The organism is Deefgea piscis, from assembly GCF_013284055.1.
Classification (GTDB): domain Bacteria; phylum Pseudomonadota; class Gammaproteobacteria; order Burkholderiales; family Chitinibacteraceae; genus Deefgea; species Deefgea piscis.
The window spans coordinates 2,702,677-2,818,019 of the sequence record NZ_CP054143.1 but is presented as its reverse complement, the minus strand read 5'-3'; the positions used below and the strand labels follow the sequence as shown (position 1 = coordinate 2,818,019).

The 115,343-nt window shown below is 50.4% G+C and carries 102 protein-coding genes, 3 tRNA genes and 2 riboswitches (2 of these 107 only partly in view); of the genes, 36 read left to right on the top strand and 69 right to left on the bottom strand.

The window, feature by feature from the left end; translation table 11 throughout:
* The 16 genes from cysM to HQN60_RS13120 form a co-directional block, all read right to left on the bottom strand.
* Positions 1–31, bottom strand: the start of a protein-coding gene (gene cysM / locus HQN60_RS13195) for a cysteine synthase CysM (protein WP_173534090.1). 848 nt of this gene lie to the left of the window's left edge; 31 of the gene's 879 nt are visible here — the first part of the coding sequence; it begins with the start codon at positions 29–31; its stop codon lies off the left edge, out of view.
* Between the two features lie 49 nt (positions 32–80).
* Entirely contained in the window at positions 81–347 is a 267-nt protein-coding gene (locus HQN60_RS13190) for a hypothetical protein (protein ID WP_173534089.1), read from the bottom strand.
* A complete protein-coding gene (locus HQN60_RS13185) occupies positions 347–730 on the bottom strand; it encodes a phage holin family protein (RefSeq protein WP_173534088.1) in 384 nt (127 codons plus the stop codon). Before HQN60_RS13185 ends, HQN60_RS13190 begins: the two co-directional genes overlap by 1 nt.
* Positions 731–1,033 carry an ElaB/YgaM/YqjD family protein gene (locus tag HQN60_RS13180; protein WP_173534087.1) on the bottom strand — a complete coding sequence of 101 codons (303 nt, stop codon included), beginning with the start codon at positions 1,031–1,033 and terminating at the stop codon, positions 731–733. It lies immediately after the preceding gene.
* Between the two features lie 222 nt (positions 1,034–1,255).
* Positions 1,256–2,140 carry a succinate--CoA ligase subunit alpha gene (gene sucD / locus HQN60_RS13175; RefSeq protein WP_173534086.1) on the bottom strand — a complete coding sequence of 295 codons (885 nt, stop codon included), beginning with the start codon at positions 2,138–2,140 and terminating at the stop codon, positions 1,256–1,258.
* 129 nt (positions 2,141–2,269) lie between these two features.
* Entirely contained in the window at positions 2,270–3,439 is a 1,170-nt protein-coding gene (gene sucC, locus HQN60_RS13170; protein ID WP_173534085.1) for an ADP-forming succinate--CoA ligase subunit beta, read from the bottom strand.
* 92 nt (positions 3,440–3,531) lie between these two features.
* Positions 3,532–4,965 carry a dihydrolipoyl dehydrogenase gene (gene lpdA, locus HQN60_RS13165; protein WP_173534084.1) on the bottom strand — a complete coding sequence of 478 codons (1,434 nt, stop codon included), beginning with the start codon at positions 4,963–4,965 and terminating at the stop codon, positions 3,532–3,534.
* An 82-nt stretch (positions 4,966–5,047) separates the two neighbouring features.
* Positions 5,048–6,217, bottom strand: coding sequence for a 2-oxoglutarate dehydrogenase complex dihydrolipoyllysine-residue succinyltransferase (gene odhB / locus HQN60_RS13160; protein WP_173534083.1), 1,170 nt, complete (start codon positions 6,215–6,217; stop codon positions 5,048–5,050).
* A gap of 61 nt (positions 6,218–6,278) precedes the next feature.
* Positions 6,279–9,086 (bottom strand): 2-oxoglutarate dehydrogenase E1 component, encoded by a 2,808-nt coding sequence (locus tag HQN60_RS13155; RefSeq protein ID WP_173534082.1) that lies wholly within the window; start codon positions 9,084–9,086, stop codon positions 6,279–6,281.
* 106 nt (positions 9,087–9,192) lie between these two features.
* Complete coding sequence (gene gltA, locus HQN60_RS13150; RefSeq protein ID WP_173534081.1) at positions 9,193–10,479, bottom strand: citrate synthase; 1,287 nt, start codon at positions 10,477–10,479, stop codon at positions 9,193–9,195.
* Between the two features lie 34 nt (positions 10,480–10,513).
* Positions 10,514–10,759: an FAD assembly factor SdhE gene (locus HQN60_RS13145; protein WP_173534080.1), complete on the bottom strand. Its 246-nt coding sequence runs from the start codon at positions 10,757–10,759 to the stop codon at positions 10,514–10,516.
* Between the two features lie 70 nt (positions 10,760–10,829).
* Positions 10,830–11,543, bottom strand: coding sequence for a succinate dehydrogenase iron-sulfur subunit (locus HQN60_RS13140; RefSeq protein WP_027467334.1), 714 nt, complete (start codon positions 11,541–11,543; stop codon positions 10,830–10,832).
* 9 nt (positions 11,544–11,552) lie between these two features.
* Entirely contained in the window at positions 11,553–13,346 is a 1,794-nt protein-coding gene (sdhA, locus tag HQN60_RS13135; RefSeq protein WP_173534079.1) for a succinate dehydrogenase flavoprotein subunit, read from the bottom strand.
* The gene (sdhD, locus tag HQN60_RS13130; protein WP_173534078.1) at positions 13,343–13,693 is read right to left on the bottom strand and encodes a succinate dehydrogenase, hydrophobic membrane anchor protein; all 351 of its coding nucleotides are present in this window, start codon (positions 13,691–13,693) and stop codon (positions 13,343–13,345) included. The genes sdhA and sdhD overlap by 4 nt, the downstream gene beginning before the upstream one ends.
* Complete coding sequence (gene sdhC / locus HQN60_RS13125) at positions 13,687–14,061, bottom strand: succinate dehydrogenase, cytochrome b556 subunit (RefSeq protein WP_173534077.1); 375 nt, start codon at positions 14,059–14,061, stop codon at positions 13,687–13,689. Before sdhC ends, sdhD begins: the two co-directional genes overlap by 7 nt.
* 93 nt (positions 14,062–14,154) lie before the next feature.
* On the bottom strand, positions 14,155–14,874 hold the full coding sequence (locus tag HQN60_RS13120; RefSeq protein WP_173534076.1) for a GntR family transcriptional regulator: 720 nt from the start codon (positions 14,872–14,874) through the stop codon (positions 14,155–14,157).
* Positions 14,875–15,105: 231 nt separating this feature from the next.
* Between HQN60_RS13120 and HQN60_RS13115 the strand changes: the two genes are divergently transcribed.
* A complete protein-coding gene (locus tag HQN60_RS13115) occupies positions 15,106–16,086 on the top strand; it encodes a malate dehydrogenase (RefSeq protein ID WP_173534075.1) in 981 nt (326 codons plus the stop codon).
* An 84-nt stretch (positions 16,087–16,170) separates the two neighbouring features.
* Here the strand turns inward: HQN60_RS13115 and HQN60_RS13110 are convergent, their stop codons facing one another.
* From HQN60_RS13110 to HQN60_RS13045, 14 genes are all read right to left on the bottom strand, one after another.
* A complete protein-coding gene (locus tag HQN60_RS13110) occupies positions 16,171–16,596 on the bottom strand; it encodes a ProQ/FINO family protein (protein WP_173534074.1) in 426 nt (141 codons plus the stop codon).
* 177 nt (positions 16,597–16,773) lie between these two features.
* Positions 16,774–16,849: transfer RNA gene (locus HQN60_RS13105), tRNA-Thr, on the bottom strand.
* A 114-nt stretch (positions 16,850–16,963) separates the two neighbouring features.
* The gene (locus HQN60_RS13100; protein ID WP_173534073.1) at positions 16,964–18,574 is read right to left on the bottom strand and encodes a methyl-accepting chemotaxis protein; all 1,611 of its coding nucleotides are present in this window, start codon (positions 18,572–18,574) and stop codon (positions 16,964–16,966) included.
* A 138-nt stretch (positions 18,575–18,712) separates the two neighbouring features.
* Positions 18,713–20,185: a cobyric acid synthase gene (locus tag HQN60_RS13095; RefSeq protein ID WP_173534072.1), complete on the bottom strand. Its 1,473-nt coding sequence runs from the start codon at positions 20,183–20,185 to the stop codon at positions 18,713–18,715.
* Between the two features lie 137 nt (positions 20,186–20,322).
* Positions 20,323–21,108: an ABC transporter ATP-binding protein gene (locus HQN60_RS13090; protein ID WP_173534071.1), complete on the bottom strand. Its 786-nt coding sequence runs from the start codon at positions 21,106–21,108 to the stop codon at positions 20,323–20,325.
* Positions 21,105–22,091, bottom strand: a complete 987-nt coding sequence (locus tag HQN60_RS13085) for a FecCD family ABC transporter permease (RefSeq protein WP_173534070.1) — start codon at positions 22,089–22,091, stop codon at positions 21,105–21,107. The genes HQN60_RS13090 and HQN60_RS13085 overlap by 4 nt, the downstream gene beginning before the upstream one ends.
* A 34-nt stretch (positions 22,092–22,125) precedes the next feature.
* The gene (locus tag HQN60_RS13080) at positions 22,126–23,013 is read right to left on the bottom strand and encodes a cobalamin-binding protein (protein ID WP_173534069.1); all 888 of its coding nucleotides are present in this window, start codon (positions 23,011–23,013) and stop codon (positions 22,126–22,128) included.
* A gap of 136 nt (positions 23,014–23,149) precedes the next feature.
* Positions 23,150–24,436: a cobyrinic acid a,c-diamide synthase CobB gene (locus HQN60_RS13075; protein ID WP_173534068.1), complete on the bottom strand. Its 1,287-nt coding sequence runs from the start codon at positions 24,434–24,436 to the stop codon at positions 23,150–23,152.
* Positions 24,437–24,449: 13 nt separating this feature from the next.
* Positions 24,450–24,896 carry a YiiD C-terminal domain-containing protein gene (locus tag HQN60_RS13070; protein ID WP_173534067.1) on the bottom strand — a complete coding sequence of 149 codons (447 nt, stop codon included), beginning with the start codon at positions 24,894–24,896 and terminating at the stop codon, positions 24,450–24,452.
* Between the two features lie 210 nt (positions 24,897–25,106).
* A complete protein-coding gene (gene cobO / locus HQN60_RS13065) occupies positions 25,107–25,709 on the bottom strand; it encodes a cob(I)yrinic acid a,c-diamide adenosyltransferase (RefSeq protein WP_173534066.1) in 603 nt (200 codons plus the stop codon).
* 41 nt (positions 25,710–25,750) lie between these two features.
* Positions 25,751–26,539 (bottom strand): ABC transporter substrate-binding protein, encoded by a 789-nt coding sequence (locus HQN60_RS13060; protein WP_173534065.1) that lies wholly within the window; start codon positions 26,537–26,539, stop codon positions 25,751–25,753.
* Positions 26,540–26,547: 8 nt separating this feature from the next.
* The gene (cobD, locus tag HQN60_RS13055; RefSeq protein ID WP_173534064.1) at positions 26,548–27,600 is read right to left on the bottom strand and encodes a threonine-phosphate decarboxylase CobD; all 1,053 of its coding nucleotides are present in this window, start codon (positions 27,598–27,600) and stop codon (positions 26,548–26,550) included.
* Positions 27,587–28,546 (bottom strand): adenosylcobinamide-phosphate synthase CbiB, encoded by a 960-nt coding sequence (gene cbiB / locus HQN60_RS13050; protein ID WP_173534063.1) that lies wholly within the window; start codon positions 28,544–28,546, stop codon positions 27,587–27,589. Before cbiB ends, cobD begins: the two co-directional genes overlap by 14 nt.
* 2 nt (positions 28,547–28,548) lie before the next feature.
* Positions 28,549–30,423, bottom strand: a complete 1,875-nt coding sequence (locus tag HQN60_RS13045) for a TonB-dependent receptor domain-containing protein (protein WP_173534062.1) — start codon at positions 30,421–30,423, stop codon at positions 28,549–28,551.
* A 129-nt stretch (positions 30,424–30,552) separates the two neighbouring features.
* Positions 30,553–30,768: riboswitch (cobalamin riboswitch) on the bottom strand.
* Positions 30,769–30,966: 198 nt separating this feature from the next.
* On the opposite strand from HQN60_RS13045, the gene HQN60_RS13040 reads away from it, so the two are divergent.
* From HQN60_RS13040 to HQN60_RS13025, 4 genes are all read left to right on the top strand, one after another.
* Positions 30,967–31,527, top strand: coding sequence for a GbsR/MarR family transcriptional regulator (locus tag HQN60_RS13040; protein ID WP_173534061.1), 561 nt, complete (start codon positions 30,967–30,969; stop codon positions 31,525–31,527).
* A gap of 9 nt (positions 31,528–31,536) precedes the next feature.
* Entirely contained in the window at positions 31,537–32,868 is a 1,332-nt protein-coding gene (locus HQN60_RS13035; RefSeq protein WP_173534060.1) for a cytochrome ubiquinol oxidase subunit I, read from the top strand.
* A 2-nt stretch (positions 32,869–32,870) separates the two neighbouring features.
* A complete protein-coding gene (locus HQN60_RS13030; RefSeq protein ID WP_173534059.1) occupies positions 32,871–33,896 on the top strand; it encodes a cytochrome d ubiquinol oxidase subunit II in 1,026 nt (341 codons plus the stop codon).
* 858 nt (positions 33,897–34,754) lie between these two features.
* On the top strand, positions 34,755–35,207 hold the full coding sequence (locus HQN60_RS13025; protein ID WP_173534058.1) for a GNAT family N-acetyltransferase: 453 nt from the start codon (positions 34,755–34,757) through the stop codon (positions 35,205–35,207).
* A 569-nt stretch (positions 35,208–35,776) separates the two neighbouring features.
* Here HQN60_RS13025 and HQN60_RS13020 read toward each other — a convergent pair.
* The 9 genes from HQN60_RS13020 to HQN60_RS12980 form a co-directional block, all read right to left on the bottom strand.
* On the bottom strand, positions 35,777–36,661 hold the full coding sequence (locus tag HQN60_RS13020) for a DUF6268 family outer membrane beta-barrel protein (protein ID WP_173534057.1): 885 nt from the start codon (positions 36,659–36,661) through the stop codon (positions 35,777–35,779).
* Between the two features lie 228 nt (positions 36,662–36,889).
* Positions 36,890–39,757, bottom strand: a complete 2,868-nt coding sequence (gcvP, locus tag HQN60_RS13015) for an aminomethyl-transferring glycine dehydrogenase (protein ID WP_173534056.1) — start codon at positions 39,755–39,757, stop codon at positions 36,890–36,892.
* 99 nt (positions 39,758–39,856) lie between these two features.
* Positions 39,857–40,243 (bottom strand): glycine cleavage system protein GcvH, encoded by a 387-nt coding sequence (gcvH, locus tag HQN60_RS13010; protein WP_373281529.1) that lies wholly within the window; start codon positions 40,241–40,243, stop codon positions 39,857–39,859.
* A 105-nt stretch (positions 40,244–40,348) separates the two neighbouring features.
* Complete coding sequence (gene gcvT, locus HQN60_RS13005) at positions 40,349–41,455, bottom strand: glycine cleavage system aminomethyltransferase GcvT (RefSeq protein WP_173534055.1); 1,107 nt, start codon at positions 41,453–41,455, stop codon at positions 40,349–40,351.
* Between the two features lie 234 nt (positions 41,456–41,689).
* A riboswitch (glycine riboswitch) is annotated at positions 41,690–41,798 on the bottom strand.
* Between the two features lie 191 nt (positions 41,799–41,989).
* Positions 41,990–43,282: a DUF445 domain-containing protein gene (locus HQN60_RS13000; protein ID WP_173534054.1), complete on the bottom strand. Its 1,293-nt coding sequence runs from the start codon at positions 43,280–43,282 to the stop codon at positions 41,990–41,992.
* Between the two features lie 54 nt (positions 43,283–43,336).
* On the bottom strand, positions 43,337–43,519 hold the full coding sequence (locus HQN60_RS12995; RefSeq protein WP_173534053.1) for a hypothetical protein: 183 nt from the start codon (positions 43,517–43,519) through the stop codon (positions 43,337–43,339).
* Positions 43,520–43,596: 77 nt separating this feature from the next.
* Positions 43,597–44,988, bottom strand: coding sequence for an ATP-dependent RNA helicase DbpA (gene dbpA / locus HQN60_RS12990; protein ID WP_173534052.1), 1,392 nt, complete (start codon positions 44,986–44,988; stop codon positions 43,597–43,599).
* A gap of 205 nt (positions 44,989–45,193) precedes the next feature.
* Positions 45,194–45,270: transfer RNA gene (locus HQN60_RS12985), tRNA-Pro, on the bottom strand.
* 183 nt (positions 45,271–45,453) lie between these two features.
* Complete coding sequence (locus tag HQN60_RS12980) at positions 45,454–45,609, bottom strand: cbb3-type cytochrome oxidase subunit 3 (protein WP_173534051.1); 156 nt, start codon at positions 45,607–45,609, stop codon at positions 45,454–45,456.
* Positions 45,610–45,793: 184 nt separating this feature from the next.
* Here HQN60_RS12980 and HQN60_RS12975 point away from each other — a divergent pair, with 184 nt between their 5' ends.
* Positions 45,794–47,539 carry a SulP family inorganic anion transporter gene (locus HQN60_RS12975; protein WP_173534050.1) on the top strand — a complete coding sequence of 582 codons (1,746 nt, stop codon included), beginning with the start codon at positions 45,794–45,796 and terminating at the stop codon, positions 47,537–47,539.
* A 78-nt stretch (positions 47,540–47,617) separates the two neighbouring features.
* Here HQN60_RS12975 and HQN60_RS12970 read toward each other — a convergent pair whose 3' ends face one another.
* Positions 47,618–49,216 (bottom strand): ABC transporter ATP-binding protein, encoded by a 1,599-nt coding sequence (locus HQN60_RS12970; RefSeq protein WP_173534049.1) that lies wholly within the window; start codon positions 49,214–49,216, stop codon positions 47,618–47,620.
* Positions 49,217–49,650: 434 nt separating this feature from the next.
* Between HQN60_RS12970 and HQN60_RS12965 the strand changes: the two genes are divergently transcribed.
* From HQN60_RS12965 to HQN60_RS12915, 11 genes are all read left to right on the top strand, one after another.
* The gene (locus HQN60_RS12965; protein WP_173534048.1) at positions 49,651–50,697 is read left to right on the top strand and encodes a serine/threonine protein kinase; all 1,047 of its coding nucleotides are present in this window, start codon (positions 49,651–49,653) and stop codon (positions 50,695–50,697) included.
* Positions 50,698–50,987: 290 nt separating this feature from the next.
* On the top strand, positions 50,988–52,229 hold the full coding sequence (gene argJ, locus HQN60_RS12960; RefSeq protein ID WP_173534047.1) for a bifunctional glutamate N-acetyltransferase/amino-acid acetyltransferase ArgJ: 1,242 nt from the start codon (positions 50,988–50,990) through the stop codon (positions 52,227–52,229).
* 74 nt (positions 52,230–52,303) lie between these two features.
* Positions 52,304–53,284, top strand: a complete 981-nt coding sequence (locus HQN60_RS12955) for a Nudix family hydrolase (protein ID WP_173534046.1) — start codon at positions 52,304–52,306, stop codon at positions 53,282–53,284.
* On the top strand, positions 53,281–53,745 hold the full coding sequence (locus HQN60_RS12950; protein ID WP_173534045.1) for a hypothetical protein: 465 nt from the start codon (positions 53,281–53,283) through the stop codon (positions 53,743–53,745). Before HQN60_RS12955 ends, HQN60_RS12950 begins: the two co-directional genes overlap by 4 nt.
* Before the next feature lie 128 nt (positions 53,746–53,873).
* Positions 53,874–54,326 (top strand): DUF4124 domain-containing protein, encoded by a 453-nt coding sequence (locus tag HQN60_RS12945; RefSeq protein ID WP_173534044.1) that lies wholly within the window; start codon positions 53,874–53,876, stop codon positions 54,324–54,326.
* Positions 54,327–54,433: 107 nt separating this feature from the next.
* On the top strand, positions 54,434–55,756 hold the full coding sequence (locus tag HQN60_RS12940) for a sodium-dependent transporter (protein WP_173534043.1): 1,323 nt from the start codon (positions 54,434–54,436) through the stop codon (positions 55,754–55,756).
* Positions 55,757–55,863: 107 nt separating this feature from the next.
* Positions 55,864–56,580 carry a tRNA (N6-threonylcarbamoyladenosine(37)-N6)-methyltransferase TrmO gene (gene tsaA / locus HQN60_RS12935; RefSeq protein WP_254456629.1) on the top strand — a complete coding sequence of 239 codons (717 nt, stop codon included), beginning with the start codon at positions 55,864–55,866 and terminating at the stop codon, positions 56,578–56,580.
* A complete protein-coding gene (locus tag HQN60_RS12930) occupies positions 56,577–57,494 on the top strand; it encodes a patatin-like phospholipase family protein (RefSeq protein WP_173534042.1) in 918 nt (305 codons plus the stop codon). Before tsaA ends, HQN60_RS12930 begins: the two co-directional genes overlap by 4 nt.
* 300 nt (positions 57,495–57,794) lie before the next feature.
* The gene (locus HQN60_RS12925) at positions 57,795–58,286 is read left to right on the top strand and encodes a YaiI/YqxD family protein (RefSeq protein WP_173534041.1); all 492 of its coding nucleotides are present in this window, start codon (positions 57,795–57,797) and stop codon (positions 58,284–58,286) included.
* Between the two features lie 371 nt (positions 58,287–58,657).
* The gene (gene recG, locus HQN60_RS12920; protein WP_173534040.1) at positions 58,658–60,673 is read left to right on the top strand and encodes an ATP-dependent DNA helicase RecG; all 2,016 of its coding nucleotides are present in this window, start codon (positions 58,658–58,660) and stop codon (positions 60,671–60,673) included.
* 99 nt (positions 60,674–60,772) lie between these two features.
* On the top strand, positions 60,773–62,908 hold the full coding sequence (locus HQN60_RS12915; RefSeq protein WP_173534039.1) for a hybrid sensor histidine kinase/response regulator: 2,136 nt from the start codon (positions 60,773–60,775) through the stop codon (positions 62,906–62,908).
* A 9-nt stretch (positions 62,909–62,917) separates the two neighbouring features.
* Here the strand turns inward: HQN60_RS12915 and msrQ are convergent, their stop codons facing one another.
* The 3 genes from msrQ to HQN60_RS12900 all read right to left on the bottom strand — a co-directional run bounded on the left by msrQ (position 62,918) and on the right by HQN60_RS12900 (position 65,055).
* Entirely contained in the window at positions 62,918–63,547 is a 630-nt protein-coding gene (msrQ, locus tag HQN60_RS12910) for a protein-methionine-sulfoxide reductase heme-binding subunit MsrQ (RefSeq protein ID WP_217390140.1), read from the bottom strand.
* A gap of 77 nt (positions 63,548–63,624) precedes the next feature.
* Positions 63,625–64,539: a protein-methionine-sulfoxide reductase catalytic subunit MsrP gene (msrP, locus tag HQN60_RS12905; RefSeq protein WP_173534038.1), complete on the bottom strand. Its 915-nt coding sequence runs from the start codon at positions 64,537–64,539 to the stop codon at positions 63,625–63,627.
* Between the two features lie 207 nt (positions 64,540–64,746).
* Positions 64,747–65,055 carry a c-type cytochrome gene (locus HQN60_RS12900; protein ID WP_173534037.1) on the bottom strand — a complete coding sequence of 103 codons (309 nt, stop codon included), beginning with the start codon at positions 65,053–65,055 and terminating at the stop codon, positions 64,747–64,749.
* Positions 65,056–65,300: 245 nt separating this feature from the next.
* Between HQN60_RS12900 and cysG the strand changes: the two genes are divergently transcribed.
* A complete protein-coding gene (cysG, locus tag HQN60_RS12895) occupies positions 65,301–66,674 on the top strand; it encodes a siroheme synthase CysG (RefSeq protein WP_173534036.1) in 1,374 nt (457 codons plus the stop codon).
* Between the two features lie 145 nt (positions 66,675–66,819).
* Here the strand turns inward: cysG and HQN60_RS12890 are convergent, their stop codons facing one another.
* From HQN60_RS12890 to HQN60_RS12880, 3 genes are all read right to left on the bottom strand, one after another.
* A complete protein-coding gene (locus tag HQN60_RS12890) occupies positions 66,820–68,091 on the bottom strand; it encodes a voltage-gated chloride channel family protein (protein ID WP_173534035.1) in 1,272 nt (423 codons plus the stop codon).
* A 73-nt stretch (positions 68,092–68,164) separates the two neighbouring features.
* Positions 68,165–68,872 (bottom strand): LrgB family protein, encoded by a 708-nt coding sequence (locus HQN60_RS12885; RefSeq protein ID WP_173534034.1) that lies wholly within the window; start codon positions 68,870–68,872, stop codon positions 68,165–68,167.
* The gene (locus HQN60_RS12880; protein ID WP_173534033.1) at positions 68,869–69,237 is read right to left on the bottom strand and encodes a CidA/LrgA family protein; all 369 of its coding nucleotides are present in this window, start codon (positions 69,235–69,237) and stop codon (positions 68,869–68,871) included. The genes HQN60_RS12885 and HQN60_RS12880 overlap by 4 nt, the downstream gene beginning before the upstream one ends.
* Before the next feature lie 311 nt (positions 69,238–69,548).
* Between HQN60_RS12880 and HQN60_RS12875 the strand changes: the two genes are divergently transcribed.
* The 17 genes from HQN60_RS12875 (at position 69,549) to HQN60_RS12795 (ending at position 90,584) form a co-directional block, all read left to right on the top strand.
* Complete coding sequence (locus tag HQN60_RS12875; protein WP_173534032.1) at positions 69,549–71,987, top strand: heavy metal translocating P-type ATPase; 2,439 nt, start codon at positions 69,549–69,551, stop codon at positions 71,985–71,987.
* Between the two features lies 1 nt (position 71,988).
* On the top strand, positions 71,989–72,183 hold the full coding sequence (gene ccoS / locus HQN60_RS12870; RefSeq protein ID WP_173534031.1) for a cbb3-type cytochrome oxidase assembly protein CcoS: 195 nt from the start codon (positions 71,989–71,991) through the stop codon (positions 72,181–72,183).
* A 239-nt stretch (positions 72,184–72,422) separates the two neighbouring features.
* Positions 72,423–73,847, top strand: a complete 1,425-nt coding sequence (ccoN, locus tag HQN60_RS12865; protein WP_173534030.1) for a cytochrome-c oxidase, cbb3-type subunit I — start codon at positions 72,423–72,425, stop codon at positions 73,845–73,847.
* A gap of 21 nt (positions 73,848–73,868) precedes the next feature.
* Positions 73,869–74,483, top strand: coding sequence for a cytochrome-c oxidase, cbb3-type subunit II (ccoO, locus tag HQN60_RS12860; RefSeq protein ID WP_173534029.1), 615 nt, complete (start codon positions 73,869–73,871; stop codon positions 74,481–74,483).
* A gap of 5 nt (positions 74,484–74,488) precedes the next feature.
* Positions 74,489–74,656 (top strand): cbb3-type cytochrome oxidase subunit 3, encoded by a 168-nt coding sequence (locus HQN60_RS12855; RefSeq protein ID WP_173534028.1) that lies wholly within the window; start codon positions 74,489–74,491, stop codon positions 74,654–74,656.
* Positions 74,657–74,675: 19 nt separating this feature from the next.
* Positions 74,676–75,587, top strand: a complete 912-nt coding sequence (gene ccoP, locus HQN60_RS12850; protein ID WP_173534027.1) for a cytochrome-c oxidase, cbb3-type subunit III — start codon at positions 74,676–74,678, stop codon at positions 75,585–75,587.
* Positions 75,588–75,738: 151 nt separating this feature from the next.
* Positions 75,739–77,175 (top strand): cytochrome c oxidase accessory protein CcoG, encoded by a 1,437-nt coding sequence (gene ccoG / locus HQN60_RS12845; RefSeq protein WP_173534026.1) that lies wholly within the window; start codon positions 75,739–75,741, stop codon positions 77,173–77,175.
* A 1-nt stretch (position 77,176) separates the two neighbouring features.
* Positions 77,177–77,662, top strand: coding sequence for a FixH family protein (locus HQN60_RS12840; RefSeq protein WP_173534025.1), 486 nt, complete (start codon positions 77,177–77,179; stop codon positions 77,660–77,662).
* A gap of 78 nt (positions 77,663–77,740) precedes the next feature.
* Positions 77,741–81,139, top strand: coding sequence for a transcription-repair coupling factor (mfd, locus tag HQN60_RS12835; protein ID WP_173534024.1), 3,399 nt, complete (start codon positions 77,741–77,743; stop codon positions 81,137–81,139).
* Positions 81,140–81,210: 71 nt separating this feature from the next.
* Entirely contained in the window at positions 81,211–85,299 is a 4,089-nt protein-coding gene (locus tag HQN60_RS12830; protein ID WP_173534023.1) for a DEAD/DEAH box helicase, read from the top strand.
* A 2-nt stretch (positions 85,300–85,301) separates the two neighbouring features.
* Positions 85,302–85,760 carry a GNAT family N-acetyltransferase gene (locus HQN60_RS12825; RefSeq protein WP_173534022.1) on the top strand — a complete coding sequence of 153 codons (459 nt, stop codon included), beginning with the start codon at positions 85,302–85,304 and terminating at the stop codon, positions 85,758–85,760.
* A 16-nt stretch (positions 85,761–85,776) separates the two neighbouring features.
* Positions 85,777–86,508, top strand: a complete 732-nt coding sequence (locus HQN60_RS12820) for a UPF0149 family protein (protein ID WP_173534021.1) — start codon at positions 85,777–85,779, stop codon at positions 86,506–86,508.
* 3 nt (positions 86,509–86,511) lie between these two features.
* On the top strand, positions 86,512–87,534 hold the full coding sequence (locus HQN60_RS12815) for an FUSC family protein (RefSeq protein WP_173534020.1): 1,023 nt from the start codon (positions 86,512–86,514) through the stop codon (positions 87,532–87,534).
* A gap of 4 nt (positions 87,535–87,538) precedes the next feature.
* The gene (gene serB, locus HQN60_RS12810; RefSeq protein ID WP_173534019.1) at positions 87,539–88,378 is read left to right on the top strand and encodes a phosphoserine phosphatase SerB; all 840 of its coding nucleotides are present in this window, start codon (positions 87,539–87,541) and stop codon (positions 88,376–88,378) included.
* A 291-nt stretch (positions 88,379–88,669) separates the two neighbouring features.
* Positions 88,670–88,918 carry a BufA1 family periplasmic bufferin-type metallophore gene (locus tag HQN60_RS12805; protein WP_173534018.1) on the top strand — a complete coding sequence of 83 codons (249 nt, stop codon included), beginning with the start codon at positions 88,670–88,672 and terminating at the stop codon, positions 88,916–88,918.
* A 74-nt stretch (positions 88,919–88,992) separates the two neighbouring features.
* Positions 88,993–89,826 carry an MNIO family bufferin maturase gene (gene bufB / locus HQN60_RS12800; protein WP_173534017.1) on the top strand — a complete coding sequence of 278 codons (834 nt, stop codon included), beginning with the start codon at positions 88,993–88,995 and terminating at the stop codon, positions 89,824–89,826.
* A complete protein-coding gene (locus HQN60_RS12795; RefSeq protein WP_173534016.1) occupies positions 89,823–90,584 on the top strand; it encodes an HvfC/BufC N-terminal domain-containing protein in 762 nt (253 codons plus the stop codon). Before bufB ends, HQN60_RS12795 begins: the two co-directional genes overlap by 4 nt.
* Positions 90,585–90,593: 9 nt before the next feature.
* Here HQN60_RS12795 and HQN60_RS12790 read toward each other — a convergent pair whose 3' ends face one another.
* From HQN60_RS12790 to HQN60_RS12725, 14 genes are all read right to left on the bottom strand, one after another.
* Entirely contained in the window at positions 90,594–91,892 is a 1,299-nt protein-coding gene (locus HQN60_RS12790) for a chitinase N-terminal domain-containing protein (protein ID WP_173534015.1), read from the bottom strand.
* Positions 91,889–93,604: a single-stranded-DNA-specific exonuclease RecJ gene (recJ, locus tag HQN60_RS12785; RefSeq protein ID WP_173534014.1), complete on the bottom strand. Its 1,716-nt coding sequence runs from the start codon at positions 93,602–93,604 to the stop codon at positions 91,889–91,891. Before recJ ends, HQN60_RS12790 begins: the two co-directional genes overlap by 4 nt.
* Before the next feature lie 55 nt (positions 93,605–93,659).
* Positions 93,660–94,649, bottom strand: a complete 990-nt coding sequence (locus tag HQN60_RS12780) for a hypothetical protein (RefSeq protein WP_173534013.1) — start codon at positions 94,647–94,649, stop codon at positions 93,660–93,662.
* A gap of 66 nt (positions 94,650–94,715) precedes the next feature.
* The gene (locus HQN60_RS12775; protein ID WP_444542348.1) at positions 94,716–95,051 is read right to left on the bottom strand and encodes a YnfA family protein; all 336 of its coding nucleotides are present in this window, start codon (positions 95,049–95,051) and stop codon (positions 94,716–94,718) included.
* 197 nt (positions 95,052–95,248) lie between these two features.
* On the bottom strand, positions 95,249–96,502 hold the full coding sequence (locus tag HQN60_RS12770) for an MgtC/SapB family protein (RefSeq protein WP_173534011.1): 1,254 nt from the start codon (positions 96,500–96,502) through the stop codon (positions 95,249–95,251).
* Between the two features lie 367 nt (positions 96,503–96,869).
* The gene (locus HQN60_RS12765) at positions 96,870–98,018 is read right to left on the bottom strand and encodes a TPM domain-containing protein (protein WP_173534010.1); all 1,149 of its coding nucleotides are present in this window, start codon (positions 98,016–98,018) and stop codon (positions 96,870–96,872) included.
* Positions 98,018–98,638, bottom strand: a complete 621-nt coding sequence (locus tag HQN60_RS12760; RefSeq protein WP_173534009.1) for a tetratricopeptide repeat protein — start codon at positions 98,636–98,638, stop codon at positions 98,018–98,020. Before HQN60_RS12760 ends, HQN60_RS12765 begins: the two co-directional genes overlap by 1 nt.
* 665 nt (positions 98,639–99,303) lie before the next feature.
* Complete coding sequence (locus tag HQN60_RS12755) at positions 99,304–99,567, bottom strand: hypothetical protein (protein WP_173534008.1); 264 nt, start codon at positions 99,565–99,567, stop codon at positions 99,304–99,306.
* Between the two features lie 34 nt (positions 99,568–99,601).
* Complete coding sequence (locus HQN60_RS12750; protein ID WP_173534007.1) at positions 99,602–100,018, bottom strand: acyl carrier protein; 417 nt, start codon at positions 100,016–100,018, stop codon at positions 99,602–99,604.
* 200 nt (positions 100,019–100,218) lie between these two features.
* A complete protein-coding gene (locus HQN60_RS12745) occupies positions 100,219–100,515 on the bottom strand; it encodes a hypothetical protein (protein ID WP_173534006.1) in 297 nt (98 codons plus the stop codon).
* Between the two features lie 247 nt (positions 100,516–100,762).
* Positions 100,763–100,954, bottom strand: coding sequence for a hypothetical protein (locus tag HQN60_RS12740; RefSeq protein ID WP_173534005.1), 192 nt, complete (start codon positions 100,952–100,954; stop codon positions 100,763–100,765).
* A gap of 386 nt (positions 100,955–101,340) precedes the next feature.
* Entirely contained in the window at positions 101,341–101,700 is a 360-nt protein-coding gene (locus HQN60_RS12735; RefSeq protein ID WP_173534004.1) for a DUF6404 family protein, read from the bottom strand.
* Between the two features lie 781 nt (positions 101,701–102,481).
* A tRNA-Ser gene (locus HQN60_RS12730) sits at positions 102,482–102,571 on the bottom strand.
* A 92-nt stretch (positions 102,572–102,663) separates the two neighbouring features.
* Complete coding sequence (locus tag HQN60_RS12725) at positions 102,664–104,184, bottom strand: fumarate hydratase (protein ID WP_173534003.1); 1,521 nt, start codon at positions 104,182–104,184, stop codon at positions 102,664–102,666.
* Between the two features lie 118 nt (positions 104,185–104,302).
* Between HQN60_RS12725 and HQN60_RS12720 the strand changes: the two genes are divergently transcribed.
* A complete protein-coding gene (locus tag HQN60_RS12720; RefSeq protein ID WP_173534002.1) occupies positions 104,303–105,085 on the top strand; it encodes an NUDIX hydrolase in 783 nt (260 codons plus the stop codon).
* Here HQN60_RS12720 and HQN60_RS12715 read toward each other — a convergent pair.
* From HQN60_RS12715 to HQN60_RS12675, 9 genes are all read right to left on the bottom strand, one after another.
* Complete coding sequence (locus HQN60_RS12715; protein ID WP_173534001.1) at positions 105,082–107,154, bottom strand: putative bifunctional diguanylate cyclase/phosphodiesterase; 2,073 nt, start codon at positions 107,152–107,154, stop codon at positions 105,082–105,084. The genes HQN60_RS12720 and HQN60_RS12715 overlap by 4 nt on opposite strands.
* A gap of 154 nt (positions 107,155–107,308) precedes the next feature.
* Complete coding sequence (locus HQN60_RS12710; protein WP_173534000.1) at positions 107,309–109,126, bottom strand: M61 family metallopeptidase; 1,818 nt, start codon at positions 109,124–109,126, stop codon at positions 107,309–107,311.
* Between the two features lie 217 nt (positions 109,127–109,343).
* Positions 109,344–110,735: a cysteine--tRNA ligase gene (gene cysS / locus HQN60_RS12705; RefSeq protein WP_173533999.1), complete on the bottom strand. Its 1,392-nt coding sequence runs from the start codon at positions 110,733–110,735 to the stop codon at positions 109,344–109,346.
* 190 nt (positions 110,736–110,925) lie between these two features.
* Entirely contained in the window at positions 110,926–112,086 is a 1,161-nt protein-coding gene (gene clsB / locus HQN60_RS12700) for a cardiolipin synthase ClsB (protein WP_173533998.1), read from the bottom strand.
* Complete coding sequence (locus HQN60_RS12695) at positions 112,083–112,856, bottom strand: endonuclease/exonuclease/phosphatase family protein (protein ID WP_254456628.1); 774 nt, start codon at positions 112,854–112,856, stop codon at positions 112,083–112,085. The genes clsB and HQN60_RS12695 overlap by 4 nt, the downstream gene beginning before the upstream one ends.
* A gap of 126 nt (positions 112,857–112,982) precedes the next feature.
* Positions 112,983–113,138, bottom strand: a complete 156-nt coding sequence (locus HQN60_RS12690; RefSeq protein ID WP_173533996.1) for a hypothetical protein — start codon at positions 113,136–113,138, stop codon at positions 112,983–112,985.
* Between the two features lie 2 nt (positions 113,139–113,140).
* Positions 113,141–114,439, bottom strand: coding sequence for a hypothetical protein (locus HQN60_RS12685; protein ID WP_254456627.1), 1,299 nt, complete (start codon positions 114,437–114,439; stop codon positions 113,141–113,143).
* Positions 114,440–114,516: 77 nt separating this feature from the next.
* Positions 114,517–115,050, bottom strand: coding sequence for a hypothetical protein (locus HQN60_RS12680; protein ID WP_173533995.1), 534 nt, complete (start codon positions 115,048–115,050; stop codon positions 114,517–114,519).
* A 93-nt stretch (positions 115,051–115,143) separates the two neighbouring features.
* Positions 115,144–115,343 carry the 3' end of a M15 family metallopeptidase gene (locus tag HQN60_RS12675; RefSeq protein WP_173533994.1) on the bottom strand. The gene runs 235 nt beyond the window's last position, so 200 of the gene's 435 nt are visible here — the last part of the coding sequence; its start codon lies off the right edge, out of view; the stop codon is at positions 115,144–115,146.

Genomic DNA, 115,343 nt, shown 5'->3' with positions numbered 1-115,343 from the left:
TGCCGACAAAATCTTCTAGATACTTGAACATATATCACTCCATGGGTCGCATGATTATACGCAAGCCCATGAAGTCTGGTTCATTTGTTACGTAATAGCTTAAGCACCGCCATCAGTACGCCAAATATCTTCACGCCATGAGTGAGTCGCGACATCGATGGATGGGCCTTCGCTAAGATTTGCGCCAATTTACTGAGCATGCTTAATGACTGCGTATTCCCCAAAAGCGCATTGGCTAGCGCCATTGGGCGACGAGATTCAAGTAGCCGAGTTTCGAGCTGCAGCCGACACAATTGCGAGCGAAAGACCAGTTGCTGCTTTTTGAGCTCACGTTGCTGATTGGCCATCACGCGCCCTCCTTCGTCGAAGTTGCGGCATGAAAAGCGGCATCAATGAGTTTTTTGTCTTGTGCAAATTCTTCACTGGTTAATGGAAAAGGGGTAATTAAATCGTGCATTAATTGGCGCAATTGCTTGTATGCAAACAATCCACACAATAAAAACACCGCACCAAAAACGGCACAAATAATAACTCGATATTCCCAAAAGCCAAATAGCAAGCCTAAACCGGCAAAAGTCAGCGCCATAATCAACAAAAATGCGGCTGCAATGGCAAAACCAATCATTTGCGCCAGTCGATCAAACTCATCACGCAGCTCAAGGCCAAACAATGAAAAACGGGCAGCTACTAAGCCGCCCACCGTATCACGCCAAGTTGCGCGCCGACTCATTTAGCGCCGAGCTGCCAAAAAGCCAATCAACAAGCCCACTGCGGCACCAACACCAACCGCTTGCCACGGATGCGCATGCACATATTGATCCGTTTGCTGAGCAGCCACTTTGGCCTTATTCACCGCTACCGATTCAATTTCAACCAATCGTTGTTTTGCATCGCACAAATTAGCGGCGATTTTTGCATAGATCTTTTTTGATTCTTCAGGACTGGCATTGGCCGCTTCATTCATCAAATCAGCAGTTTCTTGCAGTACATCTTTAGTTTCATCAATTAGTACAGATTCACTTGCTTCAGACATAAATCGCCCCTTTAAGTTAAAAACCAAAATAGAGTTACAAGAATAGCAGGCTGACCCTTGCTTGCACAGGTAATATAAACAGTCAGCATCGAGTCATCTTCGGTAATTTAAGCACCAATCTTAAACACACGAAATGGCTTTATTGCCGATAATAAGTGCTTAAAATGCAAAAAAGCCATCTTTTACAAGATGGCTTTTGAAATCAATACGGCAAATTAAAACTTAAATCATGCCTTTTGATTTTAGCAATTCAAACATCGTTTTACCGATTTCAGCTGGGCTGCGGGTGTACGCGATGCCAGCTTGTTCAAACGCTTTGAATTTCTCTTCAGCAGTACCTTTGCCGCCAGAGATGATCGCGCCAGCGTGGCCCATACGTTTGCCTTTAGGCGCAGTTACACCAGCGATGTAACCAACCACTGGCTTAGTTACGTAAGACTTAGCAAATTCAGCCGCTTCTTCTTCAGCAGAACCACCGATCTCACCGATCATCACGATCGCGTCAGTATCAGGATCATCTTGGAACAATTTCAATGCGTCGATATGGCTCAAACCTGGGATTGGGTCGCCACCGATACCGATACAAGTTGATTGACCCAAACCCAGCGCCGTTGTTTGTGCAACCGCTTCGTAAGTCAAAGTACCAGAACGAGAAACGATACCGATACGACCTGGATTGTGGATGTGCCACGGCATAATACCGATCTTGCACTCGCCCGGAGTGATAATACCTGGGCAGTTAGGGCCGATCAGACGGATACCCGCTTCATCAACCGCTTTTTTCACGTACAGCATGTCAATCGTTGGCACGCCTTCAGTGATACATACGATCAATTTAACGCCTGCATTCACTGCTTCAAGAATCGAATCTTTAGCAAAAGCTGCAGGTACGTAGATAACTGAAGTATCAGCTTGAGTTTGCGCCACAGCGTCGCGCATGGTGTTGAATACTGGCAAGCCAAGGTGCTCAGAGCCGCCTTTACCTGGTGTAACACCACCAACCACTTTTGTACCTACTTTCAACGCTTGTTCTGCGTGGAAAGTACCGTTTTTACCGGTGAAACCTTGCACCAGCACTTTTGTATCTTTATTAACCAAAACGCTCATGGTCTTTTTCCTTTGTAGTAAGTCAAAAGTTCTCTAGCGGCGTTACCTCATCTTGCCGTACTTAATGTACTGTCCGCGATTCGGTGTCTAGCTAGACAACTTTTGTTACGTCACATATTCGTGCGGTGATTACAAGGCTGCAACAGCAGCAACGATTTTCTCAGCTGCGTCGTTCAAGCCTTGGGCAGAAACGAGTTTCAAGCCAGATTCATCCAAGATTTTCGCGCCCAATTCAGCGTTATTACCTTCCAGACGAACCACAACAGGCACAGTCACGTTCACTTCTTTTACCGCAGCGATAATCGCTTCAGCGATCATGTCGCAACGCACGATACCACCGAAGATATTGATCAAAACGCCTTTTACTGACGAATCAGCCAAGATCAATTTGAAAGCTTCGATCACGCGCTCTTTGGTTGCGCCGCCACCAACGTCCAAGAAGTTAGCTGGCTGGCCACCTTTGAGTTTGATGATGTCCATGGTGGCCATCGCCAAACCAGCGCCGTTGACCATACAACCGATATTGCCTTCAAGTGCCACGTAGTTCAGCTCGAACTCAGACGCTTTCACTTCGCGCTCGTTTTCTTGTGACTTGTCACGTTGAGCTAGCAATTCTGGGTGACGATACAATGCATTTGAATCGAGGCCGATTTTGGCGTCAACGCAGCACAATTCGCCGTTTTCACGCAGTGCCAATGGGTTGATTTCGAACAAAGCAAAATCATTAGCGATAAACGCTTCAGCCGCGCCCAACATCATTTTGGTGAAGTGAGTCACTTGCTTGCCTTCAAGGCCCAAAGCAAATGCACATTCACGCGCTTGATATGGCTGCATGCCAACCAATGGATCAACGGTTACTTTAATGATTTTTTCTGGCGTTTCTTCTGCCACTTTCTCGATCTCAACACCACCTTCGGTTGAAACCATAAATACAATGCGTTGTGAGCCACGATCTACCACAGCGCCAAGATAAAGTTCGCGCGTTACTGGGTACATGTCTTCACACACCAGCACGCTATGCACGGGTTGGCCTTCAGCGTCAGTTTGATACGTGATCAAATTCGTACCGATCAAACGGGTCGCTTCAGCTGCCGCTTCTTCGCGGCTTTTAACCACTTTCACGCCACCCGCTTTACCACGGCCACCAGCGTGAACTTGTGCTTTAACTACCGCAAATTTGCCGCCGAGCGCATCGTACGCCGCAGCAGCTTCTTCGCCGGTTGTCGCCAAAATGCCGCGTTGTACTGGCAAGCCGTACTTAGCCAATAATTCCTTGGCTTGGTATTCGTGCAGATTCATCTCTATTAATCCTTTTCAAGGAGAGTGTTATTGTGAGGGTCAACACAACCCTCCAGAGGTACCACAGACGGGTGTTATCACCCGTCAACAAATTACGAATGCAAACCGCGTTTATCTACACCCAGCGCCGCTTCATGCAAAGCTTCTGACAAAGACGGATGTGCATGAACAATACGAGCGATATCTTCACTTGATGCGTTAAATTCCATCGCCACCACGGCTTCAGTAATCAACTCAGAAGCGAATGGGCCAATGATATGCACGCCCAAAATACGATCTGTTTTGGCGCAAGCGAGCATTTTGACAAAACCAGCGGTTTCACCCAAACCGAGTGCACGACCATTCGGGCCAAATGGGAACTGGCCTTTCTTGTACTCAATACCTTCGGCTTTTAATGTTTGCTCGGTTTTACCCACCCAAGCCATTTCTGGACTGGTGTAAATCACCCAAGGCACATTGTTAAAATCAATATGTGGGTGCTGGCCAGCGATACGCTCAGCCACAGCAACGCCTTCTTCTGATGCTTTGTGCGCCAACATTGGCCCACGAACCACATCACCTACCGCCCAAATGTTTGGCAGGCTCGTGCGGCAATCACCATCCACAATCACATAACCGCGCTCGTCGAGCGGCAAACCAACCGCATCACTAGCGAGATTCCAAGTGTTGGGCAGACGACCAATTGAAACGATTAATTTATCGAATTCTTCGCTATGCGCTGCGCCATCGGCATCAACATAATTGACGGTAACCGAGTCAGCACCTTTGTTGATTTCGCCGATTTTGACGCTGGTATTGATTTTCAAGCCCAAATCTTTGGTGAAAATCTTATGCGCTTCTTTAGCAATCGCTTCGTCAGCAGCCAACAAAAAACCTGGCGCGCCTTCTAAAATCGTTACGTCAGAACCCAAGCGCTTCCACACCGAGCCCATTTCTAAACCGATAACACCGGCGCCAATCACACCCAAGCGTTTTGGCACAGCAGGAATCGACAAAGCGCCGTCGTTATCCAAGATCAACACGTTATCAACCGGCGCTTGTGGCAATTGACGTGGGGTTGAACCGGTCGCAATGATGATGTGCGTGGTTTCAACCACTTCAGTTTGACCGGCATCGCTAACTTCTAGCTGCCATTTATCGCCAACGCGGCCCAAAATCTTGCCATGACCATGCAAGCTATCGACTTTATTCTTTTTGAACAAATAGCCGATACCTTGCGTGAGCTTGCTCACGATGCCATTTTTACGTGCCAGCATGGTGCCAACATCAAATTTCATGCCTTCAACCGTAATGCCGTGCGCAGCAAATTTGTGCTCGATGCGCTCAACATTTTCTGAAGACTCAAGCAATGCTTTCGATGGGATGCAGCCGACGTTTAAGCACGTACCGCCCAATGACGCTTTGCCTTCTTTGTTTTTAAATTCATCCACGCAAGCGGTATTAAAGCCCAGCTGCGCGGCACGAATCGCGGCAATATATCCGCCAGGACCTGCACCAATCACCACAACGTCAAAAGATTTCGACATTTTGAATTCCATCCATAACCCGCATGGGTATATTAATGCAAACATTTAGGTATGCCGCAAGTAGCGGCATACCCTTAGATAATTACAAATCGAGCAATAAGCGTGCTGGATCTTCAATCGCGTCTTTAATCGCCACCAAAGCCAATACCGCTTCACGACCATCAATAATGCGGTGATCGTAAGATTGCGCCAGATACATCATTGGCAAAGCAACGATTTGACCATTGACCACCATGGCGCGCTCTTTGGTGGCGTGCATGCCCAAGATCGCTGATTGTGGTGGGTTAATGATCGGCGTTGACATCATCGAACCAAAAGTACCGCCATTTGAAATGGTGTACGTGCCGCCAGTGAGCTCTTCAACACCAAGCTTGCCTTCTTGCGCGCGCTTACCAAAGTCAGCGATGGTTTTTTCGATGTCAGCCAAAGACAATTGATCGGCATTACGAATGATCGGCACTACCAAACCACGTGGGCTACCAACGGCAACACCAATATCAAAGTAACCGTGATACACAATGTCATTACCATCCACCGAGGCATTAACGATTGGGTATTTTTTCAGTGCGGCAACAACGGCTTTCACAAAAAAGCCCATAAAGCCGAGTTTAACGCCGTGTTCTTTCTCGAATTTATCTTTGTATTTGTTGCGTAAATCCATCACTGGCTTCATGTTCACTTCGTTGAACGTGGTCAGGATGGCGTTGGTTTGTTGCGATTGCAGCAAACGTTCAGCAACGCGAGCGCGCAAGCGGCTCATTGGTACCCGTTGTTCAGCACGGCCATCCGTTGAAGTGGCCACCACTGGCGCTGGTGCCGCGGCAGCTGTTGGCTTGCTAAGATGGTTTTGCACGTCTTCTTTTAATACACGGCCATCACGGCCGGTACCGGCAACATCCGCTAGATTCACACCGGCATCAGCGGCCAGTTTTTTCGCGGCTGGCATGCCCACTACAGTTGCGTCTGCCACTGCGGCCACAGGTGCGGCAGCAGCAGGCGCGGCTTGAGCAACGGCAGTGGTGTCGATACGCGCGATCAGTTGCAAGCTACCTACCGTTGCGCCATCCACTTCAAGTAATTCAACCAATACACCGGCTTGTTGTGCTGGAATTTCTAGCACGACTTTGTCGGTTTCAAGGTCAATCAAATTTTCATCGCGAGCAACCGCTTCGCCGACTTTTTTCTTCCAAGAAACTAAAGTCGCTTCCGATACTGATTCAGGCAATTGTGGCACTAAGACATCAACAATCATTTTTCATCTCCAGAGTTTTGGCCAGTTCAGCCATTACGCCACGCGCTGCGTGGCGTTGGATTTACAGTTTCATTGCATCATCAACAAGGGTTTTGAGCTGCGCATTGTGCTTACTCATATAACCCACTGCAGGCGATGCCGACGATGGACGACCCGCGTATTGCAACACTTGTTTTGGTTCCAGCACGTCTTCTAAGCGATGACGTAGTTGATGCCATGCGCCTTGATTGCGTGGCTCTTCTTGCGCCCACATAATTTCTTTAGCGTTTGGATACTTGCTCAATTCTGCTTTGAGCTCATCAGCTGGGAATGGGTACAGTTGCTCAATTCGCACGATGGCGATGTCTTTAATCTCACGCTCACTGCGACCGGCCAGCAGATCGAAATACACTTGACCTGAGCAGCACACCACGCGTTTGACTTTTTTACCATCGAGCTCTTGCGCTTCACCGATCACCGAGCGGAATTCACCATTGGTAAAATGCTCAATTGGGCTGGCGGCATTTTTTGCCTTCAAGAGTTTTTTACTCATGATGACAATCAATGGCTTGCGATATGGACGCAACATTTGACGGCGCAGCACGTGATACATTTGCGCCGCTTCAGACAACATCACCACTTGGATGTTGTGCTCAGCACACAATTGTAAATAACGCTCAACCCGCGCTGAAGAATGCTCTGGACCTTGACCATCGTAACCGTGCGGCAAGACCATAGTCAGGCCACACAAACGGCCCCACTTGGTTTCACCCGAAGTAATAAATTGGTCGATGACCACCTGCGCGCCGTTGGCAAAGTCACCAAACTGCGCTTCCCAAATCACTAATTCGTTCGGCTCTGAGCAGGCATAGCCATATTCAAATGCCAAAACGGCTTCTTCGTTCAAGATCGAATCAATTACGCGGAATGGTGCTTGGTTTTCCGATAGATTTTGTAGCGGCACATGCACGCCGTGATCCCATTTCTCACGATTTTGATCGTGCAAAACAGCATGGCGGTGATTGAACGTACCACGGCCCGAATCTTCACCTGACAAACGCACGCCATGACCTTCAGTCAACAAGGTGGCGTAAGCCAAATGCTCGGCCATACCAAAGTCAACTGGCGTATCGCCTGCAGCCATTGCTTTACGTTCGTTGATGATTTTTTCAACGTTAGCGCGCAGCTTAAAGCCTTCTGGCACTGCGGTGAATTTTTCGGTCAAGCGAATCAAATCGGCTTGTGGAACGGCCGTTACGACCGGCTGACGCCAGTGCGTACCGAGGTATTTTGACCAGTCAATGGCGTGTGAGCGTTTGTAATCAGTCAGCGTGGTTTTTTCAACGTGTTCACCGCGATCCAATGCATCGCGATACGCTTGAATCATGCCATCGGCTTCTGCTGCAGTGACTACGCCTTCGGCGATCAAACGATCGGCGTATTTACGGCGTGCGCCCGGATGCTTAGCCACTTGGCGATACATCATCGGTTGCGTTACAAACGGATCATCGGCTTCGTTGTGACCGTGTTTACGGTAGCAAACCAGATCAATCACCACGTCTTTATGGAATTTCTGACGGTATTTCAATGCCGCATCCGTCACCAAGCAAACGGCTTCTGGATCATCACCATTGACGTGGAAAATCGGCGCTTCAACCATCTTGGCGATATCAGTGCTGTAAATCGTCGAACGATTGTCACGAATGTCCGAGGTCGTGAAGCCCACTTGGTTATTGATGACCAAATGTACCGTACCACCAGTGCCATAACCGCGCGTTTGCGACAGATTGAACGTACCTTGATTGGTACCTAGACCAATAAAGGCCGAGTCACCATGAATCAATAACGGTAATACTTGGTCACCAATCACATCGCGGCGGCGATGTTGACGTGCACGCACCGAACCCTCAACCACGGGGTTAACGATTTCTAAATGCGATGGATTAAACGCCAAGGTTAAATGCAATGGACCACCGGACGTTGGGATGTCCGAGCTAAAGCCCATGTGGTACTTCACATCGCCCGATGCCAGCGAAGTGTCGTAACGGCCTTCAAATTCGCCGAACAAATCACGCGGTTGCTTGCCCAAGATATTGACTAGCATATTCAAGCGGCCACGATGCGCCATGCCGATGACCATTTCTTGCACACCAGCCGCACCGGCTGCTTGTGCTAAATAATCAACTGCCGGAATCATTGAATCGCCGCCTTCCAGCGAGAAACGTTTTTGACCCACATATTTTTTATGCAAATACTGCTCAAGCGTTTCCGCGGCAGTCACTTGCTTGAGAATGCGTTTTTTTTGCTCGACATTAAAGCTCGGTTGCGAACGACTTGACTCAAAGAATTCTTGCACCCAGCTGCGCTCTTCCGCATCGGTAATGTGCATGTATTCCAAGCCAATATTGCCGCAATAAGTTTGCTTTAAAAATCCCAGCACTTCAGTTGGCGTTGCGCGCTCTAAGCCAGCGATATTGGTACCCAACTTCACCGCCATATCACTATCAGATAGGTTGTAAGTTTTAGGATCCAATTGTGGCATCGCCACTTTATCCATTCTTTCCAATGGATCTAAGCTCGCGCCGCGGCTACCCATAATGCGGTAAGCTGAAATTAAACGCAGTAAGTTGACTTGGCGTTCAATTGCGCCTTCATCGGCAACGCCAGCGGCACGGATTGGCTGCTTGGCTAACTGCCGAAATGACTCTTCAATCGGCGCACGTGCAATATCACGCGCGGTATTGCCGCTACTGAGTTGCAGTTTGTCAAAATAGGCCCGCCATTCAGCGTCTACCGAAGTTGGGTCAAATAAATACTGTTCGTAAAGATCTTCTACGAAAGGTGCGTTGCCGCCAAAAAGCTGAGAATTTGTTTCGAGTTCTTTCATCATTGCCGTGTATCCAGTTTTATCCGCCTAAGCTTTGCAAGTTGATGCACCTAGGCCGGTCAATGCTGCTACGCCCTCATGGGGTACATAAGGGCGCAGGAACGGGGTCTTAGCCGCGTTGATCAATAGGTACAAAATCGCGTTTTTGCGCGCCAGTGTATTGCTGACGTGGACGACCGATTTTCATGCCTGGATCAGAAATCATTTCATTCCAGTGGCTAATCCAACCTACAGTGCGTGCCAAGGCAAAAATCACCGTAAACATCGGTACAGGAATGCCCAAGGCCGATTGAACGATGCCTGAGTAGAAATCAACGTTTGGATAAAGTTTACGCTCGATGAAGTACGGATCTTCCAGCGCGATTTTTTCCAATTCCATTGCCAATTTGAATTTCGGATCGTCTTGCAAGCCCATTTCAGCCAATACTTCGTGGCAGATACGGCGCATCACATTGGCACGTGGGTCGGTGTTTTTGTAAACACGGTGACCAAAGCCCATCAGTTTATGTGTTTTAGCTTTCACGCCATCCATAAAGGCCGGTACGTTATCGACTGAACCGATTTCGTCCAACATCACCAAGACCGCTTCGTTGGCGCCACCATGTGATGGGCCCCACAAGCAAGCGATACCAGCAGCGATACAGGCAAATGGATTAGCACCCGACGAGCCGGCCAAACGCACGGTCGAAGTTGATGCATTTTGTTCGTGATCGGCATGCAAAGTGAAAATCACATCCAACGCCCGCACCAACACTGGGTTGGGTACATACGGCTCGCATGGTGTTGAGAACATCATGTGCATGAAGTTGGCGGTGTAGCTCAAATCGTTACGTGGGTAAACGAATGGCAAACCTTGGTTGTAGCGGTAGCACATGGCTGCAATGGTTGGGATTTTAGAAATCAAACGGAACATCGCCACTTTGCGGTGCTCTTCGTTATTGATGTCCAAGCTGTCTTGGTAGAACGCAGACAAAGCACCAACTACGCCAACCATCATTGCCATTGGATGCGCGTCACGGCGAAAGCCGTTAAAAAAGCGCGTCAATTGGTCGTGAATCATGGTGTGACTCATGACGGTTTTTTGGAAGCCCGCTTTTTCAGCCACGGTTGGCAACTCACCGTTGATCAACAAATAGCAGACTTCGAGGTAATCAGAGTCTTCTGCCAACTGTTCGATGGGATAGCCACGGTAGTACAACTGCCCTAAATCACCGTCGATGAAAGTGATTTTGGATTCGCAACTTGAAGTTGCTAAAAAACCCGGGTCGAAGGTAAACATCCCCGTTTGCGAAAATTTACGGATATCTACAACATCAGGACCCAGCGTGCTCGGCAACACTGGGAAATCGAGTGTGCTTTGTCCGTCGTTATACGTTAGCGTGACTTTCTTATCCATCTATAGACTCCTGTTAAACAGCCTAAGCTGTACGTTACTGTTGTGCGGCGCTAATGCGCGCTATCATCACGGCCAGCTGTGCATCAGGACACACTGACTTGCCATTGACGTACTCTAAAAAGTCCCAATCGGGCAGCATTAAAACTTGTTCGTACACAGCCAATTCAGACTCAGATAACGTGGGTAAAACATCGGAAACGAAGCGCTCTAATTGCAAATCCAACTCCAACAATCCACGACGAGAGCGCCACACGATTCTTTTAAATTCAACTTCATTCATCTAGACCCCCTATGGGTATAACCATGCAGGCTTTATCACAAAAAGTCTAGAAGGAAATACCCACCTATTATTAAGAAATACGCTTCACCATTAGATCTTTAATCTTGCCGATGGCCTTGGTTGGATTGAGCTCTTTCGGGCAAACATCAACGCAATTCATAATGCTATGGCAACGGAATAAACGATAAGGGTCTTCTAGATTATCCAAACGCGCGCTAGTGGCTTCGTCACGGGTATCGGCAATAAAGCGATACGCCGCTAACAAACCCGCTGGACCGACAAATTTGTCCGGATTCCACCAGAACGACGGGCATGATGTTGAGCAGCAGGCGCACAAAATGCATTCATACAAACCATCAAGCTCTTTACGATCTTCTTGGCTTTGCAGACGTTCACGATCCGGCGCTGGGCTGTCGTTAATGACATACGGTTTGATCGAATGATATTGCTTAAAAAACTGCGTCATATCGACGATCAAATCACGAATCACTGGCAAGCCTGGTAATGGACGCACTTCGATTGGCTGTTTGAGCGTATCGATATCGGTAATACAGGCCAGACCATTTTTGCCGTTGATGTTCATTGCATCCGAGCCACACACGCCTTCACGGCATGAGCGACGGAATGACAACGATTCATCAACCACTTTGAGTTTCACCAAGGCATCGAGCAATTTGCGCTCAGTGGTGGTGTCGACATCAACACTGATGTCTTGCATATACGGCTTAGCGTCTTTATCTGGATCGTAACGATAAACGCGAAATTTTACGGATTGGGTAGTCATAGCAACCTCTTAGTATGAGCGAGTCTTCAACGCGACAGAATCAACAGTCAGCGGCGTTAAATTGACGGGTTTATATTCAAGGCGATTGTCTGAGCTAAACCACAGGCTGTGTTTCAGCCAGTTTTTATCGTCACGACCATTCGGTTGTTCTGGGCTATCAATCGCGTCGTCACGCACGTGCGCGCCGCGTGATTCAGTGCGCGCATTGGCAGAAATCATCGTCGCTTTCGCCACTTCGATCAGATTTTCTAATTCCAGCGCTTCAAGGCGCGCGGTATTAAAGGTTTTCGATTTGTCGGCAATCACGGTGTTTTTAACCATTTTTTCGACTTCGAGAATCTTCGAAACGCCTTCAGCCAGCATGTCTTTAAAGCGGAATACGCCAGCATGCGCTTGCATAGTGCGCTGCATTGCCAAGCGCGCTTCGTTCACATTCGTGCCGCTGGTTTGATTATCCAAACGGGCAACACGTGCCACTGAACGCTCAACGTCTTTCATTGAGATTTCTGGGAACGATTCATGGTGCGACTTAATGTAGTCGATCATTGAATTGCCAGAAGATTTACCGAATACCAGCAAATCGAGTAATGAGTTGGTACCCAAGCGGTTTGCGCCATGCACCGAAGCACAAGCGCACTCACCGGCAGCGTAAAAGCCTTTGACCGTTGAGTCGCCAGTGACCACTTCACCTTTGTAATTGGTCGGAATACCGCCCATTTGGTAGTGGCAAGTTGGCACAACAGGGATTGGCGCTTTGATTGGATCAACACCGGCAAATTTGATCGAAATTTCGCGAATACCCGGCAATTTCGACATAATCACTTCTGGGTCTAAATGCGTAATATCCAGCAAAACGTGATCTTTATTTGGGCCACAACCACGGCCTTCGTTAATCTCGGTCACCATCGCACGCGAAACCACGTCACGCGAAGCCAAATCTTTAGCATTCGGTGCGTAACGCTCCATAAAGCGCTCGCCGTTAGAGTTGCGTAAAATACCGCCCTCACCGCGCACACCTTCAGTAATCAATACCCCCGCACCGGCAACGCCAGTTGGGTGAAATTGCCAGAATTCCATGTCTTCTAATGGCACACCCGCACGCGCGGCCATACCCAAACCGTCGCCAGTATTAATAAAGGCATTGGTAGAAGAAGAATAAATACGACCCGCGCCGCCAGTAGCAAACAAAGTGGCTTTCGCTTGGAAAATAACGACTTCTGAAGTCTCCATTTCCATCGCTACCACGCCTTGCACTGTACCGTTTTCATCGCGAATCAAGTCCAGCGCCATCCACTCAACGAAAAATTGCGTATTAGCGCGAACGTTACGTTGATATAAAGCGTGCAACATGGCGTGACCGGTACGGTCAGCCGCAGCACAGGCGCGGCGAACTGGTTTTTCGCCGAAATTGCTCATGTGGCCGCCGAATGGGCGCTGATAAATCGTGCCGTCAGCATTGCGATCGAACGGCATACCAAAGTGCTCAAGCTCAATCACCACTTTTGGTGCTTCACGGCACATAAATTCAATTGCGTCTTGGTCACCCAGCCAGTCCGAACCTTTTACGGTGTCGTACATATGCCAAGTCCAGTGATCTGGCTCAGAATTACCCAATGAAGCTGAAACGCCACCTTGCGCTGCTACAGTGTGCGAGCGCGTTGGGAATACTTTAGATAGAACGGCGGTTTTAACCCCCGCTTCAGACAATTGCAACGCAGCACGTAATCCCGCACCACCCGCGCCGACGATCAGCGCGTCAAATTTGCGAACTGGAATCGGACGTTTTGTAGATTCTTGGCTCATAAAACACCCCATACAACTTTAACCATGTAAATCAAGCTAGCGAGCAACCACAGCAGTGTCAGCACGTGCATTGTGAGCTTGACGCCAATATGCTGAATGTAATCCATCCAGATGTCGCGAACGCCAACCCAGGCATGCCATAACAATGCAATGATCGTAATCGTGGTGACAATTTTCACCCAAGTGCTGGCAAACAATGCTTGCCAAGCTTCAAACGACGCGCCGTTAGCAAAAAGAATAAAGGCCACTACACCCAAGGTGTAAGCCAACATAATGACGGCAGTCACGCGCTGCACTAACCAATCGCGCAATCCATAATGCGCACCGACAACATGACGATTTACCATGTGATCGCTCCAATAATGACGGTCAATGACAAGCTCACTGCCAAGACAAGATAAGAAGTGAAGCGCGCAGTTTTTAAATCCAAGCCTTTATGGATATCTAAAAACAAAAAGCGCGTACCCGCACAGGCGTGATGCAAATAGGCCCACAACACCGCCAACAAGAACAGCTTCACCAGCGGATTGCCGATGCAGTCTTTAAATGCCGCAAAACGCTCAGCCGAAGACAAAGAGCCTTCTAGCGCATACAACATGAATGGAATGGCTGCGAACATCAACAAACCGCTAATGCGGTGCAAGATGGACACAATCCCCGGCAGTGGCAAACGGATTTGCCATAGCGCGAGGTGTTTTGGGCGTGTTTTTTGCATACGCTCTTTCCTCTCTATAGTTACAAATAAAGCTCTAAGAGCTTAGGTAGTCTGATTTAGTCCTTAAAGGAGCTGTTATCAGTATTAAAAAATCTATGCAAATGGTGCGGGTTCAAAAGCAAGTGTCTCGGTTTTGAGCCATGCCACACTCCAAACCTGTGGCTTACCTTCAAAATCTCTCGCTAAACGAACCAATTGCAATAGCGGCTCGTTTAAATCCACCATCAGTAAGCGTGCCTCGCTCTGTCCTGCAGCTACCGCGCGATAGCGCACTTCACCATCACGCAAACGCACACCAAAATCGCGCCAGCACAACTCACGTAAGTTACCTTTTAACTCACGAATGCGTCGGATATCTAGATTGGGAAACCCTACCTCAGGCAGCAACATTTCTTCCAACCCAATGACAACACCCGAAACCCTAAGTAAGCGACGCACCTGCCATAAGGCAGCACCTCGTCGCAAACCCAATATATCTGCCAGCTGTTCGCCTGCATGAATCCGTACGCAACCAAGTAGTTCAATTTTTGGCGCTACACCATCGGCACCGGCCAATGGCAAAAACTGTCCTCGGGCCAGAAAGTCATTCATTCCTGCCACGAAAGTACCTACACCCTGACGCCGATACAAAACGCCTTCGGTCACCAAGGAATCAAGCGCCTTACGGACTGTACCTTGACTTACACCAAAGCGCACGCCCAGCTCAACTTCGCTCGGTAAACTTTCGTCATCCTGCCATTCACCTGCCTCAACCGCAGTCATAACTTCGCGTATAACTTGCTTATATAGAGGCTGCGCCGCTAGTTTTTTCATGCAACTTTATCTTTTTATCATGTTGTCGATGCCGAGTCTACTACAGTCTTATATAAGACAAAAGATATAACACCAAATTTTTGTTTTTATTAAACTTACTACGCACCCAATCGTCATCGTGATAAGATTACTTGCTAAGTATCAAAGTTCTCGCTTTGCAGTCATAATCAAGGCGGCCAAATTCTTATTTGCTTGATGGCGATCAACCGCCACTTACTTGGAGTATGCTCGATGAAACAACCTATTCGCGTTGCTGTTACTGGTGCTGCAGGTCAAATTGGTTACAGCCTTTTGTTCCGTATCGCCTCTGGTGCCATGCTTGGTGCAGACCAGCCTGTAATTTTACAATTACTCGACATTACACCTTCGCTGCCAGCACTTAATGGCGTCGTCATGGAATTGGATGATTGTGCTTTTCCTTTACTACAAGGAATCGTACAAAGCGACGATCCAAAAGTAGCCTTTAAAGATGCTGATATCGCCTTACTCGTTGGCGCACGCCCACGCGGCCCAGGCATGGAACGCAAAGACTTACTAGAAGCCAACGGCGCAATCTTTACAGCCCAAGGCCGTGCGCTGAATGAAGTTGCAAGCCGTGACGTTAAAGTTTTGGTAGTCGGCAACCCAGCCAACACCAACGCCTACATCGCAATGAAAAACGCACCAGATCTAAACCCAGCCAATTTCACTGCCATGATGCGCCTTGATCACAACCGCGCCACGACACAAGTAGCGCAAAAAACCGGTACTACAATTAGCGACGTGAAGAAGATGATCATCTGGGGCAATCACTCTGCCACCCAGTACCCGGACATTTTCCACGCAGAAGTGAAAGGCGCGAATGCGGCCACTTTGATCAATGATCAAAAATGGTTAGAGAGCGAATTCATCCCGACCGTACAACAACGTGGCGCAGCTATTATCAAGGCGCGCGGCCTATCGTCTGCTGCATCAGCTGCTAATGCAGCCATTGATCACATTCGCAATTGGGTTTTAGGTACACCAGAGGGTGACTGGGTAACGATGGGCGTACCCGCCAATGGCGAATACGGCTATAGCGATTTAATCTACGGCTACCCTGTTACTTGCAAAGATGGTAAATACGAAATCATTACCGGACTTGAAATCAGTGAATTTAGCCGCGCACGCATGGACGCGACTGCTAAAGAGCTATCTGAAGAACGCGACGCAGTTAAACACCTGCTCGCTTAATTATCAGCGCCAAAAAAGCGCCACCCAAACAAAAAGCCCGCTGCAGTGCAGCGGGCTTTTTTACAACACAACAAACTCAATCAATTAATCGCGTGAAAACTTCGCCGCCAACTGGTTGAGCTTTTCTAATTTTTGCGCCTCAGCAACTTTTGCTGCTTCAGCGGCTTCTTTTTCTTTACGCTGAGTCGCGGCTTTTTTGAAGTACTCGTGAAGACTGTTTGCGGCAAATACGCGTTGCTCTTCAGTCACTTCATCCGCCTGACTGCCATCCAAGTTAAAGCGAACTTTTGCCACCTGCATCGCCTTAAGGTAGCGCAATGAGCGAGTATGCATCGCCAATGCTTGGCGCAACACGCGATGACTCAACTCTGGCCGAGCGGCAAATAGTTGTTTGTCGACGCCAATGGCCAGCGGCAAGCAATCCCGAAATACAGGGCTATTTTTTTGTAATTCTCTCAACAATGCCGGAGCACTAATCGGTGAAGCAGGCTGCGAATCAGCGGTAGTCATCAAACTTCCTTAAAACGATAGAAACACTCTTAGTGGCAGATTTTATCAGACCCAGACCTGATCTTGCTGATATAAGTATAAAAATCACACTACTTAACAAAAAAACAGACGAAATACTTCGCCGTAGTAACGAAAAAAGGGTTGTAGCTCAAAAAAGCTACAACCCTTAGATTTCTTTGGTGCCGACGGCAGGAATCGAACTCGCGACCCCCTGATTACAAGTCAGGTGCTCTACCAACTGAGCTACATCGGCAACAGGCGTGCATAATATCTAACGATCGCCAGTAGCGCAAGCCTTTTTTGAAAATATTTTAAAATTATTTTCTCCACACCCACAATCCGACACTAATTCAGCATAAACCTCGTATCAATACTGAAAATGCCCCACGTCTTGGCGCAAACGCACCGTCAATGCTTCCAATAGATTGGCCGACTGACTCATTCCCGCCACCGCGGCAGAATTTTCATCGGTCATTTGCGCCACGCGCTCAACCTGCATCGCAATTTGCTGCATCCCAGCGCGCTGCTCATTGAGCGCCTCGGCAATTTGCGACACGGATTCATCTTCATCGATCACGCTGGCGTTAATCCCATCGATTGACTCGCCTGCACCACCGGCGATTTCGGCGCAGTCATGCGCTCGATTGGCCGTTTGACTAATACTGGCTACGGCATCTTTGCTGGTTTGATCAATACGGCCGACCATTTGTTGAATATCAACCGTGGCCGCGGCAGTGCGCTCAGCGAGCTTTCTCACTTCATCGGCAACAACCGCAAAGCCCCGCCCTTGCTCCCCAGCTCGAGCCGCTTCAATCGCCGCATTGAGTGCCAATAAATTGGTTTGCTCGGCGACGTCTTTAATTACCCCTACAATCATGCTGATTTTTTCGGAGTCGTTGCCGAGCATCGCCACCCTTTCCGCTGCGGCCGACACTTCTCGATCAATACCTTGGATTTCAGAAACCGCTTTTTGTATTTTTTGCGCCCCAACCACGGCGCGCTGGCACGTTTGTTGGCCTAAAGACTTGGCTTGTGCTGCGCTATCGGCCACATGCGAAATCCCTACAGTCACTTGCTCCACGGCAGCGGCCATTTGGCTGGTCGATTCAGCGCCAATCATCGTCGCCTGCGAAACTTGCTCACTACAAGCGGCGAGGCTATTGGCCTCACTGCTCACGGTATTAATTGCGGTGGCGATGCTCGTAACCAAGGTCTGTAATTTTTGTGCCAACTCGTTATACGCCATGGCAATGCTATCAACTTCATCATGCCCATCCACAGCGGCACGAATCGTTAAATCTTGCCGCTGTTGCGCTAACAACATACTGTTTTTAAGTGCATTGATTTTGCGGCTCATCCCGACAATCACCCACGCCGAAAAACCAACCCCAAACACCAACGCCAAACCCATCAAAGTCCAAGCCCAAACTTTTGCCTGAGTATATTCATGCTGTGCATCTTCAAAATTAACTTTAATCGCCGCCATTTGCAGATCGACTAATTGCGCAATTTGGCCAGAAACTGGATCGACCGACTGATATAGCTGGTCACGTACCAAACCATCCAAGGCAGCAGCATTGCCAGCCGCTAAAACTTGCTCAAGATCTGTAACCACCTTGTCTGCCGCGAGTTTTTTTTGCTTTACCTCTTCAATCACCGATTTTTCGCTTGCCGCCGGCTCATCCGCTAAAAATGCGTCCCAATTGCGATTAATTTCAGTGCGCGCCTGACGAACTAATTCCAATGCTTTTGCATAAGGGACTTGCTGATGATTGGCCTTGTGCGCGGTATCGACAATATTGACCGCATACATATCTGCAACAATGCGCAAATGACTGATGGGCTCCACGCGGTCTTTATACGTCACCTCAAAATCATCAAACGTATGCGATAAACCGCGCAAAGATGCTCCACCCATAAGGGCAATCATCAACAGCAAAACGGCACTCAAAACCACTAACTTGGCACGAATACTCATTGCAAACCTCCACAATTTAAGCCGGAGCAATCACAGCGCAAACCCTTGCGCCACTCATAGATTACTATCGCTTAAACTATAGACAGCAAATACTTAATACAAAGTTTATTAATACAAATCATCAGCTTACACGTAACACTACAAACCTAACAACGCGGCCTTCTGCCAATCCATCGCCAAATCGAGCGCGTCGGCCAATCGGTCTATTTCCCGATCAAGCTGCGCATCAGCATCAGGCAATTGATCGATAGCCCCCTGCCAGCCGGCCCAAGCCAATAACGCCGTCAACGCGGGAAATTGATCAAATACACCATGCAAATACGTACCGATGATTTGCCCATCGGTAGAAATCACCCCTTCGGTACGGCCATCATCCAATTGCAACAAATCCTGCCAGCCATCCCCACGCAAAGTACTTTGCCCAACATGAATTTCATAACCCTGCACCGCCAGCGCGCCCGCTCCCACAAAGCCATCCGCAATAAATTGCCCTTGCACCAAGCGCAATTGTTTCTCAGCCTCTAGTTTTGTCACCATGGGTATATACCCCAGCCCCGCACTAGACAATTGCTGCGATTCAATACCTACCTCATCAATAATAAGCTCACCCAACATTTGATAGCCACCACAGATGCCGATCAATTTACCGCCGTAGCGTAAATGCCTGGCAATCTGTTGATCCCAGCCTTGCTGGCGCAACCAAGCCAAATCGCCCTGCGTATTTTTACTCCCAGGCAAAATCAATAAATCGCACGCCGGCAAAGGCTGATTCGGGTTAGCAAATTGGCAGTTAATCCCAGCGATTCGGCGCAGCGGATCAAAATCGGTGTGATTAGATATATGCGGCAAGGTCGCAATGACGATTTTAAAGTCACCAGCAACACCGCTCGCGGTGCGTGGCACAGCGTCTTCAGCGGCAATGTCCAAACCATGTAAATACGGCACCACCGCCAACACTGGCTTGCCGGTTTTGGCCTCTAACCAATCACAACCGGGCTGCAATAGCGCAATATCGCCGCGAAAGCGATTAATAATAAAACCTTGAATTCGCGCCTGCTCTGACTCTGACAGACACGCCAAAGTCCCCACAAAATGCGCAAACACCCCGCCGCGATCAATATCGGCCACCAGCCACACTGGGCAATCGGCTTCTTCGGCAAAGCCCATATTGGCAATGTCACCAGCGCGCAAATTCACTTCCGCCGGGCTGCCTGCGCCTTCAACCAACACCCAATCGTACTGCGCCGCCAGCCGCTGCCAAGACTCAAACACCGCGGCGCGCGCGGTGGTTTTATACGCGTGATAATCCACCGCATCGAGGTTACCAATCGATTTGCCTTGAATAATCACCTGCGCGCGGCAATCGCTCGAGGGCTTGAGTAGCACCGGATTCATATCAGTATGCGGCGCCAAGCCACAGGCAAACGCTTGCACCGCTTGCGCGCGGCCGATTTCACCGCCATCGGGCGTCACTGCTGAATTGAGCGCCATATTTTGTGGCTTAAACGGGGCCACCGAAATACCTTGGCGCAGCAATAAGCGGCACAGCGCGGCGGTGAGCGTTGATTTACCGGCGTCGGAGGTGCAGCCTTGTATCATTAAAGTCGGCATAAAATCCAATCATAAACAGCAAAAACCGTGGTGCACCCTGCGTTGTTAGCCTATTGGCTAGCGCAAAGCCACGCCAAACAAGCAAGCCCCAACGTAGTGAGCAGCACGGTTGATTCAAAAGAGAAACTCAAAAAATCTTAACGCGGGATAAACCACGCCCGATCTGGCGTCGTGATTTCAACAATCGGGTGATGGTATAGCGCAGTCAGATGATCCGCGGTTAACACTTCCGCGCGCGGCCCCGCCAACCAGCGACCATCACCAAACAGCAGCAAGACGCGGCAATGCTCAGCGGCAAAAAAATGCGCGTGGTTCGGCTCATGCGTCACCATCACAATGGCGCGCCCCTTCGCCTGCTCTTCGCTCAGCACCTGCAGCGCTTGCTGTTGATGGCGTAAATCAAGTTGCGATAACGGCTCATCGAGTAATAACAACGGCGCATCTTGCGTTAAGGCGGTGGCCAACGCCACGCGGCGGCGCTCACCGCCGGATAAAGTCGCCAAATCACGCGCAGCCAGCAAGGACAAATCCAACCGCGCCAATTGCGCTTGCGCCAAAGCCACATCGGCAGCGCTTTCCCAAGCAAAACGGGATAAATGCGGATGACGGCCAGTCAGGGTTTTTTCCAGCACGGTGAGTGGGAACGGGCATTCATCTTGCTGCGTTTGCCACGCCAGCATTTTAGCGCGCTCACCATGCGGCCAATCGACCCAAGGCCGCCCTTGCAGCGCAATCTCGCCCGCGGCCAGCGCGTGCCAGCCGGCCATTGCCGATAATAAAGTACTTTTACCGCAGCCATTCTCACCCAACACCAGCCACACTTCCCCCGGCTGAATGTGTAACGACAAATCGCTAATTAAGCGGCGATCCGCTTGGGCAATGCTCACATGCTGCAACAGCATCGATGTCGGTTGAACGCTCATCGCACCGCCCGCCGACTTAATAAATACAAAAACGCCGGCACACCCAATAGCGCCATCACTACACCCACTGGCAACTGCTGCGGTGCAATCAAAGTGCGGGCGATGATATCGGCCCACAGCAAAACAATGCCGCCGGCCAACGTCGCCGCTGGCAATAACAAGCGCAAATCTTGGCCAATGATTAAACGCAGCGCATGCGGCACAATCAAGCCGACAAAGCCAATCATCCCAGCAGTAGTAACCGCCAAAGCGCTGGCTAAAGCGGCGGCAAAATACAGCACCCAGCGCAGCCGTTGGTGATTTAAACCCAAGGCATGCGCCGATTCGGCCGCCATGCCCATAATATTAAGCTCACGTGCCAAGGGCCAAACCAGCAACAATAAAACACACAACACCGCCGCCCCCGATTGCCAATGCGCGCCCGCTAAATCACCCATCAACCAAAATATCATGCCGCGCAATAAACCATCGGGCGCCATGCTCAGCAATAAAGACGACAAAGCGCCGCAAAATGCCGCCAACGCCACCCCAGTCAACAATAATCGGGTTTGCGTACTCGAGCGATCACGCCCAGCCAGCAAAAAAACAATCAAAATACTCAATAGTGCCCCCGTACCGGCGGCAGCATTCACCCCCAAAGTACCCACCCCGAGTAATAGCGCCAACAGCGCGCCGACACTGGCCCCGCCAGAAGTACCCAGTATATAAGGGTCGGCCAAAGGGTTACGCAGCAGTACTTGTTGCAAAGTCCCCGCCAAAGCCAACAAGCCGCCCACCACCAACGCCGACAGCGTGCGCGGCAATCGCAGCTCAAGCACCACGTCACGCGCCAACGCTGATTCGGCGTTGTCATACCAAAACTGCCATGGCCGCAGCGATGTACTGCCCACTGACACACTGATGGCCACGCTCAGCAATAGCACAAGCAATAACACGCTCAGCGTCAGCAACATTTTTTGTGGCGTTAACCGCGCCAAATTCATTTTTTTCCCCCAGCAACGTCTGTATGACCGCGCATTATTTAACTTGTCGAACTTGCTCTACCGCTTCACACATCGCTTGCGCGCCATCGACTAAGCGTGGCCCCATACGGCTAATGATGTCTTTGGGTAGCACATAAAACTGCTTATTTTGCGCCGCTTTTAGGTTTTTCCAGCGCTGCCAACTGGCTAACACGTCGCCCTTCACTCCCGGCTCGCCGCTGGTCATAATCGCATCTGGATTGGCCACCAACACCGCCTCGACATCCACTTTGGGGGTTAATTCTGGCAAATGGCCAAACACATTCACCGCACCACACAAGCGCATCACATCCGAAATAATCTGGGTGTTATTGATCGTCATTAAAGGCCGATCCCAAATCTGATAAAACACCCGCACTGGCGCTCGGCCAGAGTAAGTTTTTTCTAACCGCGCCAATTGCTCGCGATAGTGTTTCGCCGCCTTGGCCGCACCCGCTGTTTGCTGGGTTAATACCCCTAAGCGCTCCAGCACCGTTGGGATATCGGCCATTTTTTTAGAAAACGTCGTAAAAACCGGAATCCCTAGTTGCTTAATTTGATCAAGCTGGCGCTGTGGATTGCCGCTACCCCAAGCAATAATTAAATCCGGTTTCAGCGCCCGAATGCGCTCTAAATCAAAACCGTTATACCCACCAATGCGCTCAATTTCTTTGGCTTTGGCCGGATAATCACTGTAATTAACCGCGCCGACAATCAAGTCGCCCGCGCCAATGGCAAACAAATCTTCAGTCGCATGCGGCGCTAAACTAATAATGCGCGCAGCGGGTTTGGCTAGCGTCACCGTCACACCCAAATCATCTTGCACACTCACTGCCGCGCTCACTGCCCCAGTCACCAGCGAAGCACTCACGACCATCACGGCCAATTTAAATTTAAAGCTCATATTTAATTCCAACATTCCAATCATGATGCCAATTTGTAATACCGCGGCGCGACGTCATGCTGACGTCAAAGCACCAACGATCAACGCCAGTTGACCCACGCTGACCATCACCCAAACCTTCGATCAAACCAGTCCATCAAACCGCGCCAAATAACGCCGCCGTCGCGATTGGACTACTCATAAACCACGCATGCAAATACGAAGCCTGCAAACTACCTTGTCGGTATATGGCCTCAGCACTTGACCCTAAGCGGCATGGCGAACCATACCCTATAGGCTCAAGCTGCGTCTGCAATGTTGAATAATGAAACGTATGCCCACGCAGCGCCCCCGACCCCACGTCAAAACTTTGCGGCCCAAGCGCGGCTAAGCGGGTTTGCATACTCACCTGTGCAGGCAACACGCCCCACATCGCCTGCATCGTGCCATCGAGTAAAGTCAGCGATTCGCATATTGCAATCATGCCGCCGCATTCGGCCCAGATGGGTTTGTCCTCGGCCACATGCTGCGCCAGCGCAGCGCGTATCGTCGGGTGCGCGGCCAGTTGTGCCGCGTGCAACTCGGGGTAACCACCGGGCAACCACACGGCGTCGCAAGCGGGTAAAGCCTCGTGCGCCAGCGGGGAGAAAAACTGTAGTTCCGCCCCCAAAGCCGTCAAACACGCTAAATTAGCTGGATAAATAAAACAAAACGCCGCATCGCGGGCAATCGCAATCCGTTGCCCCGCCAGCAATGGCGCGATTTCGCTGGCAATCGGCGCGGCAAATTCAATTGTTGGCAAGTTTGGCGCGTTACCAATCGGCTGCGCCGCTAGCACATCGGCCAGTGCATCGAGCTTCTCGGCTAAATCGGGAATTTCTGCTGGCAGCGCCAAACCCAAATGCCGCTCAGGTAGCGGCGCAACGCGCCCAATCCAGCCTTGCCAGTGCGCAGACGGCACTGATTCTTGCAACATCTGCGCGTGGCGCTCACCCGCCACTTTATTGGCCAATACACCAAAAAACGGTAAATCCGCGCGGTAATGCGCTAAACCAAACGCCAGCGCACCAAAGGTCTGCGCCATTGCGCCCGCGTCGATCACCGCCAACACCGGCAAGCCAAACTGCACCGCCAAATCGGCGGCACTTGGCTCACCGTCAAACAAGCCCATCACCGACTCGATCAAAATCACATCAAAATCGCGCGCCGCTTGTGCCAGCATTTGCCGGCACAAATCTTCACCCACCAGCCATAAATCGAGATTATCCACCGGCGCACCGCTGGCAAAACCCAGCAGCAAGGGATCGAGAAAATCCGGCCCGCATTTAAAAACCTTTACGCGCAAACCTTGCCGCCGATACAGCCAAGCCAAGCCAGCGGTGATGGTAGTTTTGCCAGAGCCTGAGGATGGGGCGGCGATCAATAAAACAGCAGATGAACTCATAAAAAGTGAATACCTAGGTGTGAATCACATAGTTGCCAATAAACCGCACTGCTATGCCCTGCGCGGTAATGATTTGCACGGGTAGTTCTATCCGCCCTCGCCCTTTACGGGCCAGTAATTTCAAGCAATGCGCAAAATCAGTCTCGCCATTCACGCGGCATTCAGCGTTAATTGTTTCAACCACGGGCAATAAATAATCAATCTTGGCGTCTTGAATCACGATATGCGCGTGAATGCCTGCAGCATGCAATTGTGCAAACACCATACTCCAGCCTGCCAACACCGCAACGGCATACAAGCTACCGCCAAATGCGGTGCATTTATGATTGATGTTCGGCGAGAGTGGCGCACTAAGTTGCACTCGCTGAGTCGTAGCATGAACAACCTGTATACCAATTTCACGCGTTAACGGGATTTCTTCGTGTAGCGTTTTTTCTAGTAGCGGAGCTAACTCACTCATGACAAATTCCAATGCAGATAACGCGTAAATAGCAATCATCGTAGGGTGTCAATGAGCGTAGCGAATTGCGCCGCGAAGCAATTGCTCGTTGGGCGCAGCCTCATACGGTGCAACGGTGCAATTCGCGTTGCTCATTGACACCCTACCTTGTTTTTTTTGACATCAAGAAAACATGAGCAGCCTAGCCTTAAACACCCATCGCAGGGGCGATTACCACTCCAACCCCTTTTGCGCTCTGATACCAGACTTATACGCATGCTTTTCATCCGCCAACACCGTGACGGTATCGGCGATTTCATGCAATTCAGTAATCGCGGCGCGGCCGGTGACGACGACGTGTTGCATCTCGGGGCGTGATTCTAGGTCGCGCAATACGATATCTTTATCGAGGTATTTGTAAGATAAGCAGTACGTCAGCTCGTCAAGCACCACCACGTCGTAGCTTGGATCGTTCAGCATTTTGGCCGCCATTGCCCAAGCGGTTTCTGAGCGGGCTTTGTCGGCATCAAAATTTTGCGTTTCCCACGTAAATCCATCGCCCATCACATGCCATTCGCAGTGCTGGCCCAAAAAGGCTTCTTCGCCAGTGTCGGTGCGGTTTTTAATAAATTGCACTACGCCCACTTTAAGCCCATGGCCAATGGCGCGCGCGACCATACCAAACGCCGACGATGATTTACCTTTGCCGTTGCCGGTGAGCAAAATCATGATGCCGGTGTCGATATTGGCTTCGGCGATATGCGCGTCGATAATGGCTTTTTTGCGCGCCATGCGCGCAGCGTGGCGCTCGTTTCTAGCTTGGTCTTGACTCATACTGACAACTCCTAAACTCAAATAAATACAACACCGAAGATTTACTTTTCGCACAGCTGGCGAATATGCGCTTGAATCTGCGGCAAACCACGGGTGATGGCCGTGATGCCGGGAACGAGTAAATCTTCACTTTTGATTTCAAATACTTGCTGATTTTTTACTGCAGCAATGTCATCCCAGCCCGCCCTCGCGGTTACGGTTTCCGGCGCAAACGCTTGCCCACACCAACTACCCAGAATTAAATCTGGTGCGCCCGCAATCACTTGCTCAGGGGTCACGGTGCGATCTTTAGCACGCACTTTAGGCGCAATCTCGGCAAAAATATCGTCGCCACCGGCAATCGAGATCAGCTCCGACACCCAGCAAATACCGGTATACAGCGGTGTATGCCATTCCTCGAAATACACTTTGGGACGCCACGCAAAGCGCGTCGCCGCCAATTTGGCAGCAGCAATCTGCGCGCTTAACTCGGCGACTAAGGCATTGGCGCGTTCAGTACAGTCAAGCAATAAGCCCAAGGTGCGAATCATGTTAAATATGCCAGCAATCGAGCGCTGATTAAAAAACAGCACTTCATAGCCCGCTAAAACGCACTCTTTGACCATCTCACCTTGTAAGCTTGAATACGCCAAAATCAAATCGGGTTCAACGGCCAAGATTTTTTCGACTTTGGCACTCGAAAACCCGCAAATAATCGGGTGATTTTTAGTCACGCCAGCGGGGTGGCGCGAAAAGGCCGAGATGCCGACAATACGATGCTGTTGCCCCAAGGCATACAGCACTTCAACGGTTTCGCTACTTAAACAAGCAATTCTTTGCGGGCCGTGCATGGTTGATCCTAAGTCGATTGTATTTGCGCTGCGGCGCGCGCCAAACGCTGCGCAAACTGCGCCTGTTGCTGCTGCGTTAACGCACCAAAACGCAGCGCATCCACACCAACATCTTTGGTATTAAACACCCGAGCATATATGCCATTGGCTGCCAGCGCATACCCCCATTGATCAATCTGATCGACCAGGCAAAACTGCATCAGCGGATGCTCGCTGCTTGGGATTAAACCGTGCGTTATTAATTGCGCGCGCATCGCTTGGCCCACTTGCTGCAAACGCGTTTTTTGCAGTTGCTGCCACGCCACATCCGCTAAGGCCAATTGCCCAGCCCATAATGCGGGGCCGCTCACCGACCATGGGCCGATAATTTGCGCCAAAGCCGCCAATATGGCTTGATCAGCAAAAACCAGCCCCAAACGCAGCCCTGCCAAACCAAAAAACTTGCCAATACCACGCAAAACAATCAAGCCAGAGCGATGAGGCTGACTCGCGGCTTGGCACACACTCTCGGCGGCATCAACATCAATAAACGCCTCATCAACAATTAACCAAGCACCACGCGCGGCCAATCTGGCGTGCATGGCCAATAATTGCTGCGCCGTCCAACAGTGCCCATCAGGATTATTGGGATTGACTAAAATCAGCACGTCCAGCGTATCGAGCGCGGCATCGATCTCGTCTCGCGCCAGTAAACACACCGTATGCCCTGCCAACTGCCAACGCCAAGCATGCTCGGCATACGACAAACGCAAAACGCCGACGCGGCAAGGCGCGCGCAACTGCGGCAAAGCCACAATTGCCGCTTGCGATCCCGCCACCGGCAAACACTGGGCACTGCCGTAATAGCCTTTAACCACCGCCCCAAACTCAGGGCTGATTTGCGGCAAACGCTGCGCGACCGATTCGGGCATCGCGGGCAAAGGGTAGCTATAAGGCGAAATCCCCGTTGAGCAATCGAGCCAATCGGCGTCACCGCCACCAAAACGCGCTTGTACTGCCAATAAATTACCACCATGCCGTGGCGCCGCATGACATGGCTTGCCCTGTTTAAAATCTGCCACTATGAATCACCATCGCAAAGAATAAAACCAAAACCATCCCGCCCAGCCAACATGCCAGCGTGGTTTGAATGAGCTGAATGCTACGCGTGATATCTGGCGCACTAGCCAACGGGCCAAAGCCTAATTCAGGCCGCAGCTCAATTTGGCCATGATAAGGCGCAGCACCGCCTAAGCGAATCCCCAGCGCGCCCGCGCCCGCGGCCATCACCGGACCGGCATTAGGGCTGTCCCACAGCGGCGCTTGCTGTCGCCATGCCATGAACGCCAATCGAGTTTGCCCGAGCAAAGCGTAAGATAGCGCACACAATCGCGCCGGAATCCAATTGAGCGCATCATCCATGCGCGCCGCACAACAGCCAAAGCGCTGCCATTGGGGTGTTTTATATCCCCACATCGCATCCAAGGTATTGGCCAAGCGATGTACGAGTGCGCCCGCGCCACCCAACAGCATGAAATAAAACAAACTGGCAAAAATCGCATCCGCGCCGTTTTCTAAACACGACTCCACCGCACCCGCGGCGACTTGGGATGCATCCAGCGCTTGGCAATCACGGCTAACAATTTTTTGCAGTTGCGCGCGCGCCAAGGGTAAATCGCCAGCCAATAATGGCGCACCAATCGCCGCCACATGTGCCAATAAACTGTTTGCGCCCAGCGAAAACCACAACGCCCAAGCATCGAGCGCATACGCCAATAGCGGCGAAAATTGCATGACTTGCCAGCGCAGGGCAATAAACAAACCCAGCGCGCCGCCGACTAACACCAGCCAAGCCAAACCACCGCGCAATAGCAAGCCAGCACCGCGATTGAGTCGCAGCGCTAGCATGTTGGCGAGTCGGCCAAAGCCGACCAAAGGATGGTAGCGACGTGGCTCTCCCCAGCAGCATTCGAGCAGCAGCGCGACGCACAGCGCCACCAACAGACCAGCGGGGTTAAGCCACACCATACTTACTTAGGCTGCCAGCGCACACTGACAATGCCATTGATGCCCAAATTGCCATAATCGGTGGCCATTTGGTAGTCACGGTTAAATAGATTGTTGACGCGAGCGTGCAATGACCAATCTTTATCAATCTGATAGCTTGCTGCCAAATTAGTCAGCGCGTAACCGGCCAAGACTTTTTTATTGGCGGCATCATCAAAACGCTGGCCTTGCGCCTGCATTTCAACACGGGCCATCCAAACCGGCGTTTCCAAGCCAACATACACTACGCCAGCGTGCTTAGCGCGGCGCGCCAATTGCCGGCCTTTATTAGCGCCTGCAGAGGTATCTTTCGCATCAAGATAGTCGTAGCTTGCGCCAGCGATATACCCCGCGTATTGCCAATCAGCAGTCAGCGTTGCGCCACCTAATTGAGCAGTACCAATATTGCTTGGCTGCCACAGACCCGACGGCGTTGGCGCCCATTCAATCAAATTGGTAACTTTATTTTCATATACCGTGAGCGAGCTTTGGAAGCGGTTATTGGCAAAGCGAACAAACACTTCTTTGCTATTGGATTCTTCCGGCTTAACGTTTGGATTACCTGAACCTGGCCAATACAAATCATTAAAGCTTGGCGCTTTAAATGCGGTACCCATGGTGGTACCAAGCGACCAATCATCGTTCATTTGCCAAGCCAAGCCCAGCGTGCCGGTGTTATTACGCCCGTATTGCGAATTGTCGTCGCTACGACCATTCAATTGCAGCGTTACGTCCGACACTGTCACCAAATATGCCGCCAAAACGCTATTAATGCGGCGATGATTAACACTGTAATCGGTGTCGCTAGTGACTTTTTGCCCTAGCGTTTCTGCGCCCACTTGCACTGTGCCACCCAAAATCGACACATCATTCACCCACGACAGCAAGGTTTGCTGGGTTTTGATTTTGCTGACTTTGTCTTGATAATTTGTTGCCGAAAACGGCGTATAGTTGCGGCCTTCGTCGATACTGGTACCGGCTTTAAAATGGCTAGTCCAGATGTCGTTCCATTGGTTTTTTGACCACACATTGGCGCTACCATTAAACGATTTGTCGCGATAATCGTAGCTTTGCGCCACTGGCTTATACGCTGAATTGCTAATTGAACCGTCGTAATGATTTTCGCCCCACGCCCCCAAAGCGCTTACGCCAAAAGCATGCTGGGTGTTGATTTTATGCTGGGCCGCCAGCGACAGACTGTTATTTTCATAACCGTCTTGATCAGGATTGTAATTGCTATTTTTTGGATTCACGATGGCGTTCACGCCGTCGGTTTTAAAATGCGCGGCAGTGATTGAATAGCGCGTCGCGTCATCACCACCGGCTAAAGTGGCTTTGGCATCGATGGTATTGTGATTGCCGTAACCGATTTCGGCGCTTGATTTAGCATCGCCTTGGCGCGTAAAAATCTGGATCACGCCGCCAATGGCACCGCTGCCATATAAGCTGGCGGCTGGGCCGCGTAAAATCTCAACCCGCTCGATTTGATCTAATGGAATATTTTGTAGCGATGCGCCGCCCAGCGTGGCCGAGCCAAAATTCACGCCGTCGATCAACACTAGCGTTTGCGAATTATTGGCGCCGCGTAAGTAAACCGAAGTCGATTTACCCGGGCCACCTAAATTACTAATTTGAATGCCGGGCTGGCGCGATAGTACTTCTTGTAAGCTGGAATTGCCTTGTGCGGCGATGGCTTCACGATCAAGTACGGTGACATCACCAACGACTTCGCGCAGGGGCTGCGCAATGCGCGTGGCGGTCACAACCACGTCATTCAGCTGGGTCACTTCGGCCATTGCAGGAATGCTGGCCAAAGCGGATAAAATCAATAGGTAGGTCTTGCTAATACTGGTGTTCATTTAGGTCTCCGGCAATACGCCCGTTGCATATTGCATTTTAAAAACAGGAAACCGCGCAGAACACATCACCGTCGCATGAACGACAAGACCATTCCGCCACGGCGTCCCTGCCAGTGCGTCAATATCGCGATGAGCGCGATCAACAAGGCCGGTCTCCGGGCTCTCCAGAAAATACATCGCCTTCCCACCCTTCGGGCAGTGGCTCAAGCCAAGCGCATCAATTGCGCGGTGCTTGGTGATGTATCCATACTGAATTACCGTTGCAGGGGCAGCACAGGTTTTAAACCTGTTTCCCGTTTAAATTAATCGCTTACACGATCAATCACCTTGAATGGCGGGCATTGTAACGTAAACGCCACGCAGTCACCTTTCTGGAATATGACTAATGCTTAATCTGAAAATAGTCCCAAACAAGTTACAACATTAAAACAAGGACTTAGCCGCCATCAGTCTGCTGCAATTGATTTTCTAGATTGCAATATTTTTCTGCGCAGAATATGATTTACATCAAATTTCACAAATTACTGAAAATTCAAAACATACATGAACCTCACTCCTTTGATTCAATCCTTTGTGTTGCACTTTGGCGAAATGGGTAGCCGCTGGGGCATTAATCGCACTGTTGGGCAAATGTATGCCTTGCTGTTTGTTAGCGAAAAGCCACTGAATGCCGATGAAATGGCCGAAGCGCTGGGGTTTTCCCGCTCGAATGTCAGCATGGGACTCAAAGAGTTGGAGTCTTGGCGATTGGTGAAATTGCAGCACTTTCCGGGGGATCGCCGCGAATACTATTCAACGCCCGAGGATGTGTGGGCGATTTTTAAAACACTGGCAGACGAAAGAAAAAAACGTGAAGTAGAACCGACTTTGTCGATGCTGCGCGAAGCACTAATGGAAACGCCCGCCAACGAAGCCGAGCGCCATGCACAAGCCCGAATGGGCCAAATGCACGATTTGATTGACCTGACGACCAGTTGGTTTAGTGACATTCAAAAATTAGACGTGGAAACACTGAAAAAACTCATGACACTGGGCGCGCAAGTACAAAAGTTTTTAGAGTTTAAACAAAAATTATCATTCCCTCGCTCAAGCGAGAAAGAGTAAGGAATCACCATGCTGCCCGAAGCCACCGGTCTACTCGACCCGATTGTATTAGCGCGAATTCAATTTGCCGCCAATATCACTTTTCATATTTTATTCCCAACGATTAGCATTGCCATGGGCTGGGCTTTGCTGTTTTTTAAACTGCGCTTTAACGCCACTGGCGAGCAAAAATGGCTGGATGCGTATGGCTTTTGGGTCAAGATCTTTGCGCTGACTTTTGCGCTGGGCGTTGTCACCGGCATTACCATGAGTTTTCAATTTGGCACCAATTGGCCGGGCTTTATGAAAACCGTCGGCAATATCGCCGGGCCATTGCTGGCATACGAAGTGCTCACGGCGTTTTTCCTTGAGGCGACGTTCTTGGGCATCATGTTGTTTGGCCAGAAAAAAGTCAGCAACCGGATTCATACGCTGGCAACGGTGTTAGTGGCAGGCGGCACCACGCTGTCGGCCTTCTGGATTATCGTGCTCAATTCTTGGATGCAAACGCCGGCCGGCTTTGAAATGATTAACGGCCAAGCGCATGCCACGGATTGGTTGGCGATTATTTTCAACCCATCAATGCCGTATCACTTAAGCCATATGCTGCTGGCTTCTGGCTTAACGGTGGCGTTTTTACTGGCGGGGGTATCCGCTTTTCGCTGGATAAAAGGCCAACGCGACGCCAGCATTATGGCTGCACTCAAAACCGGTGTTTTTCTAGCTGCCGCCTTAATTCCACTGCAAATTTTGCTCGGTGATATGCACGGTATTAACACGCTCAAACATCAACCGGCCAAAATCGCCGCCATTGAAGGGATTTGGCATACCGAACGCGGCGCACCGCTCACTTTGTTTGCCCTACCGAATGCCGAAACTCAAACCAATGATTACGCGATTGCGATCCCAAAACTCGCTAGTTTGATCTTAACGCATGATCTGAATGGCGAATTACAAGGCATTAGCGCCTTTCCTGATCACCCACCAGTGGCCAAAGTATTTTGGAGTTTCCGCGTGATGGTCGGCGTGGGCATGTTGATGCTCTTAGTGAGCTGGCTGGCGGCATGGCAATTGCGCGGCGGCAAAACCTTGTCGCCAACGGTTTGCAAACTCTTGATCGGTATGACGTTTAGCGGCTGGGTCGCCACCGTTGCTGGCTGGTATGTGACTGAAATTGGTCGTCAACCGTGGTTGGTGTACGGCGTACTTAAAACCAGCGATGCGGCGTCGAACGTCGGCGGCGGCATGATTTTAAGCACCTTAATTATGTACCTCACGCTGTATGCCTTCTTACTCGTTTCATATGTTTCGGTGGTGTTTTACCTCGCTAAAAAAGCAGGCCACCCTGCTCAGGAGCAATAATCATGTTGAGCACAATTGATTTGGCCTACTGGCTGCCAGTGATTTTTGCTGGCTTGATGGTGGTGTCGATGTTCGCCTATGTTGTTTTGGATGGGTATGACCTTGGCGTCGGTATCTTGCTTGAGCTAGAACCCGATACCAAAGAAAAAGACAAAATGATCGCCTCGATTGGCCCATTTTGGGATGCCAATGAAACTTGGCTGGTGTTGGGGGTTGGCCTGTTATTGGTGGCCTTTCCTTTGGCGCACGGCATTATTCTCACCGCGCTGTATTTGCCGGTGGCGCTAATGCTGTTGGGGCTGATTTTACGCGGCGTGGCGTTTGATTTTCGCGTTAAAGCGCGAGCCCATCATCAGCCACTGTGGAATCGACTATTTTTTGTTGGCTCATTACTGGCCACCGTTTCGCAAGGCGTGATGCTGGGCCGTTACATCACCGGTTTTGCGCCCGGCTGGGGTGCTTGGGGTTTTGCCCTGTTGGTCGGCGTGAGTTTGGCCGCAGCCTATGCCCTATTGGGTGCGGGCTGGTTATTGATGAAATCAACCGGCGCTTTGCAGCAGCGGGCGATTGTTTGGGCGCAAGGCAGTTTATGGATTGCGATTTTGGCAACCGTGTTGGTGTCGGTGGCCACGCCGTGGATTAGCCCACGCGTATTTGCGCTGTGGTTTTCAGTGCCGAACGTCTTTTTGCTCGCGCCAGTACCATTGATGACGGCGATTTTATTTGCCGTGATCGGCTTTGCGCTACCGCGCTTGGCGCAGCGGCAAAGAAACGGCAATGATAATTTTTGCTGGATCCCTTTTGCCGCCACGGTGGGCATCGTTTTATTGTCGTTCTTTGGCTTGGTGTTTAGTATTTTTCCGCACTTGGTCATCGATCAGCTCACCATTTGGCAAGCTGCGAGCAGCCCTGAAGCCTTACTGATTATGTTTTGCGGTGCAGCGATTGTGTTACCGACGATTATTGGCTACACGATTTATTCGTACTCCGTCTTTTGGGGTAAAGCTGGCGAGCTCAGCTACGACTAAAGCATTGCGATTTTGTCTCCGCTTTAAGCCATCCTGCGGGATGGCTTTTTTTTACGCCCTATCCATGCAAATCAAACCAGCTAGCAATCTCGATTTCAATTTGTTGATGATCACTTTGAGGTCACGATTTAACTAAACTCGGAAATGCGCCGCGCTTTAAACCTAAAAACCTAGGCGCAGGCGTAGCCGAGCACCTTCGCCGAAGGCGAAATAATAGGTTCTCCGTAGGAGAAATAGTTTTTCCTTATTGTTTTTCCTTATTTTTTGCTGTTTTTTTCGCCAAAGGCGAAAAACCCAAAAAAATTTTTCTAGCTTCGCCACTCAAACCTAAACCAGGGTTGCGCGGGCGGCGCGGACGGCAACGGCAAGTAAACAACCCGTCTCACCATATAAAACTTGATCTTTTGGCTTTTGCTGTTAATGGCGCAGCCATCTTCGCCGCAGGCGAAACCCAAAAAAAATTTTCAGCTTCGCCACTAACACCTAAACCAAGGTTGCGGGCGGCGCGGCGGCGGACAATAAGGGCACTAGCCCGCATGAAAAGTATCAATCCACAGCGTTGGCGCACGCGGCTCACAAGCCGTTTAATCAAGTACGCGTAACAAACCCACCGCTACGCCACAAAACAAGGCCATCGCCAGCGAAATCGGGGGCATGGCATCCGTACCATCACGCGGCACTCTGCATATACGCCCTGATTTTCGCCACAGGCGAAAAACCCAAAAAAAATTTTCTAGCTTCGCCACTTAAACCTAAACCAGGGTTGCGGGCGGCGCGGCCGGCCATTGCTGATAGATATATTTCCAATTGCTTGTTTTGTGCGTAAGATAAGCGGCTTTATATTCTCCGCCCACGACGATGCATCAGCACCTAATCCGCCGCGCCACTGCCAGTGATGCAAAACATATTGCACTGCTACTCACGCAACTGGGCTACCCCGCCAGCCAAGGCGACGCCGCCCAGCGTATTGCCTATATGGCAACGCCGTTTAATGCGCTATTTGTTGCTTGCACAAAAGAGAACGACACCCCGCTCGGCCTAGTTGGCATCCATCTGTTACCCATGCTGCACTGCAGCGCTTTGCTCGGCAAAATCACTGGACTGGTCGTTGATGCCAGCGCTCGCGGCCAAGGCGTAGGATCGGCGCTGATGCAAGCGGCAGTTGATTTTGCCACTGAGCATCAAGCACCCAGAATCGAAATCATCAGCGGCAACCATCGCCCAGAAGCGCATGCTTTCTACCGAAAACTGGGCTGCGTAGCCACCGAGCAAACCAAATTTAACCTACTCACGCCAGTACACAGCGCATAAAAAAAGCGCCATCTTGATGATGGCGCTTTGACTAAAAAATAAATATCTCTGCAATCGTTAATCGAAAAAACCAGTCAATCCGCAGCCCCATCTAGCTGGCACTGCCTAATCAACCAAGCTCCTCACTTTGATAGGTATTAATCCACAAGCCATATTGCACAAGGTCTAGCATTAAATACCTAGCTTAATATTTCTTGATTATGCTAGGGTCTGTTGACGTTTGGTTTTCGGTCGCGCTGGAGCGATTTTCGCGGCAGATCAAGGCATTTTTGCGACCAATAACCCGTTATTCGAGCATGAAATAACGCAGAGATGCCGCGAAAAGCGCCCAGCCCTTAGGGTTTGGCTGTTTTTGGCCTGACACTGCGTTGAAAAACGCTTGCATAGAATGACTATGCCACGCGTCTTTCGCCTTGTTTCAGGCCAAAAGCAGCACAAACGCGATCCGCAAACCAAACGTCAACAGGCCCTAGGAGTCGATTTCAAATAAGTGCATTATTTAAGCTGTCGGCTAAAGCCGACCCTACCCGATCATTGACTTGCTAAATGCAAGACAGGCAAATCGCTAATTAAAACCGCCCCGACAAACTCAGCCCCAAAAATGGCATCGTCGCATAGCTTTCACTAATCAAAGCTTCACCTTGTTGATTGCGGATTTTAAATTCGCCGTTCAATGCCGCGCCAGCATAAAAATCTAGGCGTGTGCTGGGCGCGAATTGATAACCGGCACGAACAAATAACGGTACCGAGTTGTTTTCTAAAATACCATTGGCGGCAATGGGGTTATCACTGGCTAAGCGATTTTGGTAACTGCGCCATGTGCCACCGGCAGCAAAATCCCAAACACTGGACGCTTTCCACGACAACTCCAATCCTGCTGGGCCAACAGGGCCGGCGACAAAGGGGTTTTTTAAGCTGAGTTGATCGCTAATTTGCCAATTGAGTAATACAAACGGAAATACCACGTTTTCATCAAAACTCTGCCACGCGCTCACACCCAAACCCAGCATTAAGCGCGGTGAAAAATAATGCGCCACATAGGCATTACCACCCCAATTGATACTCTCGCCCTGATCGGCCCCCGATTCGGCCGCATATTGCACGCCCGGCGTTAGGCCAAAAATCCAGCCATCGGCCGTCACAAAACGATAAGGCACCGAGAGCTCAAGCCGATTTAAATCTTGCCACGGCGTTTTTCCGCCCCAAGCCACTGGTGCATCAAAATGCCATTGCTGTTGGCTGGCGTTCAGCGCCAAACCAAGGCTGTGCTGTGCATCAATTTGCTGATTCACACTCAGTGACGCCATCAACCATTCGCTACTGACTTCGCCGCCAGCCTCTAAATCAGCATTGGGCATCACCACTGGTGTGACGCTGTAATTGATCGTCGCTTCGCTCGCGACCGCGCACCATGGCAACAAAGCCAAAACTGCTGTGATTAAGGTTTTTTTCATTAAAACGTCGATATAAAGTAAGAATTTGCTCGCGAGTTTAGCGACACCTTTTACGCAACGCGATTTATTTATCGGCGGTGTCGCGCCAATGTTCATTTGTCAGTTTGCAGACATAAAAATACCCCACCAAACCTCGGCGGGGCTATTTAATTCGGCGATATTCAGATGGGTGTTGCCGTGGCTGCGAGCCCCCACATCAACACCTCACCCAACGTTGAATGCTCGCAATTACTCGTATTGATCCATGCTAGGGCAAGCGCAAATCAAATTGCGATCGCCATACACATCGTCAATCCGATTTACCGACGGCCAGAACTTGTTGTCGAGCACGTACGGCAATGGGAAGAACGCCACTTCACGCGAATACGGACGATCCCAATCAGCGGCGATGTCGTTTTTGCTGTGCGGTGCATTTTTCAGCGGATTATTTTCCGCTGGCCAAACTCCGGCTTGCACTTGATCGATTTCTTGGCGAATCGAAATCATCGCCGCGATAAAACGATCGAGTTCAGCTTTAGATTCTGACTCAGTCGGCTCAATCATCAAGGTACCCGCCACCGGAAAACTCATGGTCGGCGCGTGAAAGCCATAATCCATCAGGCGTTTGGCGATATCGACTTCGGTAATGCCACTCGCCGCTTTCAGTGGGCGAATATCAATAATACATTCATGCGCCACGCGGCCATTCGCGCCGGTATACAGCACCGGATAATGCGCCGACAATTGCTGCATCATGTAATTGGCGTTCAGCAGCGCGATTTCCGTAGCATGCTTCACGCCGCCCGCGCCCATCATGGTGATATACATCCACGAAATCGGCAAAATCGACGCCGAACCAAATGGCGCTGCCGATACCGCGGATTGACCTTGCGCGACGCTGGCGTCGCCTTGATCAATATTGGCCACCGCGTGATTGGACATAAATGGCGCTAAATGCGCTTTCATGCCAATCGGCCCCATGCCCGGCCCGCCGCCACCATGTGGAATGCAGAAGGTTTTGTGCAAATTCATATGGCTCACATCGGCACCGATATCGGCTGGGCGAGTTAGGCCCACTTGCGCGTTTAAGTTGGCGCCATCCATATACACTTGGCCGCCAAACTGATGCACAGTGGCGCAGATGGCTTTAACCGCGGTTTCAAACACGCCGTGCGTTGATGGATAAGTCAGCATCAACGCCGCCAAATTCGCACCGTGTAATTCAGCCTTGGCTTTCAAGTCAGCAAGATCAACGTTACCGCTGTCATCGCAATCAACCACTACGACTTTCAAGCCCATCATCTGTGCGGTCGCCGGATTGGTGCCGTGCGCTGATTTCGGAATCAAGCAAATATCGCGATGCGCTTCATTGCGGCTGTCGTGATAACGACGAATCGCCAGCAAACCGGCGTATTCGCCCTGCGCGCCGGAATTGGGCTGCATACAAATGGCGTCAAACCCCGTAATCGCTTTGAGCTGATCGGCCAAGCCGTTAATCATTTCAAAATAACCCACCGTTTGCGCTTGCGGGGCAAACGGGTGGATATTGCCAAATTCAGCCCAAGTCACTGGAATCATTTCGCTGGTGGCATTGAGTTTCATGGTGCAACTACCCAATGAAATCATCGAATGATTCATCGCCAAATCACGATTTTCGAGGCGTTTAAGGTAACGCAGCATTTCGTGTTCGGTGTGGTAGCGATTAAATACCGGGTGCGTTAAATAGGCCGAGGTTCGTTGCAACGCAGCAGGAATCACTTCGCTGCTCGCCACGTCGAGCGCGGCCAAATCAGCAGATTGACCAGTAAACAATTGAATCAACGTTGCCAAATCGTTTTGCGATGCCGCTTCATGAAAAGCCACGCTCAACACTGAGGCCGACACTTGCAGCAAGTTGTAACCTGCCGCCAAGGCTGCGGCGTAAATACTCGCCGTTTGCGCGCCAGTATTGACTTGCACCGTATCAAAAAACGCGTCGTGAAGGATTTTCCCTCCCTGAGCGCGAACGCCTTGCGCAAACAAACTCGCCAAGCGATGCGTGCGCTCGGCAATGCGTTTAATCCCCGCTGGACCGTGATACACGGCGTACATCCCCGCCATATTGGCGAGCAGTACTTGCGAAGTGCAAATGTTTGAGTTGGCTTTTTCACGGCGAATATGTTGCTCGCGTGTTTGCAAAGCCATACGCAGCGCGGTTTTACCTTTGGCATCAATCGACACGCCAATAATCCGGCCCGGTGCCGAGCGTTTCATTTCATCTTTAAAGGCAAAGTACGCCGCGTGTGGACCACCAAAGCCCATTGGAATGCCAAAACGCTGGCTGCTGCCAATCGCCACATCCGCCCCCATTTCAGCCGGTGATTTAAGTAGCGCCAAAGCCAATAAATCCGCCGCCACAATCGCCACACCACCACGCGCTTTAAGCGCTGCAATCGGCGCAGTTAAATCACGCACGGCACCATCAGCGCCCGGGTACTGCAGCAAAGCACCAAAATAATCATCATCACCGGCGGCCGTTACCGCGCCGATCACCAGCTCAAAGCCGAAGTATTGCGCGCGAGTCTTTACCACATCCAGTGTCTGTGGCAATACCTGTTCATCTACGAAGAATTTCTCGGCTTTGACTTTCGAAATCCGCCGCGCCATCGCCATCGCTTCGGCCGCTGCCGTGGCTTCATCGAGAAGCGACGCATTGGCTAAATCCAGCCCCGTCATATCGATAATCATTTGCTGGTAATTGAGCAAAGCTTCTAAACGACCTTGCGCGATTTCAGCTTGATACGGCGTATACGCGGTGTACCAACCTGGATTTTCTAGCACATTACGCAAAATCACATTCGGCGTGATGTTGGGGTAATAGCCTAAGCCAATAAAGCTTTTATTGACGATGTTTTTCGCCGCGATAGCGCGAATTTTGGCCAAGGCGTCCACTTCAGATACAGCGTCCGGCAAAGGCAATTTTTGCTTAAAGCGAATGTCATCAGGAATGGTTTGCGCGACCAAGTATTCAATCGAGTCGGCGCCAATTTGCGCCAGCATCGCCGCTTGATCGGCCGCATTGGGGCCAATATGCCGTGCAATAAATTCTTCGTGGTTAAACAGTGTAGAGAGCGACATGAAGCACCTTTTAATTCTTTACCACAGAGACACAGAGGCACGGAGAACCGCAGTTTTTCTTTGCGTCTCTGTGCCTCTGTGGTTCATTTTTTTGTAAGTTTATAGGCCGATTTCTTTGGCGTATTGTTCTGCGGTCATCAAGCCATCGAGCACTGATGCATCGGCTGGTTTAACGCGGAAAAACCAAGCTGCGCCGTAGGGTTCGGTATTGGCCAATTCTGGCGCATCCACCAAAGCGTCGTTGACGGCGACGACTTCACCTGCAATCGGTGCGTACACATCAGACGCCGCTTTTACTGACTCGACCACGCCCGCAGTGGCATCGGCGGCTAATTCATCACCCACTTGTGGCAATTCAACAAACACAATATCGCCCAACAATTCTTGCGCGTGATCGGTAATGCCAATGGTCACCGTGCCGTCGGCTTCTAAACGCAACCATTCGTGGCTGTTAACATATTTAAGTTCGGCTGGAATATGGCTCATGATTTTTCCTTAGGGATTTGAGATTGGTATTGAGAGTAGGAAGCTGGGGGCAAGGATAGATCCGGGTTGACTCCCCATTCCCTACTCCCCACTCCCCGAATTAATTTATGCAAACACTTTTTTGCCATTGCGAACAAACGGCATTTTCACCACGCGAACGTCGGTCAGCGTGCCGCGCAGATCCACTTGCACGGTGTCGGTGTCTTGAGTCGCCGCTGGAACGCGGGCGATGGCCACAGAATGCTTGAGCGTGGGTGAAAACGTACCACTGGTAATCACGCCTTGCCCTACGCCAGCCACTTCAACAATTTGGCCTTCGCGCAATACGCCACGACCTTCGAGCACTAAACCCACTTGCTTAAACGCCACGCCTGCGGCACGCTCTGCTTCGAGTGCGACGCGGCCGATAAAATCACGCTCAGCCGGTTGCCAAGCGATAGTCCAGCCCATGCCGGCCGCCAACGGCGAAATGGTTTCGTCCATATCATGGCCGTATAGATTCATGCCCGCTTCAAGGCGCAAAGTGTCGCGCGCGCCCAAGCCGATAGGTGCAATACCCACACTGAGCAACGCTTGCCAAAAGGTGGCCGCTTCGTCGCTTGGCAACATAATCTCTAAACCATCTTCGCCGGTGTAACCGGTGCGGGCAATAAACCAGCCGTCTTCAACCGGGCCAAAAGGAAAGCCTTGAAACACATTCAGCGCTTTCACTGCGTCTTCCCAATCTTCGTGGATGACTTTACATACCTTGGCGATGGCGTTAGGGCCCTGAATCGCAATCATTGCCAATTCACGGCGCACATGGATTTGCACGTCAAAGTTGGCCGCTTGCTTGAGCATCCATGCGATGTCTTTGTCAGCAGTGCCGGCGTTGACCACCATGCGGTAGCCGTAATGCGTTAGGTAAACGATTAAATCGTCGATCACCGTGCCTTCCGGCGTTAACATCCCCGAGTACAAAGCTTTACCTTCGGTACTGAGTTTTTCGACATCATTGGCAATCAGAAACCGCAAAAACGCTTTAGCTTCACTGCCGACAATATCGAGCACACACATATGCGACACATCAAACATGCCGGCGTCGGTGCGTACAATATCGTGTTCTTTGAGTTGTGATCCGTAGTGAATCGGCATCAACCAGCCGGCGAAATCGACCATTTTGGCGTTCGCAGCAAGGTGAGATTCATACAATGGTGTGGTTTTGGTTGTCATGGGGTTCCTAGGGTATAGCCCTCTAAGTCCGACGGCCTATAGCGCGACGGGCAACACCCCTCTGTCCTGACACCTGAGATTTTCCGGCCACAGATTCAAATCTGCTGAACAAATCCGACTCAACGCCGCGCCCTGTATTCACAGGAGGCGCAGCCATTGCTTTTGGATTTTGCCGTTGAGCCCTTCGGTGGATGCTGCGGGTGTAAACACCGAGCACCGCTCTCCAGAGTTTTACTTTTGCCAGCAGTCCCTGATACCTGAGCGATTTGCGGGTGCATTTGCGCCTTCGGTGGTGATTTAAATCCAATAAATGGTAAAAATCACACTCTCCTGCTGTACGGGCGGATTATCACGGGAAGCTTGCCAATTGGCAAGCCACAAAACAGGATTTTTACCCTAATCATTGCCACAAAAAACAAAAAGCCAAGCGAATGCACATCGCTTGGCTTTACGACCTTGTCAAGTTGACAAGTCAATACCGCTTTATTTATCAACGTTTAGTGGCACAACACCAAGCCAGCTAAACCCAAGGCTTTAACGCAATAATTGGTGCCCAGTATACAAAGCCAAACCAATCAGCCCGCCCACCAGCGTGCCATTCAGGCGTACAAACTGCAAATCAACGCCAACACTGACTTCCAGCCGCTCAACCATCACTTCATCATCCCAAGCTTTGAGTTGTTCGGCGATAAATTGGCCAATTTGGCGGCGATATTTTTTGACCAGCACCCCGGCAGCCACGCGGGCATGGCGATTTAGCCAGTCGGCCAGCACCACGTCATCGGCCAAGCGTCCCCCTAAATGCTGCAAACTGAGTGCCAATTTAGCGCGCAGCACCGAATCTTGTGCCGCCAAATCATCCGCCAGCCACGCCACCAGCCGCAACCACATATTGTCGATGGCGTTCAATAAACTCGGCTGTGCCAATAAATGCTGTTGACTCAACTGCAGCGCCGCTTGCAGTGCTGCATCATGTTTTAAATTTTGCTGCAGCTCAGCCAAGGCTTGATCAAAATGCGCGCGCAGCGGATGCTCGCTCGATTCGCGCATGTTTTGCACTTCACGCCCTGCTGCATGCACCAGTTTTTTCGCCATATAGCGCCCACCGGCGGCATCGAGCGAAATCCAGCGCAAATAATCAAATTCAGCGGCGATCATCTCGGCTAAATGTTGTTGTAATTCAGGCTTTTGCAGCTCTTGATCCAAATGCGCCAGCACCGCATCGAGCATCACTTGATGTTGGCCACTTTGCCGTATCACTGCCAAAATCTCGCCCGCCGGTTTAACCAAATCAATCTGCGCCAATTGCTGTAGCAATAAGCCGCGTAAACGCAGCGCCATCGCCGGTTCAGTTAAACTTTGTAAAATAAAATCCATCAGCCGCGCGACTTGATCGGCGCCCGCTTTGGCATTCGCGTCGACTTGCAACCAGCTCGCTAAGCGGTGCGCCGGATTAAATTCGCTCACTTTGGCCATCATCCGCTCGCTCGACAAAAAGTGCGTTTCAATAAACTCACCCAAACTATCGGCAATGCGGTGCTTGTTTTTGGGAATAATCGCAGTATGCGGAATTGGTAGATTGAGCGGATGCCGAAACAGCGCCGTTACGGCAAACCAATCGGCCAAACCACCGACCAAAGCGGCCTCAGCAAAAGCCGCAACGTAAGGCAAACTCGGATGCGCGCCGCGAAAATACGTCGCCAGCAACATCACCAGCGCCATCAGCACCAGCAATAAGGTCGCATTACGCTTAAGCAGCCGTAAACGCTGCGCTTTAACATCAAAAGAGCGCGCCGCCGGCTGGCGCGAAGCCTGATTCATAGCCATAAGCCCTCGAAAAAAAACAAAGCCCATCCATTTGAAAGCCTAGCGGCACTGCGGTCAAGCCACCGCTTTCACAACCCATAAAATACCGCAATAAAAAACGGCAACCTGATTGATTTGCCAGCACTGACTCATCAAACCACGCCAAACCAATTTGATGCCACGGGCAACGTCAAGCAATACCTCAACGGTGGCCTGTGCTAGCTCAAGCAAACCAATCACAATAGAGTGACTCGACACTTTATTGTGATTTATTTACAGCGCCGCAGATACAACAATGCCCAGCATCAGCTGGGCATTCGCATGTGACAACGGCCTTATTTAATAATCTGTACTTTAACCGGTTTGCCTTTGAGCTTACCTTTGTCATTGCCCAAACGGGCAATCACTTGCTGAGCATATTGCAATTGCACCGCAACATAAGTTCTAAATTCAAACAAATCAATCTTACCAATCGCCTCGTTCGGGATTGCGCCGTCGCCAGTCAAAGCGCCGACGATATCACCGGGGCGCACTTTGTGTTTACGACCGGCATCAAAACAAATCGTGGCCATTTTAGCAGGCAAAGCATAATCGCCATTCACTTTGAGATCAGCTTCTTTGCCTTCTGGTATTGATTGCTCAAGGTATTCTTCAATAGTACGTTGGCGCTTCACTTGCGATGGTGACACCAAACTAAACGCCAAGCCTTTCTTACCGGCGCGGCCAGTACGACCAATTCGATGCACGTAGATTTCAGGATCATACGGCAATTCGTAATTCACCACCGCGGCTAAATCTTTAATATCCAAACCACGGGCGGCCATATCCGTTGCGACCAGAATTGGGCAACTACCATTGGCAAACTGCACCAAGGTTAAATCACGATCACGCTGCTCAAGCTCGCCGTGTAATTCAATCGCATCAAAGCCGTCTTTTTGCAAACTGCGCGCCAATTCCATGCAGTCTTGGCGGGTATTACAAAACACCACGCTCGACGCTGGTTGGTAATGGGCGAAAATGCGTTTAAGTAAATCAGCTTTTTCCGCGTTGTCTTTTACCAAATACAATTGCTGTTCAATAAACACTTGATCATGCAAAGACTCTACCGTCACTTCGGTCGGCGCGCGCTGAATCGAGGCGCTAAGTTTACGAATACCTTCAGGATACGTTGCAGAGAACAGCAAGGTTTGGCGCCAGCGTGGCAGAAAATCAATTACGTCTTGCACTTCACCGCCAAAACCCATATCGAGCATACGATCGGCTTCGTCCAGCACCAGCGTACTCACCTGTTTAACGATCAGGGTGTTTTTATGTAAATGATCTTGAATACGACCTGGCGTGCCAACCACCACGTGTGCGCCATGCGCCAATGAGGCTGCTTGTGGCGTCAAAGGTGTGCCGCCGCACAAAGTCAGAATTTTTAAATTGGGTAAATGGCGCCCCAAACGGCGCAAGTCTTTACTCACCTGATCGGCAAGCTCTCGCGTTGGGCACAGCACCAAAGCTTGCACTCGGTGCAGATTAATATTGAGTTTTTGCAGTAGCGGAATACCAAACGCAGCCGTTTTACCACTACCGGTTTTCGCTTTAGCAATAATATCGCCGCCTTCGAGTACGATGGGCAAACTCGCAGCTTGAATCGGCGTCATCGCTTCAAAACCGAGCGAAGCCAAATTATCGAGCATTTCTACAGGTAAATTGAGGGCAGAAAACGGCGTTTTAGTCATAGCAAATCCAATAGGTATAGAAAGCAAGCCAATAAGGCAAAGGCATTTGCAGCGCGAAAACTTAAAAATCGCATCGCAAATCGATTAAGCTAAGCGGCTTAAATCAATCCATTGCACTACAAGCATTCTAAGGGATTTACAACGAGAACTAAGATTTAGATTGGTAATGCAGGGGTGAAACTGAGATGAGGCAAAGCAAGAAGTCTGGTCGGGGCGGTGGGATTCGAACTCACGACCACCTGGTCCCAAACCAGGTGCGCTACCGGGCTGCGCTACGCCCCGAACAGGACCCGAATATTATAGACCATTTGATCGACGGTCAAGCACTATCAAACAAAAATATCGACAAACAACAGAAAAAACCAATATATCACTGTTTTTAAAGCACTTTAAAAACACAATCTTCAGCACCCAAGCTAACACCGCAAGGGTTTCTGAAGCAAACATTCGACGCCGCGCCTCAACTTAATCAACGTTCTTGTCTTTGTTATCGGTTTTTTCGCTATCAAAAGGCAGCTTGGCGTCTTCTTCAAAGCGTTTTTTTTGTTTTTTACCAAACACCCAAATCACAATGGCAACAAAAGCGACAATTAAAATCCAATGATAAATAGTCAAACCCATGATGAACTCCTACAACCGCAACCCAATGAGGTACGGCCGATTTAAGTGAATAGCAAAACAAACACCGCTCACGACCAACAACAGCACCAGCTTACTTTCAATTTAATAAATCTACAACACAGCAAGGCGAAAGCGCATTTGCGGCGTAGAATTCAAGCAACCACTCAAAGCCCTCTAAGCCCGAATGACCATCACTCAAACTTTACTCAAGTACTATCGCAATCGACGCTGGCCAAACATTCCGCTGGCGCGCGGAGTGATACCCAATACACAGCAAGGGGTCATCAATGACGCCAAAGCCGGCATCGCCCTCGCCTCAGTCAATATCCCGCAAGTTTTAGGCTACACCAGTATTGCCGGCACGCCCATTGTGACCGGGCTCTACACGGTATTACTCCCCTTACTGGGCTTTGCCCTATTTGGCGCTTCACGGCATTTAGTGGTTGCGGCCGATTCAGCCACCGCCGCCATCTTTGCTAACGGCTTATCCGGCATGGCCACACCCGCCAGTGCCGCGTATATGAATTTAGTCGCCATCGTTGCGCTACTCACCGCTGGCATTTTGCTCATCGCACGCTGGCTTAAACTCGGCTTTGTCGCCGATTTTTTATCCAGAACCATCTTAACCGGCTTTTTAGCTGGCGTTGGCTTGCAAGTGAGCATCGCGATGCTGGCGCCGCTCTTAGGAATTCGCAATCAAACTCATCAAACCCACACCACTTGGTCGCAATTAGATTACGCAATCACTCATTTACCCAGCATCAACCTACCCACACTCTGTCTAGGCATCACTGTGATCGCTGCCATCTTAATCGGCAAGCAGATCAACCCTCGCTTCCCCGTCGCGATGATTGCCGTACTCACCAGCATTTTGGCCGGAAAATACCTCGCCATCGCCAACTGGGGCATTGCCTTAATTGGCCCAGTGCCTGGTGGCTTACCGCAACTGTCTTGGCCCGACATGACTTGGCATGGCACGCTAACGCTCATCCCCTTGGCGCTCTCGTGCGCCGTGATCATCATCGCGCAAAGCGCCGCCACCGCGCGAATTTATGCTTTGCAATTTCAAGAGACCGAAGATGAAAACGCCAATATCTTAGGCCTTGCCGCCGCCAATGCCGCTGCCGCCGTCAGTGGGGCTTTTGTCGTCAATGGTAGCCCTACGCAAACGGCAATGGCGGTGCAAGCTGGCGCGCAAAGCCAAGTAGCGCAAATTGTCTTTGCCGGCATTGTCGCCATCGCCTTGATGTTTTTAACTGACTGGCTCGCTTACCTGCCCCACGCAGTATTAGCGGCCATTGTGTTTACCATCGCCATCGGCATGATTCATGGGTCAGCACTCAAAGCCATTTACCAAGAAAGCCCTGGGGAATTTAAACTAGCGATCATTACCGCAATGACTGTGGCCTTAGTCGGCGTTGAGCAAGGGCTGCTATTTGCCGCGCTCCTGTCGTTACTGCATCACGTGAGCCACAGCTACAACCCACATTGCGCGATCTTGCAAGCCAATATGGAGGGCAATTTGGTAACACAAGCCATTGAGCCGGGCGCAACAACGCAGGCGGGTTTGATTATTTATCATTTTGGTGCGGATTTATTTTATGCCAACGAGCACCGCTTTAGCGCCGACATTCATTCACTGATAAGCCAAGCCGCCACGCCAGTGCAGTGCTTGATTATTGACGCTTCCGCCATGACGCACATCGACTATTCAGCCGCCCAATCGCTACGCCAATTAGATGATCAACTGCAGCAACAAAACATCACGCTGCTGTTTGCCCGTTGCGACAGCGCCCTCATTGACGACTTAAACCGCCATCACATCACCGAAAAAATTGGCGCAGCGCATATCTTTACCACCTTGCACGCCGCGCTCAAATACTGGAGCGACGCCTGTAAGACCGATGCACGGCGCGAGAAAACGCCATAGGGTGCGAATAAGCGCAGCGCATTCCACCGCTGCGTATCGCTTGGCATCGTTTCGCCCTCCCTACCTCACCACACGCCATCAAAGACTCGCCGCCAACAATTGCTGGGTATACGGATGCTGTGGTTTAGACAGCACCAGCTCAACATCGCCGGTTTCGAGCACTTCACCATTTTTGAGCACCAACACCTGATGTGCCAACGCACGCACCACCGCCAAATCATGACTGATCAGCAGAAAACTCAATCCAAATTTAAGCTGCAAAGCGACTAATAACTGCAAAATTTGCCGTTGCACCGTCGCATCCAGCGCCGATGTCGGCTCATCAAGCACAATAATTTGCGGCTGCATAATCAACACCCGCGCAATGGCAATTCTTTGCCTTTGCCCGCCAGAAAACTCATGCGGGTAGCGCGACAAAATGCCGTCCATATCGGCCGAACTGCCTAAGCCGACTTCTTCCAATACGGCCATCACCCGCTCACGGCGCTCAGCCTCACTGCATTCGGGGCGATGCACCAACAAACCTTCACCCACCAGATCATAAATCGTTAAGCGTGGCGACAAAGCGGCAAATGGATCTTGAAAAACAATCTGAATATGCTGGCGCGCCTGTCGCAAAGCCTTACCCTGCAATGCACTCAATTGCAGCGCAGGCGATCCATCCAACGTTAACTGCACACTACCGCCACCTTGACCCACACGCAGTAAGCGCAGCAAAGACAAGGCCAACGTCGTTTTGCCACTGCCTGATTCACCAACCACCGCCAAAGTTTGCCCGCGATGCAAATCAAAATCGAGCTTGGCTAATACCGTTTTAAGTTGCGTGCGAAACCATGACCGTGATGCTGGATAAGCATGCGTCAATTGCCGCACTTGCAAGACGCAAGGAGAATGCAATGGCAAGGGTGCCGCAACGCGTATCGGGCGCGCCGCCAATAAAGCCTGGGTATACGGATGCGCTGGCGTCGCAAACAATTGCTGCGTCGGCGCGGTTTCAACAATACGCCCAGCTTGCATCACCGCCACTCGATCGGCAAACCGGCGTACCAAATTTAAATCATGCGAAATCAACAACAGCGCCATGCCTTGCTCGGCTTGCAACTGGCTCAGCAAATCTAAAATTTGCGCTTGCACCGTCACATCCAGTGCCGTTGTTGGCTCGTCAGCAATTAAAATCTCCGGCTCAGTGGCAATCGCCATGGCAATCATCACCCGCTGGCGTTGCCCACCCGACAATTGATGCGGAAATGCATCGAGCTTCTCTGCCGCGTCGACAATACCCGTACGCAGTAATAGCTCACGCGCTTTATCCCTCGCCGCCGCCGCGCTATACCCCACCAACACCTCCACAATCTGCGTGCAGACGGTTTGCAAGGGATTGAGCGCGGTCATTGGCTCTTGAAAAATCATCGCAATACGCCGACCACGAATTAAGCGCAACGCCGCCTCTGGCAATGGCAGCAAAGACTGACCGGCAAACTCAATCTCACCTTCTGCAATCACCTCACGATCGAGTCGCAATAGACTGCGCGCCAAAACGCTTTTCCCCGAGCCTGATTCACCCACCAAGGCTAATTTTTCACCGGCGTTTAAATGCAGATTCACCTCACGCACCACCGGCTGATTGGCACCGGCAAATCGCAGCGATAAATTCGACACGGTCAACAAATTAACCATAGCGCTGACACCCCAAATCAAATAAACCCATCAAAACCTCGTTAACACGAATCACATGGCTATTTTTAGCGTCAAGGGTGCCAAAAACCTTTTAACGCAGAGACGCAGAGGCGCAGAGAAAAGCAAACCCATTTGGCTGGATAAGAGCATTTCGTATTGAATTGCGCTTTGCTTGATGCCACGACGGCGGTTTGTGTTCGTGCGCGGCACTTCAGTCATCAACCCCCTCAGTATTCTACTTCAGTAGATCACTCAAGCTTAAAGATCGATCATAAAGCACTTCGTTCACTTTCAATAAGCGCATCACAACGGCACCAGACAAAGCGCACAAACTGGCAACAATTTACAAACAGCTTAAAAACACATCAAAAGCACAACAAGAAAACCCCAAAACCGCCAAATTGAGCGCCAAGCCCGCCAGCAAACGGCGTAAAATGGCCGATATGAAACCAGCCCCATACTCCGCACTCACGCCCGATCTGACCTTAGACGCCCTTGAATCGCTAGGCCTTGCTTGCTCAGGGCATTTACTCGCACTCAATAGTTATGAAAATCGCGTTTACCAAGTCGGCATTGACGATGGCGATCCAGTGATTGCCAAATTTTATCGCCCCGAGCGCTGGAGCGACGCGGCGATCTTAGAAGAGCACCAATTCACGCAAGCACTGGCCGAGCGCGAAATCCCGGTGGTTGCGCCGCTAACACTTAATGGTCAAACGCTGCATCGCTTTGGCGACTTTCGTTTTGCGGTTTTCCCTCGTCGCGGTGGGCGCGCGCCTGAACTCGATCAAGCCGAAACGCGCGAATGGATTGGACGATTTTTAGGCCGCATTCACGCGGTGGGCCAACTCAGTCCCTTTACCCATCGCGCACAACTCACACCGCAAACCTTTGGCCAAGATTCGCTCGATTATTTAATCAACAACAAAGTCATTCCACTGGATTTGGCCGCTAGCTACCAAGCGGTGGCAGAAGCGGCGCTCGCTGGCGTCGCTGAATGTTATCAACGCGCAGGCGACATCCAACTGATCCGCCTACACGGCGACTGCCACCCGAGCAATATTTTATGGACCCCGGCTGGACCGCATTTTGTTGACTTTGACGACGCCCGCACCGGCCCAGCAATTCAAGACTTATGGATGCTGCTGTCTGGCGATCGAGACGAGCAACAAAATCAACTGGCGGATATTTTGGCCGGCTACGAAGATTTTTGTGAGTTTGATCGGCGCGAGCTGTATTTAATTGAAGCGCTGCGAACATTACGCCTAATGCATTACAGCGCATGGCTGGCTCGGCGCTGGGATGATCCGGCCTTTCCAGCGGCGTTCCCATGGTTTAATACCGCCACCTATTGGCAAGACCGCATTGCCGAGCTGCGCGAGCAAATTGAAATCATGCATTTGCCGCCACTGTGGAGTAATGAGTCTACCGGCTACATCCGTATTGACGACGAAATCGACCCGCCGTATTGGGATATGTAATCACGCTGCACAACAACACCGCGTTCTGAGCGATGAATAAGGTGTTTTTGAACGCGAACACGGCAGGCCGCAGAATCTGCGACAATCAGATTGAAGTCAGGCACTTCACAATCAGCACAATCAGCACAATCAGCACAGTCAGCGGCGATCAACTAGCAAAGATCGTCGCAGGCTTGCTGAGCCACTAACCCATCCACGTGCATCGCACCGAGCAAAAGCCTTTCGTCGCTCAAGCGCATCACGTTACAATCTGCTTACTTTTTAAAATTTGCAACCATTTGGAGCCTTGCATGCCGGTTAATCTCGCCCCCATCGATCCTGCTTTATTATTCCCGGTTGCCGGGGTTGAAATTGGTATTGCCTCTGCAGGCATTAAAAAAGTCGGCCGCCAAGACACCACCTTAATCCAAATCGCTGATGGCGCCCGCGTTGCGGGGGTGTTTACCTTAAATCGTTTTTGCGCTGCGCCAGTTCGCATCTGCCAAAAAAATCTACAGCAGTATCTGGCTACAGGCCAATCCATTCGTGCGCTGGTGATCAATACTGGCAATGCCAATGCCGGAACTGGTTTAGATGGCCTCGCCCGCGCCGAGCAAATTTGCGCCGCAACCGCCAGTGAATTGGGCTGTACAGCCGAACAAGTACTGCCTTTTTCAACCGGCGTGATTTTAGAGCCCTTGCCATCAGAAAAAATCATCGCCGTTTTGCCTGCCGCCAAAGCTAATTTATCGGCCAACAACTGGGCGCCGGCCGCGAACGCGATTATGACCACCGATATCGCCCCCAAAGCAACCAGCACGCAAATCGTTTTGGACGGCAAAACCGTCACCGTAACCGGCATTGCCAAAGGCTCGGGCATGATTCACCCGAATATGGCCACCATGCTCGGTTTTGTCGCTACCGACGCCGCCATTAGCCAAACCTTATTACAAGATATGCTGCTGGCCGCGACCGATGCTTCATTTAATAGCATCACCGTTGACGGCGACACCAGCACCAACGACAGCTATATCGCCATTGCCACAGCGCTGGCCGGCAACACTGAAATCACCGACGCCAGCAGCAGCGACTACGCCACTTTGCGCGCGGCGATTGAGCAGGTTTCGCACTTTTTAGCGCAAGCGATTGTGCGCGACGGCGAAGGCGCCACCAAATTTATCACCATCAACGTGGTAGGCGGCGCCAGCTACGCTGAATGCAAAGCTGTTGGCTACGCCATTGGCCGCTCGCCACTGGTAAAAACGGCGTTTTTTGCTTCAGACCCTAATCTAGGCCGTATTTTGGCCGCGATTGGCTACGCCGGCATTAGCGATTTAGACGTTGACCAAATCGAAGTGCGGCTTGACGACGTATTAGTGGCAATCCATGGTGGACGCAATCCTGAATACCAAGAAAGCCAAGGCCAAGCCGTGATGAATCAAGCTGAAATCAGCATTAATATCCAACTTAACCGCGGCGAGCACCGCGCCACGGTATGGACTTGCGATTTCTCTTACGATTACGTCAAAATCAACGCTGACTACCGCAGCTAAGACCTCCGCCAGACCCAGCCAAGTCGCCGACATGGCGGCTTGGCTGGCATTTTTCTTTTTTTCCGAGTCCGTCAATGCCGCCAGACCAGCAAAACCCCATTAACCCGAAAAAAACCACCGTCGTTGCCGCAGGGGTATTAATTAACGCGCAAGGGCAGTTTTTAATGGGAAGCCGCCCCGCTGGTAAGCCTTACGCGCATTACTGGGAATTTCCAGGCGGCAAACTTGAAGCCGGCGAAACCGCGCACGACGCTTTATGCCGCGAGCTGCAAGAAGAAATGGGCATAGACGTAACAGCAGCCACACCGTGGCTCACACAGCGCTTTAATTATCCGCACGCCAATGTGGAGTTACGATTTTTTAAAGTGCGCGGCTGGAACGGCGCTTTGCACGGCCACGAAGGACAAGAGCTCGCCTGGCAACGTGTAGGCCAATTGAATGTTTCACCCATCTTGCCAGCCAACGGCCCAATCTTGCGTGGTTTGGCCTTACCTGAAGTGATTGAAATCTCCAATATGGCCGAATTAGGCCGTGAAGCATTTATGGCGCAACTCAGTGCCAAATGGGCTGCGGGTCCAACTTGCTTACTGTTACGAGAGCCGCAGCTATCGGCCAGTGATTACCAAGAGCTCGCCCACGCAGTGCAAAGCATTGCTCGCCCCCACGGCGGCAAGCTGATTTTGCATCGTGATTTGGCTTTGGCCCAAGCGATCAATGCCGACGGCATTCACTTTACCGCCAGCCAACTAAACCAACTGAACGCTAGACCCAGAGGCATCGATTGGGTGAGCGCATCCACGCATCAGCAGAGTGATCTTGAAGCTGCAGCGCGCATTGGCGTTGACTTTGCCTTTTTAGGCCATATTGCGCCAACGCAAAGCCACCCGGGGCAAACGCCTTTAGGCTGGGAAAAATTCAGTCAATTATTGCAATTGGGTTGGTGCTTTCCCGTATTTGCGATTGGCGGGCAAACGTTATCCACCCTCAACACCGCCCAAGCACACGGCGGACATGGCGTAGCCCTCTTGCGCGCCGCATGGAGTCAAACAGCATGAAAAACATTTTCAACAATAAGCCATGGGCCAGAAAAAGCGTTTTGATCCTTGCGCTACTACTGGGCGCCAGTTTATTTGCTTATAAAATGGGTTTATTTAAAGGCTGGCAACAAGCAAAAGTCGATCAAGTTATCCATATTTCTTGCCCAGACTTGCAGCAAGGCTGTCAGTTTAAAATCAACGAACAAAGCTACCAAATCAAAAGCGCCGCACCAGTGAGTACCGACCAGCCAGTGACCCTCACACTAACTGGCCCTGCCAAATCGGTGTATTTAAATTGGCAAATGGTAGATATGGACATGGGCAGCAATCGCTACAAAATGCAAGACATCGGCCAAGATCAATGGCAAGCCGAAACGGCGCTGCCAATTTGCAGTCAAAAACGCCAAGACTGGCTACTGTCTTTGCAGCTAGAGCAAGTTGAAGTTCGCATTCAAACCACATCCCACGGCAAATCTTAATCTGGGCATTTTCATTTTGGCACGCCGCATTACTGCGGCCGCGCCACTTAAACTGTGGTGTTTTCGACTGCAATGCTTAAACACAAAAACAATATGCCCAACTGCGCAATTTTAAATTAAAGGCTGTTATGCGATTCTGGCTCCTACTTACTTTGCTTACTACATCCAGCATGGGCTTTGCCAACAAGGTCTACCAATGGCGCGACAATGAGGGCAATGTGTTTTATTCCGACCGCGCACCTACCCACACTACGGCCAAAGAAAGAACCATACGCAGCAGTAGCGCACCAGCGCCCACCACCGACAAACCCGCAGCGATCACACTATGGATTACGCCGCAATGCGGGGCAAACTGCGAAGCGGCACAGACAATGCTGGAACAAAGTAAATTGCGTTATGCGCTAAAAACAGCCGATCCAAGCCAAGAAGACAGCATGCTGGCTTTTTTTAACGCCGCCAAGACCTTACAAGCGCGCCCACCCATTCTGATTATTGAAAAAACAATTTTGAAAGAATTCAACCCAGCCCAATGGCAATCGGCGATCAGCCAAGCGCAAACAACGCTCAAAGCAGGGCAATAAACTCAACAAATCACATAAATCGCCACTCGACCAGCCAACTATTACCCTTGTTCGAGGGGCTTGAAAAAGCAAAACTCCCGTGGTGACAAATTAACTAGAGCATTTTTATGTCTTCACGCGCCAATTGGGGCTCAAAACTCGGCTTTATTTTAGCCACCTCAGGCTCCGCTGTCGGACTTGGGGCCATCTGGAAATTTCCTTACGTTGCCGGCAAAAACGGTGGCGGTGTGTTTTTACTGGTGTATCTCGCCTGCGTACTCACGATTGGTATTTCGATGGTGCTCGCCGAAATGAGCATCGGCCATATGGCCAAAAAATCAGCCACCACGGCCTATCGCAACCTCAAAGGCGGCCTATGGCCTTGGGCGGGTCGACTCTCGGTACTGTGTATTTTTGTTTTATTGTCGTTTTATTGCGTCGTTGGCGGCTGGAGTTTTGCTTACCTGTGGCTATCGCTCACTGGCGAAGTCATGACACAAGACACCAAGGCACTCAGCGATTTATTTAATGGCTTTATTGCCAGCCCAACGCAAAGCATTTTTTATACCGGCCTATTTTTAGTCGCCACCGTTGGCATCGTCATGGGCGGCGTACAAAAAGGGATTGAGCGCACCAGCAAAATCTTGATGCCGGCATTGTTTATCTTAATGCTGGGCATTATTGCTCGCGTATTGACTTTACCCAATGCCATGGACGGCGTGATGTACTTTATCACCCCAGACTTTTCTAAAATCAACGCCGAAATGATGATTGAAGCGGTGGGCTTGGCGATGTTTTCGCTCTCGGTAGGCTGCGGTATTTTGATTGCCTACGGCTCATACGTTGATGAAAAAACCAAACTCCCCGGCGCAACACTCTGGATCTCACTCTTGGCGACCCTCGCTTGTGTGATGGCCGGTTTAATGGTGCTGCCTGCGGTATTTGCTTTTGGCATTGACCCATCAGCGGGTCCAGGCTTGACGTTTATCACCATGCCAGCAATTTTCTCGCAAATGCCTTTCGGTCAATTTTTTGCCGTGATGTTCTTTTTGTTGCTGATTTTTGCTGCCATTACCTCATCCGTGTCTTTGCTCGAGCCGATCGTAGCGTTTTTGATTGATGAATTTAATATTCAGCGCCAAAAAGCCACTTTAATGACCTGCATTGCGGTCTTTACCTTAAGTATTCCAGCGGCACTGTCGTTTGGCGTATTGGCTGATTTTCATATTTTTGGCAAAAACCCATTTGATTTAATGGACTACGCCGCCTCCAATGTGATGATGCCTGCCGGTGGTTTATTGGCCGCATTGTTTGCCGGCTGGGCCATTTGGCCACGCGTACAAGCCTCGCTCATTGCACAAGATGCCGCGCGCATTTTGCCAGCGTTTCGTGCCATTTGCGCTGTGGTAGCACCGATTGTGATTTGCGTAATTTGGGCGCACAACTTGTAATTGTTCACGAAACACAGCAGCCAAGCCCAACAGACAGCAGCGAGTGCGGTAATATCCAGCACTCGCTGCTTTTTTATGGCCGCTTTATTGTGAAGTCTGCAAACCCTGTGAATCCTAACGCTGTGAATCCAAATCAATACACCATCGAGCCGATTGGCTTGATTCGCACGCCTTTTGTCGACAAATTTGGCATTCCGCGCCAGCCAAGCTTGGCGCCGCATGCGATTGGCACACTCAAACTGGTAGCGCCATTTAATCACGCCGATTGCGTGCGTGGACTTGATGGATTTTCTCATCTTTGGCTGAGTTTTATTTTTCATGAAACACTCGGCCGCTGGTCACCCACGGTGCGCCCACCGCGCTTGGGCGGCAATGAAAAAGTTGGCGTTTTTGCCAGCCGCAGCCCGTTTCGCCCCAATTCACTGGGCTTGTCTTTGGTGCGTTTATTGGATATCGACACCAAAAATGGCGTGACCTTGCGCTTTTCTGGCGTGGATTTAGTCGACCAAACGCCGATTGTCGACATCAAACCTTATATTCCATTTATTGAATGCCAAAATGACGCTCAAGGCGGCTTTGTCAGCGGCGCACCAACAACGCTAAACGTTGAATTTAGCCCCAGCGCGCAAAGCCAATTAGCACATTTACCCGCAAGCGACTCAAGCACACTACGCGCTTTAATTTGTGAAGTATTAGCCCAAGACCCACGCCCTGCTTACGCTAGCGACCCATACCGCAGCTACGGCATAAAACTTTATCATTATGAAATCCAATGGCGCTGCGATGGTCAAACCGCCTTGGTCCTCTCATTGGAGCCACGATGAACCTATTTCAAAATGCACAAAATGTCTTTAAGCACCTTCGCCCACGACTTGGCACACTCATCATTGTCATGATGAGTAGCCTCATGGCCGCGTGCAGTACGCCACCCGTCGCGCCACCGCCAACGCCCGCACCCAAAGTTAAAATCGGCCTTGCCCTCGGCGGCGGCGCAGCCAAAGGCTTTGCGCATATTGGCGTCATTAAAATGCTCGAAGCCAACGGCATTCAAGTGGAGGTGGTCGCCGGCACCAGCGCCGGCAGCGTTGTCGGCGCACTGTACGCCAGCGGCATGGATGCCTTTACCTTGCAAGAACGCGCATTTAGCCTAGATGAAAGCCAAATTCGCGACGTTAATTTACTCGGCGGCGGCTTAATCAAGGGGCAAAAACTGCAAGATTACGTCAACCAATTGGTTGGTAATAAAGCGATCAATCAGTTTGCCAAACCGTTTGCGGCAGTGGCCACCGAGCTCGACACTGGCAAAAAAATCGCCTTTAGCCGCGGCAATGCAGGACAAGCGGTGCGCGCATCAAGCAGCATTCCAGGGATTTTTATGCCGGTAAGCATAGCCAATAAAAAATACGTTGATGGCGGCGTAGTCAGCCCGGTGCCGGTCGACGCCGCACGCGACTTGGGCGCCAATTTTGTCATTGCGGTAGATATTTCCAGCAAAGCCAACAATCAAACCGCCAGCACCAGCACACTAGGGGTGATGAACCAAGCGATTGTGATCATGGGGCAAAAATTGGGTGAGCAAGAACTCGCTCGCGCTGACATTGTGATTCGCCCTAAAGTCGGCAAAATTGGCGCCAGCGATTTTGATATGAAAAATGTCGCCATTTTAGAAGGCGAAAAAGCCGCACTGGCGATGCTGCCTTTGATCAAACAAAAACTCGCCGAGCGCAGCAAAAACTAAGGCGATGTTCAGATTACGTGTTGATGATTTTAAGTGCCTGCGGCACATTGTTTTACAGTCGCAGTCAGTGGCGGCCTCCATTTTCTTTGACTCGCCAAAGAAAATGGGGGAAAAGAAAGGCGATTTTGATCTCGCCCAGCTCCGCTGTGCCCTCGATTGTCGTGAGCCAAACGATAAAACCGTTTGTCTCTGACTCACTCGGTGCGCTTAAACGGGATTTTAAGCCCCTGCTCGACGAGCGCGGCACAGCATCAACACCAAATCTGAACATTACCAAAACTAAAGGGGTATTAGCCAGCAATGCATACGCAGCAAAACTTAGAAACCAATACCCATAGAAAATGCCACCTTTGGGTCGATGCCGATGCCTGCCCGGTTGCCATTAAAGACATCATGTTTCGCGTCGCCGAGCGTTTAGCACTACCACTCACCTTGGTCGCCAATCAACTGGTGCGCGTGCCGCCGTCAGCGCATATTCGTGCCATTCAAGTGGCGCATGGTTTTGACGAAGCGGATCATTGGATTGTTGCCCAAGCCCAAGCGGGCGACTTGGTCATTACCGCCGACATTCCGCTGGCGGCGCGCATTATTGACAAACAGGCGCACGCGCTCAATCCACGCGGCGAGTTTTATTCGCCAGAAAACATCCGCGAACGACTCAATATGCGCGACTTTATGGAAGAACTACGCGGCGCCGGCCTGCAATCGGGCGGCCCAGCCGCATTTAGCCAAAGCGACAAACAAGCTTTTGCCAAAGCGCTGGATCGCTTCTTAGCGCAACGCGCCCGCTAAATTCTGCACCCCGAAAAAATTTTTGACGCAGAGACGCAGAGGCACGGAGAAAAGCCAAATCAGAATAATCAGAATTGAAACCATTCAAACGGCTAACAAACGCAACGATTTGAACTGCAACGTACTGATGTTTTCCTCTGCGTCTCTGCGCCTTTGCGTCGGCTTTTCGATAATTCAAACCGGCCAAGACCCCAACCAAACGCAACGGTTTAAACGATCAACGTATTGATGTTTTCCTCTGCGTCTTTGCGCCTCTGCGCTGGCTTTTTAAAAATCAACGTCGCAGCAACCCGCCAATGTCAACCGCCTCTAGCTCAAATGGCGCAAATACGGTACAGTGAAGCCAATAGAACGATTGTTCAAGCCACCCAATGAGCTCACTGACACCCGCCCAACAGCAGCGCCTCCATAAACTGGGGATACAGCGCGAATTTGATTTGATCTTGCATTTGCCGCTGCGCTACGAAGACGAAACCCATCTGTACCCGATTGCCGATGCGCCAATGGGTAGCCCAGTCTTGGTGGAAGGTGAAGTCTTGTCGTGCGAAGTCAATTACAAGCCGCGCAAACAACTCAATGCCCGCGTCAAAGACGCCAGCGGTTCATTGGTGGTGCGACTGATGAATTTTTACCCTAGCCAAGTGCAGCAATTGGCCGTTGGCAAGCGTGTGCGACTGTATGGCGATTTACGCCACGGCTACTTTGGTACCGAGATGGTCCACCCCAAAGTTCGCGTTGGTGGCGAAGTCAGCCTGCAAGAGGCCTTAAGCCCGATCTACCCCACCACGGCGGGTTTATCGCAAGCGCAACTGGCCACATGGATAGGCAAAGCCTTGGCCAATACGCCCATGCCCGACACACTGAGCGACGCCATTTTAGCGCCACTGCAATTGCCCGACTTTGCCAGCAGCGTGCGCTTATTACATGCACCCACCCCCGACACCCCCAAAATACTACTCACAGCCCGCACGCATCCGGCCTGGCAAAGGCTTAAGTTTGATGAATTACTCGCCCAGCAATTGTCGCTGCGCTTAGCGCGCGCCGTGCGCCGCGAAAAAACCGCCCCAAAAATCAATCCCGACGGTCGACTTGGCGCGCAACTTATTGCCAATCTGCCGTTTGATCTGACCGCCGCGCAAAAACGCGTCTTACTCGAGATCACCCAAGATTTAGCCCAAGCGCATCCTATGCAGCGCTTGCTGCAAGGCGATGTGGGCGCGGGTAAAACCATTGTCGCCGCCGTGGCCGCCTGCCATGCGATTGAAGCCGGTTTTCAAGTGGCGATGCTGGCCCCCACCGAGATTTTGGCCGAACAGCATTTTCAAAAACTCTCGGCTTGGTTAACGCCACTGGGCGTTAACGTGGTGTGGCTCACCGGCAGCCTAAAAGCCAAAGCCAAGCGCGAAGCGATTGCCGCCGCGAGCGATGGCAGCGCCCAATTACTGGTTGGCACGCACGCGATTTTTCAGGCCAGTGTGGCGTTTCAAAACCTGGGCTTGGCCATCGTCGACGAGCAACATCGCTTTGGTGTGCAGCAACGATTGGCGCTACGCGAAAAAGGCCAAAGCCCGCATCAACTGATGATGAGTGCCACGCCGATTCCGCGCACTTTGGCGATGAGTTTTTACGCTGATCTAGACGTCAGCGTGATTGATGAATTACCACCGGGGCGCACACCAATTATCACCAAGCTGATTTCTGACGCACGCCGCGATGAGGTGATCGAGCGCATTGCCGCCAAAGTGCTCGAAGGTCGGCAAGTGTATTGGGTTTGCCCATTAATCGAAGAATCAGAAACATTGCAATTACAAACCGCGGTCGACACCCACGCCCAACTCAGCGAAGAGCTCGAAGGAATTGCCGTTGGCTTATTACACGGCAAAATGAAACCCGAAGAAAAAGCCGCGACCATGGCCGCTTTTTCTCGCAATGAAATTCAAGTTTTAATCGCCACCACGGTAATCGAGGTCGGCGTTGATGTACCGAACGCCAGCTTAATGGTGATAGAGCACGCCGAGCGCATGGGTTTATCGCAATTACATCAATTACGCGGCCGCGTTGGCCGTGGCGCGCACGCCAGTTTGTGCATCTTGCTCTATACCACGCCACTCAGTGAGACTGCCAAAGCGCGATTAAAAGTGATTTTTGAGCACACCGATGGTTTTGAAATTGCCCGCCAAGATTTGCACATCCGTGGGCCGGGCGATATGGCCGGCATTAAGCAATCTGGCGTGCCGATGCTGCGTTTTGCCGACTTAGAAACCGATGCTGATTTACTTGAATTAGCCAGAGACAGCGCCGAAACCATATTGCAGCACCACGTCAATTTGGCTCAGCCACATCTTGATCGTTGGTTGCCCGGGCGCGAAGCGTTACTCAAAGTGTAAACAAAGCAACAGTGAACAACTAGGGCTTGCCGCAATCGACACGTAAGAATTCCAAAGGGATATACTAGTCGCATACATATTTTGGCTTAAGGCATTCGCTTGAATCACTTCAAATTTCGCACGACTTTTTGCATTGTGATCGGCGTATTGAGCTTGGTCTCAATTTTAGTTTTAAGTTATGAATTTAAAGCGCAAAAGTTACTCAACGAATTTAACTCCCCAGCGCAGCAAAAGCTGATTAAAGAAGCGCGCTCGGGCAATCGCCTATTTAGTTTTGTCGTACGCGCCGTCGACGATGCCATCAAGAGCCCTACGCCGGAAAACCTTATCGCAGTCAAAGCTGCGTTTGCTGAGTTTGCCACGCTAATCCGCCATTACGACAGTGGCCAATTTAGCGAATACTCTAACAATCCCAAATTTAATGCAAACATTGCGCCACTGGTGCAATGGGCGCAAAAAACCGAGCAATCGCTACCTAATCTTAGTGCGGCGCAATTACCCGCCTTGGCCAGCAGCATGGAGCGAGTCGCCCCCCACTTACGGATTGTCGTCTCTTCGATTGATGCACAATACAATGCCGGCTTAGAAGCCAAAAAAGACATATTTACTAGTTTTAGTCGCTACCGCTTCAGCCTGATTGTCTTGCTGCTGACGCTGATGAGTGGCTTTGCTTATTTTGCGCTGCGCACTTTATGGCGCAACCAACAAACACTAGTCCAACTCAAAGCCGCAGAACAAAGTGCGCAAGCGGCCAATCAAGCCAAAAGCCTTTTTTTGGCCTCAATTAGCCACGAAATGCGCACCCCGCTCACCACCATTTTGGGCTACGCCGAATTAGCCCAAGCCAACGCCAATAGCAGCAACCCAGCCTATTTACAGCACATTATTCAAGCCAGCCGCCACTTACAAACCCTGCTGGGCAATGTGCTCGACATGAGTAAAATTGAAGCGGGACACTTTGCTCTCAACCCCAGTCAGTTAGATATGCCGGCGCTAATGAACGATTTACAGGCTACTTTCCAACCCATGGCGCGCAACAAAAACTTAACCCTATCGATTAGCGCCGACCCCATCCCCGACAATGTCTGGCTAGATACCGGAAAATGGCGGCAAATCCTGATTAACTTATTATGCAATGCGATTAAGTTTTCTGACCAAGGTTGCATTACCTGCCACATCAGCGCCAAAGCCCTCACCGAACAACGCATCACTTTGCAAGCCATCGTTACAGACCAAGGCATGGGCATTGATGCCGAAGAAATGAGCAGTGTTTTTAGGCCTTTTGAGCAAACCGCCAGCGGGCGCATTAAAGGGGGCACAGGCCTTGGTTTAGCGCTCAGTAAAGAATATGCGCTCAATATGGCTGGCGATTTAAGCTTTACCAGCCAGCCACAACAAGGCAGCACATTCACCTGTACTGTACAGGCCGATATTCAAGCCTATTGCGCGCAAAACCCCGCACCGCAATGCTCGCTGCAAGGCTTATGTATTTTGTTGGTTGAAGACCAAGAAGTAAATCGCGACCTCATGCGACAAATTTTATGCCTAGCCAACGCCAACGTCATCGAGGCGCGACATGGGCAAGAGGCACTCAGCCTGTTAGACCAAAACCCTCATATCAATATGCTGGTGATTGACCGCAATATGCCCGAGCTAGACGGCATTGCCACACTCGAGATTATGCGTCAGCGCGGCAACTTTTTACCGGCGCTAATGGTCAGCGCAGGGCTGCGCCCGAGCGACACTGAAATTCAACGCATTGGCCTTAATGGCTGGCTTGGCAAACCGTTTGCCGCCAAAGATCTAATCCACGCCATTGCCAGCCTGACGCAGCACAGCAGCACCCAACATTCAAACACCGCTTTTATTGATGCTCACAGCACTGGCGAGCCAGACAATAGCGAGCTCGCTTACTTCAATCCACAAGCCCAAACCCGACTAGGGTTTAGTCCGGAACGTTTTTTTACCATTAGCGAAAAAGGGCTCAAGCGCATTCATGAAATTATTCAGCAACTGGCTAATCAGCCAGACCCACAAGAGAGCTGCCGATTAGCGCATAGCGGCAAAGGCATTGCCTTGCAAATTGGCGCCGACCGGATCGCCCAATGCCTAGCCCATATCGAACAACACCCTAGCCAATACCAAACCGCACAATTGGCTGAACTGGATGTTGAAATCAAACTCACCCAGCACGCCATCAGCGAGCACCATCAACGCCAAACGCAATCAGCTTAGCCCCCCGCACTAACGAACTCGATGCAGCACACGCCAGCCCAACAACACTGCCAACACGGCAGCATAAATCAACGGCGTAGTGAGGTCGGCCTTCACCAGCCAGAGATAATGCACTACACCCAAAATCGCGATGGCATACACCAAGCGATGCAAACGTGCCCAGTTGCGTTTTAAGCGCCGCATCCAACCCTTAGTTGACGTTACCGCCAGCGGAATTAACAACACAAAAGCCGCAAAGCCCACAGTAACAAAAGGCCGTTTTAAAATATCTTGGCCAATTGCCGACCAATCAAAAAACTGATCCAGCCAAACATACGTCATGAAATGCAACAACGCATAAAAAAAGGTAAACAAGCCCAACATGCGGCGGTAGTCAATTAAACGTGAATACCCCGTCAACTGCCGTAACGGCGTAATGCTTAAGGTCAGCAGTAGCGCCACCAGCGCCCATGTACCCGTCGAGCGAGTAAAAAACTCCACCGGATTAACCGCCTCCAAACTCAGCACCAGCGAGCGCGCCAAAGGAATCAGGCAGACTACAAACAACAGTACTTTGCTTGGACGTGGCAAAAAACCGCTGAGCCTATCTCGCCACATTATAGGTATCGGCCTTAAGTCTTCATTGATAATGCGTTGCATGAATATACCCTGCAGTAAAAGGTTTGGTTCAAGTTTGGTTCAAACTAAAGTGCCGTGCGGATTGTGAACAGCGTAGTTTAAAAAAACTTACGCAAATCCATCCCTTGATACATCGACGCCACTTGCGGGCCATAGCCATTAAATGGCAGCGTATCGCGCTTTAAAAACTCACCAATACGCCGCTCTTTCGCTTGGCTCCAACGTGGATGCGCCACGTCGGGATTCACATTGGAATAAAAACCATATTCATTGGGCGCACTTAGATTCCAACTGGTTGCCGGCTGCCGCTCTTGCAAGCGAATACTCACCACCGACTTGATGCTTTTAAAACCATATTTCCATGGCACCACCAAGCGAACTGGCGCGCCATTTTGATTAGGTAGCACTTCACCATATAAACCCACCGCCAAAATGGTCAATGGATGCATCGCCTCATCAATGCGTAAGCCTTCACGGTAAGGCCATTCAAGTACACGGCTACGCTGACCGGGCATTTGCTTGGGGTCATTTAGCGTTTCAAACGCCACAAACTTAGCTTTTGACGTGGGGCTCACTTGTTTTAAGACACTGGCCAACGGAATACCCACCCAAGGTATCACCATGGACCACCCCTCTACACAGCGTAAGCGGTAGATACGTTCTTCCAACGCTGCCACCTTTAACAAGTCATCGATACTGTAAGTCCGCGACTGCCCCAGCTCGCCACTCACCACAATCTGCCACGGCTTAGTTTTTAGCTGCCCGGCATATAAAGCCGGATCAGCTTTGTCGGTACCGAACTCATAATAATTATTGTAAGTTGTGATTTGCTTCAAACTATTGGGCGACTCTTTAATCGACAACGCACTTGGCTTGGCATTTAATCCGGCCACGGCCTCTGCCGTGAGCAATAAAGAACTCGCCCCCGCCAACATAAACTGGCGACGATTTAGAAATACCGATTGCGGCGTTATCTCTGACGGAAAAATATCGCTAGGTTGACGAATAAGCATGACAAGTTCTCCAAAAAAACCAGTTCTGAGACAAAAATAAACGGCGGCGGCAAACCAACCGACCCGACAAAGACCACCACTACAGCGCAGCAAATATTGACTGCGCCGTGTGTTTTTCAATTAGTCGTCATCACACCTTCATTCTGACAGTGCCCAAACAAAAAAAGCCGCAAAGTTTTCACTTTACGGCTTTTTTACAGTTAAATTTTATTTTTGCGCCAAGATCCATGTCGCCAATTGCTTGGCTTCGTCACCAGTAATCATATTTGGCCCCATTGGCACTGGGCCCCAAACGCCAACACTGCCTTTTTGAATTTTACCGGCCAGCAATGTCACCGCATTTTTATCGCCTTTATATTTGGCGGCAATCGCTTTAAATGCTGGGCCAACAATCTTATTATCGACCGAGTGGCAAGCCATACAGTTTTTTGACTTTAACATCGCCTCAACCGGTGCCGCGATCGCAGCGCCTTGCAGTAGCGCCAAACTCAACACAGCCCAACGAATGGTTTTCATAATTCAAATCCTTATTACAATTAATCAGTAAAGCAATGCCACTTGCCGTTTTATTACTTTATTTTATCTTACTTTACTAGAAATTCCGCTTAGAGTACGAACTAAGCTATCGACCGCAGCTTCGCATAGAAACAGCATACCGCGCTCTGCCATGCATCAACGGCAAGGCAAACTATGAAATTTTTACGCTAACATCGGCAAAAACCGCGACAATAGTGACCTGCCCGAACAAAATGGCCTAGATCATGGATTACTTTCCTTTATTTTTAAATTTAAAGCAGCAAGCCTGCCTCATTGTGGGCGGCGGTGAAATTGCTGTTCGCAAACTGCGTTTATTGCGCTCTGCAGGCGCCGATGTCACCGTGGTTTCGCCAGAACTCTGTGACGAGATGCATGATTTAGTTCGTTCCGGCGAAGTGCGCTGGCAACCGGCGCAGTTTTCTATCACGCAAATTACCGGCCAACGCCTAGTCATCGCCGCCACCGACCAAGCCAGCGTCAATCAAGCGGTGTTTTCGGCGTGCGAAGCGGCAGGTATTTTGGTTAATGCCGTGGATGACCCAAGCCATAGCCGGTTTATTACCCCAGCGATTATTGATCGAACGCCACTCACCATCGCCATCTCAACTGGCGGCGGGGTACCGGTGCTAGCAAGGCATTTACGCGCCCAGCTTGAAGCGTTGATTCCGCACGGCTGGGGCGATCTAGCGCAATTGGGCAGCGAACTACGGCAACGCTGCAAAGAAAAAATGCCCGACCCGGCGCAGCGCCGCGATTTTTGGGAAGCGGTTTTAGCTGGCCCGATTCCCGATCAAGTTTTTTCCGGGCAAATTGCGCATGCTCGCGAGCAATTAATATCCGCCATTGATGAAGGAAAAACCGCGCTAACTGGCGCGGTGTATTTGGTCGGCAGCGGTCCGGGCAACCCTGATTTGTTGACGTTTCGCGCACTACGTCTGATGCAACAAGCCGATGTTGTGCTGTACGACAATCTAGTTTCGAGTGAAATTATGGAGATGGTTCGCCGCGATGCCGAGCGAATTTATGTCGGTAAAAAATCCAACAATCACGCACTGCCGCAAGAAGAAATCAATCAATTGCTGGTTCGTTTGGCGCTTGAGGGTAAAAAAGTCTTGCGCCTCAAAGGGGGCGATCCGTTTATTTTTGGTCGTGGTGGTGAAGAAATTGAAGAACTTGCCCAGCACGGCATTGCGTTTGAAGTGGTACCCGGCATAACTTCGGCCGCTGGCGCATCGTGTTACGCCGGCATTCCGCTAACGCATCGTGATTATGCGCAATCGGTCACTTTTGTAACTGGTCACAGAAAGTCCGGTGAAGTCGACCTTGATTGGCCGCGCTTGGTCAACCCAAGCGAAACGGTCGTGGTGTATATGGGCGTCGCCCAAGCTGGGTATATTGCTGAACAACTGATAAATCATGGCAGAGATAAAGATACCCTTGTAGCCATTATTGAACGTGCCACCACAGCACAGCAAAGAGTCGTCACCACCACCTTAACTGAGCTCGCTAAGCGTATCGAACAAGAAGCCATCAAACCGCCCGCCTTACTCATTATTGGTAACGTGGTGCAATTGCATGACAAATTAAAATGGCGTTAAGCCAGCACCACCATTAAAAATGGCCAGCGCTGTCGCTGGCCATTTTTATGTCTTACATCGTTGTGTAAAAGCACCGCAACCCGCCCTCAAGCAGCACAATACGCCACAACGCGGCAAGCTTAGTTTGACTCAATCACAAACGCGGCTATTTGCTATCCGTTAAATCAGACAAGCGCACCCCTGCTTTGTCATCCGTAATCGGCCGCCCTTTGCCTGAACCCCAGCGCTGCGCCACATAAATACTGCTATGCCCCGAAAACAAAAACGCCACCACGCAAGCCAATAAAGCATAAGGACCAATTGCCGCGCCAAAGAGCTCAATGGCCATTAAAGTGCACGTTAACGGCGTATTGGCCGCCCCCGCAAATACCGCCACAAAGCCCAGCCCAGCCAACAAAGGAAACGGCATATTTAGTAACGGCGCCAAAGCATTCCCCATGGTTGCGCCAATATAAAACAACGGCGTCACTTCGCCGCCTTTAAATCCAGCACCCAGCGACAAGGTGGTAAAGAATAATTTAAGCGGCGCATCCCAAAATGGGATCGGTTGATTAAACGATTCCACAATACTGGGAATACCCAAGCCAATATAACGCTCAGCGCCAAATATCAACACCAAACTGGCCACACAAACACCGCCCACAAAGGGGCGCAGTGGTGGATATTTAATGCGTTTAAAATGCTTTGCCACCCAGTGGGTTAATTCAGCAAACGATTTCCCCGCCAAGCCAAATAAGGCCCCGGCAAAGAGCACTGCCAATAAACCCATAATGGTGACCGCAGGAATGCTTGGAATCACATAATGCGTGTGATGCACCCCCAAAGATCGCACCAACCAATCACTCACCAAACTGGCAATTAAACAAGGAAACAAAGCGTTATTGCGCATTTTGCCTAAAGCTTGCACTTCAAGCCCAAACACCGCGCCCGCCAGTGGCGTGCCAAACACCCCAGCAAAACCGGCACTCATTGCCGCCATTAAAATCACCCGCCGATCTTGCACCTTACGCTTGGTGATTAACGCCAGTTGGTCGGCCAATGCGCCTGACATTTGCACCGCTGTACCCTCGCGCCCAACTGATGCGCCAAATAAATGCGAAAACACCGTGCCAATAAAAATCAACGGCATCATGCGCAGCTGGGTAACTGCCCGGGGTTGATGAATTTCATCGATCAGTAAGTTATTCCCTGACTCGATCTCTCGACCCCATTCGTAATACACCCAGCCAACTAACAAGCCGGCAAAGGGTAAAAATACAAGCAAAATTGGATTCGCGACTCGCGTTGCGGTTGCCCAATCTAAAGACACCAACAACAAGGCCGAGGTCAAGCCCGCACACAGACCTATCACGGCAGCCAGCGGCAACCAGAGCACAATATCGCGCAGCGTTTGCCGATAAAACGTTTGCCAATTCATTTTTTGTCCTTTGCTCGACCGATGCCGATGCTGACATAACAAGCCCAAACCACAACCATCATCTGCACCGCCGTCACCAATACCACGCCGTCAGCAAAATCGGCAAAATCAAGGCCGTAACCACCCCATTAAAGCCCATCGCCAAGCCCGCAAATGCCCCCGCCGTATCGGAAATCTGAAACGCCCGCGCAGTACCGACACCATGTGAAGCCAAACCCAGCGCAAAGCCTTGCGCCACTTCGTGTTCAATTTTCAACCAGCGAAACAAAGGCAAAGCCATCGCCGCGCCCGCGATCCCCGCCACAATCACCGCATTGGCGGTGAGCGACGGCAAACCACCATGTTCTTGCGATAAAGCCATCGCTATCGGTGTAGTGCATGATTTAGGCGCAAAAGATAATATGGTGGTCCAACTCAAACCCATCCATTGCCCCAAAACCAACACTGACACAATCCCCACCGTCGAGCCGACCAATAAAGCAATACTCAATGGAATGAAGTATTGCTTCATTTTCGCTAAATTGAGATACAAGGGAATCGCGAGCGCCACGGTAGCGGGGCCAAGTAATAAATGAATCGGTTTAGCACCGGCAAAATAAGTCGCATACGACACGCCGCTTATTTTTAATACTGCAATCAGCAGTAAAACCGAAACCAGCACCGGGTTGAGTAAAGGAAAACAACGGGCGCGGTGATACAGCGTATCGGCCAATAAATAAGTCACGCCAGTGAGTGCAATCCATGTGGCAGGATATTGCGCCAGTGCTGAAATAACGCTCATTTGCTCGCCTGCTTGGTCAATTTAGCTTTGCGTCTGGCCAATAAAAACTGCAATACCAAACCCGTGACCAGCAAGGTAATCACAGTAGACATTAAAATCGTGACCACCATCGCCACTCCTTGTGATTTTAATTTGTCACCCAACTCAATCAGCCCTACCCCTGCCGGAACAAACAAAATGCCCAAGTAGCGAAGTAATCCTTCTGAAGCATAAACCACGCGTGGCTCGGCACCGCGCCGCACAATACACCATGCAGTGAGCAACAACATGCCAATCACCACGGCTGGAATTGGCAACTGAAACAGCTGCCGCAATAATTCACCACTGACCAAGGCGAGAAAAATAATTGATAAGCCATACAACATACGCAATCCAATTCAGAATTTGCCAATATCAGCACTCTACTGCGAGCCAGCAGCGCTGAATAGACCAATCAATTACCTTGATCAATGGATTTAATAGCCAAAATCAGCTCGCTAAAAACCAAGCATTACGCCAAATCAACAGCAAGAGATTGATTTAAATATAAAATATTTATCAAAACACCCATTGCACGGCAATCATTCAATGCAATTATTCAACAGCATTCAATTGAGCCCAGCGCTCAATATCAAATGTAAAACGCAATTTTAGAATTGCTTTCCCACCCTGAAGCGGTTTTCGTTAAAATGCGCTTATGAATACCGAATCCATGCTTTGCTTTCACTGCGCTCAACCTTGTCCCGCTCAAAGTGATTTTCAAATCCGCTATCGCCAAGCCTTACACCCTGCCTGCTGCGCGGGCTGTCAAGCCGTGGCCGAAACCATTATCAATAGCGGCTTAGATCAATACTATACGCAAAGGCAACAACCAGCGGATCGCAACGCGCCGTTGCCCACCGAGCTACTTGAGCAACTGGCACTGTATGACGACCCAGCCTTACAGCAAGATTTTGTTCACACCACCAGCGGCCAAGAAAAAGAAGCGGCACTGATTCTCGAAGGCATTAGCTGCGCGGCCTGCATTTGGCTCAATGAGCAGCATATTGCTCAACTGAAAGGCGTCACCTCGGTATCGATCAATTACTCCAATCACCGGGCACGTATTGCTTGGGATGACAGCCAAATTCAACTGTCGACGATTTTGCAACACATCGCCGCCATTGGTTATCGTGCGATCCCTTATGACCATGCTCGCGATGAGCAAAACTGGCAAAAACAAAGAAAGTCGGCCTTGTTTCGCCTATGGGTCGCGGGTCTTTCCATGATGCAAGTCATGATGTTTGTCGTCCCCATTTACCTCGCACCCGCCGGGGAAATCGAAGCCAATTGGTTATCCATGATGCACTGGGGTAGCGCTTTACTTACCTTGCCGGTGGTGATGTATTCTTGTTGGCCGTTTTATCGTAATAGCTGGCGCGATTTGCGGCGTGGCCGCGCCAGCATGGATTTGCCCGTCAGCATCGGGGTGTTGGTGTCGTTTTTTGCCAGTCTGTATGCACTGATTACCCAACATGGCGAAATTTATTTCGATGCCGTATCGATGTTTGTGTTTTTATTATTAGGTGGCCGTTATTTAGAGCTCAAAGCACGGCGCAGTGCTGGCGCGGCGGCAGAGAAACTCGTTAAATTAGTCCCCACCTTTGCCCATCAACTGGATGCCGAGCAGCGCTTACATGAAGTTGCCGTCAGCCGACTCAAGATCAACGATCGCATCGTGGTCAAAGCCGGTGAAATCATCCCGATTGATGGCGTGGTGCTGGGCGGAACTAGCGATGTCAATGAGGCCATGCTCACTGGCGAATCGCTACCCGTGCACAAAACCAGCGGCGCACTAGTCACCGCAGGCACCGCCAACTTACTCTCGCCGCTCACGATTCAAGTGCAGCACACGGGTAGCGAAACACGAATTGCGGCAATGGTGCGGATTTTAGATCAAGCACTGAGCCAAAAGCCGCGCTTAGCCACCATTGCCGATCAAATTGCCGGTTGGTTTGTTTTTGGCCTACTGATTGCCGCCGCCGCAACGTATTGGTTCTGGCATTTGCACGATCCAGTACACGCTCTCCCGATTACAGTGGCGCTGCTGGTCGTGTCTTGCCCTTGCGCGCTTTCGCTCGCCACGCCCACCGCGCTCACCGCGTCGACCGGGCATTTAGCTCAACTGGGTTTATTGGTCACTCGCGCCAACCTATTAGAGACCCTCGCCAAAGTCACCGATATTGTGCTCGATAAAACCGGCACACTCACCTTTGGCGAGCCCCGAATCACTCGTACCATTGCTCTGAACATCAGCAGCGAGCAGGCTTTGGCTATTGCGCAAAGTCTTGAACAGCAATCTGAGCATCCGATTGCCAAAGCGTTTTTAGCCGAACCCAGCGCCGCAAACCTAGCCGCAGCGCAGCAAGTACAAAAACATGCTCAGGGCGGCCTATCCGCAACGATCGATCAACAGTATTACGTTATTGGTTCGCTGGCCTTTATTACCGAGCAGATACACCAAGCCGTACCCGAAGAATTTGAGCCGTATCGGTCTGAAGGCACTATGGTTGCGCTGTCCGATGGACATACCTGGCTAGCCGCCTTTGTTTTAGCCGATCAGTTGCGCACTGATGCCATCACTACCATTGCTGAACTCAAAGCCTGCGGCGTACAACTGCATCTGGTTTCTGGTGATCAATCGAGCAGCGTACAAGCCGTGGCGCAACAGTTGAATATTCAGTCTGTGGTGGCTAATGCGACACCTGAAAGTAAAGTCAGCTACATGCAAGCCTTGCAGCAACAAGGTAAAACGGTGCTGATGATTGGCGATGGCGTGAATGATGCCCCCGTACTGGCGCTCGCCAATGTCTCGATTGCCATGGGCGCAGGCGTGGATATTGCGCATGCCGCTGGCGATATGGTGCTATTAAACAACAATCTGTCTTGCCTTCCCGCTGCACTGGCACTAGCCAAAAAAACACAGTCCATTATCAAACAAAATTTACTCTGGGCTTTGCTTTACAATCTGGGCGCATTGCCGCTAGCCGCAGCAGGTTTTATCACCCCTTGGCTTGCCAGCCTAGGCATGGCGCTCAGTTCATTGCTGGTTGTCGTCAATGCCTTACGCCTACTTTCACGCCACAAGAAGCCATAAAATGGAAAGCCTTTACCTATTAATTCCGCTGTCGATTCTACTTGCCTTCGTCATTGGCTTTGTCTTTTGGTGGACCATACGCAGCGGCCAGATGGACGACCTTGAAGGGCCAAGCTGGCGAATTTTGCATGACGATGACAAGTTACCGCAGAAAACCGACTCAAACGACGCAGAAAAACAAAAAAATCCTGACTGAACCCGTTACAAACAGGTAAAATCGGGCCGTTTGTAACTATGCACACTTGATTAATATCAAGTTTGCTCGGCATTGAGTTGCGTATAGTCGATAGAGTCTTTCGCCCCTTATCAGCGGGAAAAAAGACATCGCTAGGCCATCGTTATTGGGACTACCCAACAACAAATACCACTCAGCACAAATCAAAAATAAGTTTTTAACTAAATTCCAAGCAGTTGGAGATCAATCGGAGCGCTCTAATGGAAAACCAAGCCACATACAATTACAAAGTGGTTCGGCAGTTTGCCATCATGACGGTCGTTTGGGGGATTGTCGGAATGTTGGTTGGCGTAATTATCGCCGCCCAAATGTTCTGGCCAGAACTCAATGTCGGTCCGTACTTTCATTTTGGTCGTTTACGCCCACTTCACACTAACGCAGTTATTTTTGCGTTCGGTGGCTGTGGACTATTCGCAACGTCGTACTACGTAGTTCAGCGCACCTGTAATGTGCGACTTATTAGCGATAAACTCGCGGCCTTCCACTTTTGGGGTTGGCAGTTGGTCATTGTATTGGCCGCAATTACTTTGCCATTGGGTTACACCCAAGGCAAAGAATACGCCGAGCTCGTTTGGCCAATTGATATCTTGATCACAATTGTTTGGGTGTGCTATGCCATTGTATTTTTTGGCACCATCGCTCAACGCAAAGTGAAACATATTTATGTCGCCAACTGGTTCTACGGTGCATTTATTCTTGCCGTGGCCTTGCTGCACATTGTCAATAGCTTGGTTCTGCCAGTTTGGGGCACCATGGATTCATACCCAATTTACTCTGGCGCGGTCGATGCCATGGTGCAATGGTGGTATGGCCACAATGCCGTGGGCTTTTTCTTGACTGCTGGCTTCTTGGGCATGATGTATTACTTCGTGCCAAAACAAGCAGGTCGTCCGATTTATTCTTATCGTCTATCAGTAGTGCATTTTTGGGCTTTGTCGTTCACGTATATGTGGGCCGGTCCTCACCACTTGCATTACACCGCCTTACCTGACTGGACTCAGTCTTTAGGTATGGTGTTCTCATTGATTCTGCTAGCACCAAGCTGGGGCGGCATGATCAACGGGATTATGACTTTGTCAGGCGCATGGCACAAACTACGTACCGATCCAATCTTGAAATTCTTAGTGACTGCACTGTCGTTCTACGGCATGTCGACCTTTGAAGGCCCAATGATGGCGATCAAATCAGTCAATGCATTGAGCCACTACACCGACTGGACTGTAGGTCACGTTCACTCTGGCGCTTTGGGCTGGGTAGCGATGATTACCATCGGCTCGATCTATTACTTGATCCCACGTTTGTTTGGTCGCGACCAAATGTTCTCGGTTAAATTAATCGAAGTGCATTTCTGGATGGCGACTTTAGGCACCGTACTGTACATCGCCTCGATGTGGATTGCCGGTGTAACTCAAGGCTTGATGTGGAGCGCGCTCAATAGCGATGGCACTTTGGCTTACTCATTTATTGAGGCAGTTAAAGCGTCGTACCCTTACTACTTCATCCGTTTCTTGGGTGGCGTGATGTTCTTATCGGGTATGTTGTTGATGTTCTACAACGTGATTCGCACCATCTCCGAAGGCAAAGCGGTGGATGCACCTATCCCTGCCGTTGCGGCGCACGCTTGATCGCGTAAGGAATATATTGAAATGAATAAAATTCAGAAAATCGTTGAAGAAAACGTGTTTTATCTGATCATCCTGACTTTTTTTACGCTCAGCATCGCAATGTTTGTCGAAATTTTGCCGCTGATGTTTAGCAAAAGCGTCACCCAACCGATCGCTGGCGTTAAACCTTATAGCTCATTACAGCTAGCAGGTCGTGACGTTTATATTCGTGAAGGTTGCTACGCGTGTCACTCACAGATGATTCGACCATTTCGTTCAGAAACTGAGCGTTATGGCCACTACTCTGTTGCCGGTGAATCAGTGTACGACCGTCCATTCCAATGGGGCTCAAAACGCACTGGTCCGGACTTAGCTCGGGTTGGCGCGCGTTACTCTGACGAATGGCATCGTGCTCACTTGATGAATCCACGCGATGTGGTTCCTGAATCAAATATGCCTGCGTTTGCCTTTTTGGCCACCAAACCGGTTAACGCCGAGTTGATGACCAAAAAACTACAAACACTGCGCGATTTAGGCGAACCCTATACCGATGCTGACATTGCTGGTGCTGCCGATGCGGTCAAAGGCAAAACAGAAATGGATGCACTGATTGCCTATTTACAAGGCCTCGGTCTCGCACTGAAAAACAAGAGGTAAGCACCATGGATCTGCAAACTGAAGCCCGCATTGTGGTCACCGTTCTTGGATTTATCATGTTTCTTGGGATTTGCTTTTGGGCGTTCAGTCGCCACAACAAAGCCAGCTTTGAACAAGAAGCACAGCGCGTATTTCTTGACGATGACTTGCCTTCATCAGACAAGCAGACCTAATGCGTTCGGAGAATAAAATATGAATGATTTTACGAGCAGTTTTTGGGGTTATTTCATCGCGGCAGTGTCCTTAGGCGGGATTTTTTATTGCGCCTATATCCTCGCTACGCAGATGAAATTCAAACTAAAAAAAGGTGAAAAAGCGCAAGTTACCGGCCATGTGTGGGACGGTGACCTAGAGGAATACAACAACCCGCTACCGGGTTGGTGGGTGGGCATGTTCATCGCGACGATCGTGTTCGCTTTGGCTTACTTATTTCTCTACCCAGGCTTGGTCGCTTTTGGTAACGCCAAAGGTTGGTCTTCTGCAGGGCAATACAAAGCAGAGATCGTCAAAGCCGACCAACAAACTGATGCGCTGTACGCCAAGTTCATGGCCATGCCTATCCCTGAAGTTGCTAAGTCGCCTGAAGCAACGCAAATGGGTAAGCATTTGTTTCAAACTTACTGCGTGCAATGTCACGGTGCCGATGGTCGTGGCGCCAAAGGCTTTCCAAACTTAACGGATAGCGATTGGCTCTACGGTGGCACGCCAGCGGACATTGAACATACGATCAAAATTGGTCGTCATGGTCAAATGCCAGCATTTGGTGCTGTTTTTGGTGAAGAAAAAGTACGCGACGTTGCTAACTACGTAATGAAGTTGTCGGGCAACGCAGCCTACAACAACGTGCGTGCAGAGCGCGGCGCTAATACTTACGCTCAAGTGTGTGTGGCTTGCCACGGCACCGACGGCAAAGGCAACCAAGCGCTTGGCGCACCTAACCTCACCGATAAAGTGTGGTTATATGGCGGCTCAGAGGCAACGATTGTTGAAACCATTACCAATGGCCGCAACAACGTCATGCCAGCTTGGCAAGACTTCCTAGGCAACGGCAAAATACATCTGCTTTCTGCCTATGTATATGGTCTAAGCCACGAAAAGAAATAAGCAATACCGGCATCATCGCGGGCGGATCTAATCCGCCCGTTTTTCATTCAAGCGAATAAGCTGCAACTTGCTTGATCGACATTAACTAAAAAAAACAATACTAAAGACCAGCATAAACTGGGTTTTAGTATTGTTTTTCTCGGAGCTAATCATGAGCAAAAAACTTCACGAAATTCCAATCAACGTAGTGAATGTCAAAGACGACGGCGAGCTCGAAGAAGTCATGCTGTACGCCGCGCACAAAAAAATCTATCCGCGCTGGATTACTGGATTTTGGAATAACTGGCGGGTGTTTTTTGTTTTTGTGACGCAGCTATTTTTTTATGGCATGCCGTGGCTCATCATTAACGATCGACAAGCTTTGTTGTTTGATCTATTGCATCGCAAATTCTACGTTTTTGGCTTTGTTTTCCTGCCGCAAGATTTTATTTACCTCACCGCACTACTGCTGCTCAGTGCCTTTGGTCTATTCGCTTGGACCACCATTGGTGGCCGACTATGGTGTGGTTACGCCTGTCCGCAAACGGTATATACCGAAATCTTTTTGTGGATAGAAAAATGGGTAGAGGGCGATCGCGCTGCCCGGATCAAACTCGACAATGCGCCACTAAACGGCAAAAAACTGTGGTTAAAATTCATTAAACACAGCTTGTGGGTGCTGTTTGCACTTTGGACTGGTTTTACTTTTGTCGGTTACTTCACGCCCATCCGTGCGCTATGGACGGATCTACTGACTTTTTCTCTCTCCGGTTATGCGCTGTTTTGGGTGCTGTTTTATGCATTTGCTACCTATGGCAATGCCGGTTGGATGCGCGAACAAGTTTGTAAATACATGTGCCCGTATGCGCGCTTTCAAAGTGCGATGTTTGATGCCGATACGCTAATTATCAGCTACGACCAAGAACGCGGTGAAAACCGCGGCAGCCGTAAAAAAGGCAGTGACTATCAAGCGGCGGGCCTTGGCGACTGTATCGACTGCACCATGTGCGTTCAAGTGTGTCCAGTCGGCATTGATATTCGTAACGGCCTGCAATATGAATGCATCGGCTGTGCGGCGTGCATTGATGCCTGTGATGAAATCATGGACAAAATGAACTACCCGCGCGGGCTGGTTCGTTACACCACCGAAAACGCTTTAGAGCACAAATATCCAGAGCGCGACATCATTAAGAAAATCACCCGCCCGCGGGTCATTATGTATGCCGTGGTTATTTGTATTACTCTCGGGGTAACCATTACATCGTTGATGATGCGCCAACCGGTTAAAGTTAATATTGAGCGCGACCGCGTGGCGCTGGTGCGTGAGGTTGAAGATGGTTTACTGGAAAACAGCTACCGCTTGTTAATTCAAAATGCCAGCGAACAAACACATACCTATACGATTCAAGCCAAAGGCTTGCCGGAAATGAAACTTGTCGGCGAAAATCAAATCCAATTGGCACCCACGGCGATGAGTGACGTTGCAGTTCGCATTCAAGTGCCACCGCAATTTGCCAAAATGGGTAGCCACGAAATTGAATTTATCGTGACCGCTAAAGATGATCCGGCACAAACCGTAGTAGAAAAAGCCACTTTTATTGGACGTTAAGATGACTGAAGAACAAAAACCTTGGTACAAGCACCCCCATGTTTGGCTATTAATCACCTTCCCTGCACTGGCCATCATGGGTGGGTTTCACATGCTTTACCTTGTCTCCACCTCGACAGACAGTTTGGTGAGTGACAATTATTACAAAGAAGGCAACCAAGTCAATCAACGCCTAGAGCAAGATCAAGCCGCCGTTGCCAAAGGCATTACCGCCCAGATCTTACTCGGCGACAACCAAAGAACCGTGCGGATCATCTTAAATCGCAATGATTTAGGCCCAATCAAGCTCAAAGTGATTCACCCTACGCTGAGTGGGCGCGATCAAGAAGCACCACTGAGCTCAAACGACGGCATTATTTATAACGGTGAATTTGCGCACCCAGTTGCCGCCAATCGCTGGTATGCCGAGCTTTCCGACATGAAAAACACTTGGAGCCTACGCAAAGAATGGGCTTCACAGATTTCGGCGGCATTAACACTGCCGTAATCTGCAAGTTTGCCGTATTGAGGGCGCGCTGCGGCTGGTATAATCTAGGATTGTCCAGCTAGAGCGCGCTCTTACACTATGTCGCAATTGCCTCAACTGCCTCGCGCCAATGAGCGCCTCAAACTCGCACAACCCCACGGCTCTGCCGACGCCATGCTCTTGGCCGACTACGCCCAAGTCGCGCGGCCCTTAGTGATTTTGACGGCCAACGCGCAAGAAGCGGGCCGACTGAAAGACGAGCTCAGCTTCTTTTTGCCAGAAAAGACGGTCTTGCAGCTACCCGATTGGGAAACGCTGCCTTACGATCATTTCTCCCCCCATTCTGACCTGATTAGCGAGCGGCTAGCCACGCTGTGGCAAGCTCGGCAAAACGCCGTTGACGTGCTCATCGTGCCGCTACAAACGGCGATGGGGGTGTTACCGCCCGTTGAATTTTTAACCGCCACGACTTTCTTCATTAAAAAAGGCGATGCGTTTGACGCCGATCAGTTGCGCGCCGACATGGCCTTTGCTGGTTACAACCACGTCACCCAAGTGTATGGGCCCGGTGAATTTTCGATTCGCGGTGGCTTAATTGATTTATTTCCTATGGGCAGCACGCTGCCGTTTCGAATTGATTTATTCGACAATGAAATCGAATCGATTCGCACCTTTGACGTAGACACTCAGCGCAGCCTCTACCCCGTTCCGGAAATTCGTTTACTCCCGGCCAGGGAATTCCCGACCGATGAAGCCGGTTGTAAATTATTCCGCCAAAACTTTCGCGAAGCGTTTGAAGGCGATCCATCCAAAGCCCGACTCTACAAAGACATTTCAAACGGCGTAATTCCTGCCGGCATCGAGTATTACTTACCACTATTTTTTGAGCACACGGCCACTGTTTTTGACTACCTCCCCAAAGAGGCAGTATTAGTCTTACACGGCCCATTAATGGGGGCTGCAGAGCAATACTGGCAAGATATTGCTGAACGGCACAAACTGAGCTATGGCGACAAAGATCGTCCACTGCTGCCACCACGCACGCTATTTGTCGCGCCAGACCTGTTATTTAGCCACATCAAAAACTATCGCCGTATTGAGCTGGGTGACGGTGAAACCAGTCTCACCCAACCGCTACCGGCACTCGATGTGGATCGTCGTAACGACAATCCAATCCGTCGACTCAATGATTTTGTTGAGCACTATCCGGGCAAAATTGTGCTGAGCGCCGAAAGCCTAGGTCGACGTGAAACCATGCTGCAGTTTTTTGCCGAATACGGCTTTAAACCGACCTTGGTCGAGAATTGGCAAGCCGCTTTAGACAGCAAAGCGCACGCGCTATTGCTCGCCTCGCCGCTGTTTCGTGGTTTTGAATGGCGCAGCGAATCCATCGCCATCATTACTGAGGCCGACCTCTATCCATCCGTGATTCAAAGTCGCGGTAAAAAACAACAAAAACGCAGCAATACCGACGCCATGCTGCGCGATTTATCCGAGCTAAAAATTGGCGATCCAGTGGTGCACGAAGCGCACGGTATTGGTCGCTATATGGGCCTCACGTCGATGGACTTAGGCGACGGGCCAACCGAGTTGCTACTGATTGAATACTCAGGCAATGACAAGCTGTATGTGCCGGTCAGCCAATTACACGTCATTTCTCGCTATTCTGGTGGCGCTTCAGACTCAGCGCCGATGCATAAACTCGGCTCAGGCTCGTGGGAAAAAACCAAGCGCAAAGCCGCCGAACAAGTGCGCGATACCGCGGCCGAATTACTCAATCTCTACGCGCGCCGCGCGGCGCGTGAAGGCCATGCGTTTGAATGGAGTCCGCACGATTACGAAGCCTTTGCGGCGGGCTTTGGCTTTGAAGAAACCGCCGATCAAGCTGGCGCCATCGAAGCAGTTTTGGTCGATATGCGCGTCAAGCAACCGATGGATCGCTTGGTGTGTGGCGACGTCGGCTTTGGCAAAACCGAAGTGGCGCTACGCGCGGCTTTTGCTGCGGTGGCCGGTGGCAAGCAAGTTGCCGTTTTAGTCCCAACCACTCTTTTGGCCGAGCAACATTTTCAGACCTTTGTCGATCGCTTTTCGGATTGGCCGATCAAGGTCGCCGAGCTATCGCGCTTTCGCTCGGGCAAAGAAACTGCGGCAGCGATTGCGGGGCTGGCTGACGGCAGTGTCGACATCGTCATTGGTACGCACAAATTAGTCCAGCCCGACGTAGTGTTTAAACAACTGGGCCTCGTTATCATCGACGAAGAGCATCGTTTTGGCGTCAGACAAAAAGAGCAGCTCAAAGCGCTACGCGCCAATGTCGACGTACTCACGCTCACCGCAACGCCGATTCCGCGCACCTTGGCGATGAGTTTAGAAGGCTTGCGTGATTTTTCAGTGATTGCCACCGCGCCCAACAAACGCTTGGCCGTTAAAACCTTTGTGTCTAAATTCTCTGACGGCATTATTCGTGAAGCCGTACTGCGCGAACTCAAGCGCGGTGGGCAAGTGTTTTTCTTACACAACGAAGTCGACACCATTGAAAACATGCGCGAAAAACTCGCCGCACTACTACCCGAAGCGCGCATCGGCGTGGCGCACGGCCAAATGCGTGGCCGCGAGCTAGAACACGTGATGCGCGATTTTACCCAGCAGCGTTTTAATCTATTGCTGTGCTCAACCATTATCGAAAACGGCATCGACATTCCAAACGCCAATACGATTTTGATGAATCGCGCCGATAAATTTGGCTTGGCGCAATTGCACCAAATGCGGGGCCGTGTTGGTCGCTCACACCATCAAGCGTATGCCTACTTGCTGATTCCAGATGTGGAAAGCATTAGCAGCGACGCCAAAAAGCGCCTTGAAGCAATTCAGATGATGGAAGAACTCGGCTCTGGTTTTTATCTGGCGATGCACGATTTAGAGATTCGCGGCGCGGGTGAAGTACTGGGCGACTCACAATCGGGTGAAATGCATGAAATTGGCTTTGCGCTGTACTCGCAAATGCTCAAAGAAGCGGTCAAAGCGCTCAAAGCCGGTAAAGAGCCTGATTTGTCGCAACCGCTGGGCGTCACCACTGAAATCAATTTGCATTCACCGGCGCTATTGCCAGAAGACTACTGCCCGGATGTGAATGAGCGTTTGTCGCTGTATAAACGCTTAGCAAGTAGCGACGAAAAAGACGAGCTCAATGATATTCACCAAGAACTGGTGGATCGCTTTGGCTTACTGCCTGATGCAGCCAAAGTGCTGCTCGATTGCCATCGCTTACGCATGCTCGCCAAGCCGCTGGGCATTAGCAAAATCGATGCCGCTGAAACCGCGATCATTATTCATTTCACACAAAACACCGTTGTTGAGCCAATGAAAATCATCAAACTGATTCAAAACAAAAAGAACTACAAACTGCAAGGGCAAGACAAGCTGCGTATTGAGGGCGATTGGCCGACCAGCACCTTACGCACCGCCCGAATTACCGAGCTGATCCGCGAACTAGTGTAACTCCCGCGGCATGGCCTCGCCTTTGCCGCATCGCGCCGCACTCCTCATTCATACAATAAATAGGTATTGCCTTGGCTCTTTTGAAAAACAAATCACTCAGCGATATACCCCCACAAGACCTACCATTTTTATATGCCTTTGCCGTCTATGGCAAAGGCCTTGGGCAAACTCGGATCATTGAGTTACTCAAACGGCTGTCCCTAATTACGCCGTTTGAACCGGCCATTGCACTCGATATTCCATCGGTCAAGGCCACCTTAGGGCGCTTACTGATCACTCAATGGATTAAAAACGACGTGGTCGGTTTTGAGCTCAACGAAGGCTTGCAATGGCCGCTGTTGGCGCAATTAAACCAGCGTGAAAATCTACTCGACTGGGTCAATGCCGCAGCACAAACCAAGCCCGTGGTGCAATATTGGGAAAGCACGTCCAGACAAAGCTACGCCACGCTGTGCGTGTTTTCTGCGCTATTGGGTGATGAATCGCTACTGACTACCGATCTCGAAGCATTTAGCACCAGCGGCATGTCGTTAGCGGCGCTGGAGCAGCATCCGGTGCATTTTTTCTTTAGCCATCCACTGGGTGTGCGCCACTTTGCCACGCTCAACGTTGAAGTTCAGGCCTTGCTGCTGGTGAATTTCTTGTATTTTGCCAGCAATTTATTAGCCCCCGCCAAAGCGCAATACGATTACGCCCTCAATCATTGCGCCACCCTGAAAGGGGTGCTGCCCAATTTTGTCTCGATCTTGGCTTGGCAGGCGCATTTACGCGGCGATCAAGATGCATTTACCCATCTGGCAAGCTTACTTAACCCCAATGTCTTGTCCGAAGCAGATACCGCTAACCGACTCAGCCGTGGGGATTTTGCCAGCGCGATTCATCGTTTTGGCCTGCTGATTGAGCAAATAAAAAAACACAGCAATAAGCGCAAAGTCGGCATTACTGGTACCAATGGCCTGCTTTACAGCTTGGCCTTAATCGCCGAGCGCAGCGAAGACGATTTAAAGCGCTTGGTGGTGCAATTTGAAGTCGGCAAAAAAGACAAACTCAATAGCCTGTATGACGAGCATATTGATTGGATTTATTACCTCGCCACGGGCTTAGCCTGCCACACCTCCACAGTACAGCCCGTCACCGCCAGCTATGGCTTTGCCGGACTGATTGAACTACTGATTTTGTATTGGCGCGACTATCCATTCGATGCCAATTGGCGCACCCAGTGCGAAAAACTGCATCATGCATGGCAAGAATACGAATGGGTAACGCAAGAGCTTGACGTGTTGATGGCGCGCGCATTTAGCGATGATTTGCTGCAACCGAATTGGCATGCCGATCGCCAACTCACCGCTTGGGTGGATTTATTACCACGCGAAGCGGCTTGGTCACGGGCGCTGACGGCGTTAAGCCAGCTCAACACCAAACCCAATGAAGTTGCCACCAGTCATATTCGGCTAGCTTGGCTGGTTAATCTACTGCACGGCGGCGTTACCCTCGAGCCCAGAGAGCAAAAACTCGGCGCCAAAGGTGTGTGGAGCAAAGGCCGCGCCGTCGCACTCAAACGGCTGGCCATTGGCAATGACCCCGCCTTGGCTTACTTAAGCGCGCAAGATCAACGCATCATGAAGTATGCGCGTGCAGAGCATAACTACTATGGCGAATCAGGCTATACCCTTGATCACGAATCGGCATTATTCGAGCTAATCGGCCATCCACAAGTATATTGGGCCGATGCGCCCGATGTGCGCATTGATATTGTTGAGGGTGAAGTTGCCCTACAACTGAAAGAAAGCAAAGGCCAGATTTCACTCAAGCTCAACCCTAAAGTGATTGCGGGTGAAGATGTTGTTTGGAAAAAAGAAACCCCAACCCGGCTGATGGTCTATCGCATCAAACCCGACATCCGCCAAATCGCCGGCATTATTGGCAATGGCCTCATGGTTCCGGCCCAAGCTAAGCCACAACTGGTTGGCGCGATCACGGCCATTGCGCCACATATCGCCATTCATTCGGACTTGCCCGAGCTAGCGGCACACATCAGCGCAATACCGGGCAATACGATGTTGTACGCGCATTTATTGCCGCTCAATGAAGGCTTACGCTTGCAGTTTTTGGTGCGCCCTATTCTGGATGGCGGCTGGTTTACCCCCGGCAAAGGCGCGGCCAATATTTTGGGTGAGCAAGACGGCAAAACAGTTCAAGCCGAACGTGATTTAGCCCAAGAAAAAGCCACCCTCAACCATGTGCTCAATGTCTGCACTGCGCTAGCCAATGCCGAATCTGATGGGCAAGAATGGCAAATGGACGCACCCGACGATTGCCTCGAACTATTAATGCAATTGCGCCGACTGCCTGCCGAGCAAATCGAGCTGGTATGGCCCGAAGGCGAGCGCTTTCGCTTAAAAGCCACCAAATCACTGGCCAATATGAAGCTAGGGCTTAAGCAGCAAGGTGATTGGTTTGTCGTGAACGGCGAGGTCAAACTCGACGACGGCAAGGTCTTGCAATTGCGCCAGCTACTCGAATTACTCGACGCTTCACCCGGCCGCTTTTTAAAGCTCGGCGACAATGACTATCTCGCCCTCACCGATACCTTTAGAAAACGCCTCGAAGAGCTCTACGCCGTCGCAGAACCCAGCGGCAAAGACGGCTTTAAAGTCAACCTGCTGGCCAGCAATGCGCTACTTGAACTGAGCCAAGAAGTGGGCGAGCTCGAAGCGGATGCCGCGTGGCGCAATCACATCGCCAAGCTCGATCAACTGGCGCAGCACCAGCCCAAAGTGCCGTCCACTTTGCAAGCAACACTGCGCGATTATCAACTAGACGGATTTCAATGGCTGTCTCGCTTAGCGCATTGGGGCGTTGGCGCGTGCTTGGCCGACGATATGGGCTTGGGCAAAACCGTGCAAACCTTGGCCTTAATGCTCGAGCGCGCACCGCAAGGCCCGTGTTTAGTCGTCGCCCCGACTTCAGTGGCACTCAACTGGGAAGCCGAAAGCTGCAAATTTGCCCCTACGCTCAAGATTCAAGCGTATGGGCAACAGCGCAAACTCGATGCTTTAGGCGCGTTTGACGTCATCATCACCAGCTACGGCTTACTGCAACAAGACGCCGAGCAATTTGCCGCCGTACATTGGCACACGGTGGTGCTCGATGAAGCACAAGCCATTAAAAATGCCACCACTAAACGCAGCCAAGCGGCCATGGCGCTGCAAGCCGACTTTAGAATGATTGCTACCGGCACGCCGATGGAAAACCATTTGGGTGAGCTATGGAATCTATTTCGCTTTATCAATCCAGCGCTGCTGGGCTCCAAAGAAAAATTCACCGCCAAATACGCCAACCCGATTGAAGGCGGCGAGAAAGCGGCCAAACAGGCACTCAAAAAACTCATTCAGCCGTTTATGCTGCGCCGAACCAAAACCCAAGTACTGGCCGAATTACCCTCACGCACCGAAATCACACTGCGCGTGCCACTCAGTAGCGACGAGCAACATTTATACGAAGCGCTACGCCAACAAGCCGTAGAACGACTCGACAGCATTGATGAAGCGGCTAAAAAACCGATGCAAGTGCTGGCCGAAATCACCAAGCTGCGCCGGTTTTGCTGCAACCCCAAACTAGTAATGAAAGACAGCCAACTCATCGGCAGCAAGTTGACTGCGTTCGCGGAGATCACCGAAGAGCTACTGGACAATCAGCATAAAGCTTTGGTGTTTAGCCAATTTGTCGACCATTTAGCCATTGTGCGTGAATGGTTAGAACAAAAAGGCATTGCCTACCAATATCTCGATGGCAGCACGCCACCGAAAAAGCGGCTTGAAGCGGTGAATGCCTTTCAAGCGGGTGAAGGCGATGTATTTTTGATTAGTCTAAAAGCCGGTGGCTCAGGACTGAATTTAACCGCCGCCGACTATGTGATTCACCTTGATCCATGGTGGAATCCGGCCGTAGAAGACCAAGCCTCAGATCGGGCGCATCGCATGGGACAACAACGCCCTGTCACCATCTATCGTCTGGTTGCGGAAGGCACGATTGAAGAGCAAATCGTCGCGCTGCATCACAATAAACGCGACTTGGCCGATAGCTTACTCGAAGGCGGCGATAGCAGTGGCAAACTCGGTGCCGATGCCTTATTGCAACTACTTAAGTCGGCAGTATGAGCATGCAAAACTATGATTTTCGGCCCGCCGAGCCGAGCGATGCCAAAGCCATTCACGAACTCATTGTGCAATCGATCACACAACTGGGGGTATTAGATCATCAGCATTGCGCACAAACGCTCAGCGACTTATGCCTTGCTGTTGAGGTTGACGACATCGCCGAATCGATCGCCGATGGCGACACCGTGTGGCTTGCAGTGCAGCAGCAAGCCATCTGCGGTGTTGCCACGATGGATAGGCATGGCGAAATCTTGCATTTTTATGTCTCGCCACTGCATAGCGGGCAAAATTTGGGCCGCGCTTTACTTGCGGCAGTCCAATTGAGCGCCCGCGAGCAAGGCTTAAGCCATATAATGTTGGCTACAACGCACAGCGCCCGTGGATTTTTCCGTGGGCAGGGTTTTATCCCGACGCGCCCTGACTTTGCTGAGTGGTTAGAAAAACCACTTCAGCAGCACTAAATCAATGGAAATCAGTATGAGCAAACTCCTTAGCGACGCACAACTAGAGCAACTCGACAGCTTTTTAATGTCACCACGCACGCCAGCCGAAACCATGGACATCGAAATGCTCGATGGTTTTTTGGTGGCACTGGCCGTGGGACCAGAAGAAGTACCGGAAGATGAATGGCTACCGGCGATTTTTGCTGGCACCCCGCCAGAATTTGACGACCACGCAGAAGCCGAACAGATTTTCGGACTGATTCGCCAACACGCCGCCAGCATTAAAGCCGCGTTTTCAGTTAATCGCCGTGACAACCCGGGTGAAAACCCACTGTATGTGCCAGTAATTTTGTCGGACGAAGATCAAGACGAGCAATGGCAAGAAACTTCTGGCGTGTATTGGGCCTCGGGTTTTTATGCCGGGATTGAAGCGCGCGGCGAAGCGTGGGACGCGCTACTGGAAGCCAATGAAGAACTCGACACCGCCGTTGAAAACATTCTGGCACTGGCGGCCAGCGCGGGCGACGAAGCCGACACCAGCCCAAGCGATGAAGTGGGCGCCGAGCCAATCAAGCTACTGACCACCAAAGAGCGTGCTGATCGCGTGGCCGAGCTGCCTTGGCATGTGGAAGACATTATGTACTTTGTGCTGGAAGAAAAATTTGGCCACGTTGAGCAAGTGAAACGCGACGAGCCTAAAGTCGGTCGTAATGATCCTTGCCCTTGCGGTTCGGGCAAAAAATTCAAAAAGTGCCACGGTGCATAATTAATGCCCAAGTGGCTCACGCTACTTCGCCCTAATCGCGGGCCATTCCCCCCTTCGCGCATGCTGTTGGGGGTAATGGCTTTTGCGATTCCCATGGGTTGGCAGGTTTATCACGGTCACAACCAAGCGGCGGGCATGATGGGCTTTGCCATTTTGGCAACGCTGATGCTCGACATTGGCGGCACCCGTAAAAAACGCCTCGAAAGCATGGTCGTTGGTAATGTACTGATGCTGCTTGCCGCCAGTATTAGTTTGAGCATCAATCACAATGTTTTGATTTGGCTGGGCGGCATTTTATTTTTAATGACTTTAATCGGCGCGAGTTTATCCGCTGGTTTTGCTTTGGATTTATTGCTGCGGCTACTGGCCTCAGCTTATTTGATCGGCTACCCCGGCACGTTTGTCTCGAGCGCCATTTTGCCCTATTACCTGATTGCGGCGACGATGACGATTGCGCTCAGTGTGAGCTTTGCGCCCAGAATGAATAATCCCATCGGCCTACAAGTCCAACCACACTGGCGTAGCGACTATCAACAACTGCGCAAAGGCCAGTTTGCTGGTGCCACCTTTGGCATTTTGTTGGCCATTGCCTGTGCCTTAAGCTTTTTTTCTGCTCGCTACTTCAATCTGAGTGCGCCCAATGTGGCCGCCATTTGTACCGTAGTGGTATTTCGCCCCGAGCCCGACCGCACTTATCCCACCATCTGGCTACGTTTTGTCGGCGTTTTACTGGCCTCGTTTGTGGCTTGGTTGTTTGTATTTCAAATTGATTCAAGCTTCGAGCTCATCTTACTAGCGGCCCTATCGGGCGCGCTGATTCCGGTGGCCTTTGCCAATGGCTTAATGTATGTCGCAGCGATAATTACTTTCATTGTGTATGTGATTTTGGCGCTACTGGGGATTCATGGCCATGCCGCCGAGATTTCGGCTGAAAATCGGATTTATGAAACTGTCTTAGGCGCCAGCATCGCGGGGATTTTTGCGATGATTTTCCATAGTTTAAAACCAGCAACAGGGAAGCAATAAGTTTATGTACCGTTTAGTGATACAAGCGCCAGAATTGGCCACACAAGCCCTCAAACAACTGGCGCGTCTTTCTGGTGCGCAGTCAATTGAAGCGATCGACCAGCAGGCGTTTAAACTGCATGCGGCCGAAATCGACAATCTTGAAGCGGTTGCTGATTTTTGTGAATCCAACCAACTTGACTTTGCCTTTATTCCAGAAGATCTCAGCGTGCGCGACATTGGCTTAGTCGTTATGGATATGGACTCTACGCTGATCACCATCGAATGCATCGACGAAATCGCCGATATGATCGGCATCAAAGCACAAGTTGCCGCGATTACTGCGGCGGCCATGCGTGGCGAGCTTGATTTTAATGCCAGCCTTACGCAGCGCGTGGCTTTGCTGGCGGGGCTCGATGAGTCGGCGCTAGAGCGCGTTTTCACTGAACGTTTACAACTGATGCCGGGCGCAGAAAAAATGCTCGCCGGTTTTCACGCGGCTGGCGCACAAACCTTATTGATCTCCGGTGGATTTACTTTTTTTACTGACAAGCTTAAAACGCAACTTGGGCTTACTCGCACCATTGCCAATGTACTGGAAATCGAAAACGGCAAACTCACCGGCCGCATTGTTGGCGACATCGTCAATGCCGAAAGAAAACGCGCTGAATTGATCGCCATGCGCGATGAACTCGGTTTACGCCACGAGCAAGTCGTGGCAATGGGCGATGGCGCCAATGATTTACTGATGCTCAATGCCGCTGGTTTTGGCGTAGCTTGCCACGCCAAACCTAAGGTGCAAGCCGAAGCGCCTTACAAAATCAATTATGTTGGCCTCGATGGCGTCTTAAATTATTTTAAATAATCTTTGCGCCTGAGATGTAGTCCCCAGCGACACCACTAAAACCGTTCACGTGCGAAATAGCATCTGAGCGGTTTTTATTCTCTACGCCAAAATTATTCCTATGGGTATATCAACATAAGCACCATTCTAAATAACTTCTGAAGATATACCTCTAATACATCACAACTATAAAAATTATTTTAATTTTTTTCTCCGATTTGTGTAATAACAAAGCAGTCGCCACGACTACCATTGTGTCGATACAGACAAACGCTGCTTTTCTTACTTGATTAGATACGCTGGAGAATGAAAATGAACAATAAATCAATCTTACTTGCCTCAGCCATGGTTGCCGTTTTAGCTGCCGCTGCACAACCGGCTTTAGCCGCCGATGCCGCCAAAGAAAAATGCTATGGCATTGCCAAAGCGGGCGCCAATGATTGCGCCGCCAATGGTCATTCTTGCGCCGGCCAAGCGGGTGCCAGCATGGATCCCAAAGAATGGAAGTACGTTGCCAAAGGCACCTGCACAGAAATGAAAGGCATGCTCAAAGCAATGTGATTACCTCACTGCGGCAGGTGAGATAGGCTACTCATCCTGCCGCATTCAATCTTTAACATTCCAAGTTGATTGCGATGCTGACCACACTCCCCGCCTGCGCCGGTTTAGGACTTAGAAGCCCCCATATTCAACAAGTTATTCACCAGCGCCCGCCAGTGTCTTGGTGGGAAGTGCATAGCGAGAATTATTTTGGCGGTGGCGCGCCGATTGCAGCGCTCGAAAAAATCCGCGCCGACTATCCAATTAGCTTACATGGCGTCGCCATGGGGCTAGGCAGTCCCGATGCGCTGGATACGCAGCACCTTACGCAATTGCAGCAACTGGTCGAACGCATCCAGCCACAAGCGATTTCTGAACATTTGGCGTGGAACCGCATCGCGCAACGCGCTTACGCAGATTTATTACCCGTACCTCGCGTTGAAGGGGTTATTGCCCTCATTAGCGAGCGCATCAACACCGTACAAGCGCGGCTGCAACGTCCGATCTTGCTAGAAAATGTATCGAGTTATATTCAATTTAAAGAGGATCAATACTTAGAAAGTGAAATACTGGCTGAATTAGTCGCGCAAACCGGTTGTGGCTTATTACTCGACGTCAACAACCTCATTGTCAGCCAAATCAATTTAGGCATTGACCCCAAAATTGAAATCGCCCATTTGCCGATTCAATCGATTGCGGAAATTCATATTGCCGGATTTGAGGTTTTTTCTGGTGTCGCCATCGATACCCATGGTGCAGCGCCGCTACCAGCCACATGGCAATTACTCGATTTGGTTTTGGCACAAACCGGCCCGATTCCGGTCTTGCTTGAGCGTGACCAAAACATCCCCGCATTGGCCGATTTAATGCAGGATTATCAACAACTCGATGCACATTGCGCCGCCATCTGGCAAGGGCAAGTCGCATGAACTATCACACGCTTTTGCTTGAATTTGCTCAAGCGATGGACCACCCCGATCGGCCCAAGCAATTTCTTAGCACGGCAACACAAGCCAATATGGCGGTTTACCGTAATAATGTCCGGCTCAATCGCGCCAATGCCTTGCAAATTGCCTATCCCACCATTTTTGCTTTATTGGGGGATGAATTTTTTATGGCGATGGCTGACTGCTATACCGAACAAACCCCCTGCCATAGTGCCAACTTGCAGCGCGAAGGCGCACATTTTCCCGCGTTTATTGCGCAATTTGCCCCAGCACAAGCCTACCCCTATTTAAGTGACATGGCTCATTTTGATTGGGCGATGCATATTGCCCATACTGCAGACGATTGCACTGCGATTAGCGCACAATCTTTGGCTGAATCCGTCAACGAGCTGGGCGAGCTTGTTTTTACCTTGCATCCCGCCGTCAGCATTATCGAGTCACCATGGCCGATTGCCAGTATTTACGCCATGCATCATGGGCAAGCTGCGCCGCAAGACTTACACCAAGCCGAATCAGTCATGATTTGGCGCGATCAATACCAAGTCATCGATGCGGCCAATGCACAATTTTTACGTCAATTACAACAAGCGCAGCCCTTATCTCAAGCCTTAATAACCGCCGCCACCCTCAGCGCCAACTTTGACCCCACGGCGAGCTTAGGCCAATTAATTACCCAGCAATTAATTCTAAAAATTACGCCCACTTCGACCGCATCATCGCAAGGCGCTGAGCCGAAATAGATCACCAAGTTATGGTACGACCAAGCGTTGGCTCTCAACGCATTGCTGCGCACGGCAAAGCTGCACCCGCCAATGCGCTGGCCGAGTTGGCGGCACGCCTTGCCAACTGCCGCACCACACACCGGCCTGACAGGCGCGTTTAATTTTTTGGCTAACAATCACCTGCCGCGAATTTTCATCGAGCAAACGCCAAGTCTCAGGTGCTACGCTCGCAGCAGCGGTTTGCCAACTAACCAGCACCTGCCCCGCCACCAATCCTGAGCCCAGCTCAGCATCGCTATCGGTATACACATTGACTTCAGGTGGCGTTGGCGCGAGTGCCGGGCCCAGCATGGCCTCGACTGTCTGCGCCCGGGACTCACTACAGCGACTTTCCTGACATAAACGCACTGCCAGCGAATAAACGCCATCCACTAAAGGCAGTTGTACGCTGCCTGCTTGGCTATTTTCAGTATGCTCAGTAAATTGGCTAGACCGATAAATCACTTTGCCCGCATTGAGTACTTGCCATTGATCACCGGTTTTCCCCCAATACAAATGCCATTGCAGCATAATTTTGCCGTCGGTGACGACAGCAGGAAACCAAGCCAATTCGGGCTGACCTGGCACGTGCTGCGACTCAGTGCTTTGCTCTGCCAACTCAACCCACGTTTGCGCATAGGCAGCACTACATTTAGGCGCTGCTTGCGATCCATTACACAACCGCACTTCCCATTGATGCTCACCGGGCTCGATTTTTTCTATGGTAAAAACGCCGCCTTGCACATCATTGAGCACCACTTCAGATTGCGTTTGGGTAGTAGAACTAGCGGTATCAGTAGCGGATGCAGACAGCGTGGGTAAAGGGCGCTGAATAAAATCTTTGCCGCGATAACGCAACTGCTGATTATCCCAAACCTCCCACCATTGCCCTACCTGCCCCATGCCATTTTGCCAACTCAAGCTAAACCGACCGGCTTTGACCCGACGCGGCACCAAATCTAAAAACGGTGCTTGCGGTGTTTCATCCACCTGCGCGCCCATCGTTGCTATCTCGTTACTCGGCGCCACAAACTCAGCGGGAATAATTTCTGTGGCATTACCCCGAATCGGCGCGGGTTCGGGCAAAGATTCACACGACATTAAGCCAAGAATCATCGTCGGCTGGCAGGCCAATTGCATGCGAGAAGCCGCCTCCGCACTGGGCAATAAAAAACTCGCCTGTGCTGCAGGCATTACGCCCAAGGTGGCCAGCACCAGCCCACTGGCGCCTAACCATCGGCTGACTGCCGTGAATAACCAAGACGCCAATCGCCCTCGGCGCTTCATAGTGAGCACTCATCCTGCTGATTAAATGGACGACTCAACTCCAATTGCAATTGCAACATCCGCTCACCTCTAAATTCATTCACATTGATTTTGTACACCGCAGTGATATCTTTAGGTATTGGCTCGCAGTAGTTAAATTGCATGGCCTCTACAGCAATACCTGACTTTGTCGCCAATTTAAGCTTGCTATGCTTTTCGCCGACAATACGCTGCTCTAATACCCGAAATTGCCCCTGAAATACAGGTGCAGGAAACCCCTGCCCCCAAACTTGGCTTTCTAAACCTTCGGCAGTGGCCAACACAAAAGCATCTGGCGGCAACTCACCATCGGTTTCGATAATGCGGCTTAAATCACCTTCATTGAGTAATTCACGGCAAACGCTTTCAAATGCGGCTTTAAATTCGGCAAAATCGCGAACATTTAACGACAAACCCGCCGCCATCGCATGCCCGCCAAATTTACGAATTAAATGCGGATGGCGTTTGGAGACTAAATCCAGCGCATCGCGCAAATGCAAACCGGGAATCGAGCGCCCCGAGCCTTTGATTTCATCACCATTGCCATTGGCAAAAACAATGGTTGGCCGATGAAAACGATCTTTCATTCGCGATGCCACAATCCCCACCACGCCTTGATGCCAATCGGGGTTGTACAGCGCAATACTAAAGCTGTCATCCACCGCCACACTGGCCAATGCCAACTCGGCCTCAGCGCGCATGCCTTGTTCAATATCGCGGCGCGCTCGATTTAATTGGTCTAGTTCACGCGCTAAAGGCAAAGCCGCCTCTTCACTGGCGGCCAGCAAAGTGTTGATACCAAAACTCATATCGTCCAAACGCCCGGCGGCATTCAGGCGCGGCCCCAAGGCAAAACCCAAGTCAAAGCAACTGGCTCGAGCATGAAAACGCCCCGCAGCACTAAACAAAGCCATAATCCCGGGCGCAGCGCGGCCAGCGCGCATTCTTTTTAAGCCTTGCTCAACCAAAATCCGATTATTTGCATCGAGCTTAACCACGTCGGCCACGGTACCCAAGGCGACGATATCAAGCCATTGCGCCAAATTAGGCTCAGTTTTGCCCGCAAATGCGCCGCGCGAGCGCAGCTCGGCACGCAGTGCCATCAACACATAAAACATCACGCCAACACCGGCGAGATTTTTACTCGGGAACGCACATTCGGGCTGATTGGGGTTCACAATCAAAGCATCCGGTAACGTATCGGCCGGTAAATGATGGTCGGTAATTAACACCTCAATACCCAGTGCGCGCGCCGCCTCAACCCCAGCATGACTGGCGATGCCATTGTCCACGGTAATAATAATATTCGGATGGCGCTCGGCCGCCAAAGCGACAATTTCTGGCGTAAGACCATAACCATATTCAAAACGATTGGGCACAATAAAATCCACTACCGCGCCAAATGCCGCCAAACCTCTCATACCCAAAGCGGTGGCCGTTGCGCCATCACAATCGTAATCGCCAACAATCAACATGCGCTGCCCAGCAGCGATGGCATCGGCCAAACGAGCGCCCATTTCAGCGGCGTTTTTGAGTTGGCTAAACGGCAATAGGTGCTTTAACTCATACTCGAGTTCTTGCGGATCGGCAATGCCACGCGCAGCATAAAGCCGCGCATGCAAGGCTGAAAATCCAGCCGTTAACAATGCGTTTTCTAGCTGGGCCGGAACGGGACGAGGACGAATAGTCAGCACAAAAATCCTTTAATCAATACACCCAAGCCAAGCAGCTTGGGCCGCGCAGATGCGCTTAAAACGGCAGTCGTGGCGCGCGCCAAAAACGATACAAATCCAATCGGCTCACCCGCACCTTGGTGCCAGCACTGGGCAGCGTTAACGTAAGCGATTGCAACTGCCCCGCCTGCAACTGAGCCAGTAGCGGAGCAAACCAATGCTGCTCTAACCATTCCCACTGACAGCGCCATTCATAAGCACGACCATAAATCGCATCAATACTTAATTGATCGAGCACCACCATCACATCATGCGCTGGCAAATCGGCCACCGCTGGTGCACTTTGCCAATGCGCGCCCACTAAAGCCGCTACGCGATGATCGCCGCCCAAAACCTTAGGCGAAACGGGCAAAGCGACTGCAGTCGGAATCTGAGCGCCGCCCCATAGCCAGACACTATTAATCATTGCAATGCCGGCGGCATCGCGTTCATCATTCACGCGATGCCCATACAGCAACATTTGGATTTCATTGAGAACGGCATTAAATTGCAAAGCCTGCTCGCCCTGCGGCAAATAGTCTTGCATATTGCCGCCCAAAGCGTCGGCCAATGGGGTGAATTGCAATTGCGGGTCGGCCGGCAAGCGTAAATACCAGCGGCTCGGTGTGACGGCCACAAACAAAAAACCATCATCGGCAAACTGCTGATTGAGTGCGGCCACTAAAGCATCGGCTTCAGCTTGGCTAATTTGAAATAAAGGCACGCCAAGCATCGTGAGTCGATCACGATCAATGCGCAAATGAATGGGGTCGCAACACAGCCAATACCCCGGTTGCGCCGCGGGAAAGTCTTGCGCCAAAGCCAAGGCAGTGAGCGATGAGGATGGGTAATTGAGCCGCTGCGCTAAGAAATCTGCCGCCGTAGCCATCGGGCCAATCGGGCAGCGTTGCTGCTGCCCCTTGCCATACAGCGTAGCCAATGCTGGCAATGTTAAATCGCGGTTGATTAATGGGCGTAAATCTTCATCACGCCAGACCGTATCGGGAATAATCAGTTCATAGTTCATGGTACTGATTTTACACGGAACACGCTCGCGCCGGAAAACAACCAACGCCAAGTTAAAATTACGCCATTATTTAAAACCGGACGCTGAATCGGCGATGGGCTGAAAAGCAATCACCGCCATCCCCAGCAAAGCCAACAAGGCCCCCAAACCATCCCAACGGGTTAAGGTCACCCCATCCACCACGCGCAGCCATACTAATGCCACAGCGATATACATCCCGCCGTATGCGGCATAAATTCGTCCGGTGGCACTCGGATGCAGGGCTAAGCAATATGCAAACAAAGCCAATGACACCGCCGCCGGAATCAAATACCACGCGCTACCGCCTTGCTTGACAACTCGCCACACCAAATAACAGCCAACAATCTCTGCCACGGCAGTAAAAGCAAACAACAAAAACACTCTAAAAAATTCCAAAACCCAGCCCTCAACCATGCCAAACAACAATTCATAAATGGCTGCGAGATTACCATTTTAAATGCACGGTCGAAATCAAAAACACAGGATCCCGCTTAACCGCAAGCCGAACTCGCTCGGCTAAAAAGTTTGTTCGTGCATTGCCGTCACATTTAAACAGCCCAATCCTGCCAGCACAACGCTCAACCTAGCCATGCGCCAACCCAAACGGCGAGTATCATCAAAACCAAGCCCGGCACGATACGCTTTGCGTACTGAACGCCGCCAGACTTAAAAGCAACAATCGCTTTCATCAGCGTATTGCTGGTCAGGCCAATCAAAATTGGCCCAACCGCTTGCGCGCTCGAGATCTTATTGTCGGCCATCAATGAGGCGGCCGATGCCGCCGTTGCATGTGCATCGGCTAAGCCGGTTAATGCCGCACCTAGCCACATGCCGCGCGCCCCCAAGTAAGCATTTAACGCGGCCGATAAAAGCAAGATCAAACTCACTAGCCCAGCAAACACCGCCGCTGACTTTAAACTAAAAGCGCGTCCGATATCGTCACCTGCGTTTTCAGCGGCACTGACGGCGTCTTTTTGCCATACAAACAGCAGACCATATAGGCTGGCGGCAAATCCACCGAGTGACAAGGGCCAGACCAAGGCGGTTAATAGCGATGTTTGTATCAGGCCAATGACGACCATCATTTGAATAATGGTGGCAATGGACGAAAGCACGGCCCCAGCCACTGCACCACTCATCATCGCGGGTTGGCGCGACACGCGCTCGCCCATGGCATATATTGTGGCGGTACTTGAAACAAAACCGGCGGCAAACCCCGCCAACGGCAGGCCGTAACGCGCGCCCAAGGCGCGCATCGCCAAATAGCCAAGCGCACTAATCGCCATGACTGCGACGATCAAACGCGCCACCGCACGCGGATTGATCGCATCAAATGGCCCCATAAAACGGTCGGGCGCGAGAGGCAACACAATCAAGGCCATGGCTGAGAACAAAATAATGTCTTTGAGCTCCTGCGCAGTCAGTACGCTACGCACGAAATGATGCAAGCGATCTTTCGCGGCCAATAGCAGCGCCAACACGACCCCGACTGCTGCAGCCAACATCGATTCACGGATGGCCAAGCCACCCAACAGACAAGTTAACAACAACGCAAACTCGGTTGTCATACCAGGATCCTGATCCTGAATGCGTTGGTAGGCAATAAACACGCCGACCCCCACAATCAACGTCGTTACGGCCAGTAATAATCCATCGCCCAAGATAACACTCACCGCGCCAAGCAAGGCGCAGACCACAAACGTGCGAATGCCAGCCGCTACTCTTTTGGGGCCACTCCCCTTGCGCCGCTCACGCTCAGCCCCGACCAGCAGCCCGATACCAAGTGCTACACACAGCCCAAACAGGGTGGATTGATCTGCCAAACTTAGCATTTTATTCTCCCCAATATTTGGGCATTCATGACATCGATCGCATCCGGAGCAAGCCACAAGCAATGCTTTTTATTTGGCTGGGCGAGCACCTTGCGCTTCTAATACTGGCACGAATATGTTCCGAGGCACGCTACAAAATGGCCATTTACGTATCCAAGATATGTTTGGCAAGCATCAGACACGTCGTTTCTATTCATTCAAATGGGGTATGTTTAAATAGGTTAATCTGGAGTTTATCCTTAGCCATATACCCCCGATTTTATTAAACAGCGCCACGCGTACTTGCGAATTTATTTGATCAATTGGAATGGCTCGCCTCAACGCCAAACAGTCATATCGCACCTGTATAGATGTCAGTCGCTGTCAATTAATCCTCCCCTCGAATAACGAGCATTCGATTATCGCCATCTTGTATCCGCCGATAGCCCTTGAGCGTCACGAGTAAATCCCGAAAGGCATACGTGTATTTATCTTGATCGCCGGAATATGCCCATGTGTATTCGCCGCCAGTATGCTCACGTGTATTGCGCACCTCAGCCATCAAGTCCAAACGCCATTCACCATCTACTTTTATAAAAAAGTGTGGCGACACCAATGGCGTATTGGTGAAGTACAGTAAAGCCAAGTCGCCGCGCTCGACGATCTTAAATTGCTTACCGTATTCACTGAGCAATATGAATTCCGCATAAGCAGGGCTGCTCGGCAATGAGGCTAAATATTGGCGAGACTCGGGGGTGAAAAATTGAGCATCGGGATCCATCGGCCAATGCGCCAACCATGCCAGATAGGTGTGATATGTACTTGTTGGGGATTGACCAGCTGGAAAGGCCGCTTTACTTTTTGACGGCACAATTGCTTGACTGCCTTGCTTGGAACCAAGAGCAACCGCCGCATTCACACCAGCACCACCAGAAAGATAGGCTAACTCGCGGGCCTTAACGATTGTGCGCGGGTCGAAGTCGTTGCCAATCACCGCCTCGCGCATGCGATGTTGCAATAGACGCAGCAGTAAGCGCAAACCCAGAGAGACATCCCCTGAAGCAAAGAATATTTTCGCATGCTCTTGCACAAGATAGTTTACAAAAACATCAGGAAAGACTGCTTCTAAACCATAACCGACCTCAACCTTTAGTCGTTGCCCTTGCAGGTCGTACAACAACAAAAGACCGCGTTGTTGACCGGTTTGCTTACCGATTTGCAATTGCGCCATCCAATCTACCGCCTGAGCCTCAATGGTTTTATTGCCCATATCGGGCAAAAAAACCATCCGCACATCAATCCCTGATTCTCGCAAAATCCAGCCCATATACTGCTCAAAGCGCGGTATATCCCCAACGGGAATGATGCCAGTTTGATCGATGAGGTGAGCGTCTATAGGCAATGGCTTTGACGCCGAAACGGGGGCAGATGCAACAACAAGCATGCCTGCATCGGGGGCTTGTCTGTAATGCCAAAAACCCAATGCCGATAGCGAAACCACACACAGCGCGATACCACAGATGGTGCTGCGACTCATTATTTGTTATTCGCTAGATATTTCAACGCACGCTCTTCGCCTTGCGCTGCCGCTTTTTTAATCCATGCCTCTCCCAAAGCAGAGTTGACTTCAATCCCTTGTCCCGTCAAGTAATGAAACCCCAGCGCACTTTGCGCAGACCGATTCCCTTGCTCAGCGGCTTTGCGGTACAAATTCAAGGCTTGAGCTAAGTCTTGCGGTACACCTTTACCGCTCTTATACATAGTTCCTAAGTTGTACTGCGCTTTGTCGTAGCCTTGTGCGACCGACTTGCGATACCACGCAGCAGCCTCGGCGTAATTGATTGCTGTGCCAAATCCATTGTAATAACAGAGCCCCATATTGTATTGGGCGTTGGCATAGCCTTGATCTGCTGATTTGCGATACCACGCTATAGCCGCAGCATCATCATAACCTCGAGCTAAATTGCCGATTTTATTTTGCGCAAAGGCATCACCGCTTTGCGCCGCCGCGAGCAAAGTACCCACTGCATTTTTATCGCCCGTTTGCGCTTTGTTATACAAACTATTGGCTTGCTGCTCGGTTAATTTGGCACTAGCGACGGGCAAAACAAACAATACACTGACAACAAGCAAAGCAAACGCGACGATTTTACTCATAATTTTATGTAAGCTTAAGTTGTAAATCCGTAGCGTATTACAAGCTTACTGTCGACGCATTACTCTACGCAGCATTGTTGTTAAATCAGCGCTTTTCATAGCAAAACTGCTCGTTTATACAAAAAGCTTACAAACTCCTGAATAGCCTATTTTTCGGCGGATTGCAGCCAGTCTCTTAGGCAAGCACTGTCGTTGCAATTTCAGTTTTTGCTTGTGATGCCACTCGATTTATTTTGTGTGTACATCTAGTGTGGAGGGGCTGGAACGATACCTGCTTACTCAATGCCGTGTTGTCTCAACACATAGTAGTTGGCAGGAAACGCCCAATTTCTTGATTTTACCGTTCTGAATTTCAAAATCACGTTGTAACAAGTGCCAGCAAAACCGATTCAAGTAGACCGATTTTCCCCGTGACCTCGGGTGAGTTATGTTTTTGTGTTGCTGGCTTTCGGTTTTGGACGTAACAACGCCGCAATAAGCATCGATTGAGAGGGAATTCGCGGGAAAGCCAATTGCTCGGGCTTTTGGTCGAAACCACGCCGCCGTCTTTAATTTCAAATTCATCGCCAAATAACACCAACGAGTGTCTGGTGAAGAATATAAAGCTGCCGCGTCCCGGCCAGTCCGGCTGAATGACTTGTTGGGGACTGAGTATTCAAACATCCTCATGAGCCAATACTGTGGAAAATTAGTGAAAAAACCATATCAACCAACCACATGGGATGGCCTAGCAACCCAGGCAATGAGCCAGAAATTATCATGAGCCCAAAGAAAAAGAAGAAAGGCCAAATAAAAAAGGGTGTTGCCATGCCATTGCGATGAAGAATGGGAATACCTTGCTGATGCAAATAGATTGCCTTAGCCGAGAACCAGCATATATAGAAACCGACTGCAGCCAAAACGAAGAGCACCGTGTTAAATGCACTCATGAAGAATTAACCCTAACTATTAAGTTACAGAAGCTCAGCGCGCTTCACGTTTGAAATGAATTAAATTTACTATGTCTGCAATGGTGTGGGTGGATTCTGCTTCATCATTCGAAATGACAATATCAAAAAGCTTTTCAAATTCCACTACGATTGCTACATCCGCCATGTCATCATAAGCCCAAAAGAATTCGAGGATTTTTGAGAAGTCATCATCAGGTCTAATGCGCGACATATCTGCATTAAGTTGCTCTTCAAGCGTTTTTACTACCCCAGCAACTATTGAAAACGGGATGCCCTTATCTTGAAAGTAGCGCGAATAGAACTGTTCGATTGTTAGTGATTCTCTTCCTGAAAATGCCTTCTCAATTTGCTTATTTCTTCGGCTAGTCTCAGCTCCTACCCAGAAAAATAGCAAAACAACAACAAAAACGACCAGGAGCATTGCTTTCATTGGCTATTGCCTAATGGAAAATTTGCATATAATTAATTGCAACTCAGATTGCTGGCCTAATCAAAACCAAAATCTGCTCACGGAATTTATCACCAAACCTAATTCATTTGATATTCGTTTATTGTCGTCTTGAGCTACTACACCCGATTCAAAGCGGGAGTTCAGTACTTTATATTCGGAGCAAGGGTGCGAAAAATATCTTATTTTGAGTTAAATAGCCTTTTGCTAATGCATTTTTGAACGACCTCACGGTACCAGTTCAGTTCAAAAGAGTTAGGTAATGTATCCCCGCTTTCCAATAAAGGGCAAGCCATCTCAGCGTTAAAACGTTCAATGGCTACTGTTTCATTCGGGGCGTATATCAGATAGCCAACAACTTCAAAACCTTGAGTCAGTAATTGCGCTCTACTGGCAATAAATTGAGCATTATCGACGCACAAGTGACATATCTCATCCTGACCTTCGACTGTTCTTTTAAAAAACTGATATTTCGACATTTCGATATCCCATAGCATTGGAAACTCTGTTTATTGCGTGATGCGTACCAGTAGTGGCGATTACAAAATTACGCCACCAGCCGTTTTGCAATTGTCCGTTGCTGGCCGACTACCGCCTGTTTTCGACCCAAAGCGAAATGTTTTGTAGGTTGGTGCTGAGCTTGCGAAGCCCAACAATCGCGGTGAACGTTGGGCTGCATTTCATTTAGCCCAACCGTGCTACGATTGACGCCGAATTAGCCGTAAATTAAATTTCATGACCGTAACGCGATTGCAGCAACGCTGCCATGATAATCGCCAAGGTACAAGGTAGTAGTGCGATGATTGCTGGTGACAAACTAGGGAAAGCCGAGGCTAGTGGCACCGAAATCATCAGACCTTGAACTACACCGAGGATGCCACCCATCAAGCCAAGGGCAATAGCGATATTGCGGCACATTTGTCCGCGGCGATGTCGGATAATAAAGCGGTCAATACCGCTAGACTCATGCCAAGTATTGTTTGAATTAAGGCGTAGTCCAATTGAATTCCTCTTCGAAGGCAGTGATGTAGCAATTTACTCGGCCTTGTTGCTCGCCAGCATGAAAGCCTGTGTCTGAAAAGACTTTAACGCCAATTGGAAGGTCGGTTTCTGGCCGACTACCGCCGGTTTTCGACCCATTGCAGAAACCCAGTCTTCGGCACGATGAGTGGCTGGTAATGGATGGGCCAGTCCGATTGATTGCAATCAATGGCAACTGCCAACTCACTTCAGAATAACATCATGACTCTCAGAATATGAATACAAAGCAGTTGCATCTTGGACTGTTCTGTTGAATTTGCTTGTTAGTTATTTTTAATTTCACACCAAGGTGTTAATTTATTTTTTTTAAAGCTGTATTTGTAATATGAGGCCATAGATAAACCAAAAAAAGCGCCGGCAAGTGTGGCCGCTGATAGCATTTTAGTCGCCGGCATATTTTGTTGGCCCCATACAATGAAATACATAAACAGCCCCCAGAAAACACCAAAATAAATTCCAGCTGAAAGCGCATTATTTAAAAAAGAGTTGTAATGAGGAAATGGAACTTTAAATCCTAGTTTCCGAGCCAACTTTAAAATTGGTGGATTGTAGTTTGATTTCCAAATGCCAGCGTTTTCAAGCTCTTTAATTGCGTAATTACATTTATCTTCAAAGGTCATCATTGATTCATTTTTCCATGTAATAGTTACGACACTATCTTTTCTCAACTATTGACTTAGAGTCATTCATTGAAGACGATTGTCTGCTCCGCCGACTGCCGTCCGTCAAAGCACAAAAATAATGCGCTTGCTAAGCGTCTGCATCTATTGACTCTAGACGAACCTCGGTTTTAATCGAGTTTGCGATAAAACAGGCTTCGTGTGCATGGTGGTACATTTTATTAATGTTTAGACTGAGATAATACGTTTATTTTACTAAGCATAAAAGCTTCATGGCAGTAGGTGTTGGTTTTGCAGTTTTACTTCAATTAATACTTAAAATCGATATAGTTATCGTAAATCGAGTCGGCACGCTGATTGCAACTAGTCCAATCACGTAAAGTTGGTTGGTTTATCTTTGAATCTCATACCCGTTTAATCGTTCCGCGCCCACACCCCAGCAAATCTTGAATAACACTGCACGATTTTCCCTGCTAGCAGGCCAGTAATTTTGCGGTGAGCTCAGCTTCTTTCGGGCGGCCAGCATAAAGGCATGCGCCTTGGCTTTAGAATGCCATCGGCTTGACAACGACGACGGTCGTCGTCTTTGCGGGCAATGGCGGCGAGCATATCGATCGCGATAATTCGCATACTTTTGTCGCAAATCATGCGCCGCAGCGTGAGCCACGCTGAGTTTTTCATCCGAAAGAGGCGGTCGACTTGCTCAACCGTGGGGTTAAATGGGGAGACAGAACCGGCAGACGACAAAAAAGCCCTGAACAATCAGGGCTTTAGCTTTAATCTGTGGCGGAGAGAGGGGGATTCGAACCCCCGACAGGGATTAACCTGTGGCCGCTTTCCAGGCGACTAACTTAAACCACTCATACATCTCTCCGCAAGAGAGGCCGAATCATACCGAAGCCACCCCTTAAAGGCAAGCGCGGCGCGGGATTAATTCAAATCCAGTGCGCCCTAGCCTATTTCAGATCAAACCTCTGCGACTGGGATTTTACCAATTTTGGCTTGCCACTCTTTTGGCGCAGTTGCGTGTACCGACGTGCCATTCGAATCCACGGCGACGGTAACAGGCATATCGACCACGTCAAACTCGTAAATGCCTTCCATGCCCAAATCGGCAAAACCGACTACGCGGCTGGCTTTGATCGCTTTCGACACTAAGTAAGCAGCGCCGCCAACGGCCATCAAATACACTGATTGGTGTTTTTTGATCGCATCAATCCCAGCTGGGCCGCGCTCTGCTTTACCGATCATGCCCAGCAAGCCGGTTTCTGCCAGCACTTGCTCGGTAAATTTATCCATTCGCGTCGCGGTGGTTGGGCCAGCAGGTCCGATAATTTCGTCACGTACAGCATCAACTGGGCCAACGTAATAAATAAAGCGCCCAGCAAAATCCACTGGCAGCTTCTCGCCCTTATTGAGCATATCCACCATGCGCTTATGCGCTGCATCACGCCCAGTCAGCATTTTGCCGTTAAGTAGCAGCGTTTGGCCGGGTTTCCAGGTTGCAACTTCTTCACGCGTTACCGAATTCAAATCCACGCGGGTGGCGGCGCTAGATGGCGTCCACGTTACATCGGGCCAGTCTTCCAATTTAGGCACTTCCAATACCGCAGGGCCTGAGCCATCGAGCGTAAAGTGCACATGGCGCGTTGCCGCGCAGTTAGGAATCATCGCCACCGGCAAGCTAGCGGCATGCGTTGGGTAGTCTTTGATCTTCACATCAAGTACCGTCGCCAAACCACCCAAGCCTTGCGCGCCAATACCTAGTGCGTTGACTTTCTCATACAGCTCGACACGCAGTTCTTCAACGCGATTTTGCGGGCCACGGGCGATTAATTCGTGAATGTCGATTTCTTCCATCAACGCTTCTTTGGCCATCACCATGGCTTTTTCGGCCGTACCGCCAATACCAATCCCCAGCATGCCGGGTGGACACCAGCCTGCGCCCATCAAAGGTACGGTTTTCAGCACCCAATCGACGATGGAGTCTGAAGGATTGAGCATGACAAATTTAGTTTTGTTTTCCGAGCCGCCGCCCTTGGCTGCGATATCAATTTCCACCGTACAGCCCGGTACGATTTCATAGTGAATCACCGCTGGCGTATTGTCCTTGGTGTTTTTACGTAAGCCTGCAGGATCCATCAAAATCGAAGCGCGCAATTTATTGTCGGGGTGCATGTAAGCACGGCGCACGCCTTCGTTAATCATATCCGTCACGCCCATCGTCGCGCCTTCCCACTGCACGTCCATCCCAACACGAACGAACACAGTGACAATGCCGGTATCTTGGCAAATCGGGCGATGGCCTTCGGCACACATGCGGCTATTGGTTAGGATTTGCGCGATGGCATCTTTAGCAGCAGGGCTCTCTTCTAATTCATAAGCCCGACCTAAAGCTTGGATATAATCCTTAGGGTGGTAATAGCTAATGTATTGCAAGCTATCGGCAATGCTGGTGATGAGATCGTCTTGGCGAATCTTACTCATTATATGCTCCGTAGGGTCCAGTTTTACGCCCAAATTGTAGCGTATCCTGCGGCACTACCGATCATCGATCGGCTAGATATTTCACCTACATCGTTAAATTTAATTTTTAGAGCTCAAGATGCCAACGATCGCCCACTACCTTGCGCAACAACCGGTGTTTAATCCTGCGGGATTACTGCCTTTTTATTTCGGTAGCAATCAGCTTGGCTGGGTTGGGCCGGAAATCGCATCGATATTATGTAGTCAGACTCAAGACTGGAAAATAAACCAGCAAACACTCTATCTTGACAGCCCGCAGCCCGCACAAGCCATGCACAAGGCCGCCAAGCTCTTGCAGCAGCAAGGCTTAATTCAAGGATGGCGGAATGAACAATACGGGGTATACGCCCCGAGTTTGATTGCGGCTAACGATTTTACTCAGCCTGTATTGGCATTAGAGCGCGCCGCCTTTCGCCGATTTGGCCTACTCAGCCGCGCAGTGCACATCAATGGTTACTACCCTGATGGCAGCCTATGCATTGCACGGCGTGCAAAAACCAAGAGTATTGACCCCGACCGATTAGACAATGTAGCCGCTGGCGGCATACCCCTTGGTGAAGACCCTAAAGATTGTGCAATCCGTGAATTATTTGAAGAAGCGGGCTTGAATGCCCAATTCAGCACCGCGCTGGTGTTGCAAGAAACCATCCTCATGCAACGCAATGAAATTGATGGCACTCACCGCGAGCTATTGTATTGCTTTGATTTGGCGTTGCCAGCAGATTTTATACCGCACAACCAAGATGGCGAAGTCGCCGCTTTTTATCGTATTTCACCAGAACAAGCGATCAACGATCTTAGCCAAATGACTTGGGATGCTGGCATCGTCACCGCCCACTTCTTACTGCGCCAAGGCGTTTAAAAGTTTGACATACTCGGCGGCGTTAACTCAGCAGGCAAGTGTGATGCTTTATCCAACCACGCCACCAAAGCGGCGCTACTCATGGGCTCGGCGATTAAATAGCCTTGCACTTCATCGCAGCCCATCACCGCCAGCGCCTGCCAGATCGCAATGGTTTCCACCCCTTCGGCAACGACTTTTAGACCCAATATGTGGCCGATTTCAATCATGGAGCGAACGATAGACACACTCTCAAACGTGCTATTCATCGACATCACAAACACTTGGTCAATCTTTAATTCATTCACCGGCATTTTGGCCAAATAGGCAAAGGACGAATATCCGGTACCAAAATCATCAATCGATAGCCGCACGCCAAGGCAGCGTAGGCGAGCGAGATTTTGCAGCATCACATCGGGCTTATGCATGACGCCAGTTTCGGTGATTTCTAGGCAAAGATTAGCCGCGTCTCCCGCCTTAAGCAGTTGCGCTTCAACAAAATCGACAAATTGCACATCCTCGACATCACTCACCCCCACATTCACTGAAATCAGTAAGCGCAGTCCGGTTTGCTGCCAAGCGACTTGCTGACGCAATACTTCGTGCAGCACCCATTCAGTAATGCCGCGTAGTTTCCCGGTTTTTTCCGCAAATGGAATAAACAACCCTGGAGAAATCCAACCACGATTCGGATGCTGCCAACGCACCAATGCTTCAGCGGCATTGACCTGCCCAGTGGCCACATTAATTTTGGGTTGGTAATACACCACTAAATGATTCTCTTGCAAGGCTTCTCGTAAATCACCCAACAGCGTAAATTGATTTAAACGATTTTCTTCTCGCGAAGGGTCATATAAAACACTGCCTTCTCGATTCAATTTGGCAAAGAACATCGCCACTTCAGCATGACGCAACAAGCCTTCTGCGGTATTAGCATGCTGTGGAAAGATGGCAATCCCCGATCGGATCGCAATATGAATTTTTTGCTCGCCCAATAACAGCGACGCCGATAGGGCTTCTTCGATTTGCCGCATTTGCAGCTGAACTTGCGATTCATTCTCCGCCGATAGCAATAAGGCAAACACATTGCCCGACACTCGCCCGACCAACCGAACGGGGTTAGCTTGCAGCAAAGAAAATCGGTCGGCGATAATGCATAAAGCACGGTCACCCGCTTCAAAACCAAATGCATCATTGACATAACGAAAGTCAGCCAAATCAATCATCGCCACTGCAAGCCACAATGGGTTTTTACTGAGCACCACAGTTAAGGCTTCAGCAAACTTCACGCGATTGGGCAAGCCAGTTAATCGATCAGTAAATGCTAACTGGCGTAATAAATGCTCGCGCGCTGAAATCGCATCGCCCATGGCATTAAATGCCGAAGCCAAGCTACCTAATTCATCATGCCGATGAATTGGCATGCGGACATCAAATTCACCTGCGGCAAAACGGCGCACCGCCAAAGAAAATCGCCGCAATGGTGCGGTCATTTTATTTGCCAAAATAGATGCCACACCGGCACCCATTAAAAACAGCACTAAACAACACAAAGCAGCCTGAACTTTAAGCTGATTTTGCTGCGCCATGACCGATTGCATCGAGATATCTGCAGCTAAAACATAAAACCCGCCACCCTTGCGAGGTAGCGCCATGGCGGTTGAGCGAAAAACGCCATATTCATCCCTCACCTCACCAAAATAAGTTTTACCACTATCTAGCGCGACCTTAAATCGCAACTCTTGATCGGTATAGGACTGCAAAAAATGTCCATAACGCCCGGCTTTGACTTCGGCCGGACTGGCGCTGTCTGCTAGATAACGCACCTGACCTTGCTCCATCGCTAAGACGTATAAATAACGCACGCCAACTTGCTCGGCATAGCGATTTAACTGCAGTACATTGCGTTCATAATCGGCACTAGAAATCGTTCGACCGCTAAGAGCGCGATCCAGATAATCTTCGGGCAAGACAAAAGGGATAGCTCGCGCTGCAGTCAATAAACGACCATCCAGCTCGGCAATTAAGGCTGTATTTAAAAACACATACAGCGCCGCAGACAAAGCCATAGAAATTAACAAATTTAGCAACAGCAAAACCAATAGAACCTTGGTTCTTGCCCCCCTAAATTGATTAATCAGTCTTGTGCGAAAGTCCAAAATGGCGCCTCAAACTCAATTTACATTCATCGAGTTTAATTAATAGACCGATTTGCTGCAGCGCGCAAAGAAAGTTATGCGAAATCTATCCAATCAACCACTTTCTTCTAGCTTTCGATTTATCAAGGTTTTCCACTGGGTTTGGCTGTAAACCAATGGTATCCAAAGCCGCCCATTGTGGCGTTACTTGGCAGCTAAACAGCACATCACGGCGAAACGCATGCACTGCAAGCGAGCGCACCGGCAACTCGGCGCCTTGCGCCGCAGTCGCTAGCATGGCGTCAAGTTGACTGGTAGTCACTCGCAAGCCATCAATCGCCACCAACACGTCTCCTGCGGCCAAGCCCGCTTGTTCTGCGGCACCCGCTGTCATCACATTGAGCAACTTCACGCCCATGGCATCACTTGCGCTCTTCACACCCAAACTCAACTTGGGCGCGGCTGCTTGTGCTACCCAGCCACCTCGATCTTGCGCCGAATCGGCGGCCCTTTGTTGCCATACGATATCTAAATCGGCGAGCAAATCTTGCAGTGGCAGCGGCGCAGTTGAACGTAAGCCTAATTCAAATAAATCGGACAAATCAACGCCCGTCACCCGTTGGGCCAAAGCTTCCCACTCGGTTTCGGCAATTCCTCGTCCTGTGGCCTCGAAAGTCGAGCCATACTCTTTCCACAATGCACGCATCACATCATCCAACGATTTTTGCTGCTGGGTGGCTTGGCGTATCGTTAAATCCAAACACAATGCAAATAGCGCACCTTTGGTGTAATAGCTCACCAGCGCATTGGGGCTATTTTCATCTTGTCGATAATACTTAATCCAGGTATCAAAGCTGGCGTCTTCTAGATTCTGCACTAGACGGCCATACCCCCGCTCTACACTGGTTATGGTTTGTGACAATAAATCCAAATAGGCCTGCTCCGTAATCAGCCCCGCGCGCAGCAAACATAAATCATCGTAATACGATGTAATGCCCTCAAACGCCCACAACAGCCGCGAATAATTCTCTTGGCTTAAATCATACGGCGCATACGCCGCGGGCTTAATGCGCTTCACATTCCAGCTATGAAAATATTCATGGCTGCACAAACCCAAAAATTGACGATAGCCCGATTTCACTTCAGCTTCATACGCACGAGGCAAGTCACTGCGATTGCAAATTAAAGCCGTCGATGCGCGATGCTCTAAGCCGCCGTAGCCCTCGCCCACCGCCAGAGTCAGAAACAAATAATCTTTAAATGGCGCCGGTGTGCCAAAAAATTGAATTTGATACTCACAGATTTTTTGTAAGTCCTGCGCCAACCGCGGCAAATCAGCTTGATGCCGACCGGCAATCACGATGCGATGCGGCACGCCAGCAGCCATAAACTCAATTTGAGAAAAATCACTCATTTCAACCGGATGATCGATTAAATCATCATAGTTTTGCGCCAGATACTGACCAAAACCAGCGGCATCGACCTGCTGCACTGGCAGGCTGGTGGCTACTTTCCAAGTATCGTTCTGGCTCGGAACAATAGTTAAACCGCAAGGTTGATCTTCTTGACCGGCCACCGCCAAGAAAACGCTGGTGCCATTAAAAAAGCCCCGCTCATGATCCAAATACGCACCGCGCACCGATAAATCAAAGGCATATACCTGATACCTTACCCGCAACGGCGCTGCGACTGCTGCCGCTTGCCAGCTCGATTTGTCTAACTTCGTTAGCGGCACGCGCACGCCGGCTGATTCGGCCTCAATACTAACGATATGTTTGGCAAATTCGCGTAGCAAATAACTCCCCGGAATCCAACTTGGCAAATGCACGATCTGCCCTACCGCATCAGGCTGCTCAATCGTCAGCTCAACCGCAAACAAATGCGCGGCAATATGGTGGGGCGTAATTTTGTATTGGATGCTCATGATCAATAGAGTCCTCAAAATGGGTGTTGCGTCATTGATTCAAGTCCGCCATCCGGCAGGACCCGCACTCACCGATCGATGCACAGGCCGCCTAGCCGCGATTTCTTGAAAAAACCTTCGCAAAAAAAATGATCGCCAAGTGTTACCTAGCGATCAATCACTTTAAATCTGTTGATGGGCTGATTCGATCATGTCGCCGCGCCAGCCCTAGCCGTGATTACTCTCGACGCCAGCCAGTACCTTGCGCCGTATCTTCCAGCACAATCCCGGCTGCGGCCAATTCATCCCGAATTCGATCGGACTCAGCCCAGTTTTTTGCCGCCCGCGCCGCTTTGCGCGCAGCGATTGCCGCTTCGATTTGCTCAGCTTGCCAAGCGTTATCACGACTACCCGCTTGCAAATACGCCTCTGGATCGCGCTGCAATAAACCCAGTACATTGGCCAAGGCTTTTAATAGACTCGCCGCAGCAATACCTTGCTCAGTGACGCCGTGTTTATTGGCTTGCAAGGCCAATTCAAACAACACTGCCACCGCTTCGGTGGTGGCAAAATCATCATCCATCGCCGCTTTAAAGCGCGCCGCCATCGGGAGTGACCAATCGATGGCCACGGTTTGAGCAGGAATCGACTTTAACGTGGTGTATAACCGCGTTAAGGCATTTTTAGCATCGTCCAAATGCGCGTCGCTGTAATTGAGTGGGCTGCGATAATGCGCGCGCAAAATAAAGAAGCGCAAAACTTCCGCATCGTACTGCGCTAAAACGTCACGAATAATGAAAAAATTACCGAGGCTTTTCGACATTTTTTCATTATCAACATTGATAAAGCCATTATGCAGCCAGTAATTCACATACGGATGGCCGTGCGCGCCCTCCGATTGGGCGATTTCATTTTCATGATGCGGAAACTGTAAATCCTCACCACCACCATGAATATCAAACTGCTCGCCCAAATGGTGGCAACTCATTGCTGAGCATTCAATATGCCAGCCGGGACGACCGCTACCCCACGGTGAAGCCCACTTCACTTCGTTAGGCTCTTCAGCTTTAGCGCTTTTCCACAACACAAAATCCGCCGGATCTTGCTTGTTTTCGTCAATATCAACGCGTTCACCGGCACGCTGATCATCTAAATTTTTACGCGATAATTTGCCGTAACCTTGGAATTTACGCACCGAATAATACACATCGCCATTAGGGGCCGAATACGCTAAACCACGATCAAACAACTGCCCAATAATCGACTGCATGCCATGAATATGCTCAGTAGCACGTGGCTCATGATCTGGGCGAATAATGCCCAGCGCAGCAAAATCTTCATTCATTGCGGCAATAAAGCGCTCGGTAAGCGAATGAATCGACTCGCCATTTTCAGCGGCACGGCGAATGATTTTGTCATCAATATCAGTGATATTACGCACATAATTCACTTGGTAACCCGACTCGCGAAACCAACGCGTGATGACGTCAAACACCACCACCATCCGCGCATGGCCAATATGGCAATAATCGTAAACCGTCATGCCGCAAACATACATGTTCACAATGCCGGGCGTCATCGGTTTAAATTCCTGCTTCTCGCGGGCCAAGGTATTGTACAAAGTGATCATAAAGGGCTCGTAATTGGATTTAGTCCGTCATTCTACCAAAGCTACCGAGTACGCCCAACGCTGTTTACTGAAAAATTCAAACCTTGCTTTGGCTTTCACGCGGCTTCTTTAACGCTCAACTCAGCGATATAGCCCACACCAAACCCAACCATGCCAATTGACTTGGTATTTTTGCTCAAATAACGCGCTGTTATTCAAGGTATTTTCTGCCACCGTAGCCCGAAACACCGAGCAGCAGCCGAACGAGTCCGTAACACGTCCATACCACAGCGCGGCGTAAATAACTGGCTTGATGCACATGCTCGGGCAAAATCAGCACCGCATCACGCTGCAAGCGGCATTGCAAATCAGATCGCAGCTGCTGCGCAAAAGACGCATCTTCAATCACAAGATTCGCCTCGCGCGCCAGCAACAAACTAAATGGATCAATATTGCTTGAGCCAACGGTGGCCCAAGCGTGATCAATCACCGCCACTTTGGCGTGCATAAAGCCGCTTTTATATTGATAAATTTCAACGCCGGCGTGCAATAAATCACGGTAATACGCCCAGCTGGCGTATTGCAGCAAGGCATGATCGCGCTCGTCTTGTAGTAGCAATACCACCTTCACCCCGCGCTTGGCAGCGCGCATTAAAGCTTGGCGTAAACGCAGACCGGGCAAAAAATACGCATTGGCAATCATGATTTCGGATTGCGCCGCTTCAATCGCTTGCAAATAGGCTTTTTCGATCGCATGTCGATTGCGCGCATTATCTCGCACCACCAGGCGCGCTTTAGCGTCCCCGACTACCGCTGGTAATGGCCATTGCCTGCGCGCAAAAATCGATTTTTTAAATTGCATCCATGCGGTGTACTGCCACTCACGCAGCAAGGCCTGCTCAATATCCAGCACCACCGGCCCTTTAACGGCAACGGCATAATCATAGCGCGGCGCCATGCCGGGACCATCATCATCGCTGATGATATTGATCCCGCCGATAAACGCCAGCTGGCCATCAATACAAGATAATTTACGATGCAAACGCCGCAAACGTGAGCGCTTAAGCGCGAAACGGCTCACCTCGGGACGGAAAAACAATACTTGCACCCCGGCGTCCTGCATCTCTTGGCGCAGCGTTGCCGGAAAAGCATAGGCACCAAAGCCATCCAGTAATAAGCCGACTCGAACGCCGCGCTTAGCGGCGGCCATCAAGGCGTGAGCAACTGCAAGACCGATGTCATCGGTCGCAAAAATATACGTTTCAAGGCGAATTTCAAACTGCGCGGCGTCAATCGCCGACAGCAGCGCAGGGAAAAACTCTAAGCCATCACGCAATAAAGTCAGCTGATGTCCGTCCAAGTATTGCGTCATGCCTTTTGAGCACCTGCCAAAGATAATGTAGCCAATAAAGGCGCGTGGTCCGACAAACTGCGCCAAGGCGCGCCTTGCAACACCTCGGCCGATTCAATGGTAAAACCACGGGTATAAATACGATCTAATGAAAAAAACGGCATTCTGGCAGGAAAACTACGCGCATGCGCGCCGTGCAAAGACTGAAAAACTTCATCCATGCCCAATTCAGATTGCAACACTTCGCTGACTTCACCGCGCCAATCGTTAAAATCCCCCGCCAGCACCAGCGGCGCATCTGCAGGCACTTGCTCAGCAATGGCACGAATCATCAGTTGCAATTGCTTACGCCGATCCGAGGCGCGTAAATTCAAATGCACACAAAAAGCATGCAAAGACTGTGTCCAATGCGGTAAATCCAGCTGACAATACAATAAACCGCGTTGCTCAAACCGGTGCAAAGTTAAGTCGTGATTACTGCGATGCAAAATTGGAAACCGCGACAACAAAGCATTACCGTGATGCCCAAGTAAATAATGGGCATTACTACCGTAAGCAGAAAACAGCGCATCGCCAGCCAAATACACATGCTGTGCATCCCGCGGCCAAGTATGGATTTTCTTAGCTAAATCATGGTGCAGGCCCTGTACTTCCTGCAAAAAAACAATATCTGGATCGAGTGCTTTTAAGGCGTGACGCACGCCATGCAGTACAAAATTCTGGTTGAGCGGTGACATGCCTTTGTGAATATTGTATGTAGCAATACGCAGTGTATTTTTTATATTTTTCAAGCACTTACCTATGTTTTTAGGGTGATTTTTACAGACTAAAACCATCAAAAGCGGCCTAATAAAATCAAAGACTTAGCAGTCGATTTAGGATGATTTTAGCCTATATTATCCACCAACCCACCATCACTATTTTTGGTATATATCCAATATCCCCCGCCAAAACTGATGCCAATCACTCGCGCATTGGATCAGCTCTTCGAGGTCTTTTAGTTCGCCTTTTAGATCAAGAGCAATCAATTCGCCCAGGCGAATATCGAGCGCTTCAGCTTCGGTTTCTGACATCGCTATGCCGCTTGTGCGTCTGGCACGCTCACCCAGTCGGTAACGATTTCGCCTTGGTTGTCGTCAACGTTGACTGCGAATGGGAATGTAATGCCGTGTTTTGGGTGCGTCAGCCACAAAGCTTGCCGCGCACGCTCAAAGCCGAAGTTATTCGCGAAGGCGTATTCATCGTAACCTTTGAGCGAACCATTCACGATCACGCGCTGGTGGTGGATATATTGATGCCAGTGACCGAGCAGCATCACGTCGTAGCTCATATCGATTTGTCCGTTACGGCCGCGCTTTTTATGATCGCCGCGCAAGATTGGCCCGAGTGCGCCGATCATGCCGTCGCCGCCACGAAATTGATCGCCGTGCGTCAGCAGGTAACGGGTACCAAATACGCGGTAATACGCATCGGGGCCGTCAGGGATCAGGAACGTCACGCGGCTATCGTTCTCGAATAGCTTGCTGAGCATCACATACGTCAGCCAGTCAAAGCTGGTGAAGTTGCGCCCTTTGGCGCGAATTTTATGCGTATTGCGCCCATGGTTGCCGGACACACACGGCACAAAGACCGCGCCGAATTCATCGGCTAGCGTTTTAATGCACCAGGCTAAAATCTCTAGCAGATCGATGACCGTCGGCATGATTTCGCATTGATTGGTTGCCATTAATTCATCATGTATATCGCCAGAGACCATATCACCACCGAGCGCGAAGACAATACCCTGATGACAAGGCCGCGTGAACTCGTTACGCAGCAGGCCAATGGTTTTATCGATCAGCGCTTTAGCGCGGCGATGGGCGATCTCGAGGTTGTATTCGTTGCAGCCGTTAATCTGGCGGGGATCAACGACTTCTGCCCAGTGCCAATCACTCGCGAATAGCGTCGGCACACCCAAAGAGCCTTCTTCTTGCGGCGCATTCACTAGCCAGTTCGGCGGCTCGATACTGGTTTCAGCCAGCTTGACGATTTGCCGCTTGATAAAATCGGCGTCGAGCGTTTCGGTCTGCATGGCTTTGATTTGGGCGCGCAGCGTGCGCACTTCCGCATCAACCGTCGCACCCGGCACAATCGGTGCAGCCGGCGCAACCGGTGCTATTGGATCATTCACCGCTTCAAGCTTTTTTTGTGGCGCCACACGCGGTCGATCAATTAAAGCCTTGGGGTCAACGGCGCGAATGCGTAAACGAATCGCTTCCAGCGCCTGACGTGATACACCCAACGCTGTGGCCACATCGCCGATTAAGGGGTACTTTTCGAGATTATTCCAAAACGTAATCGCGCGAGTTTGCGCGGCGGTGAGCTTTTGAGTCATATCAAACCCTTTGTCTAATTACAGCGGCGCAGTAATACACGCCACCTTTATGTAAAATAAAACCGTAACTTGTACGGTTAATTGCCAGATTGCGGCTCTGTTTGACTTGACCACCAACTTTGCCAGCCGATTATCTCGTTTCGCCATTGCTGACAAGTTTCGTAGTTTCTGGCGATGACGCCGAGGGCGTCAGCTTTTCCAACTGGCTCGGATAATTCATTAGGTGCGCTGGCGGCGATGTCGGGACGTGCAGCAAGGTCGTGGATGCGCACCCACTCAGCATCCAAACGCTGATCGCACACACCACTAGCCATTGTTTTACTCGAATCGGCCGCATTTTTAGATTGCGCATATTTCACCACCTCTTTAGTGATTGTTTTGTAAATGACTCGCGTTTGCTCGATAGCGCTGGCGTTGGCCACCGCCGCTTTAGTTGCTGACGCCTGTTTTTTGTCCGTCTTGATTGCTACCTTTGTTACGGTTTTTAGCTCTGCCGCATCTTTACTGTTAGCCGATAGCACCCAACCCAGTCGCAAACCACCGGCAAAGAAAAACAGCAGCAATAGCCCTAGGGCTAGAAGTCGGTATTTTTCAGGAATTAAATTGAACATTCGTTCGATACCTTTTTGTGCAACACAGTGCAAAGCCCAGAAACCCAAGCTTTTTGGCTTGGATTTACTGGGCTTACCCACCGCTGCTGTGGATTATTTAGCAGTCCGCCATTCTTTACGCTCATAATGCGGGTAATCAGGCGTTTGCCAGCGCCCACCCCATACCAGACCATAGCGCTCACCAATTGGCCCGAGCCGCAGGTAAAAGCCCAACTCACGCGCGGTGTTGCCTTGCAAGTATTTGCCGTTTTCAAACACGCCCACATCGAGCGCCTCAGCATCACCATCGGGCG

Excerpts from the sequence above, each read along its gene's own strand:
- recG (WP_173534040.1), top strand. The coding sequence starts at position 58,658 with ATGAGCTCACTGACACCCGCCCAACAGCAGCGCCTCCATAAACTGGGG.
- HQN60_RS13140 (WP_027467334.1), bottom strand. The coding sequence starts at position 11,543 with ATGACTACCCAATCCGTAAAATTTCGCGTTTATCGTTACGATCCAGAT.
- sdhD (WP_173534078.1), bottom strand. The coding sequence starts at position 13,693 with ATGGTAAATCGTCATGTTGTCGGTGCGCATTATGGATTGCGCGATTGG.
- HQN60_RS12970 (WP_173534049.1), bottom strand. The coding sequence starts at position 49,216 with ATGGTTAATTTGTTGACCGTGTCGAATTTATCGCTGCGATTTGCCGGT.
- HQN60_RS12745 (WP_173534006.1), bottom strand. The coding sequence starts at position 100,515 with ATGTCGAAATATCAGTTTTTTAAAAGAACAGTCGAAGGTCAGGATGAG.
- ccoS (WP_173534031.1), top strand. The coding sequence starts at position 71,989 with ATGGAAAGCCTTTACCTATTAATTCCGCTGTCGATTCTACTTGCCTTC.
- gcvT (WP_173534055.1), bottom strand. The coding sequence starts at position 41,455 with ATGACAACCAAAACCACACCATTGTATGAATCTCACCTTGCTGCGAAC.
- HQN60_RS12975 (WP_173534050.1), top strand. The coding sequence starts at position 45,794 with ATGACCATCACTCAAACTTTACTCAAGTACTATCGCAATCGACGCTGG.
- HQN60_RS12875 (WP_173534032.1), top strand. The coding sequence starts at position 69,549 with ATGAATACCGAATCCATGCTTTGCTTTCACTGCGCTCAACCTTGTCCC.
- HQN60_RS12930 (WP_173534042.1), top strand. The coding sequence starts at position 56,577 with ATGAACCTATTTCAAAATGCACAAAATGTCTTTAAGCACCTTCGCCCA.
- HQN60_RS12945 (WP_173534044.1), top strand. The coding sequence starts at position 53,874 with ATGCGATTCTGGCTCCTACTTACTTTGCTTACTACATCCAGCATGGGC.
- HQN60_RS12950 (WP_173534045.1), top strand. The coding sequence starts at position 53,281 with ATGAAAAACATTTTCAACAATAAGCCATGGGCCAGAAAAAGCGTTTTG.
- cbiB (WP_173534063.1), bottom strand. The coding sequence starts at position 28,546 with ATGGTGTGGCTTAACCCCGCTGGTCTGTTGGTGGCGCTGTGCGTCGCG.
- cobO (WP_173534066.1), bottom strand. The coding sequence starts at position 25,709 with ATGAGTCAAGACCAAGCTAGAAACGAGCGCCACGCTGCGCGCATGGCG.
- HQN60_RS13185 (WP_173534088.1), bottom strand. The coding sequence starts at position 730 with ATGAGTCGGCGCGCAACTTGGCGTGATACGGTGGGCGGCTTAGTAGCT.
- HQN60_RS13110 (WP_173534074.1), bottom strand. The coding sequence starts at position 16,596 with ATGACTACCGCTGATTCGCAGCCTGCTTCACCGATTAGTGCTCCGGCA.
- ccoN (WP_173534030.1), top strand. The coding sequence starts at position 72,423 with ATGGAAAACCAAGCCACATACAATTACAAAGTGGTTCGGCAGTTTGCC.
- HQN60_RS13025 (WP_173534058.1), top strand. The coding sequence starts at position 34,755 with ATGCATCAGCACCTAATCCGCCGCGCCACTGCCAGTGATGCAAAACAT.
- msrP (WP_173534038.1), bottom strand. The coding sequence starts at position 64,539 with ATGCTTATTCGTCAACCTAGCGATATTTTTCCGTCAGAGATAACGCCG.
- HQN60_RS12790 (WP_173534015.1), bottom strand. The coding sequence starts at position 91,892 with ATGAAGCGCCGAGGGCGATTGGCGTCTTGGTTATTCACGGCAGTCAGC.
- bufB (WP_173534017.1), top strand. The coding sequence starts at position 88,993 with ATGCTGACCACACTCCCCGCCTGCGCCGGTTTAGGACTTAGAAGCCCC.
- ccoP (WP_173534027.1), top strand. The coding sequence starts at position 74,676 with ATGAATGATTTTACGAGCAGTTTTTGGGGTTATTTCATCGCGGCAGTG.
- HQN60_RS13095 (WP_173534072.1), bottom strand. The coding sequence starts at position 20,185 with ATGCCGACTTTAATGATACAAGGCTGCACCTCCGACGCCGGTAAATCA.
- odhB (WP_173534083.1), bottom strand. The coding sequence starts at position 6,217 with ATGATTGTTGATGTCTTAGTGCCACAATTGCCTGAATCAGTATCGGAA.
- HQN60_RS13145 (WP_173534080.1), bottom strand. The coding sequence starts at position 10,759 with ATGAATGAAGTTGAATTTAAAAGAATCGTGTGGCGCTCTCGTCGTGGA.
- sdhA (WP_173534079.1), bottom strand. The coding sequence starts at position 13,346 with ATGAGCCAAGAATCTACAAAACGTCCGATTCCAGTTCGCAAATTTGAC.
- HQN60_RS13080 (WP_173534069.1), bottom strand. The coding sequence starts at position 23,013 with ATGAGCTTTAAATTTAAATTGGCCGTGATGGTCGTGAGTGCTTCGCTG.
- HQN60_RS12795 (WP_173534016.1), top strand. The coding sequence starts at position 89,823 with ATGAACTATCACACGCTTTTGCTTGAATTTGCTCAAGCGATGGACCAC.
- HQN60_RS12770 (WP_173534011.1), bottom strand. The coding sequence starts at position 96,502 with ATGCTAAGTTTGGCAGATCAATCCACCCTGTTTGGGCTGTGTGTAGCA.
- HQN60_RS12855 (WP_173534028.1), top strand. The coding sequence starts at position 74,489 with ATGGATCTGCAAACTGAAGCCCGCATTGTGGTCACCGTTCTTGGATTT.
- HQN60_RS12815 (WP_173534020.1), top strand. The coding sequence starts at position 86,512 with ATGCCCAAGTGGCTCACGCTACTTCGCCCTAATCGCGGGCCATTCCCC.
- HQN60_RS12940 (WP_173534043.1), top strand. The coding sequence starts at position 54,434 with ATGTCTTCACGCGCCAATTGGGGCTCAAAACTCGGCTTTATTTTAGCC.
- HQN60_RS13190 (WP_173534089.1), bottom strand. The coding sequence starts at position 347 with ATGGCCAATCAGCAACGTGAGCTCAAAAAGCAGCAACTGGTCTTTCGC.
- gcvP (WP_173534056.1), bottom strand. The coding sequence starts at position 39,757 with ATGTCGCTCTCTACACTGTTTAACCACGAAGAATTTATTGCACGGCAT.
- sdhC (WP_173534077.1), bottom strand. The coding sequence starts at position 14,061 with ATGCAAAAAACACGCCCAAAACACCTCGCGCTATGGCAAATCCGTTTG.
- cysS (WP_173533999.1), bottom strand. The coding sequence starts at position 110,735 with ATGATCACTTTGTACAATACCTTGGCCCGCGAGAAGCAGGAATTTAAA.
- lpdA (WP_173534084.1), bottom strand. The coding sequence starts at position 4,965 with ATGTCGAAATCTTTTGACGTTGTGGTGATTGGTGCAGGTCCTGGCGGA.
- HQN60_RS12760 (WP_173534009.1), bottom strand. The coding sequence starts at position 98,638 with ATGAGTAAAATCGTCGCGTTTGCTTTGCTTGTTGTCAGTGTATTGTTT.
- HQN60_RS12880 (WP_173534033.1), bottom strand. The coding sequence starts at position 69,237 with ATGTTGTATGGCTTATCAATTATTTTTCTCGCCTTGGTCAGTGGTGAA.
- HQN60_RS12750 (WP_173534007.1), bottom strand. The coding sequence starts at position 100,018 with ATGAAAGCAATGCTCCTGGTCGTTTTTGTTGTTGTTTTGCTATTTTTC.
- HQN60_RS12965 (WP_173534048.1), top strand. The coding sequence starts at position 49,651 with ATGGCCGATATGAAACCAGCCCCATACTCCGCACTCACGCCCGATCTG.
- HQN60_RS12725 (WP_173534003.1), bottom strand. The coding sequence starts at position 104,184 with ATGAGTAAGATTCGCCAAGACGATCTCATCACCAGCATTGCCGATAGC.
- HQN60_RS12740 (WP_173534005.1), bottom strand. The coding sequence starts at position 100,954 with ATGTGCCGCAATATCGCTATTGCCCTTGGCTTGATGGGTGGCATCCTC.
- gcvH (WP_373281529.1), bottom strand. The coding sequence starts at position 40,243 with ATGAGCCATATTCCAGCCGAACTTAAATATGTTAACAGCCACGAATGG.
- HQN60_RS13115 (WP_173534075.1), top strand. The coding sequence starts at position 15,106 with ATGAAACAACCTATTCGCGTTGCTGTTACTGGTGCTGCAGGTCAAATT.
- HQN60_RS12925 (WP_173534041.1), top strand. The coding sequence starts at position 57,795 with ATGCATACGCAGCAAAACTTAGAAACCAATACCCATAGAAAATGCCAC.
- HQN60_RS12885 (WP_173534034.1), bottom strand. The coding sequence starts at position 68,872 with ATGAGCGTTATTTCAGCACTGGCGCAATATCCTGCCACATGGATTGCA.
- serB (WP_173534019.1), top strand. The coding sequence starts at position 87,539 with ATGTACCGTTTAGTGATACAAGCGCCAGAATTGGCCACACAAGCCCTC.
- HQN60_RS12955 (WP_173534046.1), top strand. The coding sequence starts at position 52,304 with ATGCCGCCAGACCAGCAAAACCCCATTAACCCGAAAAAAACCACCGTC.
- HQN60_RS13075 (WP_173534068.1), bottom strand. The coding sequence starts at position 24,436 with ATGAGTTCATCTGCTGTTTTATTGATCGCCGCCCCATCCTCAGGCTCT.
- HQN60_RS13040 (WP_173534061.1), top strand. The coding sequence starts at position 30,967 with ATGAACCTCACTCCTTTGATTCAATCCTTTGTGTTGCACTTTGGCGAA.
- HQN60_RS13035 (WP_173534060.1), top strand. The coding sequence starts at position 31,537 with ATGCTGCCCGAAGCCACCGGTCTACTCGACCCGATTGTATTAGCGCGA.
- HQN60_RS12780 (WP_173534013.1), bottom strand. The coding sequence starts at position 94,649 with ATGAACTATGAACTGATTATTCCCGATACGGTCTGGCGTGATGAAGAT.
- HQN60_RS13030 (WP_173534059.1), top strand. The coding sequence starts at position 32,871 with ATGTTGAGCACAATTGATTTGGCCTACTGGCTGCCAGTGATTTTTGCT.
- HQN60_RS12755 (WP_173534008.1), bottom strand. The coding sequence starts at position 99,567 with ATGAGTGCATTTAACACGGTGCTCTTCGTTTTGGCTGCAGTCGGTTTC.
- HQN60_RS12890 (WP_173534035.1), bottom strand. The coding sequence starts at position 68,091 with ATGAATTGGCAAACGTTTTATCGGCAAACGCTGCGCGATATTGTGCTC.
- HQN60_RS13180 (WP_173534087.1), bottom strand. The coding sequence starts at position 1,033 with ATGTCTGAAGCAAGTGAATCTGTACTAATTGATGAAACTAAAGATGTA.
- HQN60_RS13155 (WP_173534082.1), bottom strand. The coding sequence starts at position 9,086 with ATGATGAAAGAACTCGAAACAAATTCTCAGCTTTTTGGCGGCAACGCA.
- cysG (WP_173534036.1), top strand. The coding sequence starts at position 65,301 with ATGGATTACTTTCCTTTATTTTTAAATTTAAAGCAGCAAGCCTGCCTC.
- argJ (WP_173534047.1), top strand. The coding sequence starts at position 50,988 with ATGCCGGTTAATCTCGCCCCCATCGATCCTGCTTTATTATTCCCGGTT.
- HQN60_RS12720 (WP_173534002.1), top strand. The coding sequence starts at position 104,303 with ATGCCAACGATCGCCCACTACCTTGCGCAACAACCGGTGTTTAATCCT.
- ccoG (WP_173534026.1), top strand. The coding sequence starts at position 75,739 with ATGAGCAAAAAACTTCACGAAATTCCAATCAACGTAGTGAATGTCAAA.
- HQN60_RS13060 (WP_173534065.1), bottom strand. The coding sequence starts at position 26,539 with ATGCACGGCCCGCAAAGAATTGCTTGTTTAAGTAGCGAAACCGTTGAA.
- HQN60_RS12685 (WP_254456627.1), bottom strand. The coding sequence starts at position 114,439 with ATGACTCAAAAGCTCACCGCCGCGCAAACTCGCGCGATTACGTTTTGG.
- HQN60_RS12900 (WP_173534037.1), bottom strand. The coding sequence starts at position 65,055 with ATGAAAACCATTCGTTGGGCTGTGTTGAGTTTGGCGCTACTGCAAGGC.
- HQN60_RS13100 (WP_173534073.1), bottom strand. The coding sequence starts at position 18,574 with ATGAGTATTCGTGCCAAGTTAGTGGTTTTGAGTGCCGTTTTGCTGTTG.
- HQN60_RS12825 (WP_173534022.1), top strand. The coding sequence starts at position 85,302 with ATGCAAAACTATGATTTTCGGCCCGCCGAGCCGAGCGATGCCAAAGCC.
- ccoO (WP_173534029.1), top strand. The coding sequence starts at position 73,869 with ATGAATAAAATTCAGAAAATCGTTGAAGAAAACGTGTTTTATCTGATC.
- HQN60_RS13020 (WP_173534057.1), bottom strand. The coding sequence starts at position 36,661 with ATGAAAAAAACCTTAATCACAGCAGTTTTGGCTTTGTTGCCATGGTGC.
- gltA (WP_173534081.1), bottom strand. The coding sequence starts at position 10,479 with ATGGATAAGAAAGTCACGCTAACGTATAACGACGGACAAAGCACACTC.
- HQN60_RS12710 (WP_173534000.1), bottom strand. The coding sequence starts at position 109,126 with ATGAGCATCCAATACAAAATTACGCCCCACCATATTGCCGCGCATTTG.
- HQN60_RS13070 (WP_173534067.1), bottom strand. The coding sequence starts at position 24,896 with ATGAGTGAGTTAGCTCCGCTACTAGAAAAAACGCTACACGAAGAAATC.
- HQN60_RS12690 (WP_173533996.1), bottom strand. The coding sequence starts at position 113,138 with ATGTCAGAAACCGAAGCTGAAGCGCTCGATATTCGCCTGGGCGAATTG.
- HQN60_RS12680 (WP_173533995.1), bottom strand. The coding sequence starts at position 115,050 with ATGTTCAATTTAATTCCTGAAAAATACCGACTTCTAGCCCTAGGGCTA.
- HQN60_RS13000 (WP_173534054.1), bottom strand. The coding sequence starts at position 43,282 with ATGGCTATGAATCAGGCTTCGCGCCAGCCGGCGGCGCGCTCTTTTGAT.
- msrQ (WP_217390140.1), bottom strand. The coding sequence starts at position 63,547 with ATGCAACGCATTATCAATGAAGACTTAAGGCCGATACCTATAATGTGG.
- HQN60_RS13090 (WP_173534071.1), bottom strand. The coding sequence starts at position 21,108 with ATGAGCGTTCAACCGACATCGATGCTGTTGCAGCATGTGAGCATTGCC.
- HQN60_RS12840 (WP_173534025.1), top strand. The coding sequence starts at position 77,177 with ATGACTGAAGAACAAAAACCTTGGTACAAGCACCCCCATGTTTGGCTA.
- sucC (WP_173534085.1), bottom strand. The coding sequence starts at position 3,439 with ATGAATCTGCACGAATACCAAGCCAAGGAATTATTGGCTAAGTACGGC.
- HQN60_RS12820 (WP_173534021.1), top strand. The coding sequence starts at position 85,777 with ATGAGCAAACTCCTTAGCGACGCACAACTAGAGCAACTCGACAGCTTT.
- sucD (WP_173534086.1), bottom strand. The coding sequence starts at position 2,140 with ATGAGCGTTTTGGTTAATAAAGATACAAAAGTGCTGGTGCAAGGTTTC.
- HQN60_RS12980 (WP_173534051.1), bottom strand. The coding sequence starts at position 45,609 with ATGGGTTTGACTATTTATCATTGGATTTTAATTGTCGCTTTTGTTGCC.
- HQN60_RS12805 (WP_173534018.1), top strand. The coding sequence starts at position 88,670 with ATGAACAATAAATCAATCTTACTTGCCTCAGCCATGGTTGCCGTTTTA.
- HQN60_RS13085 (WP_173534070.1), bottom strand. The coding sequence starts at position 22,091 with ATGAATTTGGCGCGGTTAACGCCACAAAAAATGTTGCTGACGCTGAGC.
- mfd (WP_173534024.1), top strand. The coding sequence starts at position 77,741 with ATGTCGCAATTGCCTCAACTGCCTCGCGCCAATGAGCGCCTCAAACTC.
- HQN60_RS12735 (WP_173534004.1), bottom strand. The coding sequence starts at position 101,700 with ATGATGACCTTTGAAGATAAATGTAATTACGCAATTAAAGAGCTTGAA.
- clsB (WP_173533998.1), bottom strand. The coding sequence starts at position 112,086 with ATGACGCAATACTTGGACGGACATCAGCTGACTTTATTGCGTGATGGC.
- HQN60_RS13120 (WP_173534076.1), bottom strand. The coding sequence starts at position 14,874 with ATGAAAAAACTAGCGGCGCAGCCTCTATATAAGCAAGTTATACGCGAA.
- dbpA (WP_173534052.1), bottom strand. The coding sequence starts at position 44,988 with ATGACTAAAACGCCGTTTTCTGCCCTCAATTTACCTGTAGAAATGCTC.
- HQN60_RS13045 (WP_173534062.1), bottom strand. The coding sequence starts at position 30,423 with ATGAACACCAGTATTAGCAAGACCTACCTATTGATTTTATCCGCTTTG.
- HQN60_RS12765 (WP_173534010.1), bottom strand. The coding sequence starts at position 98,018 with ATGAGTCGCAGCACCATCTGTGGTATCGCGCTGTGTGTGGTTTCGCTA.